Annotated in this window: 118 protein-coding genes and 5 tRNA genes (2 of these 123 running past the window's edge); 56 read left to right on the forward strand and 67 right to left on the reverse strand. The window is 67.2% G+C overall.

The window, feature by feature from the left end; all coding sequences use genetic code 11:
* The 3 genes in view from W7S_RS02805 to W7S_RS02815 are tightly spaced (each overlapping or abutting the next) and all read left to right on the forward strand, a layout consistent with a single transcriptional unit that may run on beyond the window.
* A protein-coding gene (locus tag W7S_RS02805) for a virulence factor Mce family protein (protein WP_014710878.1) crosses the window boundary here: on the forward strand, positions 1–333 show its 3' portion. The gene continues 1389 nt to the left of window position 1, outside the view; only the last 333 of its 1722 coding nucleotides appear in the window; its start codon lies off the left edge, out of view; it ends in the stop codon at positions 331–333.
* The gene (locus W7S_RS02810) at positions 333–1040 is read left to right on the forward strand and encodes a hypothetical protein (RefSeq protein WP_014710879.1); all 708 of its coding nucleotides are present in this window, start codon (positions 333–335) and stop codon (positions 1038–1040) included. Before W7S_RS02805 ends, W7S_RS02810 begins: the two co-directional genes overlap by 1 nt.
* Complete coding sequence (locus tag W7S_RS02815; protein ID WP_014710880.1) at positions 1040–1531, forward strand: mammalian cell entry protein; 492 nt, start codon at positions 1040–1042, stop codon at positions 1529–1531. The genes W7S_RS02810 and W7S_RS02815 overlap by 1 nt, the downstream gene beginning before the upstream one ends.
* A 1-nt stretch (position 1532) precedes the next feature.
* Here the strand turns inward: W7S_RS02815 and W7S_RS02820 are convergent, their stop codons facing one another.
* The 3 genes from W7S_RS02820 to W7S_RS26655 all read right to left on the reverse strand — a co-directional run bounded on the left by W7S_RS02820 (position 1533) and on the right by W7S_RS26655 (position 3844).
* Complete coding sequence (locus W7S_RS02820) at positions 1533–2111, reverse strand: hypothetical protein (RefSeq protein WP_008263759.1); 579 nt, start codon at positions 2109–2111, stop codon at positions 1533–1535.
* Between the two features lie 86 nt (positions 2112–2197).
* Positions 2198–3679, reverse strand: coding sequence for a trehalose-6-phosphate synthase (locus W7S_RS02825; protein ID WP_008263761.1), 1482 nt, complete (start codon positions 3677–3679; stop codon positions 2198–2200).
* The gene (locus W7S_RS26655) at positions 3680–3844 is read right to left on the reverse strand and encodes a hypothetical protein (protein ID WP_008263763.1); all 165 of its coding nucleotides are present in this window, start codon (positions 3842–3844) and stop codon (positions 3680–3682) included.
* A gap of 233 nt (positions 3845–4077) precedes the next feature.
* Between W7S_RS26655 and W7S_RS02830 the strand changes: the two genes are divergently transcribed.
* The 3 genes from W7S_RS02830 to W7S_RS02840 all read left to right on the forward strand — a co-directional run bounded on the left by W7S_RS02830 (position 4078) and on the right by W7S_RS02840 (position 6779).
* Entirely contained in the window at positions 4078–5013 is a 936-nt protein-coding gene (locus tag W7S_RS02830) for an enoyl-CoA hydratase (RefSeq protein WP_008263765.1), read from the forward strand.
* Between the two features lie 102 nt (positions 5014–5115).
* The gene (locus W7S_RS02835) at positions 5116–5955 is read left to right on the forward strand and encodes an SDR family oxidoreductase (protein ID WP_008263766.1); all 840 of its coding nucleotides are present in this window, start codon (positions 5116–5118) and stop codon (positions 5953–5955) included.
* Positions 5956–5987: 32 nt separating this feature from the next.
* Positions 5988–6779, forward strand: a complete 792-nt coding sequence (locus W7S_RS02840; RefSeq protein ID WP_014710881.1) for an SDR family NAD(P)-dependent oxidoreductase — start codon at positions 5988–5990, stop codon at positions 6777–6779.
* A 4-nt stretch (positions 6780–6783) separates the two neighbouring features.
* On the opposite strand, the gene W7S_RS02845 is transcribed toward W7S_RS02840, so the two are convergent.
* From W7S_RS02845 to W7S_RS02855, 3 genes are all read right to left on the reverse strand, one after another.
* The gene (locus tag W7S_RS02845) at positions 6784–8343 is read right to left on the reverse strand and encodes an LCP family protein (RefSeq protein WP_014710882.1); all 1560 of its coding nucleotides are present in this window, start codon (positions 8341–8343) and stop codon (positions 6784–6786) included.
* Between the two features lie 340 nt (positions 8344–8683).
* Entirely contained in the window at positions 8684–9064 is a 381-nt protein-coding gene (locus W7S_RS02850) for a hypothetical protein (protein WP_014383781.1), read from the reverse strand.
* 17 nt (positions 9065–9081) lie between these two features.
* The gene (locus W7S_RS02855; protein WP_009955870.1) at positions 9082–9324 is read right to left on the reverse strand and encodes a hypothetical protein; all 243 of its coding nucleotides are present in this window, start codon (positions 9322–9324) and stop codon (positions 9082–9084) included.
* A 377-nt stretch (positions 9325–9701) separates the two neighbouring features.
* On the opposite strand from W7S_RS02855, the gene W7S_RS02860 reads away from it, so the two are divergent.
* Positions 9702–9899: a hypothetical protein gene (locus tag W7S_RS02860; protein ID WP_008263776.1), complete on the forward strand. Its 198-nt coding sequence runs from the start codon at positions 9702–9704 to the stop codon at positions 9897–9899.
* On the opposite strand, the gene W7S_RS02865 is transcribed toward W7S_RS02860, so the two are convergent.
* Positions 9896–11386, reverse strand: coding sequence for an amidase (locus W7S_RS02865; protein WP_014383782.1), 1491 nt, complete (start codon positions 11384–11386; stop codon positions 9896–9898). The genes W7S_RS02860 and W7S_RS02865 overlap by 4 nt on opposite strands.
* Positions 11387–11506: 120 nt before the next feature.
* Between W7S_RS02865 and W7S_RS02870 the strand changes: the two genes are divergently transcribed.
* The 4 genes from W7S_RS02870 (at position 11507) to W7S_RS02885 (ending at position 14751) form a co-directional block, all read left to right on the forward strand.
* Positions 11507–12382: an alpha/beta fold hydrolase gene (locus W7S_RS02870; protein WP_029385077.1), complete on the forward strand. Its 876-nt coding sequence runs from the start codon at positions 11507–11509 to the stop codon at positions 12380–12382.
* Positions 12383–12470: 88 nt separating this feature from the next.
* The gene (locus W7S_RS02875; protein WP_014710883.1) at positions 12471–13139 is read left to right on the forward strand and encodes a S1 family peptidase; all 669 of its coding nucleotides are present in this window, start codon (positions 12471–12473) and stop codon (positions 13137–13139) included.
* Positions 13140–13224: 85 nt separating this feature from the next.
* Positions 13225–13695 carry a lipoprotein LpqH gene (locus tag W7S_RS02880; protein WP_014379063.1) on the forward strand — a complete coding sequence of 157 codons (471 nt, stop codon included), beginning with the start codon at positions 13225–13227 and terminating at the stop codon, positions 13693–13695.
* Positions 13696–13734: 39 nt separating this feature from the next.
* On the forward strand, positions 13735–14751 hold the full coding sequence (locus W7S_RS02885) for an MAP_0585 family protein (protein WP_014383784.1): 1017 nt from the start codon (positions 13735–13737) through the stop codon (positions 14749–14751).
* Positions 14752–14758: 7 nt separating this feature from the next.
* Here the strand turns inward: W7S_RS02885 and W7S_RS02890 are convergent, their stop codons facing one another.
* Positions 14759–15652, reverse strand: coding sequence for a transglycosylase SLT domain-containing protein (locus W7S_RS02890; RefSeq protein ID WP_179300169.1), 894 nt, complete (start codon positions 15650–15652; stop codon positions 14759–14761).
* A gap of 163 nt (positions 15653–15815) precedes the next feature.
* Here W7S_RS02890 and W7S_RS02895 point away from each other — a divergent pair, with 163 nt between their 5' ends.
* The 3 genes from W7S_RS02895 (at position 15816) to W7S_RS02905 (ending at position 17157) form a co-directional block, all read left to right on the forward strand.
* On the forward strand, positions 15816–16598 hold the full coding sequence (locus W7S_RS02895) for a DUF732 domain-containing protein (protein WP_014710885.1): 783 nt from the start codon (positions 15816–15818) through the stop codon (positions 16596–16598).
* A gap of 85 nt (positions 16599–16683) precedes the next feature.
* Entirely contained in the window at positions 16684–16932 is a 249-nt protein-coding gene (locus W7S_RS02900; protein WP_014710886.1) for a hypothetical protein, read from the forward strand.
* A 149-nt stretch (positions 16933–17081) separates the two neighbouring features.
* Positions 17082–17157 (forward strand) — tRNA-Thr (locus W7S_RS02905).
* A 151-nt stretch (positions 17158–17308) separates the two neighbouring features.
* Here the strand turns inward: W7S_RS02905 and W7S_RS02910 are convergent.
* Positions 17309–18025, reverse strand: coding sequence for a hypothetical protein (locus tag W7S_RS02910; protein WP_008263798.1), 717 nt, complete (start codon positions 18023–18025; stop codon positions 17309–17311).
* Between the two features lie 157 nt (positions 18026–18182).
* Between W7S_RS02910 and phoP the strand changes: the two genes are divergently transcribed.
* Both phoP and W7S_RS02920 read left to right on the forward strand, forming a co-directional pair.
* Positions 18183–18902 carry a two-component system response regulator PhoP gene (gene phoP, locus W7S_RS02915; RefSeq protein ID WP_008263800.1) on the forward strand — a complete coding sequence of 240 codons (720 nt, stop codon included), beginning with the start codon at positions 18183–18185 and terminating at the stop codon, positions 18900–18902.
* 40 nt (positions 18903–18942) lie between these two features.
* Positions 18943–20385, forward strand: a complete 1443-nt coding sequence (locus tag W7S_RS02920; protein WP_014710887.1) for a cell wall metabolism sensor histidine kinase WalK — start codon at positions 18943–18945, stop codon at positions 20383–20385.
* Here W7S_RS02920 and W7S_RS26660 read toward each other — a convergent pair.
* The 9 genes from W7S_RS26660 to W7S_RS02965 all read right to left on the reverse strand — a co-directional run bounded on the left by W7S_RS26660 (position 20373) and on the right by W7S_RS02965 (position 27549).
* Positions 20373–20777: an HIT family protein gene (locus W7S_RS26660; protein WP_008263807.1), complete on the reverse strand. Its 405-nt coding sequence runs from the start codon at positions 20775–20777 to the stop codon at positions 20373–20375. The two genes, W7S_RS02920 and W7S_RS26660, sit on opposite strands and share 13 nt — an antisense overlap.
* A gap of 6 nt (positions 20778–20783) precedes the next feature.
* Positions 20784–21221 carry a ketosteroid isomerase family protein gene (locus W7S_RS26665; protein ID WP_009951973.1) on the reverse strand — a complete coding sequence of 146 codons (438 nt, stop codon included), beginning with the start codon at positions 21219–21221 and terminating at the stop codon, positions 20784–20786.
* Positions 21222–21408: 187 nt separating this feature from the next.
* On the reverse strand, positions 21409–22536 hold the full coding sequence (locus W7S_RS02935) for an NDMA-dependent alcohol dehydrogenase (protein ID WP_008263811.1): 1128 nt from the start codon (positions 22534–22536) through the stop codon (positions 21409–21411).
* Between the two features lie 199 nt (positions 22537–22735).
* A complete protein-coding gene (locus W7S_RS02940; protein WP_014710888.1) occupies positions 22736–23275 on the reverse strand; it encodes a hypothetical protein in 540 nt (179 codons plus the stop codon).
* Between the two features lie 2 nt (positions 23276–23277).
* Entirely contained in the window at positions 23278–23487 is a 210-nt protein-coding gene (locus W7S_RS02945; protein WP_008263814.1) for a ferredoxin, read from the reverse strand.
* Positions 23488–23499: 12 nt separating this feature from the next.
* Positions 23500–24855, reverse strand: a complete 1356-nt coding sequence (locus tag W7S_RS02950) for a cytochrome P450 (RefSeq protein WP_014710889.1) — start codon at positions 24853–24855, stop codon at positions 23500–23502.
* Positions 24852–25679 carry an SDR family oxidoreductase gene (locus W7S_RS02955; protein WP_008263818.1) on the reverse strand — a complete coding sequence of 276 codons (828 nt, stop codon included), beginning with the start codon at positions 25677–25679 and terminating at the stop codon, positions 24852–24854. Before W7S_RS02955 ends, W7S_RS02950 begins: the two co-directional genes overlap by 4 nt.
* Positions 25680–26906 (reverse strand): cytochrome P450, encoded by a 1227-nt coding sequence (locus W7S_RS02960; RefSeq protein ID WP_014710890.1) that lies wholly within the window; start codon positions 26904–26906, stop codon positions 25680–25682. It lies immediately after the preceding gene.
* A 16-nt stretch (positions 26907–26922) separates the two neighbouring features.
* On the reverse strand, positions 26923–27549 hold the full coding sequence (locus W7S_RS02965; protein WP_008263821.1) for a TetR/AcrR family transcriptional regulator: 627 nt from the start codon (positions 27547–27549) through the stop codon (positions 26923–26925).
* A gap of 210 nt (positions 27550–27759) precedes the next feature.
* Here W7S_RS02965 and W7S_RS02970 point away from each other — a divergent pair, with 210 nt between their 5' ends.
* The 6 genes from W7S_RS02970 to purD all read left to right on the forward strand — a co-directional run bounded on the left by W7S_RS02970 (position 27760) and on the right by purD (position 33446).
* Positions 27760–29229: an aldehyde dehydrogenase gene (locus tag W7S_RS02970; protein ID WP_014710891.1), complete on the forward strand. Its 1470-nt coding sequence runs from the start codon at positions 27760–27762 to the stop codon at positions 29227–29229.
* A 14-nt stretch (positions 29230–29243) separates the two neighbouring features.
* The gene (locus tag W7S_RS02975; RefSeq protein WP_008263823.1) at positions 29244–29993 is read left to right on the forward strand and encodes an SDR family oxidoreductase; all 750 of its coding nucleotides are present in this window, start codon (positions 29244–29246) and stop codon (positions 29991–29993) included.
* Between the two features lie 96 nt (positions 29994–30089).
* On the forward strand, positions 30090–30947 hold the full coding sequence (locus tag W7S_RS02980) for an NAD(P)-dependent oxidoreductase (RefSeq protein WP_014710892.1): 858 nt from the start codon (positions 30090–30092) through the stop codon (positions 30945–30947).
* Positions 30947–31381 (forward strand): carboxymuconolactone decarboxylase family protein, encoded by a 435-nt coding sequence (locus tag W7S_RS02985; protein ID WP_014710893.1) that lies wholly within the window; start codon positions 30947–30949, stop codon positions 31379–31381. Before W7S_RS02980 ends, W7S_RS02985 begins: the two co-directional genes overlap by 1 nt.
* A 161-nt stretch (positions 31382–31542) precedes the next feature.
* A complete protein-coding gene (locus W7S_RS02990; RefSeq protein ID WP_232525815.1) occupies positions 31543–32121 on the forward strand; it encodes an XRE family transcriptional regulator in 579 nt (192 codons plus the stop codon).
* A 56-nt stretch (positions 32122–32177) separates the two neighbouring features.
* On the forward strand, positions 32178–33446 hold the full coding sequence (gene purD, locus W7S_RS02995; protein ID WP_014710895.1) for a phosphoribosylamine--glycine ligase: 1269 nt from the start codon (positions 32178–32180) through the stop codon (positions 33444–33446).
* 6 nt (positions 33447–33452) lie between these two features.
* Here the strand turns inward: purD and W7S_RS03000 are convergent, their stop codons facing one another.
* The gene (locus W7S_RS03000) at positions 33453–35036 is read right to left on the reverse strand and encodes a gamma-glutamyltransferase family protein (RefSeq protein WP_014710896.1); all 1584 of its coding nucleotides are present in this window, start codon (positions 35034–35036) and stop codon (positions 33453–33455) included.
* Between the two features lie 81 nt (positions 35037–35117).
* Positions 35118–36029, reverse strand: a complete 912-nt coding sequence (locus tag W7S_RS03005) for an alpha/beta hydrolase-fold protein (protein ID WP_014383791.1) — start codon at positions 36027–36029, stop codon at positions 35118–35120.
* A gap of 73 nt (positions 36030–36102) precedes the next feature.
* Between W7S_RS03005 and W7S_RS03010 the strand changes: the two genes are divergently transcribed.
* Positions 36103–36720 (forward strand): TetR/AcrR family transcriptional regulator, encoded by a 618-nt coding sequence (locus W7S_RS03010; protein ID WP_008263833.1) that lies wholly within the window; start codon positions 36103–36105, stop codon positions 36718–36720.
* Here W7S_RS03010 and W7S_RS03015 read toward each other — a convergent pair.
* Positions 36699–37448, reverse strand: a complete 750-nt coding sequence (locus tag W7S_RS03015) for a DUF429 domain-containing protein (protein WP_014710897.1) — start codon at positions 37446–37448, stop codon at positions 36699–36701. The genes W7S_RS03010 and W7S_RS03015 overlap by 22 nt on opposite strands.
* 153 nt (positions 37449–37601) lie before the next feature.
* On the opposite strand from W7S_RS03015, the gene purB reads away from it, so the two are divergent.
* The 3 genes from purB to W7S_RS03030 are packed head-to-tail and all read left to right on the forward strand — an operon-like array spanning position 37602 to position 41283.
* Positions 37602–39020 carry an adenylosuccinate lyase gene (gene purB, locus W7S_RS03020; protein WP_014710898.1) on the forward strand — a complete coding sequence of 473 codons (1419 nt, stop codon included), beginning with the start codon at positions 37602–37604 and terminating at the stop codon, positions 39018–39020.
* A complete protein-coding gene (locus W7S_RS03025; RefSeq protein ID WP_014710899.1) occupies positions 39017–40264 on the forward strand; it encodes a cytochrome P450 in 1248 nt (415 codons plus the stop codon). The genes purB and W7S_RS03025 overlap by 4 nt, the downstream gene beginning before the upstream one ends.
* A complete protein-coding gene (locus W7S_RS03030; protein ID WP_008263842.1) occupies positions 40261–41283 on the forward strand; it encodes a tellurite resistance/C4-dicarboxylate transporter family protein in 1023 nt (340 codons plus the stop codon). The genes W7S_RS03025 and W7S_RS03030 overlap by 4 nt, the downstream gene beginning before the upstream one ends.
* On the opposite strand, the gene W7S_RS03035 is transcribed toward W7S_RS03030, so the two are convergent.
* Complete coding sequence (locus W7S_RS03035) at positions 41248–41868, reverse strand: hypothetical protein (RefSeq protein ID WP_014710900.1); 621 nt, start codon at positions 41866–41868, stop codon at positions 41248–41250. The two genes, W7S_RS03030 and W7S_RS03035, sit on opposite strands and share 36 nt — an antisense overlap.
* Before the next feature lie 51 nt (positions 41869–41919).
* Between W7S_RS03035 and W7S_RS03040 the strand changes: the two genes are divergently transcribed.
* Together W7S_RS03040 and W7S_RS03045 are read left to right on the forward strand one after the other, a co-directional pair.
* Positions 41920–42810: a phosphoribosylaminoimidazolesuccinocarboxamide synthase gene (locus W7S_RS03040; RefSeq protein WP_014710901.1), complete on the forward strand. Its 891-nt coding sequence runs from the start codon at positions 41920–41922 to the stop codon at positions 42808–42810.
* Positions 42807–44945, forward strand: coding sequence for a S9 family peptidase (locus W7S_RS03045; protein ID WP_009951944.1), 2139 nt, complete (start codon positions 42807–42809; stop codon positions 44943–44945). The genes W7S_RS03040 and W7S_RS03045 overlap by 4 nt, the downstream gene beginning before the upstream one ends.
* A 24-nt stretch (positions 44946–44969) precedes the next feature.
* Here the strand turns inward: W7S_RS03045 and W7S_RS03050 are convergent, their stop codons facing one another.
* A complete protein-coding gene (locus tag W7S_RS03050) occupies positions 44970–46580 on the reverse strand; it encodes a DHA2 family efflux MFS transporter permease subunit (protein ID WP_009951943.1) in 1611 nt (536 codons plus the stop codon).
* Between the two features lie 126 nt (positions 46581–46706).
* Entirely contained in the window at positions 46707–48344 is a 1638-nt protein-coding gene (locus W7S_RS03055; RefSeq protein ID WP_225330805.1) for a DHA2 family efflux MFS transporter permease subunit, read from the reverse strand.
* A 159-nt stretch (positions 48345–48503) separates the two neighbouring features.
* Between W7S_RS03055 and W7S_RS03060 the strand changes: the two genes are divergently transcribed.
* Both W7S_RS03060 and W7S_RS03065 read left to right on the forward strand, forming a co-directional pair.
* Positions 48504–49208, forward strand: a complete 705-nt coding sequence (locus W7S_RS03060) for a DUF2334 domain-containing protein (RefSeq protein WP_008263856.1) — start codon at positions 48504–48506, stop codon at positions 49206–49208.
* Positions 49209–49255: 47 nt separating this feature from the next.
* Complete coding sequence (locus tag W7S_RS03065; protein ID WP_009951940.1) at positions 49256–50923, forward strand: FAD-binding dehydrogenase; 1668 nt, start codon at positions 49256–49258, stop codon at positions 50921–50923.
* Positions 50924–50932: 9 nt separating this feature from the next.
* Here the strand turns inward: W7S_RS03065 and W7S_RS03070 are convergent, their stop codons facing one another.
* Positions 50933–51571 (reverse strand): MBL fold metallo-hydrolase, encoded by a 639-nt coding sequence (locus W7S_RS03070; protein WP_014710903.1) that lies wholly within the window; start codon positions 51569–51571, stop codon positions 50933–50935.
* Between W7S_RS03070 and W7S_RS03075 the strand changes: the two genes are divergently transcribed.
* From W7S_RS03075 to purQ, 3 genes are all read left to right on the forward strand, one after another.
* The gene (locus W7S_RS03075) at positions 51548–52282 is read left to right on the forward strand and encodes a hypothetical protein (protein ID WP_014710904.1); all 735 of its coding nucleotides are present in this window, start codon (positions 51548–51550) and stop codon (positions 52280–52282) included. The genes W7S_RS03070 and W7S_RS03075 overlap by 24 nt on opposite strands.
* Positions 52283–52343: 61 nt before the next feature.
* Positions 52344–52583 (forward strand): phosphoribosylformylglycinamidine synthase subunit PurS, encoded by a 240-nt coding sequence (purS, locus tag W7S_RS03080; RefSeq protein ID WP_008263864.1) that lies wholly within the window; start codon positions 52344–52346, stop codon positions 52581–52583.
* On the forward strand, positions 52580–53254 hold the full coding sequence (gene purQ / locus W7S_RS03085) for a phosphoribosylformylglycinamidine synthase subunit PurQ (RefSeq protein WP_008263873.1): 675 nt from the start codon (positions 52580–52582) through the stop codon (positions 53252–53254). Before purS ends, purQ begins: the two co-directional genes overlap by 4 nt.
* On the opposite strand, the gene W7S_RS03090 is transcribed toward purQ, so the two are convergent.
* Both W7S_RS03090 and W7S_RS03095 read right to left on the reverse strand, forming a co-directional pair.
* A complete protein-coding gene (locus W7S_RS03090) occupies positions 53221–54636 on the reverse strand; it encodes a wax ester/triacylglycerol synthase family O-acyltransferase (protein ID WP_193375014.1) in 1416 nt (471 codons plus the stop codon). The two genes, purQ and W7S_RS03090, sit on opposite strands and share 34 nt — an antisense overlap.
* A gap of 81 nt (positions 54637–54717) precedes the next feature.
* Complete coding sequence (locus tag W7S_RS03095; protein WP_014710906.1) at positions 54718–55533, reverse strand: lysophospholipid acyltransferase family protein; 816 nt, start codon at positions 55531–55533, stop codon at positions 54718–54720.
* A 148-nt stretch (positions 55534–55681) separates the two neighbouring features.
* Between W7S_RS03095 and W7S_RS03100 the strand changes: the two genes are divergently transcribed.
* Positions 55682–56764, forward strand: a complete 1083-nt coding sequence (locus W7S_RS03100) for an NAD(P)-dependent oxidoreductase (RefSeq protein ID WP_014710907.1) — start codon at positions 55682–55684, stop codon at positions 56762–56764.
* A 12-nt stretch (positions 56765–56776) separates the two neighbouring features.
* Here the strand turns inward: W7S_RS03100 and W7S_RS03105 are convergent, their stop codons facing one another.
* From W7S_RS03105 to W7S_RS03150, 10 genes are all read right to left on the reverse strand, one after another.
* The gene (locus tag W7S_RS03105) at positions 56777–57244 is read right to left on the reverse strand and encodes a YbjN domain-containing protein (protein ID WP_009951933.1); all 468 of its coding nucleotides are present in this window, start codon (positions 57242–57244) and stop codon (positions 56777–56779) included.
* Between the two features lie 98 nt (positions 57245–57342).
* Entirely contained in the window at positions 57343–57810 is a 468-nt protein-coding gene (locus tag W7S_RS03110) for a cupin domain-containing protein (protein WP_009951932.1), read from the reverse strand.
* Positions 57811–57813: 3 nt separating this feature from the next.
* Positions 57814–59268, reverse strand: a complete 1455-nt coding sequence (locus W7S_RS03115; protein ID WP_014381777.1) for an NAD(P)/FAD-dependent oxidoreductase — start codon at positions 59266–59268, stop codon at positions 57814–57816.
* Positions 59255–59962: a haloacid dehalogenase type II gene (locus W7S_RS03120; RefSeq protein WP_009951930.1), complete on the reverse strand. Its 708-nt coding sequence runs from the start codon at positions 59960–59962 to the stop codon at positions 59255–59257. The genes W7S_RS03115 and W7S_RS03120 overlap by 14 nt, the downstream gene beginning before the upstream one ends.
* A 1-nt stretch (position 59963) precedes the next feature.
* Positions 59964–60527, reverse strand: coding sequence for a TMEM175 family protein (locus tag W7S_RS03125; RefSeq protein ID WP_014710908.1), 564 nt, complete (start codon positions 60525–60527; stop codon positions 59964–59966).
* 39 nt (positions 60528–60566) lie between these two features.
* Positions 60567–60992 carry a VOC family protein gene (locus W7S_RS03130; RefSeq protein WP_009951927.1) on the reverse strand — a complete coding sequence of 142 codons (426 nt, stop codon included), beginning with the start codon at positions 60990–60992 and terminating at the stop codon, positions 60567–60569.
* A gap of 2 nt (positions 60993–60994) precedes the next feature.
* Positions 60995–61876 carry a DUF427 domain-containing protein gene (locus tag W7S_RS03135; RefSeq protein ID WP_014379093.1) on the reverse strand — a complete coding sequence of 294 codons (882 nt, stop codon included), beginning with the start codon at positions 61874–61876 and terminating at the stop codon, positions 60995–60997.
* Positions 61877–61930: 54 nt separating this feature from the next.
* Positions 61931–62977, reverse strand: coding sequence for a zinc-binding dehydrogenase (locus W7S_RS03140; protein WP_009951925.1), 1047 nt, complete (start codon positions 62975–62977; stop codon positions 61931–61933).
* 115 nt (positions 62978–63092) lie between these two features.
* On the reverse strand, positions 63093–64478 hold the full coding sequence (locus W7S_RS03145; RefSeq protein WP_014383800.1) for a TetR/AcrR family transcriptional regulator: 1386 nt from the start codon (positions 64476–64478) through the stop codon (positions 63093–63095).
* Between the two features lie 98 nt (positions 64479–64576).
* The gene (locus tag W7S_RS03150; protein ID WP_009951924.1) at positions 64577–65446 is read right to left on the reverse strand and encodes an alpha/beta fold hydrolase; all 870 of its coding nucleotides are present in this window, start codon (positions 65444–65446) and stop codon (positions 64577–64579) included.
* A gap of 235 nt (positions 65447–65681) precedes the next feature.
* Here W7S_RS03150 and W7S_RS03155 point away from each other — a divergent pair, with 235 nt between their 5' ends.
* Entirely contained in the window at positions 65682–67388 is a 1707-nt protein-coding gene (locus tag W7S_RS03155; RefSeq protein WP_009951923.1) for an MOSC and FAD-binding oxidoreductase domain-containing protein, read from the forward strand.
* Between the two features lie 22 nt (positions 67389–67410).
* Here the strand turns inward: W7S_RS03155 and W7S_RS03160 are convergent, their stop codons facing one another.
* Together W7S_RS03160 and W7S_RS03165 are read right to left on the reverse strand one after the other, a co-directional pair.
* Complete coding sequence (locus W7S_RS03160; protein ID WP_009951922.1) at positions 67411–68208, reverse strand: family 1 encapsulin nanocompartment shell protein; 798 nt, start codon at positions 68206–68208, stop codon at positions 67411–67413.
* Positions 68205–69218, reverse strand: coding sequence for a Dyp-type peroxidase (locus tag W7S_RS03165; RefSeq protein WP_014710909.1), 1014 nt, complete (start codon positions 69216–69218; stop codon positions 68205–68207). The genes W7S_RS03160 and W7S_RS03165 overlap by 4 nt, the downstream gene beginning before the upstream one ends.
* Positions 69219–69441: 223 nt before the next feature.
* Here W7S_RS03165 and W7S_RS03170 point away from each other — a divergent pair, with 223 nt between their 5' ends.
* Positions 69442–70752 (forward strand): M18 family aminopeptidase, encoded by a 1311-nt coding sequence (locus W7S_RS03170; protein ID WP_104150639.1) that lies wholly within the window; start codon positions 69442–69444, stop codon positions 70750–70752.
* A 4-nt stretch (positions 70753–70756) separates the two neighbouring features.
* Here W7S_RS03170 and W7S_RS03175 read toward each other — a convergent pair whose 3' ends face one another.
* The gene (locus W7S_RS03175) at positions 70757–71371 is read right to left on the reverse strand and encodes a TetR/AcrR family transcriptional regulator (RefSeq protein WP_014710911.1); all 615 of its coding nucleotides are present in this window, start codon (positions 71369–71371) and stop codon (positions 70757–70759) included.
* A 151-nt stretch (positions 71372–71522) separates the two neighbouring features.
* Here W7S_RS03175 and W7S_RS03180 point away from each other — a divergent pair, with 151 nt between their 5' ends.
* Complete coding sequence (locus W7S_RS03180; protein ID WP_014710912.1) at positions 71523–72596, forward strand: phosphotransferase; 1074 nt, start codon at positions 71523–71525, stop codon at positions 72594–72596.
* Here W7S_RS03180 and W7S_RS03185 read toward each other — a convergent pair.
* A complete protein-coding gene (locus tag W7S_RS03185; protein ID WP_008263898.1) occupies positions 72593–72814 on the reverse strand; it encodes a hypothetical protein in 222 nt (73 codons plus the stop codon). The genes W7S_RS03180 and W7S_RS03185 overlap by 4 nt on opposite strands.
* Before the next feature lie 102 nt (positions 72815–72916).
* Here W7S_RS03185 and purL point away from each other — a divergent pair, with 102 nt between their 5' ends.
* Positions 72917–75250 carry a phosphoribosylformylglycinamidine synthase subunit PurL gene (gene purL / locus W7S_RS03190; RefSeq protein ID WP_085976424.1) on the forward strand — a complete coding sequence of 778 codons (2334 nt, stop codon included), beginning with the start codon at positions 72917–72919 and terminating at the stop codon, positions 75248–75250.
* A 19-nt stretch (positions 75251–75269) separates the two neighbouring features.
* Positions 75270–75908 carry a CPBP family intramembrane glutamic endopeptidase gene (locus W7S_RS03195; RefSeq protein WP_179945063.1) on the forward strand — a complete coding sequence of 213 codons (639 nt, stop codon included), beginning with the start codon at positions 75270–75272 and terminating at the stop codon, positions 75906–75908.
* On the opposite strand, the gene W7S_RS03200 is transcribed toward W7S_RS03195, so the two are convergent.
* Positions 75898–77112, reverse strand: coding sequence for an MCE family protein (locus tag W7S_RS03200; protein ID WP_036454602.1), 1215 nt, complete (start codon positions 77110–77112; stop codon positions 75898–75900). The genes W7S_RS03195 and W7S_RS03200 overlap by 11 nt on opposite strands.
* A gap of 19 nt (positions 77113–77131) precedes the next feature.
* Here W7S_RS03200 and W7S_RS03205 point away from each other — a divergent pair, with 19 nt between their 5' ends.
* The 3 genes from W7S_RS03205 to purM all read left to right on the forward strand — a co-directional run bounded on the left by W7S_RS03205 (position 77132) and on the right by purM (position 80346).
* Positions 77132–77521, forward strand: coding sequence for a sterol carrier family protein (locus W7S_RS03205; protein ID WP_014710916.1), 390 nt, complete (start codon positions 77132–77134; stop codon positions 77519–77521).
* A gap of 137 nt (positions 77522–77658) precedes the next feature.
* Positions 77659–79185, forward strand: coding sequence for an amidophosphoribosyltransferase (gene purF / locus W7S_RS03210; RefSeq protein WP_008263903.1), 1527 nt, complete (start codon positions 77659–77661; stop codon positions 79183–79185).
* A 66-nt stretch (positions 79186–79251) separates the two neighbouring features.
* Positions 79252–80346, forward strand: coding sequence for a phosphoribosylformylglycinamidine cyclo-ligase (gene purM / locus W7S_RS03215; protein ID WP_008263904.1), 1095 nt, complete (start codon positions 79252–79254; stop codon positions 80344–80346).
* A 67-nt stretch (positions 80347–80413) separates the two neighbouring features.
* Here the strand turns inward: purM and W7S_RS03220 are convergent, their stop codons facing one another.
* Positions 80414–80599 carry a DUF3073 domain-containing protein gene (locus tag W7S_RS03220; RefSeq protein WP_008263905.1) on the reverse strand — a complete coding sequence of 62 codons (186 nt, stop codon included), beginning with the start codon at positions 80597–80599 and terminating at the stop codon, positions 80414–80416.
* A gap of 146 nt (positions 80600–80745) precedes the next feature.
* Complete coding sequence (locus W7S_RS03225; protein ID WP_014710917.1) at positions 80746–81840, reverse strand: folate-binding protein YgfZ; 1095 nt, start codon at positions 81838–81840, stop codon at positions 80746–80748.
* Positions 81841–81982: 142 nt separating this feature from the next.
* Between W7S_RS03225 and W7S_RS03230 the strand changes: the two genes are divergently transcribed.
* Positions 81983–82852 (forward strand): aminodeoxychorismate lyase, encoded by an 870-nt coding sequence (locus W7S_RS03230; RefSeq protein ID WP_014710918.1) that lies wholly within the window; start codon positions 81983–81985, stop codon positions 82850–82852.
* Between the two features lie 255 nt (positions 82853–83107).
* Here the strand turns inward: W7S_RS03230 and W7S_RS03235 are convergent, their stop codons facing one another.
* The 6 genes from W7S_RS03235 to lmeA all read right to left on the reverse strand — a co-directional run bounded on the left by W7S_RS03235 (position 83108) and on the right by lmeA (position 87107).
* The gene (locus W7S_RS03235; RefSeq protein WP_014710919.1) at positions 83108–83794 is read right to left on the reverse strand and encodes an FABP family protein; all 687 of its coding nucleotides are present in this window, start codon (positions 83792–83794) and stop codon (positions 83108–83110) included.
* A 146-nt stretch (positions 83795–83940) separates the two neighbouring features.
* Positions 83941–84243 carry a DUF1416 domain-containing protein gene (locus W7S_RS03245; RefSeq protein WP_008263909.1) on the reverse strand — a complete coding sequence of 101 codons (303 nt, stop codon included), beginning with the start codon at positions 84241–84243 and terminating at the stop codon, positions 83941–83943.
* A gap of 1 nt (position 84244) precedes the next feature.
* Positions 84245–85078 (reverse strand): sulfurtransferase, encoded by an 834-nt coding sequence (locus W7S_RS03250; protein WP_014710920.1) that lies wholly within the window; start codon positions 85076–85078, stop codon positions 84245–84247.
* A gap of 37 nt (positions 85079–85115) precedes the next feature.
* Positions 85116–85586 (reverse strand): DUF4395 domain-containing protein, encoded by a 471-nt coding sequence (locus W7S_RS03255; RefSeq protein WP_014710921.1) that lies wholly within the window; start codon positions 85584–85586, stop codon positions 85116–85118.
* 224 nt (positions 85587–85810) lie between these two features.
* A complete protein-coding gene (locus tag W7S_RS03260; protein WP_014710922.1) occupies positions 85811–86245 on the reverse strand; it encodes a thioredoxin family protein in 435 nt (144 codons plus the stop codon).
* Between the two features lie 49 nt (positions 86246–86294).
* Entirely contained in the window at positions 86295–87107 is an 813-nt protein-coding gene (gene lmeA, locus W7S_RS03265) for a mannan chain length control protein LmeA (RefSeq protein WP_014710923.1), read from the reverse strand.
* Between the two features lie 169 nt (positions 87108–87276).
* On the opposite strand from lmeA, the gene W7S_RS03270 reads away from it, so the two are divergent.
* The 6 genes from W7S_RS03270 (at position 87277) to pstB (ending at position 93039) form a co-directional block, all read left to right on the forward strand.
* Entirely contained in the window at positions 87277–88065 is a 789-nt protein-coding gene (locus W7S_RS03270) for a response regulator transcription factor (RefSeq protein WP_014710924.1), read from the forward strand.
* Complete coding sequence (gene mshD / locus W7S_RS03275) at positions 88062–88991, forward strand: mycothiol synthase (RefSeq protein WP_014710925.1); 930 nt, start codon at positions 88062–88064, stop codon at positions 88989–88991. The genes W7S_RS03270 and mshD overlap by 4 nt, the downstream gene beginning before the upstream one ends.
* Positions 88992–89155: 164 nt before the next feature.
* Positions 89156–90280, forward strand: coding sequence for a phosphate ABC transporter substrate-binding protein PstS (gene pstS / locus W7S_RS03280; protein ID WP_014710926.1), 1125 nt, complete (start codon positions 89156–89158; stop codon positions 90278–90280).
* 15 nt (positions 90281–90295) lie between these two features.
* The gene (pstC, locus tag W7S_RS03285) at positions 90296–91339 is read left to right on the forward strand and encodes a phosphate ABC transporter permease subunit PstC (protein WP_036454606.1); all 1044 of its coding nucleotides are present in this window, start codon (positions 90296–90298) and stop codon (positions 91337–91339) included.
* Entirely contained in the window at positions 91336–92250 is a 915-nt protein-coding gene (gene pstA / locus W7S_RS03290) for a phosphate ABC transporter permease PstA (RefSeq protein ID WP_014710928.1), read from the forward strand. The genes pstC and pstA overlap by 4 nt, the downstream gene beginning before the upstream one ends.
* Positions 92251–92262: 12 nt before the next feature.
* Positions 92263–93039 (forward strand): phosphate ABC transporter ATP-binding protein PstB, encoded by a 777-nt coding sequence (gene pstB, locus W7S_RS03295; protein WP_008263919.1) that lies wholly within the window; start codon positions 92263–92265, stop codon positions 93037–93039.
* Here the strand turns inward: pstB and phoU are convergent.
* The 5 genes from phoU to W7S_RS03320 all read right to left on the reverse strand — a co-directional run bounded on the left by phoU (position 93036) and on the right by W7S_RS03320 (position 99004).
* Positions 93036–93704 (reverse strand): phosphate signaling complex protein PhoU, encoded by a 669-nt coding sequence (phoU, locus tag W7S_RS03300; RefSeq protein ID WP_008263921.1) that lies wholly within the window; start codon positions 93702–93704, stop codon positions 93036–93038. The two genes, pstB and phoU, sit on opposite strands and share 4 nt — an antisense overlap.
* Positions 93705–93762: 58 nt before the next feature.
* Positions 93763–95868 carry an LCP family protein gene (locus tag W7S_RS03305; protein ID WP_014710929.1) on the reverse strand — a complete coding sequence of 702 codons (2106 nt, stop codon included), beginning with the start codon at positions 95866–95868 and terminating at the stop codon, positions 93763–93765.
* Between the two features lie 203 nt (positions 95869–96071).
* Positions 96072–97205 carry a tRNA dihydrouridine synthase DusB gene (gene dusB / locus W7S_RS03310; protein ID WP_014710930.1) on the reverse strand — a complete coding sequence of 378 codons (1134 nt, stop codon included), beginning with the start codon at positions 97203–97205 and terminating at the stop codon, positions 96072–96074.
* A 7-nt stretch (positions 97206–97212) separates the two neighbouring features.
* A complete protein-coding gene (locus W7S_RS03315) occupies positions 97213–98235 on the reverse strand; it encodes an acyl-ACP desaturase (RefSeq protein ID WP_014710931.1) in 1023 nt (340 codons plus the stop codon).
* Between the two features lie 154 nt (positions 98236–98389).
* Positions 98390–99004 (reverse strand): TetR/AcrR family transcriptional regulator, encoded by a 615-nt coding sequence (locus W7S_RS03320; RefSeq protein WP_014710932.1) that lies wholly within the window; start codon positions 99002–99004, stop codon positions 98390–98392.
* A 66-nt stretch (positions 99005–99070) separates the two neighbouring features.
* Between W7S_RS03320 and W7S_RS03325 the strand changes: the two genes are divergently transcribed.
* The gene (locus W7S_RS03325) at positions 99071–100123 is read left to right on the forward strand and encodes an oxygenase MpaB family protein (RefSeq protein WP_014710933.1); all 1053 of its coding nucleotides are present in this window, start codon (positions 99071–99073) and stop codon (positions 100121–100123) included.
* Between the two features lie 138 nt (positions 100124–100261).
* Here W7S_RS03325 and W7S_RS25830 read toward each other — a convergent pair whose 3' ends face one another.
* From W7S_RS25830 to W7S_RS03340, 3 genes are read right to left on the reverse strand one after another with little or no spacing between them, the layout of a single operon-like run.
* On the reverse strand, positions 100262–100465 hold the full coding sequence (locus W7S_RS25830; RefSeq protein ID WP_014710934.1) for a hypothetical protein: 204 nt from the start codon (positions 100463–100465) through the stop codon (positions 100262–100264).
* A gap of 44 nt (positions 100466–100509) precedes the next feature.
* Positions 100510–100908 (reverse strand): metalloregulator ArsR/SmtB family transcription factor, encoded by a 399-nt coding sequence (locus W7S_RS03335; protein ID WP_020188695.1) that lies wholly within the window; start codon positions 100906–100908, stop codon positions 100510–100512.
* Positions 100909–100952: 44 nt separating this feature from the next.
* Positions 100953–101453: a nucleoside deaminase gene (locus W7S_RS03340; RefSeq protein WP_014710935.1), complete on the reverse strand. Its 501-nt coding sequence runs from the start codon at positions 101451–101453 to the stop codon at positions 100953–100955.
* Positions 101454–101567: 114 nt separating this feature from the next.
* Between W7S_RS03340 and W7S_RS03345 the strand changes: the two genes are divergently transcribed.
* Positions 101568–102467 (forward strand): class I SAM-dependent methyltransferase, encoded by a 900-nt coding sequence (locus W7S_RS03345; protein WP_014710936.1) that lies wholly within the window; start codon positions 101568–101570, stop codon positions 102465–102467.
* Positions 102468–102506: 39 nt separating this feature from the next.
* Here the strand turns inward: W7S_RS03345 and W7S_RS03350 are convergent.
* Positions 102507–102582 (reverse strand) — tRNA-Lys (locus tag W7S_RS03350).
* 124 nt (positions 102583–102706) lie between these two features.
* Between W7S_RS03350 and W7S_RS03355 the strand changes: the two genes are divergently transcribed.
* The 3 genes from W7S_RS03355 to W7S_RS03365 all read left to right on the forward strand — a co-directional run bounded on the left by W7S_RS03355 (position 102707) and on the right by W7S_RS03365 (position 102989).
* Positions 102707–102779, forward strand: a tRNA-Glu gene (locus W7S_RS03355).
* A 29-nt stretch (positions 102780–102808) separates the two neighbouring features.
* Positions 102809–102885: transfer RNA gene (locus W7S_RS03360), tRNA-Asp, on the forward strand.
* A 27-nt stretch (positions 102886–102912) separates the two neighbouring features.
* Positions 102913–102989: transfer RNA gene (locus W7S_RS03365), tRNA-Phe, on the forward strand.
* A 32-nt stretch (positions 102990–103021) separates the two neighbouring features.
* Here W7S_RS03365 and W7S_RS03370 read toward each other — a convergent pair.
* The 5 genes from W7S_RS03370 to W7S_RS03390 form a co-directional block, all read right to left on the reverse strand.
* Complete coding sequence (locus W7S_RS03370; protein WP_008263933.1) at positions 103022–104179, reverse strand: site-specific integrase; 1158 nt, start codon at positions 104177–104179, stop codon at positions 103022–103024.
* On the reverse strand, positions 104180–104413 hold the full coding sequence (locus W7S_RS27385; RefSeq protein WP_008263943.1) for an AlpA family transcriptional regulator: 234 nt from the start codon (positions 104411–104413) through the stop codon (positions 104180–104182).
* Positions 104414–104423: 10 nt separating this feature from the next.
* Positions 104424–105770, reverse strand: a complete 1347-nt coding sequence (locus W7S_RS03380) for a hypothetical protein (RefSeq protein ID WP_020821580.1) — start codon at positions 105768–105770, stop codon at positions 104424–104426.
* Positions 105767–106189: a hypothetical protein gene (locus W7S_RS03385; RefSeq protein WP_008263947.1), complete on the reverse strand. Its 423-nt coding sequence runs from the start codon at positions 106187–106189 to the stop codon at positions 105767–105769. Before W7S_RS03385 ends, W7S_RS03380 begins: the two co-directional genes overlap by 4 nt.
* 99 nt (positions 106190–106288) lie before the next feature.
* A complete protein-coding gene (locus tag W7S_RS03390) occupies positions 106289–107083 on the reverse strand; it encodes a GntR family transcriptional regulator (protein WP_020821582.1) in 795 nt (264 codons plus the stop codon).
* 79 nt (positions 107084–107162) lie between these two features.
* Between W7S_RS03390 and W7S_RS03395 the strand changes: the two genes are divergently transcribed.
* Entirely contained in the window at positions 107163–107594 is a 432-nt protein-coding gene (locus tag W7S_RS03395) for an NUDIX hydrolase (RefSeq protein ID WP_008263949.1), read from the forward strand.
* 7 nt (positions 107595–107601) lie between these two features.
* Here W7S_RS03395 and W7S_RS03400 read toward each other — a convergent pair whose 3' ends face one another.
* A complete protein-coding gene (locus W7S_RS03400) occupies positions 107602–109170 on the reverse strand; it encodes a hypothetical protein (protein WP_224097130.1) in 1569 nt (522 codons plus the stop codon).
* Between the two features lie 264 nt (positions 109171–109434).
* On the opposite strand from W7S_RS03400, the gene W7S_RS03405 reads away from it, so the two are divergent.
* Positions 109435–109881 carry a DUF6188 family protein gene (locus W7S_RS03405; protein WP_014710938.1) on the forward strand — a complete coding sequence of 149 codons (447 nt, stop codon included), beginning with the start codon at positions 109435–109437 and terminating at the stop codon, positions 109879–109881.
* 28 nt (positions 109882–109909) lie between these two features.
* On the opposite strand, the gene W7S_RS03410 is transcribed toward W7S_RS03405, so the two are convergent.
* On the reverse strand, positions 109910–110806 hold the full coding sequence (locus tag W7S_RS03410) for an alpha/beta fold hydrolase (RefSeq protein WP_014710939.1): 897 nt from the start codon (positions 110804–110806) through the stop codon (positions 109910–109912).
* Positions 110803–111275 carry the final stretch of an RND family transporter gene (locus W7S_RS03415; RefSeq protein ID WP_024636820.1) on the reverse strand. The gene runs 2614 nt beyond the window's last position, so the window shows 473 of its 3087 coding nt (coding positions 2615–3087); the start codon falls outside the window, past its right edge — the gene reads right to left on this strand; the stop codon is at positions 110803–110805. Before W7S_RS03415 ends, W7S_RS03410 begins: the two co-directional genes overlap by 4 nt.

A 111275-nucleotide genomic window follows, 5' to 3' on the forward strand; every position in this document is an offset into this window, starting at 1 on the left:
AACGACAACGGGCCGCCCCCGCCGTTCACGTCGTGGCAGCCGCCGGGGGTGCCGCCGGTACCGCCGCAGCTTCCGTATCCGAAGTGGCTGCCTCCGCCGGCGCCGCCGCTAGGGATCAACCCGCCGCCGCCGGGCCCCGGCCCGGAGAAGCCGTGGGGCCCGCCGCCCGGCGGGCAGCCGCAGGCCAGCGGGCCGGCGTATGCCACCTATGACGAGAAGACCGGCGCGTTTGTCGATCCGGCGGGAGGCACTGGTATCTTCGCCGCCGGCGCCACCGGAACCTCCGGCGCCGAGAATTGGGTGGACCTCATGCTTGATCCAAGGCCTCTGTGATGGACGCTGCCATGGCAGACGAACAGACAACCAAGCCGCGCGCTCGTCGTAAAGCCTCGCGCGCGGCGGGTCCTGCCAAGAGCGAGTCGACACACGACGTCACGGTCCAGACGGAGGTGCCGGCCGCGCCGAAGCCGCCGGCGAAACCCGTCAAGACCCTCACGTCGATCAAGCCGCCACCGCGACGCCAGCCGCACCGCGCCCTGGTGGCGTGGATCTCCTTCGCGGCGGCACTGGTGGCGGTGGGGGTGTTGGCCGGGTGCGTGGCCCTCCTGGCCGTCCAGCACCGCCACGCCACCGCGGCGCAGGCGCGCGACCAACGGTTCGTCGACACCGCGACGCAGACGGTGGTCAACATGTTCAGCTACAAGCAGGACAACATCGACGAGAGCGTCAACCGGTTCGTCAACGGGACCAGCGGTCCGCTGCGCGGGATGCTCAGCGCCAACAACAATGTCGAGAATCTCAAGGGCCTGTTCCGCTCCACCAACGCGACATCGGAAGCCGTCGTCAACGGCGCCGCGCTGGAAGGCATTGACGCCGTTACCGATAACGCGTCCGTGTTGGTGTCGGTGCGCGTCACGGTCGCCGACATCGACGGCGTCAACAAGCCGTCCATGCCCTACCGGTTGCGCGTCATCGTGCACGAAGACGACTCCGGACGCATGAGCGGCTACGACCTGAAGTATCCAGACGGGGGTAATTGATGCGATGGCGGCGTTGGCTGCTCATCGTCGCGGGTTACCTTCTGGCCGTGGCGTTCGTCGGGTTGTCCGCGGCGGCCGGCTGGATGTATTGGGATCGGGTCGAGGTTCGCGGTGAGCAGGCGGCGCGTGCCGTGTTGCCCGGTTTGGCGGCCAAGGAAATCCCCGAGGTCTTCGCCTACGACTACCAAACGGTCGAACGCAGCCTGTCGGCGGCGTACCCGCTACTGACCCCCGACTATCGCGCGGAGTTCCAGAAGAGCGCCAACACCCAGATCATCCCCGAAGCCAAGAAGCGCGAAGTGGTGGTGCAGGCCAACGTCGTGGGCGTGGGAGTCATGTCCGCCCAACGGAATTCGGCGTCGGTGATGGTCTACATGAACCGGACGGTCACCGACAAGTCACGGCAGCCGCTGTATGACGGCAGCCGATTGCGGGTCGACTTCAAAAAGGTCGGCAAGCAGTGGCTGATCGCCTACATCACTCCGATCTAGCTCAGTAGCACATCGCAATGCCGTTGCAGTACAACGGGTAACGCTCGATCGGGCTGGGCGGCGGCCCGGTCATCGCCAGCGAAAAGGGCTGCTTCTTCATCTCCGGCTGCAGCCCGCATACCGGCCCGTGCAGCGTGGTGTGGGTGCCGCTCATCGTTTCGTCGCTGAACGCGAAGGTTTCGGTGGACGGCGCGGTGCCCCCGCCCGGGCAGGCCACGCCGTTGTCCTTTTGCACCTTGAACGTCCACAGCATGCTGGACATGCGAGCCCGGCCGCTGAAGTTCTGCAGCTTGTCGGCGGCGCTGATCTGCTCGTTCGTAGAGCTCACGATGTTCAGCGCGCAGTTCATCGCGAAGACGATCGGGTCGGAATAGTCGTTCATGTTCCGGGTCCCGGACGGCTGGTCACACAGTGCGGAGATGGTCCAGGTAACCCCGGAGACGCCCGCCTCGTTGTAGGCGTAGGTGCCGTCCGCCGGCGGCCCAAGCGCCTTGGCCGGTTCGCCGGATTGCAGCGCGATTCCCGTTGCGACAGCCGTGAAGACGGCGGCACCCGCGGCCAGTCCGTGACGGAGCTTCATGTGACTCTTTCTCCTTCGCGTGCGACGCTGCACCCGAGTATCACAGCGTTGGCGCGCCAACACCATGGGTTCCCGGGGCATCCGCGCTAATCGGCGTCATGGGGCCGCGCCTCGGCGAGCGCATCGAGGAATGACCGCGCCCAGCGATCGACGTCGTGGGCGAGCACCTGGCGGCGCAGCGACCGCATGCGCCGCCGTCCTTCCTCGACGGGCTGGTTGAGGGCGGCCTCGATGGCGTCCTTGACCCCCTCGAGGTCGTGCGGGTTGACCAGGTACGCCTGGCGCAGTTCGGCGGCGGCGCCGGTGAATTCGGACAGCACGAGCGCGCCGCCGAGATCGCTGCGGCAGGCGACGTACTCCTTGGCGACCAGGTTCATCCCGTCGCGCAGCGGGGTGACCAGCATGACGTCGGCGGCCACGAAGAACGCGATGAGTTCGTCGCGGGGGACCGGCCGATGCAGGTAGTGCACCATCGGATGCCCGACTTCGCCGTATTCGCCGTTGATGTGGCCGACCTGGCGTTCGATGTCGTTGCGCAGCTGCTGGTAACTGTCCACCCGCTCGCGGCTGGGCGTCGCCAGCTGGATCAGCACCGTGTCGTCGCGTTTGGCGCGGCCCTCGGCGAGCAGCTCCGAAAAGGCTTTCAGCCGAACGTCGATGCCCTTGGTGTAGTCGAGCCGGTCGACGCCGAGCAGCACTTTGCGGGGGTTGCCGAGCTCGGCCCGAATCTCCTTGGCGCGGCGCCTGATATCGCGGTGCCGGGCCGTTTGGTCGAGGGCACTGGAATCGATGGAGATGGGGAAGGCGCCGACCCGGACGACGCGGGATTCCAGCTCCACCTCGCCGTACCGCGACCGCACCCCGACCGCCCCGCGCGTGGTGTTGGCTCCGATCAGCCGCCGGGAAAGGAACAGGAAATTCTGCGCGCCGCCGGGCAGGTGGAATCCGACGAGGTCGGCGCCCAGCAGGCCCTCGACGATCTCGGTCCGCCACGGCATCTGCATGAACAGCTCCACCGGCGGGAAGGGGATGTGCAGGAAGAAGCCGATGGTCAGGTCGGGCCGCATCTCGCGCAGCATCGCCGGGACCAGTTGCAGCTGATAGTCCTGCACCCATACGGTCGCGCCCCGCGCGGCGGCACGTGAGGTGGCTTCGGCGAAGCGGCGGTTGACGACGACGTAGCGGTCCCACCATTCGCGGTGGTACAGCGGCTTGACGATCACGTCGTGATACAGCGGCCACAGCGTGGCGTTCGAGAAGCCCTCGTAGTACTCGGCGACGTCGTCCGCGCTCAGCTTGACCGGCCGCAGTTCCAGGTCCTCCTGGACGATCGGCTCGTCTTCGTGGTCGACGTCCTCGTCGACCACACCGGGCCAGCCGACCCACGCGCCGCGCCGACGGCGCAGTAGCGGCTCCAGGGCGGTGACCAGTCCCCCGGGGCTGCGCTTCCAGGCCGTGCTGCCGTCGGGAAGCAGCTCCCGATCTACCGGCAACCGGTTGGCGACGACGACGAAGTCGGAATCCCCGAATTTGGCCGCCTTGGAGCCTCGCCCTCCCCCGGGAGCCATTTACGCGTCGAGTTTCGCCGGCCCAATACCCAGCATGGACAGGAAGACCCGGCATTCGTCGGCGTCGTTGGCGTACGCCGCGACGACCCGCCTGGCCTGGCTCGCAGTGCTGTCCGCCACCGGCTCGACGTCGCCGATTTCGCCAGGATCAGATTTCGTAGGCATGACTTAACTGTAGGCGACGCGCGTGATCGGCCGCAGCCCGTCTCACCAGCTAACGGGCGTCGGGCGCGTTTATGGCTGGTTTGCAGGGACTCGTCGCGCCGCTCGCGAAGACACGACCGGCCGGGACGTGCCGCCGATCAAGGGCTCGCGGCGCGTCCCCCCGACGCGGCCCGGTTACACACTGGCCGTAATCTGTAAACAAGGCCAAATCAACGACGAACGAGGTGGGCGGAATGACAGTCTCCGAGCAAGCCGACACCGGGGCGGCCAACGCCAACACCCCGGAGCTCGTGGCCTACGAAACCCTCGACGAGGGCCGGATCGCGCGGATCTGGCTCAACCGGCCCGAGGCCCACAATGCGCAAAGCCGCGGCCTGCTGGTCCAGCTCGACGAGGCCTTCGGCCGCGCCGAGGCCGACGACACCGTTCGCGTGGTAATCCTGGCGGCGCGCGGCAGGAACTTTTCCGCCGGCCACGACCTGGGTTCCGAGCAGGCACTGGCCGAGCGCGCACCGGGGCCCGGGCAGCATCCGAGCTTCCGCTCGCGCGGGGCCACGCTCGAGCCGATCATGGAGAAGCTGTACCACCAGGAATGGCACTACTTTTTCGAAAACACCTGCCGCTGGCGCGATTTGCGCAAGATCACGATCGCCCAGGTGCAGGGCAACGCGATCTCGGCCGGGCTGATGTTGATCTGGGCCTGCGACCTGATCGTCGCCGCCGACAACGCGAAGTTCAGCGACGTCGTCGCGGTCCGGTTGGGCATGCCGGGTGTCGAATATTACGCTCACCCTTGGGAATTCGGTCCGCGTAAGGCCAAAGAACTGCTACTGACCGGTGATTCGATCGACGCGGACGAGGCGCACCGGCTGGGCATGGTGTCCAAGGTTTTCGCTGTCGACGAATTAGAGGAAAAGACACTCGAATTCGCGCGACGCATCGCCGAGCGGCCCACGATGGCGTCGCTGCTCATCAAGGATTCGGTCAACGCCGCCTCCGACGCGATGGGTTACACCGAGGCGCTGCGGCACGCCTTCCACGTGCACCTGCTGGGGCATGCGCATTGGGCGGCGTTCAACGAGAACCGGTGGCCGGTCGGCCAGCCTCCGCACGTCGAGGATTGGCGGGACGCGAAGCCGACGAAGGTGGCGCGCCGCGATACGCCGTAGCGCCGCGCAGCCGAGGACCTAACGAGACCGGGGGTAGCGATATTCCCCCCGAGGGCACATGCTTCTATAGCTAGAACCTGTTCCAGTTTGAAAGGGCCTCGCGTGCAGCTTTCTTTCCAAGACCGGACATACCTGATCACCGGCGGGGGTAGCGGGATCGGCAAAGGCGTGGCCGCCGGGCTGGTCGCGGCCGGCGCCTCGGTCATGATCGTCGGCCGCAACGCCGATCGACTCGCCGGGGCCGTCAAGGAGATCGAAGCCCTGCCCGGCGAGGGCTCGATTCGTTATGAGCCCGCCGACGTAACCAACGAGGACGAGGTGGCCCGCGCGGTCGACGCCGCGACGGCCTGGCACGGCCGGTTGCACGGCGCGGTGCATTGCGCGGGTGGCTCGTTGACCGTGGGGCCGATCACCCACACCGACTCGGAGGCGTGGCGAAACACCGTCGACCTCAACGTCAACGGCACCATGTACGTGCTCAAGCATGTGGGGCGCGAGCTTGTGCGGGGCGGGGGCGGCTCGTTCATCGGGATCTCGTCGATCGCGGCCAGCAACACCCACCGGTGGTTCGGGCCGTACGGGGTCACCAAGTCGGCGATCGACCACATGATGATGCTGGCCGCCGACGAACTCGGCCCGTCCTGGGTGCGGGTCAACAGCATCCGGCCGGGCCTGATCCGCACCGATCTGGTCGACGCGAGCGTGATCCAGTCACCCGAGATCAGCGGCGACTACGCGCTGTGCACTCCGCTGCCGCGGGTCGGTGAGGTCGAGGACGTGGCCAACCTGGCCATGTTCCTGCTCAGCGACGCGGCGGCCTGGATCACCGGCCAGTGCATCAACGTCGACGGGGGACACATTCTGCGCCGCGGCCCGGATTACTCCTCGATGATGGTGCAGATGTACGGCGAGGACGCGCTGCGCGGGGTCGTGGCACCCTGACCCGTCGCCGCGCCTAGTGAACGGGAGAAGCGATGAAGCGTCTCGAGGGCAAGCGGATCCTGGTGACCGGCGCCGCGTCGGGGATCGGGCAGGCGACCGCGCTGCGCCTGCTCGACGAGGGCGCCGCCGTCGCGGCCTCCGACGTCGCGGCTGAGGGCCTGGACACCACGCGTGCGCGGGCACAAGAGGCCGGCATCGCCGACCGGCTGAGCATCGTGCCGATGGATGTCGGCAGCGAGGATTCGGTGGTCGACGGGGTGCGCCTGGCCGTCGAGCGGCTGGGTGGGCTTGACTCGCTGGTCAACGCGGCGGGCATCCTGCGGGCCGCGCACACCCACGACACCACCCTCGAACTCTGGAACCGAATCGTCGGCGTCAACCTGACCGGAACGTTTCTGGTGGTGCGCGAGGCGCTACCGGCCTTGTTGGCGAACCCGCGCAGCGCGATCGTGAACTTCAGCTCCACGTCGGCCTCGTTCGCCCATCCCTACATGGCCGCCTATGCCGCGAGCAAGGGCGGCATCCAGGCCTTCACCCACTCGCTGGCGCTGGAATACGCCAAGAAGGGCCTGCGCGCGGCGTGCGTCGCGCCGGGCAGCATCAAGTCCGGGATCACCGATGCCACCGGCGGATACATCCCGCAGGACGCCGACTGGGCGCTGTTCTCGCGGCTCATGCCGGTCCTGCCGACCACGACGGAGTCCAGCGGCACGGGAATGGCCGGACCCGAAGCGGTCGCCGGGGTGGTCGCCATGCTGGTATCCGACGACGGCGCCTGGATCACGGGCACCGAGATCCGCATGGACGGCGGCACGCACAGCTGATGGCCTAGTTGACGCAGGGCACGCCGCCGCCGTCGATCGGCTTCCCCTGATCGGGCGTCGGGTACGTCGTGGTGGTGCCGTTGTAGTAGTAGGTCTTGGCCTTGGTCGACGTGGTGGTGCTGGTGCTCGTGACGTCGTCCATCTGGGTCTCGTCCGGTGTGGGAATCGAGAAGTTGGTGTCCACCGTCACCCGGATGTGGCCGGGCTGGACGCCGGGGCTGGGCTGGCTGGGAGCGTCGAGGCCCAGCATGGTGGCCAGGTTGCGCGCATCGCTCTGCGCGCCGGCGCCGTAAGCGATCGAGCTGGTGGTCGGCTCGCCGGACTCGCGGTCGCGGACCTGGCCCGGGGTGTAGCCCTTCTTCTTCAGCGCGCGTGATACCTCGGTGGCAAGCCCGCTCATGCTGCCCGAGTTGACCACGTCGACGACGGTGGACGGATCGGGCTTGACGGCCGTGGTGGTGGGCGCGGTGGTCGGTGCGTCGGTGCCGATCGCCGCCGCCACCTCGGCCTTGATCGCGGCCGGGTCGACGATGTTGACGTCCTGGCCATCGATGTTGTCGTAGCGCACCACCGGTAGCGTCCGGAATTCCAGGTTGCCCCCGGCGAGCCCGCCGAGCCGCTGGATCATGTTGTCATTCCAGCCGGAGGAGAGCACCACGTCCTTGCGCGCCACCGCCATCAGGTTCTTGAGCTTGTCGATGTTGGTGAAGGTGCCCGCGGCCTGCAGCTCCTGCATGACCGACGAGATGAACGCCTGCTGCCGATGGGTGCGGTCCAGGTCGCCGTTCTCCAGGCCGTGCCGCTGCCGGACGAACGACAGCGCCTCGGACGCGTCCAGTCGCTGGCGCCCGGCCGGGAAGTCGGCGCCGGAATACGAGTCGTAGACGGCGTGGTTCAGGCACACCTCGACGCCACCCAGCGTCTGCGCCAGATCGTAGAAACCGGCCAGGTTGACCTCGGCGAAATAGTCGATCGGCACCCCGGTCAGGCTGCGCACCGCGCGCAGGGTCGCCGCCCGCCCGGCCTCGCGGCCCTTGGTCTCGAGCTCCTTCTGACTACTCGTCCCCTGGTTGGCCAGCTTTTGCGCGACGTACTGCTTGGTCAGCCCGTAGGCCTCTTTGATCTTGATGTGGTTGTATCCCGGGACCCCGGTGAACGGCACCCAGTCGTCGCGCGGGATCGAGAACGCGACCACTTTGTTGTCGGCGCTGACGTGCACGAGGATCAGCGTGTTGGTGTTGTAGCCGCCGTCGTCGGAATCACCCGCGTGCAGGTGCTTGAGGATCGAATACGGCAGGTCGTTGCCGTCCTGATCTTTGCGCGAGTCCAGGCCGATCAGCAGGATGTTCATGTTGTCGCCGCTGGACCGCGGATCGTCGGGCTGCAGGGCGTTGGAAACGGTGATGCCGCCCAGCGCGCCGTGCGCCACGTAGTACCCGGCGCCGGTCAGCCCGACGGCCGCCACGGAAACCAGCGCGCCGAGGGTGCGCGTCAGCCCTTTGCGGAATCGAGAGGGCTGACGGACGGCTCGATGACGGCGATGGGCGCCGCCCGAGCGGGCCATCACAAACCTCTGCCCACACCCAGCGCATCACCGGGCCCCGCAACGGCGGTTAGCGGCGATGTCGCTTCGAGCATGGTGACAAGTATGCGTTAGCCGGCTGTGAAGGCCCCAATCGAGAGCGCCCGCCGGCGGCCGCCGTCACCGGAATCAGCGGGCCCGCTCGGCGCGATTCGCGCCCGCGATCGCCGATCTACCTGCCTGTTTTGGTCGGGCGGTGCCGGTGTGCGCCCCGGATGACCCCCGCCCGGTCTCGAGCGCGAGACGGATCGAGCCGAACTTGTTACCGCACGGATATCGGGCACCGCATCGACCGCCCGGGACCGGCAGCAAACCGTCGCCGTCAGCAGTACAGGTACTCGATGCGCCATCGACCGTCGACGTAGTCGGCGCGGTATTGGCCGCCCAGCGCCGGGTTGGCATCGCGGATGAGGCCAGATCCGCCGACCCCCGGCGTGAAGCCCGGCGGATCCCACGCGATGGACACCGGGTGGGGCGGCATGGTCGGCGTGCATCCGACCTGCTTCTTGACGTAGCCGTCGATGATCGCACGCTCGGCGGCGGCCTGGTCACCGCCGTCGGCCGCGGGGGCGTTGGCGCACAACGCATTTGCGCGACAGGGGCGTTGGCCCACGGCGGCGAGTGCCGGCGCGTTCGGGTGCAGCACGGCCGCCGCGAGCACCCCGACGGCCGCCGTGGTCCGGGCAGTTGCGCCGATGCGCATGTCGTCTCCCTGCAGTGCTATCGGGCTTTGACCAGGTCCTCGCCCGCGGAGTAAAAGAGCGTGATGTTGGTGCCCGTGACGATTTCAGCGAGGTAGACGCCCGCCGGTTCGACCTCGTAGTAGTAGTGGGTGTTGCCCTCGTTGTCCAGCGTCGACGCGCACGGGTAGCCCGGCGCCCCGCACCGTTGCTTGATCGGTATCGCGAAGACGGCGAGCAACACGACGACGGCGATTCCGATGCCGAGCGGGACTTTCTTCACTGCCGACCTCGTTTGCGCCAGACCTACCACGGTTGGAGTGTAAGCGGCCGGGCCGCCCCCGGCACCCGGTGCGACGCGGGCGTTTTTCCAGCCCGGCAGCGTTTGGAGGCCCGGGTGCGGCGGGTACGCGAGTTTGAGCCGATCGAAGGACTGAGCATGGGCGATACGGACCTCAGGCCGCCTTCGGCGAAGCGGCCAGGCGATTCAGAGCCACCCGAGCCGGGGACACCGGGCGAGACGCCGGAGCGGCTCACGCCCACCGAACCGCCCGAACGGCTCACGCCAACCGAACCGCCGGACTGCTTGACGCCATCGGAACCGCCCGAGCGTCAAACTCCGGAATGACAAACGCGACCGAGCAGGATCGGAGGACAGACATGCGCGCCGAGGAAGGCGACGAATCGGTCAAGGACTACGCGAAGGAAGGCCGGGAAACCTTGGGCCGCATCAAAGCCTCCCAACATGCGGGGGGCCGGCTGGGTGACATCGCCCGTCGGTTTGCCGGGTTGTGGCGGGGTCAGCGCGGCCAGCAGGGCACCGAGCCGCCAGCTGAAACCTCTGACGGCGGCGGCTAATTCGTGCCCGGGGCCGGGTATCGGTGAGCCCACGGGTTCGCCTCTTCGAGTTGGGCGGCCAACTGGAGGAGCTCGCCGTCGGCGCCCAGCTTCCCCACGAACTGAACACCGAGCGGAAGGCCGTTCTGCGTCCAATGCAGTGGGACGCTGATCGCCGGGCGCCCGGTGAGGTTGGCCAGCTGCGTGTAGGGCACCCAGCCCAGGCTCTCCTGGATGAGGTCGTCGAGAATTCCGCTGAGCCCCATGAGTTTTCCCGCGCGTAGCCTGCTGATCACTCGGGCCGCGCGCTGCAACACCGCCGACGTCGCGGTGGCACCCACCTCCAGGGGCGGGGTCGCCAGAGTGGGGGTCAGGAAGTAGTCGTAGGCGCCGTGAAACTCGGCCAGGGACTGGATGTAGTTGTTCCTGTTTTCCAGCGCGGACATGACCGCCAGGACACCACCGGATCGGCCGAGTTCGCTGACGGCCAACGTGTCGGCCTCAAAGTCGCTGTCGCGGGCGCCGGTTCGCCGCTTGATGTCGGCGACCTGGTGGTGAAGCTGTGCGAACCAGATGGTCAGGAAGTCACGGCCCAGTGCGGCGTCATCGTACGGCGGCGCGACCTCGTCGACCTGATGGCCCAATTCGCCCAGGAGCACCGCCGTCTTCTCGACCGCGGCGACTGCCTCGGCGCTGGGCCGCGGGTTGATCGCCGAGCGCGCCGAGTACCCGATTTTCAACCGCTCCGGACGACGCTTCACGAGCTCGCTGAATGGCTTGTCGGGCAACGCAACTCGGTAAGCGGAACCCGGATGGTGCCCGACGATCGCGTCGTAGAGCGCGGCACTGTCGCGCACGGTGCGCGACACCACCCCCTGGGTCGCCATCCCCAACAGCATCTCGCCGGTCTGCGGGCCGTAGGGAGCCAAGCCCCGGCTGGGCTTGAGGCCGACGAGTCCGCTGCAGGCGGCGGGGATTCGGATCGACCCGCCACCGTCGTTGGCTCCGGCGGCCGGAACGATGCCGGCGGCCACCGCCGCACCGGATCCGCCCGACGAGCCGCCTGGCGTGTGCCGGATGTTCCACGGGTTGCGGGCCGGGCCCCAATAGTCGGGTTCCGTGACACCCTTGGCGCCGAATTCGGGCGTATTGGTCATCCCGAAAATCACCAGGCCCGCGTCCAAAAACCGCTGCGTGATCAGCGCGTGCCGGTCGGACACCTCATTGGCCAGCGAGCGCGATCCGCACGACGTGGGAAAGCCGCAGTACTCCTGGCCCAGGTCTTTGAGCAGGAAGGGAACGCCGGCGAACGGGCCCTTCAGGCTCGGATCGGCGGCCCGGGCGTCGGCGACAGTGTCGAGGCGACGGACGATGGCGTTCAAGTGCGGGTTCACCGCGTCCGCTCGTTGCCGCGCCAACGTGAGCAGTTCGGCCGGGGTGACCTGCTTGCGCTCGACCAGCTCGGCCAAGGAGGTCGCATCCAGCGACATGTACTCGTCGAGATGCATGCCCTCTCCTTCGCTTCGGTCCGTCGCTGCGGCGCCGCCCGCCCTCTAAATTGACGCCGCTGCACACCAGTGGCGTCAAGCGAGCGCGGGCGCCGGTTGCGGGCGCCTTAGTATCACCTGGTGCCCACGGCAGCTGAACCGTTTACGATCCGGGGTCCCGGTGGGGTCCAGATCGTCGCCGACCGACTCGGGGATCCTCATGCGCGCGCGGTGGTGTTCCTGCATGGCGGCGGTCAGACGCGCCGTTCGTGGGGCAAGGCCGCTGCCGCGGTCGCCGCGCGGGGGTGGCAGGCCGTCACCGTCGACCTGCGCGGCCACGGCGAATCGGACTGGTCGGACGACGGCGACTATCGCGTCGTCAGTTTCGCCGGCGACGTCCAAGAGGTGCTGCGCACGCTGCCTCCGCGACCGGTGCTGGTCGGTGCCTCGCTGGGCGGGTTCACATCGATGCTGCTCGCCGGGGAGCTGTCCCCGGGCATCGCGAGCGCGGTCGTGTTGGTCGACATTGTCCCGAACATGGACCAGTCCGGGGCGAACCGGATCCATGCCTTCATGGCCGAGCGGGTGGAATCGGGGTTCGGCTCACTGGACGAAGTCGCCGACGCGATCGCCGAGTACAACCCGCATCGGCCGCGACCGACCGATCTGGACGGCCTGACCACCAACCTGCGTCGCCGCGGCGACCGCTGGTATTGGCACTGGGATCCGCAATTCATCAGCGGCACAGCGGCATTCCCGCCGTTCGAGGTCACCGACCCCGATCGGATGCACGCGGCCGTGGAGGCGATCCTGCGCGGCGGGGTGCCGATGCTCCTGGTGCGCGGGCAGATGAGCGACCTCGTCAGTCAGGAGCGCGCCGACGAATTCCTGGCGCGTTTTCCCCAAGTCGAATTCACCGATGTCCGCGGCGCGGGACACATGGTCGCCGGTGATCGCAACGACATCTTCGCTGGCGCCGTGCTGGACTTCCTTGCCCGGCACGTCGACGCCGGATGAACCGGCCGCGCGGAACCGGCTGGCCGCCAGCGCATTCGAGGCGAGTGGCGCTGTTACTATCTGCCCGGCACAAACGGAGGGGGACGGCGTGAACATGCCGTGGTTGCGGGGGCTGGGACTCGTTGGGGCCGTGCTGGTGGCCGCGACGACGCTGGCGAAAACCGCTGCGGCGGCGCCGCCGCCGGCCCTGCCGTCGCCGCCCCCGGCACCGGGCATGGGAGTCGATCATGAATCCGGCAGGTGCACAGCGGGTTTCGCGGCACAGGGCGCCGACGGCAGCTACTACCTGATGACCAGCGGGCACTGCGACTCGCACGATGGCGCGGAGTGGACGTACGGCAACGATGCTCCGCTCGGCAAGATCTCGGCCAGCGAGCATGAAGGGGTCAAGCGGGACGCCGCGATCATCCGCCTCGAGCCGAGCATCGGCATGCCGGTGGGCGACATAGCCGGCAGGTATCAGGTTCGGGATGTGTTGAGCCACGCGCAGATTCAACCCGGTATGCCGTTCTGCAAGATCGGTGCGGTGACGGGTGAGACGTGCGGCGCCATCAAAGGCATCGACGGTGACGTGGTCGAAGCAAGCGTCTTCAGCCTGGACGGCGACAGCGGCAGTCCCGGCTTCGTGATGAACCCCGACGGCACCGTGAGCGCCGTCGGTCTGTTGATGTCCTCGCCCGACGGTGACGACTACACGACCTATTTCATGCTGATCAATCCGCTGCTGGACAGGTGGGGCCTGCGCGTTCTCCCGTGAGTGTCGTAGCGTTTGCAATTCTGACGTACCGGGTACCGACGCCATGGTGAAGCAGCGGAACCGGCGACACGAAGGGGAAGCAGTAGTGAAGCGTGGGATCGTAGCCGGCGTTGCCGGTGTGGCCCTGGTGATCGCGGCCGGCGCGGGGTGTTCGAGCAACAAGTCCGGTACGTCGCCGTCCGGCTCGTCTTCGCCGGCGGGTGCGGCGGGTCCGCTGGTGATCGTCGACGGCCAGAACCAGAACGTCAGCGGGCAGGTCACCTGCACCGCCGCGGGGGACAACACCAACATCGGCATCGGCGACCCCACCGCCGGGCTCGGCGCCGTGGTCAGCAATGGCAATCCGCCCCTGGTCCATTCGGTCGGGCTGGGCACCGTCAACGGGGTCGCGCTCGGTTTCTCCGACGCCGCGCCCAACCAGGGCGGCAGTGCCGGGGCCGCGGTCAACGGCAAGACGTGGGCGATCAAGGGCACCGCTACGGGTGTCGACATGAGCAACCCGCAGCAACCGCAGCAGGTAACCAAGTCATTCGAGTTGGACGTCACCTGCCCGTAGCGCAGGCCATCGACACCCGAGGGGAACGCAGCTATGTCTATGAAACGTGTCGTCGGCGCTGCCGCGGTGGCCGCCGGCCTGAGCATCTCCATGGCCACCCTGAACGCCGGGACGGCCTACTCCGCGCCACTTGACCCGCCTCCGCCCTGCCCGGGCTGCCACGGCGGTGGCGGTGGTGGCGGCGGCGGGGGCGGCAACCCCGGCGGCCCGGGCGGCGCGCCGGGCGGCCCGGGTGGACAGCCCGGCGGCCACGGCGGTCAGCAGGGCGGGGGGAACACCCCGCCGCAGGGTGGCCAGAACGGTCCGCCGGCGCAAGGTGGGCAGAATGGTCCGCCGGCGCAGGGTGGGCAGAATGGTCCGCCTGCGCAGGGTGGCCAGAATGGTCCGCCGGCGCAGGGTGGCCAGAACGGTCCGCCGGCGCAGGGTGGCCAGAACGGTCCGCCGGCGCAGGGCGGCCAGAACGGCCCGCCGCAGGGCGGGCAGAACGGCCCGCAGCCGAATGAGCGCGGTCAATACCCGCCGCAGCCGGGGCAGAACACCCCGCCGAATGAGCCCGGTCAGAACCCGCCGCAGGGCGGGCAGACCAACGCCCCGGCGAACACGCAGAATCCGCCGGGGAACGAGCGGCAGCGGTACGCCTCGCTCAACCCCCCGAGCACGCAGCCGCCGCACCCGCCGTACATTCCGCCGCGCGGGGTGTATGCCAGCGGCAACGCCGAGATCGGCGGGCCGGTGGGTCTCGACACCGGCTTCAGCGTCGTGGGCCACGGGGCACCCCCGCCGCCGCGCCCGCACAACTACGGCTGGAACGACGGCCCGGCGCCGGGCCACCCGCCGCCGCACTGGGTGGGCCCGCCGCCCCCGGGGGGCTGGAACGGTCCGCCGCCTCCGGGTGGGTGGAACCGGCCGTGGGCCGGACCGCCGCGTGACGTGCTGGTGGCCCGGGCGGACTTCGGACCGTTCAACTACAACACCTTTACCGTCGTCCCGGTCTTCAACTGGCAGTACGGCGGTTGGGGTTACTGGTTCTTCGGTGTCTGGGTGCCCCTGTACTGAGCGCGTATTACTGCGGGTGGGCCGCCACGTAGTCCGCGGCCGGGATCGGTGACGACGCGTCGTAGCCGATGGGCAGCACGACGTCGCCCGCGGTGGTGCGGCAATAGACGTCCCACCGGTAGTACGCGGTGAACGTGGCCGGATCGGCCGCGATCAGCGCCGCGTATTGGTCGACCGCGCGCACGTATTCGCCGGCGTGGTTGTAGCCGTAGATGGCGCGATCCCGATCGTTGGCAAAGCCGTTGGCGGCCAGGTAGCGGCCCGCCGCCAGGATGCTGTCGCGCGGGGAGTGGATATCGCCGCCCTGTCCGTAACCGGCGAACGTCGACGGCAAGAACTGCATCGGGCCCTGCGCCCCGGCGGTGCTCGCGCCCACGATGCTGCCGAAACGGGTCTCGATGAAGTTGATTGCGGCCAGGTAGTTCCAGCCGACGCCGGATTCGGACTCCGCCTGGTGGTAGTCGCTGAGCAGCTCGTCGGCCGGGGCCGGCGGCTCGATGCGCCACGCCGGCAGGGTGTCTCGCACCGGGGTCAGCGCGATGAGTTGCCGACGGGCGTCGACGTTGCGGTCGTAGACCTCGGCCAACTCCGCCGGGATGCGCGGGCGCGTCGTCGCATCCCATTCGGGATGGCGTGCGATGGCCCGGTAGGCCGCCTGCTCGCGGTGTGCCGCCGCCGTCAGCGCCGGCTCCGCGGTCCCCGGGTCGCGCAGGGCGCGCTCGTCGGCGACGAGGTCGTCGGCCAGCTGCGCGGGATCCGCCGCCAGCGGCGGCTGCGCGCCGCCGGGCGTCCCCGAATCCACGGGCACCACCCGGGTCGGCGCCGCGGTGGCGGACGTCGTCGTGGCAGCCGGGGAGGCATTTTTGGGATGCGACGCCGAACAACCGGCGAGCGCGACCATGATCGCGGCGAGGACGAGCGGCGCGACGCGTCGGTTACGGCCCACAGTGATCACATCCGTCCATCGCCTCGATCCCCCACGGCTCCGGCTGGTTCGCCTCACAGCGAGTCTGTCGCATCCGAGCGCGTGACATCAATGCCGATGAAGGCTCAAACTGGTTGATATGCGCGACCGCGAGACGATCGACTCAGAACTGCGGCGCATCGCCCTTGGGCGACGATCGATCCGCGAGCAGGGTGGCCAGCCGTCGACCCAAGAGGTCGACGAACTACTCGACGAACTCCTGGCCCACAGCAACGGGGCGACGCTCGTGAACGCGCCCAGCGCCCCCGAAACCCCGACCGTCGCCGCCGCCCGGCCCCGGCACGACACGGTCACGCTCCCGCGGCCTGGCGCGGTGCTGCGCCGCCTGGGCCTGGTGGCGGCGTTGCCGCTGTCACTGGTGGCGATCGCCGCCGCCGCGATCGCCATATTCGCCGTCCGCCACCAGGATTCATCGGCGCAGCCGACGGAAGCCCCGCCGCCGGCCGCGTCGTCACCCAGTCGACCGGTCGCGTCGCCACCCGCTCGCATGGCTCCCCCCGCACCCGCCCCGCGGATCGGCGTAGCCGACACGGCGTTCATCGCCGCGTTGAAGCACGAAGGCGTGCCGATTCCCAGCCAGGATTACGTGACGGTCCAGGGGCACGCCGTCTGCGACTTCCTGGCGCACCAACACAACTTTTCCGACGCGGTCGGATTCGTGCAGCGATCGTCGATCTGGGACGCCGATCAAAGCACTCATGTCACCGCGGGCGCCATCGTCGCGTACTGCCCCCAGTCCCTACCCTCTGCCTCAAACGAGATGCAGCCGTCCTATCAGGATGCCCTCTCCGATTTGCAGGCCATCGAAGGAAAACTGCGGGACATCCAGGGAGATCTGGACAACCTTCCGGGCCACCCGTGAGCCGGATCGGACGCCATCCCGCCTCGGGTCGAAACCGGTTGCCCTACAGGGTGTTACCTCAACGCGGCGTGGAGCGCATGCAACCGTGACCCTGCTATTTCTGGTTCTGAAAGTCGCCCTGATCGCCTTCGTCGTCGGAGGCACCGTCGCTGTGATCACCCGCGGGGTCAGACGTTCACGCGCGAACAGACTGGATCCGCGGTGGAAGGGACCCGGTGGTCAACCCGGGTACGAGGCTTCCGCTTTGGGCGCCATGCCCACCACGCCGCTTCCCGAATGGGCCTACTGGGGCGACGAGGAGGACGACGACCACAGCGATGGCAGGGCGTGTTGAGCGCGCCAACGCAGGATTGAGCGCTTACCAAAGCGCTCCGTTTCGCGGGCTCCCGCCCTACACCCGCACCTCCGCCGGCTCGAGTCGACGCGTAGCTCGGACGGCATCACCCCTGCCGTAGAATCGTCGTGGCTTGTCGAGCCACCCAGGCCGCGTTAGCTCAGTTGGTAGAGCGTCGCTCTTGTAAAGCGGATGTCGAGAGTTCGAGTCTCTCACGCGGCTCCATTCCTGTCGGTACTCACCGATAGCGTCGCCTTATGTCCACGGTTTGTCGCAGGTGCGGAGTCGATTTCGACGGCCGTCGGCGAAAGGTGTTCTGCACCAACGCATGCCAACAATCACACCGCCGACACTTACGGCGTAAAGGCCTAACCGGTCACTGGTCGGTGTCGATCACGCGCGCCGAGCGCACCGCCCGTGACGAGGGCCGCCGGCGCCCCGGCAGCGGGATCCGATCCGCGATGTTGCTCAGCGGGTTGACCACCATGGTGAGCGCGATGACGGCGTCTTGCAGGGTGGCGATGGCGGGCTCGAGCGCCTCCATCCCCGGGGTGAGCCGCGCCAGGGTGTCGGCGACGTCGGCGAGCTGGTCCAGCGGCCCGTGTTTGGCGGTCAGCTTGTCGACCAGGCCGCCTTCGCTGAGCAGGCGGTCGGCCAGCCCGTCCTCGGCCAGCAGGCGTTCGATCAATCCGTCCTCGGCGACCAGCTGATCGGCAAGCCCGCCCGGCTGCAGCGTGCGCTGCAAGGCGCCGCCCTCGGCGGTCAGCCGGTCGAGCAGGCCGCCCTCCGAGGTCAGCATGTCGACGACCCCACCCGGGCGGAGCAACCGATCGAGCGGCCCGTCCGGGGCCACCGCCCGACCCAGCGGGGCGTCGTCGTCGAGCAGCCTGGCCAGCCGGTTGGCGCGCACGAGCGCGTCGTCGAGACCCAGCATCGACGTCATCGGGTTGGTGCCGGCGGACCCGTTCTCGCCCAAAGCCCGCTTCGCCACGCCAACGGCCGCGCTTGCCACGCCCAGACCCGCATCCGCCGCGGCCAGACCGACCCGCGCGGGAGCGGTCGCCGCCGACACGATGCTTTTGGCGAGGTTCATTCTTCGAGTCTATGCACGGCGCGGCCTGCGAAAGGCCGATCCGTCTTAAGGCAACGCGCCGATGCCTGGCAGACTACTAACAGACGGTTGACACTGAGCTTTCAGGAATCACACAATTTTTCCATAGGTAACTTCAAGTAAGGGACAGCAGCACCTGATGACATCGCCAACTCCCAGCGACACCAAACCGGAGGCCCGCGTCCTCGTGGTCGACGACGAGGCCAACATCGTCGAACTGCTCTCGGTCAGCTTGAAGTTCCAGGGCTTCGAGGTCTACACGGCAACCAATGGCGCCCAGGCGTTGGACCGGGCGCGCGAAGCCCGTCCCGATGCCGTCATCCTCGACGTGATGATGCCCGGCATGGACGGGTTCGGGGTGTTGCGACGGTTGCGGGCCGACGGCATCGACGCCCCCGCGCTGTTTTTGACGGCGCGGGATTCCTTGCAGGACAAGATCGCCGGCCTGACGCTGGGGGGCGACGACTATGTGACGAAGCCGTTCAGCCTCGAAGAGGTCGTCGCGCGGTTGCGGGTCATCCTGCGGCGCGCCGGCAAGGGCGGCGCCGAACCACGCAGCGCCCGACTGACTTTCGCCGATATCGAACTCGACGAAGAAACGCACGAGGTGTGGAAGGCCGGTCAGCCCGTGTCGCTGTCGCCGACCGAATTCACGCTGCTGCGTTACTTTGTGATCAACGCGGGCACGGTGTTGAGCAAACCGAAGATCCTCGACCACGTATGGCGCTACGACTTCGGGGGCGACGTGAACGTCGTCGAGTCCTACGTGTCGTACCTGCGGCGCAAGATCGACACCGGCGAGAAGCGGCTGCTGCACACGCTGCGCGGCGTGGGTTATGTGTTGCGGGAACCGCGCTGAGCGCGTGCGAGGTCGTCAACGGTAGCGAAGAATTGGGTAGATGGTCACTCAGCCTCGACGCGGATTGCCGCTCCGAATAGGGCTCGTCGCCGCCACCCTGTTGTTGGTCGCCTGCGGCCTGGCCGTTTCCGGTGTCGCGGTGACGTCGATCCTCCGGCACAGTCAGATCAGCCGCATCGACCAGACGCTGCTCGACGCATCCCACAGCTGGGCCCTGGCCCCGCGTCGTCAGTCCCCGCCGCCGTACGAGGGCCCCGACCCGGGCCGGCCACCGTCGAAGTTCTACGTGCGCGGCGTCGGCACGGACGGCGTGCCCTTCACCGCCATCAACGACCGCAACGCCGAACCGGCGCTCCCGGCCAACAACGACGTGGGTCCCAACCCGACGACGCTGCCCTCGGTGAATGGCTCGAACATCCATTGGCGGGCCGTATCGGTGCGCGGGCCACAGGGTTTGACGACGGTCGCGATCGACCTGTCCGATCTCCAGCACACTCTCCGCTCACTGGTCTGGCTGCAGATCGCCATCGGGGTGGGGGTGCTGGTCCTGGTCGGGATCGCCAGCTTCGCCGTGGTCCAGCGCAGCCTGCGGCCGTTGGCCGAAGTCGAACGAACGGCCGCGGCCATCGCGTCCGGCCAGTTGGATCGCCGTGTCCCAGAACGGGATCCGCGCACCGAGGTGGGCCGGCTCTCGCTCGCCCTCAACGGAATGCTGGCGCAGATTCAGCAAGCGCTGGCGTCCTCGGAGTCCTCGGCCGAGAAGGCTCGCGGCTCCGAGGACCGGATGCGCCGCTTCATCACCGACGCCAGCCACGAGCTGCGCACCCCGCTGACCACCATCCGCGGTTTCGCCGAACTGTATCGCCAAGGCGCCGCCCGCGACGTCGCCATGTTGTTGTCGCGGATCGAGAGCGAGGCCTCCCGGATGGGTATGCTGGTGGACGACCTGCTGCTGCTGGCCCGCCTCGACGTGCAACGACCGCTCGAGCACAACCGGGTGGACCTGCTGGCGCTGGCCAGCGACGCCGTGCACGACGCGCAGGCGATCGATCCGGGGCGAACCATCACCATGAAGGTCCTCGACGGGCCCGGCACGCCGGAGGTGCTCGGCGACGAAGCGCGCATCCGGCAGGTGCTGAGCAATCTGATCGCCAACGCCTTGCAGCACACCCCGGAAAGCGCCGACGTGACGGTGCGGGTCGGCACCGACGGCGACGACGCGGTCCTCGAGGTGGCGGACAAGGGCCCCGGCATGAGCGAGCAGGACGCGTCGCGGGTGTTCGAGCGCTTCTATCGCACCGACTCGTCGCGGGCGCGCGCGAGCGGCGGGACCGGCCTGGGCCTATCCATCGTGGAGTCGCTGGTGCGGGCGCACGGCGGTGTCGTCAGCGTGACCACCGCGCCGGGCGAGGGCTGCTGCTTCCGGGTGACGTTGCCGCGCATCAGTGACGTCCACGCGCAGCACGCGGTTCACGCCAACTGAGCCAGGGCCGCCTTGATCTTGGCCTGGGCTTCGTCCAGCGATTCCGGTGAGGGGTTGCGGTCCACGTTGGCGAAGCCGAAGTCGCTGAGGCTGCGGGTCGGGAAGACGTGCACATGCAGATGCGGCACCTCCAGTCCGGCGATGATCAGGCCGGACCGTTCGGTCCTGAAGGCCTTGCAGACGGCCTTGCCGATCAACTGGCTCACGGTCATCACCCGGGCGAAGGCCGCGCCGTCGACGTCCTGCCAATTGTCGATCTCTTCGCGCGGCACGACGAGGGTGTGTCCCTGGGTCATCGGCTCGATCGTCAGGAACGCCACGACGTCGTCGTCCTCATAGACAAAGCGGCCGGGCAGTTCGCGGTTGATGATCTTGGTGAAGATCGACGCCATGGGCACTCACTCCTCCTTGCCGAACTGCATCATCTCCAGGTTCCAGTAGCCACGCATGTTGGTGATCAACCCGGCGTCGTTGACCTTGTAGGTGAACACCCCACGCACCGAGCTGGTCAGGCCGCCCTCGAACTTGCTGTTGAGCACCAAGATGTGGGCGATCTCGTCGGGGGAGCTCGACGGGAAGGTCTCCTCGCAGGTGATGGAGAGCTGATTGGCCGCGATGTTGGTGTCGAAGAACGCTCCGACGGCCTCCTTGCCACGGACACCGGTGCCGTCGGGGTTGGTGACGGACTTGCCGATCGGGTCCTCGATGACGACGTCATCGGACATCAGCGCCAACCAGCCCGCCCGGTCGTGCGCCTGCACGCACCGCCACGAGGACTGCGACGCGGCCAGGGCCGGGGATGCCTGGGATTCTTGCGCGGCTGCGGCTTCGGTCATTTATTCTCCTGTCACTAGTTTGCGCACCCGGTGCCTCGGAACGAGTCAACCCGATGGGCGTCCGTGAGCCGATTACGTTGTGGCACAAGGAGGGAGCTCGACAGCACACCGCCATGGCGCCGGTTCGCCCCGGCGCCATGAGGTGGCACAAAGCCGGTCACAGCAGACGCGGCTGATGACGGGTCGTTTACCGGTCGGCGTCGGTGTAGCGGATGACTCCGCGAATGTTCTTGCCGTCCAGCATGTCCTGATAGCCGTCGTTGATCTGCTCGAGCCGGTATTGGCGGGTGATCATGTCGTCCAGGTTCAGCTTGCCGGCCTTGTACATCGACAGCAGCTGCGGGATGTCGTACTGCGGGTTGCCGCCACCGAAGATGGTGCCCTGCAGGTTCTTCTGCATCAGGGTCAGCATCGCCAGGTTGAGGTTGACGTTGGTGTCCAGCAGGCTGCCGATGGCGGTCAGCACGCAGGTCCCGCCCTTTTGGGTGATGTTGAGGTAGTTGTCGACGTCGGCGCCCTGCAGCTCGCCCACGGTGACGACGACCTTGTGGGCCATCAGGCCGTAGGTGACCTCGGCCATGCCGGCCATCGCGGCCATGATGTCGGGGTAGACGTGGGTGGCACCGAACTTCAGCGCCTGGTCGCGCTTCCACTCCACCGGGTCGATCGCGAAGATGTAGCGCGCGCCCGCGTTGACCGCGCCCTGCAGCGCGGCCATGCCGACCCCGCCGACGCCGACGATGGCGACGTCTTGGCCCGGCCGGATGTCAGCGGTGCGGACCGACGACCCGTAGCCGGTGGTGACACCGCAGCCGACCAGCGCGGCGACCTCGAACGGGACCGACGGGTCGATCTTCACCACCGAGCTGCGGTGCACGACCATGTAGGGGGAGAACGTACCCAGCAGCGTCATGGGGAAGACGTTCTGGCCGCGGGCCTGGATGCGGAACGTCCCGTCGGACACCGCGGCGCCGCCCAGCAGGCCGGCTCCCAGGTCGCAGAGGTTGCGCATGCCGGCCTGACAGGTCGGACACTGCCCGCAGGACGGGATGAACGACAGCACCACGTGGTCACCCGGCGCGATGTCTTCCACGCCCGGCCCGACCTCGGTGACGATGCCGGCGCCCTCGTGACCGCCCAGCACCGGGAAACCGGCCATCGGGATACCCCCGGTGACCAGGTGATGGTCGGAGTGGCACATGCCCGCCGCTTCCATCTGGATCTTGACCTCATGCGCTTGCGGGTCGCCGATCTCGATTTCCTCGATGGACCAGGGCTGGTTGAACTCCCAGATCAGTGCGCCTTTTGTCTTCACGATGGTCCTGACCCCATTTCGCCTTTGGAATTGATCAGCGCTGACCGGCCCTTCATGCCGGCCAGCTAGGTGACGGATGCCACAGGCACCCTCGTCGCGTCAGCATAGCGCGTGCAACAAATCAAATGCTTGGTTGGCTCCCGCGGCGATCGCAAGCGCGGCGTAGCCGGGGCGCAGCGGGTCGCCGCCATTGCTTCGGTCACCAGATGGGGACCGGTGCTTCGCCGAGCGGGTAGTAGCCGGGCAGCTTCTCGCCGGCGATGCTGCGTTCGATGCGCCGCTGCATGCCCTCGCTCAGGTCGCCGGACTCGATGAGCTTGCCGTACATGTACGCGACGTGTCCGAAGTCGAAGAAGTCGCGCTGCCACTCGATCAACAGGTCGTCGTTGAGCCGGAACCAGCTGCCGCCGATGCCGTAGATCTCGCCCTGGGTGCCGTCGGCCTTGTTGACGATCTGCTTCCAAAAGCCGACGATCTCGCTCTGCTTCTCGTCGATGAGCACCTTCTGGTACTCATACACCCAGTTCTCCAGGCCTTCCATCTCCAAACCCAAAGCGATGTCGCGGATCTCGTCGACGCCGACGCACATCACGTCTTCTTTGGGGCCGATGTTCCACCCGTAGGTCGCGTCTTTGGTGTAGAAGTCCGCCAATGGGCGCCAGTCACCGGCCTTTTCGCAGTCCTTGTTGGCCTGCAGCCAGCGGTCGACCCATGCCTCGAGCTCTTCGCGTGACGCCACTGTCAATCTTCTTTCTCTTTGATGAGTAGTGCTTGTGTTGGGCACATCTCGACCGCGCGTTCGACTTCGTCGCGGGCGTCTTCGGGGGGCTCGGGGTCGAGGATCTCGACCTTGCCCCGCTTGGGCACCTGGAAGTAGTCGGGCGCCTCCAGTTCGCACATGGCGTGGCCCTGACACAAATCCAGATCGGCTTCGATTCGGAATCCGCCCATCGGACTTACTCCTTACGCGTTGCGCTTGCGGTAGCGGACCTTGGCCGGCCGGGCGAGCTGCACGACCATCTTCGAGTGATCGTTGTGATAGCTGTCCGCCGGTTGCGCCATCTCGAAGTCGTACTCGCGCAACAGCACCGAGAAGATCGCCTTGATCTGCATCTGGGCGAACGCTGCGCCGACGCAGCGGTGCCGGCCCGCACCGAACGGGATCCAGGTCCACCGGTTGACGATGTCGGCCTGCTCGGGCTTGTTGTAGCGGTCCGGTTTGAACGCATCCGGGTCGGGAAAGTCCTCGGGAATCCGGTTGGAGATCGCCGGAGAAGCCGCGACGTAGTCGCCGTTGTGAATCGGGAAGCCCTCGACCTCGAACTCGCCCTGGGCCACCCGCATCAGAATGATGAGCGGTGGGTGCAGCCGCAGCGTCTCCTTGACCACGTTGTCCAGCTTCGGAATCGACCGCAGCGCATGGAAACTCACCTCCTGGCCGTCGGCGTAGAGCTCCTCGAGCTCGGCCAGCACCTCGGCGTACACCTCGGGATGGCGGATCAACTCGATCAGGGTCCACGCCGAGGTCCCCGAACTGGTGTGGTGCCCGGCGAACATGAGCGAGATGAACATCCCGGTGACCTCGTCGGCGGAGAACCGCGGATTGCCATCCTCGTCGTTGATCGACACGAGCACGTCGAGCATGTCGCGGTCGCTCTTGTCCTTCGGCGGGTTGGCCAGCCGCTCGTTCATGATCTCCTGCACCAGCGCAACGAGTTTGACGCGGGCCTCGTCGCGACGCCGGAAACTGTCGATCGGCAGGTACGGATCGACGTAGCACAACGGGTCGGTGCCGCGTTCCAGCTCGTGGTAGTACTCCGCGAACCGGTGGTCGAGCTGGTTACGGAATTTCACGCCGATCAGGCAGGCCGTCGAGGTGTAGATCGTCAGCTCGGAGAAAAAGTCGAGCAGCTCGATCTCGCCCTCGTCGCCCCAGTCGGCGATCATCCCCTTCACTTGAGCCTCGATGGTGGCGGCGTGGCCCTTCATCTGCTCCCCGCGCAGCGCCGAGTTGTGCAGCATTTCCTTGCGCCGCTCCGGGCTGGCGTCGAACACCACGCCCTTGCCGAAGATCGGCGCCATGAACGGGTACGCCGCGGCCTGGTCGAGGTCCTCGTCGGCGGACCGGAAGAAGAACTCGTTGGCACCCGCGCCGGAGAGCAGGATGACGTGCTTGTCCACCAGCTGGAACCACCCGACGTCGCCGCACTCGTCGCGGACCCGCTTCATCAAACCGATTGGGTCGGTACGGAATTCCTCGAGGTGGCCGTGCTCTTCTTCGCCACCGGAAACCCGGGGCACGATAGCTGTGCTGGTCATTGTCCTGGCATCCCCTCTTCGCCGAGTGCGAGCTTCTGGCGATCTTTGTTATTGGCCAGCGGGGCTTCGGGCTGAAGCTCCATGTTGGCAACGAAGCCGCCGCGCGGCGTCTCGGCGACGAACGTGATGGCGCGTGCCAAATCCGCTGCGCGCAAGAAGTAGTCGTGACGGGCCTGGCCCCACTTGGCCCAGTCTTCCAGTGCGGGACCGATCTTTTCGGCGGGAAGGCTCCACCCCATCGACGTCTTCGTCGGGCCCGGATGCACGATCGAGGCCCGCACGCCCGTGCCCTCGAGCTCCATCTGAAAGTTGGTGACCATCGCGACCAGGGCGGCCTTGGCGGCGCCGTAGGCGCCCATGTGCGGTCGCTGGCGCAGGGCGACGTCGGAGCCGACGAAGATCAAGTCACCCCGCTGCCGCTCCAGCATGCCGGGCAGCACCGCGGCGGCCAGCCGGTTGGCGCCGACGAGATGGATCTGCAGCTGGGACTCGAATTCGTCGGTGGTGATCTCGGCGAGCTTGCCGAAGTAGGTGTCGCCCGCGCCGGCGACCAGTACCTCGATGTCGCCGAGCGCGTCGACCGACTGGGCCACAAAGGATTTCACCGAATTCGGGTCGGTGACGTCCAGGTGGAACCCGACCGCTTCGCCGCCCTCGGCGTTGATCTTGCCGACGATGTCGTCGAGCTTCTCGACCCGGCGTGCGCCCAGGGCGACCGGGAAGCCGTGCGCCGCGAGTTCGATGGCGGTGGCCTCCCCGATGCCGGAGGACGCGCCGGCCACGATGGCGGGCCGGCGTTCGGGCAGGGGCTCAAAGCGGGGCATTCAGCGGACCTCCACGCTCATTGGTAGGTGGGCGAATCCGCGGACATTGCTGGAGTGGACGCGGACGGCGTTGGCCTCGTCCACTTCGTAGCCGCGGATTCGCTTGAACAACTCGGTGAGCGCCACCCGGGCTTCCATCCGCGCCAAATGCGCGCCCAGGCAGAAGTGTGCGCCGCTACCGAAACTCAATAGCTTGGGCCCGATTTCGCGCCCGATCACATAATCGTCAGGGTTGTCGAACACCCGCTCGTCACGATGGCCCGAGCCGGGCAACAGCAGCAGGACGTCGCCGTCGGGAATGGTGGTGTCATAAAGGGTGAGCTCACCGGACACGGTGCGGGCCAGGATCTGGCTGGAGGTGTCGTAGCGCAGGGTCTCCTCGACCCACAGCGGCACCCGGGACAGATCGTCGTAGACCGGGGTCAGCTGATCGGGGTTCTTATGACCCCAAAAGGCGGCGTTGGCAAGCAGTTTGGTGGTGGTCTCGTTTCCCGCGATCACCATGAGGAACATGAAGCCGAGCACCTCGTCATCGGTCAGCCGGTCGCCGTCGATCTCGGCTTCCAGCAGCGCGGACGTCAGATCGTCCGTCAATTGCTCGCGTCGCTCGGCCACCATCTGTTGGTAGTAGACGATGAGGTTGAGGGAGGCCTCGACGGCCTCGGGCGGCACGTCGGTGACGCCCTCCTCGCGGTGCATCACCCCGTCGGCCCAGGCGCGGACCTGGTCTCGGTCCGGCTCGGGCACACCCATCAACTCGGAGATGACGTCCATGGGCAGCTTGCCGGCGAACTCGTCGACATAGTCGACGGTGCCGTTCGCTGAAGACTTAGCCTTGGCCAGCATCGTGTCGAGGTGCTGCGTGGCGATCTCGGTGACCCGGGGTTCGAGTTCGCGAATCCGGCGCGGCGTGAAGCCTTTTGAGACCAGCGTGCGCAGCCGCAGGTGGGCCGGATCGTCCATCGCGAGAAAGCTCATCGTCTTACTTGCGTGCGGGCCGCGCGACGCCGGATCCAGCGAGACGCCGTACTTGTTGGACAGCGTGGTGCTGTTGCGGAAACCCTGCAGCACGTCCTGGTGCCGGGACAGCGCCCAGAACTTCAGTTCGTCATTGCGATACAGCGGGGCGTCGTCGCGGAGACGCTTGTAGTACGGGTACGGATCCTCGTGGAAGTCGTAATCGTAGGGATCGAGGACCAGCTCGTGGTCGCCAACGTGGACGGTCATCGCTTAGGTTCCTGCCTTACGTCTCGGGGCTTGTGTCTTTGGCGCCGGTCAGGATCAGCCGCACCACGTAGGCCAGCCGGTCGGCGATCTCGCGGTAGCTGAATTCGCCACTGCCGCCCTGGACCAGCGCGCCGAAAAAGGACATCTCCAGTGCGGACACGGTCGTGGGATCGGCGTTGGGGCCCATCGCGGATGTGATCCTGCGGTGGATCTCCACGCCGATGCGGTCGCGGGCGGCGCGCACCGCGGGGTCCGCCCCGCCGCTGAGCAAGGCCGTCGTGCAGGCGGCGCTGACTTCGGGCTCGTCGGCGACCACCAGGGCCAGATGGCGCAGCACCTGTTCCACCCTGCTGGGCATCGGGTCGTTGACGTCGGTGAAGTAGGGGACCTGCCGCACCAGGTCCAGGTAGACCTCGGCGATCAGGTGATTCTTCGACGAAAAGTAGGTGTAGGCGGTGGCGGGCGCCACCTTGGCGCGGGCCGCCACCGCGCGCACGGTCAGGTCGGCGTAGGACTTTTCGCGCAACGTTTCGATGCCGGCGGCCAACACCTTGCGGAAGGTCTCCTCTTGACGCCGATTGCGCGGCGTCTGACCGGTCTGACGGTCGGCGTCGGAGGTGATCGCCAGTGCATCGCTGGACACATGTCCAAGCTAATCGATGTTGTCGGCGCGAAGCAAGTCCGTCCCGGAAACATTGTGGTTAATCTGCGGTTTTGGGGCGAGTATTCGAGTCGAACGGGATCCGCCCTTGCACCGCCGCTGGCCAGGAGACTATGGTTCGATCGGACGATATCGGACAACTGTCCACTAGATTGGCGTGCCGGGTTGACCGCGCACAGACAGGAGCGGGACATGGCCTTGCTGGCCGACGGCGTGAGCGAACTCTTCATCGACGGCAAGATGTCGGCCGGCAGCGCCGGCACCTTTCCCACGGTCAATCCGGCGACCGAGGAAGTGCTGGGCGTCGCCGCCAACGCCGACGCTGCCGACATGGACCGCGCGATCGATGCCGCGCGGCGCGCCTTCGATGAGACGGACTGGTCGCGCAACACCGAATTGCGGGTGCGCTGCGTCCGGCAACTGCGCGAGGCGATGCAGCAGCACCTCGAAGAGCTGCGCGACCTGACCATCGCCGAAGTCGGGGCGCCGCGAATGCTCACCAGCATCGCCCAGCTCGAAGTCCCGGTCAACGACCTGGCGTTCGCCGCGGACACCGCCGAATCCTACGAGTACAACCAGGATCTCGGCGAGGCGTCGCCGATGGGCATCCCCACCAGGCGCACCATCGCGCGTGAGGCCGTCGGCGTCGTCGGCGCCATCACCCCGTGGAACTTTCCGCACCAGATCAACCTCGCCAAGATCGGGCCCGCCCTGGCCGCCGGAAACAGCGTCGTCCTCAAGCCGGCACCCGACACCCCCTGGTGCGCCGCCGTGCTGGGGGAACTCATCGCCGAGCACACCGACTTTCCGCCCGGCGTCATCAACATCGTCACCTCGGACGACCACGGTGTCGGGGCGCTGCTGTCGAAAGACCCACGGGTGGACATGATTTCGTTCACCGGGTCGACGGCGACCGGGCGCAGCGTGATGGCCGACGGCGCGGCGACCATCAAGAAGGTCTTCCTCGAGCTGGGCGGCAAGTCGGCGTTCATCGTCCTCGACGATGCCGACCTCGGCGGCGCGGTGGGCGTGGCCGCGTTCTCGGTGTGCATGCACGCGGGGCAAGGCTGCGCGATCACCACCCGGCTGGTGGTGCCGCGGGCGAAGTACGACGAGGCCGTCTCCGTCGCGGCCGCGACGATGGGCGGCATCAAGGCCGGCGACCCCACCGACCCCGGAACCATCTGCGGGCCAGTGATTTCGGCGCGCCAGCGTGACCGGATACAGGGCTACCTCGACTCGGCGATCGCCGAGGGCGGGACGTTCGCCTGCGGAGGCGGCCGTCCGGCCGACCGCGAAGTCGGCTTCTTCATCGAGCCCACGGTCATCGCGGGACTGGGCAACGACGCGCGCTGCGCGCGCGAGGAGATCTTCGGCCCGGTCCTGACGGTGATCCCGCACGACGGCGACGACGACGCCGTCCGCATCGCCAACGACTCGCCATACGGCCTGTCGGGCACCGTGTTCGGCGCTGACCCCGACCGGGCGGCCCGGGTCGCCGCGCGCGTCCGCGCGGGCACGATCAATGTCAACGGCGGCGTGTGGTACTCGGCCGACGCGCCCTTCGGCGGTTACAAGCAGTCCGGAAACGGACGCGAGATGGGCCTGGCCGGTTTCGAGGAGTACCTGGAAACCAAAACCATTGCGACAGCAGTTAATTAGAGGAGCTTGCGAACATGCGATTCGAGAACAAAGTCGGCATCGTCACCGGTTCCGGGGGCGGGATCGGGCAGGCCTATGCCGAGGCGCTGGCCCGCGAGGGGGCCGCGGTGGTGGTCGCCGACATCAACGCCGAGGCGGCCGAGGCGGTCGCCAAGCAGATCGTGGCTGACGGTGGAACCGCGATCAGTATTCCGGTCGACGTGTCCGACCCGGCGTCGGCCAAGGCGATGGCCGACCGCACGCTGGCCGAATTCGGCGGCATCGACTACCTGGTCAACAACGCCGCGATCTTCGGGGGCATGAAGTTGGACTTCTTGCTCACCATCGACCCGGAGTACTACAAGAAGTTCATGAGCGTGAACCTCGACGGGGCGTTGTGGTGCACGCGCGCGGTCTACAAGAAGATGGCCAAGCGCGGTGGCGGGGCGATCGTCAACCAGTCCTCCACCGCGGCATGGCTTTACTCGAACTTCTACGGGTTGGCCAAGGTTGGGATCAACGGACTCACCCAGCAGCTGGCCACCGAACTCGGGGGTCAGAACATCCGGATCAACGCGATCGCGCCGGGCCCCATCGACACCGAGGCCAACCGGACCACCACCCCTCAAGAGATCGTCGCCGACATCGTCAAGGGCCTGCCGCTGTCGCGAATGGGCACGCCGGCGGACCTGGTCGGCATGTGCCTGTTCCTGCTGTCCGACGAGGCGTCGTGGATCACCGGCCAGATCTTCAACGTCGACGGCGGACAGATTTTCCGGTCATAGCCGCCGGCGACGATGCAGAGCGAAGCGATGAGGAGGAGCGGCGCAGATGACACCGCCGGCGACGATGCAGAGCGAAGCGATGAGGAGGAGTGGCGCATGACTGAAGCGCTCAAGCTGGGCTATATCGGGCTGGGCAATATGGGCGCTCCGATGGCCACGAAGATGACCGAATGGCCGGGCGGGGTAACGGTTTTCGACATTCGGACCGATGCGATGACCCCACTGGCCGAAAAGGGCGCCCGCCTGGCCGACAGCGTCGCCGACGTCGCGGCCGCCGACATCATCCACATTACCGTGCTCAACGACGCCCAGGTCCGTGAGGTGGTCGGCGAGCTGGCGGCGCACGCCAAGCCCGGGACGGTCATCGCCATCCACTCGACCATCAGCGACACCACGGCCGCCGAACTGGCCCGCGAGCTCAAAGACCGGGGCATCCACATCGTCGACGCCCCGGTCAGCGGCGGCGCCGCTGCCGCCGCGAAGGGCGAGCTGGCCACCATGGTGGGCGCCGACCGCGAGGTGTACGAGCGAATCAAGCCGGCGTTCAAACACTGGGCAGCGGTGGTCATCCACGCCGGTGAGCCGGGTGCGGGCACCCGAATGAAGTTGGCCCGCAACATGTTGACGTTCACCTCGTATGCCGCCGCGTGCGAGGCCATGAAACTCGCCGAGGCGGCCGGGCTGGATCTGCAGGCGCTCGGACGGGTGGTGCGTCATACCGACGCTCTCACCGGTGGCCCGGGGGCGATCATGGTGCGTGAGGACATGAAAGACCTCGAGCCGGACAACTTCCTGTACCAGCCGTTCCTGCACACCCGGGGGCTGGGGGAGAAGGATCTGAGCCTGGCATTGGCTCTCGGCGAGTCGGTGTCGGTCGATCTACCGCTCGCGCAGTTGGCCTACGAGCGATTGGCCGCCGGCCTCGGGGTGCCGCACACGAAGAAAGAGGCGTAATGGACGAGCTGCGCAGCAAGGGTCTCGCGAAGATGAACGAGGTCTACGGCTGGGAGATGCCCAACGTTGAAGGCGACGCGTACTTCGACCTGACCGTCGATCACCTGTTCGGCAGCATCTGGACGCGGCCGGGATTGTCGATGCGCGACAAGCGCATCATGACGCTGACGGCCGTGACCGCGATCGGGAACCGCGACCTGGCCGAGATCCAGATCAACGCCGCGCTCCTCAACGGCGAACTCTCCGAGACCGAACTGAAGGAGATGGCCGTCTTCCTCACCCACTATCTCGGCTTCCCGCTGGGTTCGGCGCTCAACGGCGCGGTCGACGCCGTGGTGGCCAAGCGCAAGAAGGCCGCGGCAAAGGGGGCCGGCGAGGACAAGAAGGGCAACGTCGACGCCGCGCTCAAGATGCACTCGGGCGAAAAGTCGTGACCGCCGGCTGACGCACGTTCGTGCTCCCTGCGCCGGATAGCTGTTCCGGCGCGGGTTTTCGTGAACCCCCCCGAACTCATGGGTGTACAGGGACGGCAACGCAGAATATCCTCGATCGCGGTGTTTGGCGCGTCACCGCTGATTCCCGGTGCGTGGCGCCCATGAGCGGGGCCGGTCTGCAGAAGGACCAAAGGGAGCTGAGGAGCAGGATGGCAAAGGAAAACCCGGACGAAGGTGAAGCGCCGATCATCGTCGGCATGGCGGAGGCGGCGATGCACATGTACGTCACCGCCATCACCGCGTTGCCCGATGCTGGCGATGACGAATTTCGGCCCCGGGTCGAGGTAATTCTCGCTGGCTTGCGCAAGCTCCGAAAATCGCTGACCGACGGCGCGGCCCGCAGCAGGCTGACTCCCGGCGTGATCGTTGCGCTCAGCGAAGCTCGTCGGTGTTACGACGACCTGATGGAACGCGCCGCGGCCGCACCCGCGGCCACGCTGGGCCAGCAACTGTACGTGGCCCGGTTGCGCGCCAAACTCTCGGCGAAAGAGGCAGCGAACGGGGTCGGACTGCGCGCGGAGCTGCTGGACCAACTGGAAGCCGGTGAAATGCCAACCGAGGATGAGGCGATCAAAGTCAAAGCGCTGATCGAGGCCCTCGGCCGCGGGGTGCCGGCGACGAACAGCAACGGCGAGCACGGACGATTGCCCATCGAGTCGCTCGACGAATCAGTGGCGTGAAATTTGGTCGGCCGCGGTTCGTGCATTGGCGCGCTCCCCGGCTAGTCTGACGTGTCGTGCGCGTCCTGGTGATCGGTTCCGGTGCCCGTGAGCATGCGCTGCTCCTGGCGCTCCGCAAAGACCCGCAAGTGACGGGACTGGCCATCGCCCCGGGCAACGCCGGCACGGCCCGGCTGGCCGAGCAGCACGACGTCGATGTCACCTCGACGGAAGATGTCGTCGCCATGGCCCGAGCGGTCCGCGCCGACCTGGTGGTCATCGGTCCCGAGGTGCCGCTGGTCCTCGGGGTGGCCGACGCGCTGCGGTCCGCGGGCATCGTCTGCTTCGGCCCCGGCAAGGACGCCGCCCGCATCGAAGGCTCCAAGGCGTTCGCCAAAGAGGTCATGGCCGCGGCCGGCGTGCGCACCGCGACCACCGAAATCGTCGACAGCCCCGCACTTTTGGACGCCGCCCTGGACCGCTTCGGTCCGCCGGCCGGGGATGCGGCCTGGGTGGTGAAGGACGACCGCCTCGCCGCCGGCAAGGGCGTCGTGGTGACCGCGGATCGCGGTGCGGCGCGAGCGCACGCCGCCGGGCTGCTCGAAGCCGGCCACCCGGTGCTGCTGGAGTCGTATCTGGACGGTCCCGAGGTGTCGCTGTTCTGCGTCGTCGACGGCGCGACCGTGGTGCCGCTGCTGCCGGCGCAGGACTTCAAGCGCGTCGGCGACGGCGACAACGGACCCAACACCGGCGGCATGGGCGCCTACGCGCCGGTCCCGTGGCTTCCCGACGAGGTCTATCGCGACATCGTCGGCAACATCGTCGAACCCGTTGCGGCCGAGATGGTCGCGCGTGGCTGCCCGTTCAGCGGATTGCTGTATGCCGGGCTCGCGATCACCGCAAACGGGCCCGCGGTGGTCGAATTCAACTGTCGCTTCGGCGATCCCGAGACCCAAGCGGTGCTGGCCCTGCTGGAATCACCACTCGGCCAGCTCCTGTACGCGGCGGGCAGCGGCACGTTGGCGGAGTTCGGCGAGCTGCGCTGGCACGACGGTGCCGCGGTGACGGTGGTGCTGGCGGCGGAGAACTATCCCGGGCGTCCTCGGGTGGGCGACGTCATCGTCGGCTCCGAGGCCGACGGGGTGCTGCACGCCGGAACGGCGCGACGCGAGGACGGCGAAATCGTCTCCTCGGGTGGCCGCGTGCTGTCGGTGGTGGGAACCGGCGCCGACCTCGCGGCCGCGCGAAGTCACGCGTATGACGTCATGCGTTCGATTCGACTGCCCGGCAGTCATTTCCGCAACGACATCGCCCAGCTGGCGGCCGAAGGCCAGATCCGCGTCTAAAAGGCGTTAGAAGGCGGCCACCTGTCCGTCGCGGCGCGGATCGCTGGCCGCGAAATAGCCGCCGTGGAGTCGCCAGATCGCCTGGCAGCTGCCGAATTGGTTGTAGTCGTCGACGGCGACCAGGTCGTGCCCGCGCCGGCGTAATTCGTCGAGTGTCGCAGCCGGGAAACCCTTTTCGCAGCTGACCTGCGTCCCCTCCACCCACCGGAACCGCGGGCCGTCACACGCCGCCTGCGGGTTCTGCCCGTGGTCGGCGATGCGCACCATCACCTGCACATGTCCCTGCGGCTGCATCATTCCGCCCATCACCCCGAAGCTCATCACCGGTTCCCCATCCTTGGTCACGAAGGCCGGAATGATGGTGTGGAAGGGGCGCTTGTTCGGGCCCACGACGTTCGGGTGGCCTTTCTTCGCAAGGAAATTCGCGCCGCGGTTTTGCAGCGAGATGCCGGTGCCGGGCACCACCACGCCGGAACCGAATCCCATGTAGTTCGACTGGATCATCGACACCATCATCCCCGCGGCGTCGGCCGCGGTCAGGTAGACGGTTCCGCCCGTCGGGGCGCCCGCGGAGGCCGGCTTCGCCCTCGCGCGGTCGATCAGCGCGGCGCGCTGAGCCAGGTAGTCCGTGTCCAACAGGTGTTCGGGCCGCAGCGGCATGTGCTCGATGTCGGCGACATACGCCTGGGCGTCGGCGAACGCGAGCTTCACCGCTTCGATCTGCAGGTGCACGCTGTCGGCGGAATCCGGTGGCAGCGACGCCATGTCGAAGCGCTCCAGGATGCCCAGGGCGATCAGCGCGACGATCCCCTGCCCGTTGGGCGGAATCTCGTGCACGGTGTATCCGCGGTAGCCGCCGTCGACCGTGCCCACCCAGTCGGCGCGGTGAGCCGCGAGGTCGCTGCCCCGCATGACACCGCCGTGGGCCGACGCGTGCGCCTCGAGTTTGGCGGCCAGTGCCCCGCGGTAGAACGCCTCGCCGCGGGTGGTGGCGATCGCCTCGAGTGTGGCCGCGTGATCGGGCAGGCTGAATCGCTCGCCGGGTTTCGGCGCCCGCCCGCCCGGCAGAAACGCCTCGGCGAAACCCGGCTGCCTCTCGAAGAGCGGCACCTGGGCCGCCCACTGCTCGGCCACCGTCGGCGAAACCAGAAAGCCGTTGCGGCCGTAGGAGATCGCGGGCTCGAAGAGCCGCTCGAACGGCAGCTTGCCGAACTTGGAGTGCAGTTCGGTCCACGCCGACACCGCGCCCGGCACGGTCACCGAATTCCACCCGAAGAGGGGAACGGATTGCCCGCCAAAGTATTCCGGAGTCCAGCCCGCCGGGGAGCGGCCCGATGCGTTCAGCCCGTGCAATTGCTTGCCATCCCACACGATGGCAAAGGCGTCCGAGCCGATGCTGTTGGAAACCGGCTCCACGATCGTCAGCGTGATGGCGGTGGCGATGGCCGCGTCGACCGCGCTGCCGCCCTCGGCGAGCATCCGCAGGCCCGCCTGGGCGGCGAGCGGTTGCGATGTGCACACAACGTTTTCCGCCACGACGGGCTTGCGGGGCCAGGCGTAGGGGAGGTTCCAGTCGAACGGTGCGCTCATCTCCGCGAGCGTAACGCCATGGCGATTTCGGACGCGATGCTTCGCCGTGGCATTATGCCCGCGGGGCGGCGGCGCAGACCCTCACGCCGTCAGCAGCGGTGCCATCCAGGTCAGCTCGGCGGGCAACTGCGAGCTCCAGAATCCCCCGTCGTGCCCACCGGGCGAGAAGCCGCCGGCCGGCGGATTGGGCAGTTGCGCGATGAACTGCTTTGTCGCGCTGTAAAACGGATCGCTGTCGCCGCAATCGATCCGAATGGGGATCGAGGCCAGGGCGGGCATGCCGAACACCGAGTTCGCCGCGAAGTCGTCGGGGCCGTCGAACGCGCCGGGTGCGGCCGCGCCCGACGACATCCACAGTGCGGGGCTCACCGCGCAGATCGCCGCGGTGCGGCCCGGTCCCAACCGACCGCCCAGCAGCAATGCGCCGTAGCCGCCCATCGACCAGCCCAGGAACGCCACCCGTGAGGTGTCCAGATTCTGGTTGCCCAGCATCGGGATCAGCTCGTCGAGCACCATGGCGCCGCTGTCCTCGCCGGAAGACCGTTTGTGCCAATAGCTGCCGCCGCCGTCGACGGCGACCACCGCGAACGGCGGTAGTCCGGCGTCGACGGCCTGCGCCAGACCGTGTTCGACGCCGCCCGCCATCACGGTGGACGCGTCACTGCCCTTGCCGTGCAGCGCGATCACGGGTCGCAGCGGCTTCGTCTGGCCCGGCGGACGCGCGATGGCCCAATTCGTGTTCACGCCGCCACGCGCGGCGGAGACGAAGGAACCGGTCACCATGGTGGGCGCGGCCGCCGCCGGGGGAGCCGGATCGCGAGGCGGGCTCGGCGCCAAAGGCACCTGGGTGCCGGCCGTCGACACCGGCGTGGCATGAGATGTGCGTGGCTGTAACAGGATGTCGAGTCCGTACGCGCCGACTGCGCCGAGGGCCGCGCCGGCGCCGAGGCCGAGCACGGCGCGGCGGCTCAAGTCGGGCATGCGGGCCATCATGCCATGTTCGTTCGGCGGGCCGTTTGGCCGAAATGGCAATGCAGTACCACTTTGGCTGGCACGATGGCTACTCGTGACTGCAGCGGTTACTCCGAAAGGAGAACGTCGACGGTACGCGCTCATCAGCGCCGCCGCCGAGCTGCTCGCCGAGGGCGGGTTCGAAGCGGTGCGCCACCGGGCGGTCGCCGGGCGGGCCGGATTGCCGTTGGCGTCGACCACCTATTACTTCTCCTCCCTCGACGATCTGATCGCACGCGCGGTCGAGCACATCGCGATGATCGAGGTGGCGCAGCTTCGGTCGCGGGTCACCGCGTTGTCCCGGCGGCGCCGCGGGCCGGAGACCATCGCCGAGGTGCTGGCGGACCTGCTCGTCGGGGACGTGTCGGGCCCGGGACTCACCGAGCAGCTGATCTCGCGCTATGAGCGACACATCGCGTGCACCCGCCTGCCCGCGTTGCAGGAAACCATGCGACGCAGCCTGCGGCAGCGCGCCGAGGCCGTCGCGGAGGCCATCGAGCGCTCGGGCCGCTCCGTGCACATCGAATTGGTGTGCACGCTGATCTGCGCGGTCGACGGGTGTGTGGTGTCGGCCCTGGTCGAGGGCCGGGATCCGCGCGCGGCGGCGCAGGGCGCGGTGGTCGATCTCATCGAGGTGCTCGCCCCCATCGATCAGCGCCCCGTGCAGATCTGACCCGGCAGCGACGGCGTCACGATGCACCCGCTGCCAACGTCGCCGTAGATCGTCATCCCGGCCGGGCGGCGGTGCGCGTACAACGCCACGTAGGCACAGACGACCGCGTCGACCGGATCCTCGGCGCGGCGCAGCTCGCATTTGCGGTGCGCGGCGGCCACGGCCGTCCGCAACGCGACCCAGCCCTCGTGCGCGGCGACGCGCAGCGGGATCGGGGCCTGCGCGAGCCGTTCGAGCCCGTCCATCAGTAACAGCAGCTCGGACTTGAGCCGGTCGACGCTACGGCCCGGCTTGGCCTTGTACTTCAGGGTGCGCTCCAACCCGAACAGCGCGACTGTCGCCGCATGCGGGTAGACCTCGAGGGCGCGACGGCCGACCGGTGCCCGAGGATCCAGGTCGAGGCCGAGCGCCGCGGCCAGGCGTCCGCCGCGGGGGCCGTTGGCGAATTCGGGCTTTCCGGTGTTGCAGGGGTGGGCGCCGGCCTCGAACCGGCGGAAGTCGCAGTTGAGCGCGGTCTCGGCCGGGCGCTGGCCGGTCGGGTTGTTCACCACCAGAGGCGCGTCGAAGGCGACGACGCAATCGCCCCGCACGTAGGGCCGCAACGCGGCCAGGATCTCGTCGTCGTCGCGGGCCGCGCCCACGCTCACCAACTCGCCGTCGGAGTCGACGACGGCGACGCCGGTCGGGTTGCGACCCGCCCAGGCGAGGTCGACACCGGCGAAGTACATCCGCACAGGGTATGACCGCGACGCAACGAGGGTATGGCGGCATCGAATGTAACGCCACGGTGATTTTCGGCACGATTTTTCGCCGCCACGTTACGCCCGGTGATGAGAAGACCCGGGCGCGACGACCGTAAGCTGTGTGTTCGTGAGGACCAAGTGAGCATTCCGAATGTGCTGGCCACCCGGTACGCCAGCGCCGAGATGGTCGCGATCTGGTCGCCGGAGGCCAAGATCGTCGCGGAGCGTCGGCTGTGGCTCGCGGTGCTGCGCGCGCAGGCGGAGCTGGGCGTCGCCGTGCCCCCACAGGCGATCGCCGACTACGAGCGGGTGCTCGAGGACGTCGACCTGTCGTCGATCGCGGACCGTGAACGGGTCCTGCGCCACGACGTCAAGGCCCGCATCGAGGAATTCAACGCGCTGGCCGGTCACGAGCATGTGCACAAAGGCATGACCAGCCGCGACCTGACCGAGAACGTGGAGCAGCTGCAGATCCGGCGGTCGCTGGAGCTCGTCTTCGCGCACGGGGTTGCGGTCGCGGCGCGGCTCGCCGAGCGGGCCGTCGCCTATCGCGACCTGGTGATGGCCGGGCGCAGCCACAATGTCGCCGCCCAGGCCACGACGCTCGGCAAGCGATTCGCGTCGGCGGCCCAGGAGACGCTGATCGCGTTGACCAGGCTGCGCGAGTTGATCGACCGTTATCCGCTGCGTGGCATCAAGGGACCGATGGGCACGTCGCAGGACATGCTCGACCTGCTGGACGGCGACGCGGCCAAGCTCGCCGAACTCGAGCGGCGCATCGCCCAATTCTTGGGTTTCGCAACGGTTTTGACCAGCGTCGGGCAGGTGTATCCGAGGTCGCTGGACCATGACGTGATTTCGGCGCTGGTGCAGCTGGGCGCGGGAGCGTCGTCGATGGCGCACACCATTCGGCTGATGGCCGGCCACGAGCTGGTCACCGAGGGGTTCGCGCCGGGCCAGGTCGGCTCGTCGGCGATGCCGCACAAGATGAACACCCGCAGCTGCGAACGGGTCAACGGCCTGCAGGTGGTGTTGCGCGGGTACGCGTCGATGGCCGCCGAGCTAGCGGGTGCGCAGTGGAACGAGGGCGACGTCTTCTGCTCCGTGGTGCGCCGAGTGGCATTGCCGGACAGCTTTTTTGCCATCGACGGGCAGATCGAGACCTTCCTGACGGTGCTCGACGAGTTCGGCGCCTATCCGGCGGTGATCGCTCGCGAGCTGGACCGCTACCTGCCCTTCCTGGCCACCACCAAGGTGTTGATCGCCGCGGTGCGTGCCGGCATGGGCCGCGAGGCCGCGCATCACGTGATCCGCGAACACGCGGTCGCGACGGCGCTGGCCATGCGGGAACGCGGGGCCGAGCCCGATCTGCTGGATCGGCTGGCCGCCGACGACCGGCTGCCGTTGGACCGGGCGGCCCTGGACGCCGCGCTGGCGGACAAGAAGGCCTTCACGGGCGCGGCCGGTGACCAGGTGGACGAGGTGGCGGCACTGGTGGACGCGCTGGTGAGCCGCTACCCGGACGCCGCCAAGTACGCCCCGGGTGCGATCCTGTGACCCTGGCCGGCGCACTCGCGGAGATCGATTTCACCGATCTCGACAACTTCGCCAACGGATTTCCGCACGACCTGTTCGCCATCCATCGCCGCGAGGCGCCGGTGTACTGGCACCCACCGACCGACAACACCCCGGACAACGAGGGCTTCTGGTCGGTCGCCACCTACGCGGAAACGCTTGAGGTTCTCAAGGATCCGGTGACGTACTCGTCGGTCACCGGGGGCGAACGGCCCTACGGCGGCACGCTGTTACAGGACCTGGCGATCGCCGGGCAGGTGCTCAACATGATGGACGACCCGCGGCATTCGCAAATCCGGCGACTGGTCAGCTCCGGGCTGACGCCGCGCATGATCCGTTTGGTGGAAGACGATCTGCGGACCAGGGCGCGCCGGCTGCTCGACGCCGTGGTGCCGGGCGAGCCGTTCGACTTCCTGGTCGACATCGCCGCCGAGCTACCGATGCAGATGATCTGCATCCTGCTGGGAGTCCCCGAATCCGAACGGCATTGGCTGTTCGAGGCGATCGAGCCGCAGTTCGATTTCGGGGGTTCGCGCAAAGCGTCGCTCTCGCAGCTGTCGGTGGAAGAGGCCGGGTCGCGGATGTATGACTACGGCCGGCAACTGATCGCGTCCAAGCGTGAGAACCCGACCGATGACATGTTGTCGGTCGTGGCGAACGCGATACTCGACGATTCGGAGTCGTCGGCCCTTTCCGACCTCGAGCTGTACCTGTTCTTCAGCCTGCTGTTCAGCGCCGGCGCGGAGACCACCCGCAACGCGGTCGCGGGCGGGCTGCTGGCGCTGGCCAACCATCCGTCGCAATTACGTTCCCTGCGTGAGGATCTCAGTGCACTGCCCACCGCCGTGGAGGAGATGGTGCGGTGGACTTCACCCTCGCCGTCGAAGCGGCGCACCGCCACCCGCGACGCCACGCTGGGCGGCCGGCCGATCGAGGCCGGACAGAAAATACAGATCTGGGAGGGTTCGGCGAATCGCGACGCCAGCGTGTTCGACCACGCCGACACATTCGATATCGCCCGGAAACCCAACCCGCACCTGGGATTCGGTCAGGGTGTGCACTACTGCCTGGGCGCCAACCTGGCCCGGCTGGAACTGCGGGTGCTGTTCGAGGAGTTGCTCTCCAGGTTCGGTGCCGTGCAGGTGGTCCGGCCGGTCGAATGGGCCCGCAGCAACCGGCATACCGGCATCCGGCACCTCGTCGTGGAGCTACGCGAAGACCAGTGACGATCCGGTTCGCCGATATCGAGCCCTCACCCGATGTGTTCGCTGCGGTGATGGCAACCGGCATCTTGTCGATCGGTGCGAAAAATCACGGGTACCGGTTGATCAGCGACACGATGGGTGTCATCGCCACCCTGGGTCTGGTCCTCCTGGTTGCCCTCGTTGTCGCGAAGGGTTGCGCCACCGGACACAAGCTGCGCTGGGATCTGACCGATCCCGACGTCACGCTGCGGATGATCACCTTCGTCGCCGCCTGCGCGGTGATCGACACGCGCCTGTCGTCGAATGTGTGGGTGGCGCGCGTGCTCGGTGCCGTCGGGCTGGCGTCGTGGCTGGTGCTGATCCTGCTCAGCGCGCGAAACATGTTGGCGCACCGCTGGTCCGCGCTGCGCGACCGCGCCCACGGCGCCTGGCAGCTGGGCAGCGTCGGAACATCGGGTTTGGCGATCGTGATCGCCCGGGCGGCCCGTCACACCGGTCATCACTGGTGGCTCGCGGTGGCGGTGGCCGCGTGGGTGGCGGCGCTGTGCATCTACGGCCTGATGACCTGGCTGACCCTGTGGCGCGTGGTCAATGAACGACAGGACCGCGACGGCTTCGAACCGGATACCTGGATCCTGATGGGCGGCATGGCGATTGCGACGCTGGCCGGCGACAACATCCACGCCGTGGCCCCCGCCTGGCTGGCCGGCCCGGTGCGCGTAGTCACCATCGTGACCTGGGTGACGGCCACCCTGTGGATACCGCCGCTCATCTACTTCGCGCTGCACCGCATCCGGCGGTATCCGAACATGCTGCGGTTTGCCGGCGTGTGGTGGGCGTTCGTGTTCCCACTGGGCATGTATTCGGCGGCCAGCTTCGCCATGGCCATCGAGATCGGTCAGCGATCGCTGCTCACCGTCTCGCTGGTGTTCTTCTGGGACGCGTTGGCGGCCTGGCTGATTGTGGTCGCCGCGGGGCTGCTCCTGTTGTCGCGGGCGCTGCTGCTAAGCCCCGCGGATCGCGATACCCGCCGAGCGTAATTCAAGCGCGGCCAGGGCCCCGATGGTGACCGGGTCCTCACGGCGCCACCCGCCGACCGGGTCCGCGCTGACGGCCATCAACTTGCGTGGTGGGCGGTTGGTCAACGCACGCAGCGCGAGCAACTGCGCACCGGCCGGGGTTGCGGCCAACGCGGTCACCGTCAGCTTGCGCCGAAAGAAGCGAACCCGCAGAAACAACCAAGGGATCACCGCGACGAGGATCGGGAGCGCGACGACCGCCATCGCCAGCAGCACCGCGAGCCAGCTCGCCGCGGTGTCCAGGTCGTGGCCCGCACCCGCGATGTCCAGCGCGGCCTGGCTGGCGGAGTTGAGCGGCTTGCTGACCGTGTCGCCCACCACCGGGATGTGCTGGGCGCCGTGGCCGGCGGACGCGAGGTTGCCGGCGATGCCGTCCGCGCCGCTCTCGACCTGGCGGCCCGCGTCGGCGATGGTCGCGATGGCGTCGTAAACCGCCAGGGCGACGAGGAGCCACAGCGCCGTCCACACGACGACGGCGAAGTCGCTGAACAGCTGGGCGGCCAGCCGGCCGGGCCTGGTGGAGTAGGGCAGAAACCGCGGTGTCATAGCCCGATCCCAGCACAAGCCGCGTCGTCAGGTGCCCGATAGGCTGACCGGATGCCCGCACTGTCCGACTACCAGCATCTGGCCAGCGGCAAGGTCCGTGAGCTGTATCGCGTCGACGACGAACACCTCCTATTGGTCGCCACCGACCGCATCTCGGCGTACGACTTCGTCCTGGACAGCACTATCCCGGACAAGGGCCGCATCCTGACGGCGATGAGCGTCTTCTTCTTCGGTCTCGTGGACGCCCCCAATCATTTGGCCGGGCCGCCGGATGACCCGCGCATCCCCGACGAGGTGCTGGGCCGGGCCCTGGTGGTGCGGTGGCTGGACATGCTTCCGGTCGAATGCGTGGCACGCGGTTACCTGACCGGCTCGGGGCTCCTGGACTACCAGGCGACCGGCAAGGTCTGCGGCATCACCTTGCCCCCGGGACTGGTCGAAGCCAGCCGGTTCGCCGAACCGCTGTTCACCCCGGCGACCAAGGCCGCGTTGGGGGACCACGACGAGAACGTCTCGTTCGCCCGCGTGATCGAGATGGTGGGCGGGGTGCGCGCCAACCAACTGCGCGACCGCACGTTGCAGATCTACGTTCAGGCCGCCGACCATGCGCTGAGGAAAGGAATCATCATCGCGGACACCAAGTTCGAGTTCGGCACCGACCGCGACGGCAACCTGCTACTGGCCGACGAGATCTTCACCCCGGATTCGTCACGGTACTGGCCGGCCGACGAGTACCAGGTCGGCGTGGTCCAGAACAGTTTCGACAAACAGTTCGTCCGCAACTGGCTCACCAGCCCCGACTCCGGGTGGGACCGCCACGGCACGCTACCCCCGCCGCCGCTCCCGGACGACATCATCGAGGCGACCCGTGGCCGCTATATCGAGGCCTACGAACGCATTTCCGGCCTGAGCTTCGGCGACTGGATCGGCCCCGCCGCATGAGCGAGTCGCACCTTGCCGGTCCCGTGCCACCCGTCGCCAAGCGGGTGGACAGCCGGCGCGAGCACCACGGTGACGTCTTCATCGACCCCTATGAGTGGCTGCGCGAGAAGACGAACCCCGACGTGATCGCCTACCTCGAGGCGGAAAACAGCTACGTCGACCAGATGACCGCCCACCTCGAACCGTTGCGGCAACAGATCTTCGACGAGATCAAGGCGCGTACCAAGGAAACCGACCTGTCGGTACCGACGCGGCAGGGCCAGTGGTGGTACTACGCCCGCACGTTCGAAGGCAAGCAGTATCGCGTCCAGTGCCGTTGCCCGGTAAGTGATCCCGACGACTGGAACCCGCCGACCCTGGACGAGAACACCGACATTCCCGGCGAACAAATCTTGCTCGATTCGAACGTCGAAGCCGAGGGTCACGAATTTTTCTCCCTGGGCGCCGCAACCGTCAGCCTCGACGGAAACCTGCTGGCGTACTCCGTCGACACCCTCGGCGATGAACGCTATACGTTGCGGTTCAAGGATTTACGCACCGGCGAGCTGTATCCGGACGAGATCGCCGACATCGGCGCGGGTGCGACCTGGGCCGCGGACAACCGCACCGTGTACTACCTCACCCTGGACGCGGCCCATCGCCCCGACAAGGTGTGGCGGTATCGGGTGGGCTCCGGTGCGGAATCGGAGCTGGTGTACCACGAAGCCGACGAGAAGTTTTGGCTCGGCGTGGGACTCACCAGAAGTGAGGCCTACGTCTTCATCGCCTCCGGTTCCTCGATCACCTCCGAATTCCGCTACGCCGACGCCACCGATCCGCAGGCGCAGTTCACCGTCGTGCTGCCGCGCCGCGAAGGCGTCGAGTATTCGGTCGAACATGCGGTGGTGGGCGGGCAGGACCGGTTCTTGATCCTGCATAACGACGACGCGGTCAACTTCACGCTGACCGAGGCGCCGGTCAGCGATCCCACCCAGCAGCGCACGCTGATCCCGCACCGCGACGATGTCCGACTCGACGGGGTGGACGCCTTCGCCGGCCATCTCGTGGTCAGCTACCGGCGTGAGGCGCTGCCGCGGCTCGCGCTGTGGCGCGTCAACTCCGACGGCACATACGCGGAGCCCGAAGAGGTTTCGTTCGATTCCGAACTGATGTCGGCCGGCCTGGCCGGCAACCCGAATTGGGGCGCGCCCAAGCTGCGGATCCGGGCGGGGTCTCTGGTCATTCCGGCACGGGTCTACGACATCGACTTCGTCACCGGCGAACGCACCCTGCTGCGCGAGCAACCCGTACTCGGCGATTATCGCCCGGACGATTACGTCGAACGGCGCGACTGGGCGGTCGCCGAGGACGGCGCCCGGATCCCGGTCTCGGTCGTGCACCGCTCAGGAATCGAATTCCCAGCGCCCGCGCTGGTTTACGGCTACGGAGCCTACGAGATCTGCACCGATCCGAGTTTCTCCATCGCCCGGTTGTCGCTGTTGGATCGGGGAATGGTGTTCGCGATCGCCCACGTCCGCGGCGGCGGCGAGATGGGCCGGCTGTGGTATGAGCACGGCAAGCTCTTGGAGAAGAAGAACACCTTCACCGACTTCGTCGCGGTGGCAAGGCATTTGGTGGATTCCGGAGTAACCCGCCCGCGCCGGCTGGTGGCGTTGGGGGGCAGTGCCGGCGGACTGTTGATGGGGGCGGTGGCCAACCTGGCGCCGGAACTCTTTGCCGGAATCCTCGCGCAGGTACCGTTCGTCGACCCGCTGACCACCATTTTGGATCCCTCCTTGCCGCTGACCGTCACCGAGTGGGACGAATGGGGAAACCCGTTGGCGGACAAGGACGTCTACTCCTACATGAAGTCCTATTCCCCGTATGAGAACGTCGAGGCAAAGCCGTATCCGGCGATCCTGGCGATGACCTCGCTCAACGACACGCGGGTCTACTACGTGGAACCCGCAAAATGGGTCGCGGCCCTGCGACACCTCAACGCGAACGGCAGCCCGGTCCTGCTGAAGACCCAGATGAATGCCGGGCATGGCGGCGTCAGCGGTCGCTACAAGGGTTGGGAGGAAACCGCGTTCCAGTATGCGTGGCTGCTGGCCACCGCCGACGGCGACCGTTATGGCGGCGGCCGGGACGGCTAGCTCGAGGATCAGCCGAGCCGGGCGCTAGTCGTCGCCGACGGGCGGGGTCGCCAGCCTCCTGGGCAGGAAGGATGCCGGGACGACGGTGAACGCCACCAGCACGACCGCCAGCACGAACACCGTCGTATAGGCGTGCGCCAGGTGGTGCGACACGTGGCTGGCCAGATCGGGCGTCATCGTCTGCCCGGGAAGGGCCGACGGGTCAATGCTTCGCTTGCCGGCGGGCGGGCGCACCCCGGCCATCTCGTTCGCCGCCATCAGGGCTTCGTTGCGATTGAACTGATTGGTCAGGATCACCGCCATGAGCGCGGCCCCGATCGACCCGCCCACTTGCTGATTCACGCTGATCAACGTCGTCCCGCGGGCCACCTGACGCGGGGTAAGCGCCTGCATGAGCGCCGCGGAAAGCGGCGTGGTGGTCAAGCCGGCACCCAGGCCCATGATCGCGAGCCCGGACACCAAGACCGGCGAGTATTCGGCCTGCGTGGCGACGCCGTAGGTGAACACGCCCAGACCCGCTGCCATCAGGGGCAGGCCGATCAGCACGATGTTGCCGGGACCGTGCTTGTCCATGAAGGCCCCGCCGATCGGCATCGTCAATACGGCCCCGATTCCGATCGGCAGCATGTGCAGCCCGGACTGCATCGGCGTCTCGTGGCTGACGATCTGGAAGTAGCTCGGGATCAGCAGCCCTACGCCGACTGAGGCGGCCCCGAACACCAGCATCGTCACGTTGACCTCCGTGACCACGGGGTTGCGGAACAGCCGCAGGTCGATCAGGGGGTGATCGGTGCGATGCCACGCATGCACGATGAACGCGCCGATCAATGCCAGGCCGAGCAGCGCCGGCCCCAGCACGTAAGGGTCGGTGATCGTGTGCCGACCCGGAATGGAGCACACCCCGCACAGGAAGATCGCCACCCCGGGGGAGAGCAACAGCGCACCGGTGATGTCGAGGGCCTCCGAGGGGGCCGAGCGATCCTTCGCGAACATGATCGCGGCCAGCGCGAACGCGGTCAGCCCGATCGGCAGGTTGATCAGGAAGATCCACTTCCAGCCATACGCACCGATCAGCCAACCCCCCAGGATGGGCCCCCCGATGGGGCCGAGGAGGATCGGGATTCCCCCCACCGCCATGAGGCGGCCGACCCGTTTGGGCCCGGCCTCACGCGTCAAGATGACGAAGCTGAGCGGCAGCAGCATGCCGCCGCCCACCCCTTGCACCACCCGGAACAAAATCAGCAGCAAGATGTTCGGTGCCACCGCGCACAGCAGCGACCCCAGCGTGAAGATCAGGACCGAACCCATGAAAAGTCGCTTGGTGCCGAACCGATCCGCCGCCCATCCGGTGATCGGGATCACGGTCGCAAACGCGAGCATGTAGCCGGCGATGGTCCACGAGACGACCGCCTGAGTGGACCCGAACTGATCGATGAAGGTGCGTTGCGCGACGGCGACGACGGTGCTGTCCAGGACGGCCATGATGCAGGCCAGGCCACAGACTCCGGCGATCCGGAACAGCGCTGCGTCGAGCTTGTCCGGGTACTCGTCTGGGTGCCGCGACGGACCCGGCTCGATGGGCAACGGAACGGTGAAAGATGCGGAACGGGTGTTCTCCATGGCGCCGCTGAGCATATCCACCCGGCTAGCCGTGCTGAGGCGTTTTTACTCGTATTCGCCGCTATTACCACGCGTGTAATTCCTGCCGCGCAGAGGCGGCGCGGACGGCAGTTTAAAGCGAAAAAATCGGCTTTTCGCGGGCTACAGGACGCGAATGCGTTGTTCGCCGGCAGTTTCGCTTGCCGGCTTTTTCGGCAAAAAGGACGCCGGAATGATCGTGCAAACCACCAGCACGACGGCAATCACGAATACCGCGGTATACGCGTGGGAAAGATCATGCACCACATTCCCCCAAAAGCCCGGGACAAGGGCCTGCCGGGGGATTGCGGATTGGTCCACCGGCACCCCGTCGACGGTCGCACGCTGATGCAGGGCAGCAACCTTGTTTGCCGCGACGATATTTTGGCTCCGATTGAACTGATTGGTCAGGATCATCGACATCAGCGCGGTCCCCATCGAGCCGCCCACCTGGTGGTTGACGCTCATCAAGGTGGTTCCCCGGGCGATTTGATGCGGTGCCAGCGCCTGCACGGCCGCGACCGACAACGGCATCATCGTGCAGCCCATGCCCAGGCCCGTGACCGCCAGCGCCACCAGCAGCACAGGTAGATAGTGCGCCTGCTTGGCCACCCCGAACGCGAAGGCCCCCAGCCCGGCCGTGATCAGCACAATCCCGACCAGCACGATTTTGCCCGGCCCTTGCCTGTCCACCAGCGGCCCGGTCAGCCGCATGGTCAGCATGGCGCCGAGCCCCTGCGGGATCAGGTGCACGCCCGCCTGCATCGGCGTTTGGTGCAGCACCTGCTGGAAGTAGCTCGGAAGCAGCAGGCCGGCGCCGAAAAAGGCGGTCGCGAACACCAGCATCGTCACATTGGCGTGGGTCAGCACCGGATTGCGGAAGAGCCGCAGATCGATCAACGGATGATCCGCCCGGTGCCAGGCGTGCGCGACGAACCCCGCGATCAATGCCAGTCCGATCGTCGCCGGGATCACCACATGGCGGTCGGCCACGGTGCCGCGGCCCGGGACGGACGACACCGCGAACAGGAACATGGCCAGGCCGGGGGAGAGCAGCAGCACGCCGACGGCGTCGAACGTTTCCGACCGGACCGGATGGTCGCGGGGGAACACGATCGCCGCGAGAACAATGGTGAGCAGTCCGATCGGCACGTTGATCAGGAAGATCCATCGCCAGCTCGAGGTGTCGATCAGCCAGCCGCCCAGGATCGGGCCGCCGATCGGGGCGAGCAGCATCGGGATGCTCAGGATCGACATCAGGCGCCCGAGCCGGGCGGGGCCGGCCTCACGGGTCAAGATCATGAACCCCAACGGCAGCAGCATGCCGCCGCCGACACCCTGAACCACCCGAAAGATGATGAGCTGCAAGATGTTTGCGGCAATCGCGCACAGCAGTGATCCGAGCATGAATGCCAGCACGGAGCCTATGAACAGCCGCTTGGTGCCGAACCGGTCGGCGGCCCACCCGGTTATCGGGATCACTGTCGCCAGGGCGAGCGTGTAGCCCGTCATCGTCCAGGCCACGACCGCCTGCGAGGACGCGAACTGGTCGATGAAGGTGCGTTGCGCGACGCTGACCACCGTGACATCCAGGATCGCCATGACCGTGGCCAAGATGCACACGCCGGAGATCCGCAACAGCTCGGCGTCCAACTTGTCGGGATACTCCCGTGTGTCGGCGCCCGGCTGCCCCGCGGGGGCATGGGGCAGCGGCGCTCCGGCCGCTGCGTAGGAGGCCTCGTCCATGGCGTTGCTTAGCATATCGAACAGATCGTGTCCGCCGGCGCCGGTGGCCGTTTGCTGGACCGCCCCTGAAATTCCGGTCGCCGAACCCAGTTATCGCTTTTGGGTGAGCGCATATACGCCTGCTGTCTGCGTGTCCTTCACCGTTCCGACACTTGCGGTCGGCAAACTGCTGGTGTGTCTGGAAAATTGATCGTTTCGGTCTCGGGGATCGGGGAACGCACCCTGCCCGACGTCGAGGCGTTCTGCGCGCAAATGGATGCCCGTGAGGTACCGGTTTCGCTGCTGGTGGCTCCCCGCCTGTCCGGCGGCTACCGACTCGACAGCGACCCGAAAACCGTTGACTGGCTGACCGCCCGCCGCGCCGGTGGCGACGCGATCGTGTTGCACGGCTACGACGATGCCCTCACCAGGAAGCGCCGCGGTGAGTTCGCGATTTTGCGGGCGCATGAGGCCAATCTGCGCTTGATGGCCGCCGACCGGGTCCTCGAGCACCTCGGTTTACGCACGCGGCTGTTCGCGGCTCCCGGCTGCGTGGTTTCGCCCGGTGTCGTCAAAGCATTGCCGGGCAACGGTTTTCGGATGCTGGCCGATTTGCATGGGATCACCGACCTGGTGCGGCACACCACCGTGCGGGCGCGGGTTCTCGGCATCGGCGAGGGTGTTCTCGCCGAGCCGTGGTGGTGTCGCACGGTCGTGCTGTCCGCCGAGCGGATCGCCCGGCGCGGCGGCATCGTGCGGGTGGCGGTCGCCGCGCGGCATCTCCGCAAACCCGGACCGCTGCAGGCGATGCTGGACGCGGTCGACCTGGCGTTGATGCACGACTGCACACCGACGGTGTATCGCTGGCGTCGTGACAAGGCCTTGCTCGACGCCGCCTGACGAATCGACTGCCTGACCTGCTGTCCGGGGCACTACCCTGGACCGACATGAGCGTTTCTTCGGTTGCCGGGTTCGGCGCTGATGCCATCGTCGTCGGGGCGGGGCTGTCCGGCCTGGTCGCCGCCTGCGAACTGGTGGATCGCGGCCTGCGGGTGCTGATCCTCGACCAGGAGAACAGCGCCAACCTGGGCGGGCAGGCGTTCTGGTCCTTCGGCGGTCTGTTCTTCGTCGACAGCCCCGAGCAGCGCCGGTTGGGCATCCGCGACAGCCACGAGCTCGCGCTGCAGGACTGGCTGGGTACGGCGGCGTTCGACCGGCCCGAGGACTACTGGCCGCGCCAATGGGCCCATGCCTACGTCGATTTCGCCGCGGGGGAGAAGCGCAGCTGGCTGCGCGCCCGCGGGCTCAAGCTTTTCCCTTTGGTGGGGTGGGCCGAGCGCGGCGGGTATGACGCACAGGGGCACGGCAATTCGGTTCCGCGCTTCCACATCACCTGGGGCACCGGGCCCGCGCTGGTCGAGATCTTCGCCCGTCAACTGCGCGACCGCTCCACGGTGCGCTTCGCGCACCGCCATCAGGTCGACGAGTTGATCGTCGAGAATGACGCGGTGACGGGCGTCCGGGGGACGGTGCTGGAGTCCTCAACCGCGCCGCGCGGCGTCGCCTCGTCACGAAAGGCTGTCGGGGAGTTCGAGTTCCGAGCCGCTGCGGTGATCGTGACGAGTGGTGGCATCGGGGGGAACCACGAGCTGGTGCGCAAGAATTGGCCGAAGCGGATGGGCCGCGTGCCCGAGCAATTGCTCAGCGGCGTGCCGGCACACGTCGACGGCCGGATGATCGGCATCACGCAGAAGGCCGGCGCGCGGGTGATCAACCCGGACCGGATGTGGCACTACACCGAGGGCATCACCAACTACGACCCGATCTGGCCGCTGCACGGAATTCGCATCATCCCGGGCCCGTCGTCGCTGTGGCTGGATGCGAACGGCAAGCGGTTGCCGGTTCCCCTGTATCCCGGTTTCGACACACTTGGCACGCTCGAGTACATCACCCGATCCGGGTTCGACTACACGTGGTTTGTGTTGAACGCCAAGATCATTGAGAAGGAATTCGCGCTTTCCGGGCAGGAACAGAATCCCGATCTGACCGGGCAGAGCGTGCGCGAGCTGCTGCGGAACCGGGCACGCTCCGGACCGCCGGGGCCCGTGCAGGCGTTCGTCGATCGGGGCGTGGACTTCGTCAGTGCGGATTCGTTGCGCGACCTGGTGTCCGCGATGAACAAGCTGCCCGACGTGCAACCGCTGGACTACGCCACGGTGGAGGCCGAGGTCACCGCGCGGGACCGGGAGGTCGCCAACAGGTTCAGCAAGGACGGCCAGATCACCGCGATCCGTGCGGCCCGCGGCTATCTGGGCGACCGGCTGGGCCGGGTCGTGGCGCCGCACCGGTTGACCGATCCGAAGGCCGGGCCGATGATCGCGGTCAAGCTGCACATCTTGACGCGAAAGACGCTGGGCGGCATCGAAACCGATCTTGCCGCACGGGTGTTGACCTCCGACGGCACTCCGCTGAGCGGGCTGTACGCCGCCGGCGAGGCGGCCGGCTTCGGCGGCGGGGGCGTGCACGGCTACCGCGCGCTGGAGGGCACATTCCTGGGTGGATGCATCTTCTCGGGCCGCGCCGCCGGCCGCGGCGCCGCCGACGACATCACCTAGCTGCTCGCGCTAGAAGGTGACGGCGTCCTCTTCGGGCAGCACCTGGAAGTCGGTGCTGGTCATCTCGGTGAGCCGGCCGTAGTAGATGCCACGCGCATCGGGGGCGATGATCCCCTGGTGGATGGGGACGGCGCGCGCTGGTGCCACCGCGCGAAGGTAATCGACCGCTTCCGAAACCTTCATCCACGGGGCCGCCGCCGGGGTGGCCAAAACGTCCACCGGCTCGTCGGGCACGAACAGCGCGTCGCCGGGATGCATCAACCGGGCGGGATGCTCGCCGTCGCCGATGAGAAACGAAATGTTCTCGATCACAGGGATTTCCGGGTGGATGACGGCGTGCTTGCCCCCCAAGGCCCGCACGGTCAGCTCACCGATCTGCAGCTCGTCGCCGACGTGTACCTCGCGGCAGGGCGCGCCGAGTTGCGCGGTGGTCTGTGGGTCGGCATACAACGCGACATCCGGGTTACCCTCGAGCAGTGCCGGCAACCGTTTCCCGTCGACGTGGTCGGGGTGCTGATGAGTGATCAAGATGGCGGTTAAGCCGGTGATTCCCTCGAAACCGTGGGCGAAGGTACCGGGATCAAACAGCACGCGTGTCTGGTCGAACTCGGCGAGTAGGCACGAATGACCGAAATGCGTCAGTTGCATATCTACGATTGTGCCTTGATGGACAAGCTGCCGCTGCGCGTGATCCTGGCCACGATGCTGGTCGCCGGCGGCCTCGCGGTCGCGCTGGTCGTCGTCATCCCTGCGCACGGCGAGCCCGAGACCTGCCCCGCCATGTGCGACCGGATCCCCAACACCGCGTGGATCGATCAGCGTGCCGTGCCGCTGGACGCGGTGTACCACTGGCCCGCGCTCGCCGGTCAGGCGGTCCAGACGACGGGCTCGGCGCCCGGCCCCCGGTTTCGGTTCGAGGAGCTGTGCGCCACGCCGGCCACCGCTCGGGACCCCCGCGACTCGGCGGTCTCCGCCCGCTCGACGGTGCAGCATCCGGACGGTCAGTGGCAGTTGCAGGCCCAGATCCTGCATTGGCGCGGTGATACGGCCCGCGGTGGTGAGATCGCGGCCGAGGCGTTCCGTAGCGCCGTCGCCGCGTTGCGGAGTTGCCAGCAGCGTGCGCCGCAGCAATCGCCGTCGTTGACCAGCGACGACACCAACCGCATGGCCGCCGTGATCAGCGGGCCGGTGGTGATGCACACCTACCTTTTCGCCCACCCGGCCAGCAGCACGGTCAGCGAGGTCACGCTCTGGTCGACGTCCCCGCCGCAGACGCCCTGGCCGGCGATGGCCGACGACCCGGTGCTGGGCGCCATGGGCGCGCCGCTGTGCGAGGCCTACATTGCCTCGTGCCCGTGAGGGCGAGCTGCGGTTTCGCCGGTAGAGTTGGCGGCGAAACGCCAACTGAGGAGGAGCGCCGGTGGCCCGGGTGATCGTGAGCGTGATGCCCAAAGCGGAGATCCTGGACCCGCAGGGTCAGGCGATCGTCGGCGCGCTGGGCCGCCTCGGTCACCCGGGGATATCAGATGTCCGGCAGGGCAAGAGGTTTGAGCTCGAAGTGGACGACAGCGTGGACGACTCGGCGCTGGCCGAGATCGCCGAATCGCTGTTGGCGAACACCGTGATCGAGGACTGGACGATCAGCCGGGAGACGACATGACCGCACGCATCGGGATCATCACGTTTCCCGGCACGCTCGACGACGTGGACGCCGCCCGGGCGGCCCGCCGCGTCGGCGCGGAGCCGGTCAACCTGTGGCACGCCGACGCCGATTTGAAAAGCGTCGATGCCGTGGTGGTTCCGGGCGGCTTCTCCTACGGTGACTACCTGCGGGCGGGGGCGATCGCCAGGTTCGCCCCGGTGATGACCGAAGTGGTGGACGCCGCGCGGCGCGGGATGCCGGTCTTGGGTATCTGCAACGGTTTTCAAGTGCTCTGCGAGGCCGGCCTGCTGCCCGGTGCCCTGACCCGCAACGTGGGTTTGCATTTCATCTGCCGCGACGTGTGGCTGCGGGTGGCGTCGACGTCGACGGCGTGGACGTCGCGTTTCGAACCGGACGCCGATCTGCTGGTGCCGCTGAAGTCCGGCGAGGGCCGCTACGTGGCGCCCGCCGAGGTGCTCGAGGAGCTCGAGGGCGAGGGGCGGGTGGTGTTCCGGTACCACGAGAACGCCAACGGTTCGCAACATGACATCGCCGGCGTCAGCTCCGCCGACGGCCGCGTGGTGGGCCTGATGCCGCATCCCGAACACGCCATCGAGGCGCTGACCGGGCCCTCCGACGACGGCTTGGGCCTGTTCTACTCGGTGCTGGACGGGGTCCTCGCCGGCTGACCGGAAATGCCTGCGGCACAGCATAATTCGTCGAAGGCCGCGCTGATGGCGTCCGTCGCCTCATGCGGGTCGTCGAACGTCTGATCGTCGGTGAGCACGGCGACGCCGAGCCGGTCGACGTAGCTCCACACGGTGATGTTGACCGGGGCGCCGGGCGAGAGCACACCCGTGGAATAGATCTCGCTGACGGCCGCGCCGCCGAAGTGGCCGCGTTCGCGCGGTCCGACCACGCTGGATACGGCGACGTTCATCAGCTTGTTGGGCACCTCGCGCAGACCCAGCCAGCGAAATGCCGCCGGGGCGAAGGCGGTCGGCAGGTAGGCCATCATCTTCCCGTACAGCTGCGGGCCGAGGATCTCGTGGTCTTCCTTGGCGATCCGGGTGGCCACCGAGATCAGCCGGGCCCGTTCGATCGGGTCGTCGACATGCACCGGCAGCGAAATCATCAGCCCGCTGATCTCGTTGCCGGTGATCCGGTCCGACTTGTCGGTGGCGGTCGGCACCGACGCGATGATCGGGCGGTCGGCCGCGCCGTCGTAGGCCAGCAAGAGCGTTCGCAGCCCGCCGGCCGCCGTCGCCAGCACCAGATCGGTCATGGTGATGCCCAACGCTTTTGCCGTCGCCTTGGCCTGCGGCAGCGGTAACGACGTGCTGGCGAACCAGCGCCGGGGTGAGACCACATGGTTGAGGAACGTCGGGGGCGCGTCAAAAGCATCGGCGAGGTCGGGGTGGTCGCCGCGCTCGCGGGAGCGACGCCGCACCCGCATCATCCCCACGGCCGCGTCTTTGAGCAGCCGTGGCAGTTGCGCGAGTTGCCGGACGTGGTCGCGCGCGGCGGCGCGCAGCAGGTCGGCATCGGAAACCGTGACACCGGCTTCGTCGTTGTCGCGCTCGTCGGTGAGCCCGTCCCGCAGATCCATCGCGCGCGCCAGGAGGTTGACCGACGCGACACCGTCGGCCAACGCGTGGTGCACCTTGCCGATCAAGGCGAACCGGCCGTCGGCCAGTCCCTCGGCGAAGTGAAACTCCCACAGGGGCCGGGTGCGGTCCAGGGGGGTGGACGCCACCTCGCCGATGACCCGATCGAGCTCTCGCCGCCCGCCCGGCGCGGGCACCCGGACGCGACGGAGGTGATAGTCCAGGTCGACCTCACAGTTTTCCTGCCACATCGGGTGATGCAGGTGCCACGGGATGTCAACGAGCTTGTAGCGCAACGGTTCCAGCAGGTGAAGCCGCCGGCGCACGTGGCGGCGGAACGCGTCGAACCCGAACTCGCCGTCGCAGTCGGCCGGGTCGATGATCGCCACCTTCAGCGTGTGCGTGTGCAGGTTGGGCGTCTCGCTGTAGAGCAGCATGGCGTCCATGCCGTTGAGTCTTTTCACACGTCACCTCGCCCTGCCGACGCGACCAGGCCAACAACTATGCCGTAGGGCGCCGGCCGGCGGCGCGGATTGGCGGCATCCTCAGCCGAGGATCGGAAACCGGCGCTGTTCGGCCAACCGCTTCAGCGCGTCCTCCATGACGGCGCGGACATGGGCGTCGACCTCGTCGACGTCGGGGTCCTCACCGAAGCGCGCGATGACGTCGATCGGCTCGAGCACCTCGGTGACGACCTTTGCCGGCAGCGGCAGGTTGGGCGGGAAGATCACGCTGAGCCCGAACGGGAACCCGACGCTGACCGGCAGGATGTCCATGCGGGCCTTCGTTAGCCCCAGCTTGCGGGCCAGCCAGTTGCCCCGGGTCAAAAACAGCTGGGTCTCCTGGGCGCCGATCGACACGGTCGGCACGATCGGCACGCCGGCTTCGATCGCCGTTCGCACGTAGCCGGTGCGCCCGTTGAAGTCGATGGTGTTGGCGCTGAACGTCGGGCGGTACGAGTCGTAGTCGCCGCCGGGAAACACCAGCACCACCGCGCCCGAATGCAGGGCGGCGGCGGCGTTTTCGCGGCTGGCCTCGATCACCCCGAGGCGGCGCAGCCAGCCGTCCAAGGGCCCCATGAAGATCCCGTAATGGCCGAGCGTGTAGACCGGGCGGTCGTAGCCGAACCTTTCGTAGAAGGCCGGGGAAAAGATCAACACGTCCGGTGTCAGCATGCCGCCGGAGTGGTTGGAGACCACCAGCGCCCCACCGGACGACGGGACGTTGTCGATGTTTCGCACCTCGGCCCGGTAATACCGTTTGATGGCCGGCCCGAGCGCGTTGGCGACCCGTTCGGTGAAGGCCGGATCCCATTTGGCGGTCTCGTGATTGTCCGCCGCGCCCGCACCGCTGCCCTTCATGGCTCCCTGCTGTCGTGATCGTGCCATTTGCTATTGGTTGCCGGTGTGACGCCGGTCTCAAACCTCAGGCCATGGATGACATATGATACTTTCGAATTTGGAGAATGTCATATTCGTTTGCTGGGGGCAAACCCGGCGCTGGGGGATCATGTCCGAGAAGGTTCTTGTCACCGGGGGTTTCGGGCTCGTCGGCTCACAAACGGTGCGCCGGCTGGTCGCCGACGGCCACCGCGTGGTCGCGACGGATCTGGGCACCCCCACCCAGCGCAAGGCGGCGAGGACGCTGCCCGACGGTGTCGAGGCGCACTGGGCCGATCTGACCGACCCGGGCCATGTCGACCGCCTGCTCGCCGCGACCTCACCCACCGCCATCGTCCACCTGGCCGCGGTGATCCCGCCGGCGATCTATCGCAGCCCCGCCCTCGGGCGCCGCGTCAACGTCGACGCGACCCTCACGCTGCTGCGCGCCGCGCAGGCCCGGCCGCACCCGGTGCGGTTCATCCAGGCGTCGAGCAACGCCGTGTACGGGGCGCGTAACCCGCACCGCAGCGCCGAGCTGTTGCGCGCCGATTCCCCGATGAACCCGGCTGATCTCTACGGCGCGCACAAAGCCGAAGCGGAACAGCACATCCGGTCCTCGAACCTCGAATGGGTGATCTTGCGCCTGGGCGGGGTGATAAGCGTCGACCCGGAGGCCATGCCATTCAGCGTTGACGCACTGTTCTTCGAAAGCGCCCTGCCGACGGACGGGCGCATCCACACCGTCGATGTGCGCGACGTCGCCCGTGCGTTCGCCGCGGCGACCACGGCCGACGTCGTCGGTGAGACCCTGCTGATCGCCGGCGACGAGTCGCACCGGATTCGGCAGGGCGAGGTCGGCAAGGCGCTGGCCGCCGCCCGGGGTCTCGTCGACGTCCTGCCCGGGGGACGTCCGGGTGATCCCGACAGCGACGACGACTGGTTCGTCACCGACTGGATGGATACCGCTCGCTCCCAACAAGTCCTGCGATTCCAGCACCACTCGTGGCCGGACATGCTCGACGAGATGCGCGCGACGGCGGGGTGGCGGCGCTACCCGATGCGGTTGATCTCGCCGCTGGCGCGGCGGTTTCTCAAAAGCCGTGCGGCCTACCGGGATACGCCCGGGCGCTACGCCGATCCGTGGGGCGCCATCCGGGCGAAGCTGGGTGAGCCGCGCCCCGATGCCCCGGGTGCCGCGAGCGGCGCCTAGACCGGGCGGGCGTCAGCCGGCGTGACGCAGCAAGGACCGCTCGGCGGGCGGCAGGCCGGCGGCGGGGTCCAGCTCCTCGAAGAGCTCGGTGGCGTCCGCGATCGTCAGGTCGACGAGGGACGCGAATTCGGCGAAGGAGACTTTGCTTCGGATCCATTGCGACTTGCGGGCCACCACGCCGATGCGCTGCGGATCGCACGAGCCGTGCACGATCGCGGTGACGTGGCGGTCCTGGCGGTTCCACGTGTCGGCGAAGTGCGTCAGCCAGGGGCGGTCGGCGGCCGGAAAGTAGCACCCCGGAGTGACCCGGATGATCAACACGTCGTCGTGCGCGGGCGAGATCTCGAAATGAACGTGCAGCCGTCGCGGAGCGCCGGTGACGAAGAAGTGTTCGCCGTCGCGGTGCCCGCGAAAGTATTGCCGTCCGCGGGTGCGCAAATAGCGTTCGACAAGGTTCGCGCACATCTGCTCGTTCGTCATAGACGTATGGTGTCGCCGGCGACTTTGCGGACGCTGGGAGCCAAGCGATGTGGCGCCGAAGAATCTGTTGAGAATTCGCTGAGTGGCCCGCTGCCCGTTTATCGAGGCCCGTCGAGCGGATACAGGGCGGGAAGGTTGATCACGATCGCTTCCTGGGTGCTGCGGGCGATCACGACCTCGGCCGCGGTGTCGGGATCGGGGTTTTCTTCCCGGTGCGGAAGATACGGCGGAATGAAGACGTAGTCACCGGGTTCGGTGGCAATACGTACCTCTTGGGTGCCGTCGTGAAACACGAACTCCGGGTGGCCGCTTCGCACATAGATCGCGGTCTCCGAGTCACCGTGGTGATGGTTGTCCGAGGCGGATTTCGGCGACGCGTGCGTCTCACCCATCCAGAGCTTTTCCGCTCCGACCGACGCGCCCGATAGGGCGGCGAAGCGCCGCAGCCCCTCCGACTGTGCCGTGTCCGAGCTGATCTCGGACGCCTTGATGTGGCGCACTCGGTTGCGGGCGACCGGTGCGGCCGTGTCGTCGAAGTCGGGATGGAATCCGTCGGAGGTGGCCATGGGTCAATTATCGTCCCGGCCATCCCGATACGCTTCGAGCAATCTCAGCCACAGCTCGCTGATCGTCGGGAAGCACGGCACGGCGTGCCACAAGCGGTCGACGGTCACGTGGCCGGCGACGGCGATGGTCGCCGAGTGCAACAGCTCGGTCACGCCGGGGCCGACCATGGTGACGCCCAGCAGCCGCCCGCTCTCCTGGTCGACCACCATTCGTGCGCGGCCGGTATAACCGTCGGCGTAGAGTTTCGCCCCCATCACCACGTCCCCGATCTCGATATCGACGGCTCGGACCCGGTAGCCGGCGTCCCGGGCTTGTTGGCTTGTCAGTCCGACCGCGGCCGATTCGGGATCGGTGAAGAAGGCTTGTGGCACCGCGTAGTGGTCGGCGGTGGTCGCGTGTGCACCCCACGGGCTGGTGTCCAACGGTCTTCCGGTTGCGCGTGCTCCGATGGCCGCGCCGGCGATGCGGCCCTGATACTTGCCTTGATGCGTGAGCAGGGCGCGGTGGTTGACGTCGCCGGCGGCGTAGAGCCAGCCGTCCTCGACCGCGCCGCGCACGAGGCAGGTGTCGTCCACCTCGAGCCAGCTGCCCGGCTCCAATCCCACTGTCTCCAAGCCGATATCGTCGGTCAGCGGTGCCCGACCGGTGGCGAACAGCACCTCAGTCACGGTCAGCTCGCTGCCATCGTCCAATTCGAGGACAACGCTCGTGTCGTCCTGGCGCCGCAGCGCGCGCACCGTGACACCTACCCGCACATCGACGCCGGCGTCGCTGAGCCCGCGGGCGATCAGCTCGCCCACGAACGGTTCCATGCGGGGTAACAACCTCGACCCCCGCGACAGGAGCGTCACTTGGGAGCCCAATCCCTGCCAGGCCGTAGCCATTTCGACACCCACGCCGCCGGCGCCCACGACGGCCAGCCGCTCCGGGACCGCGCTGCTGTCGGTGGCGCGCCGGTTGGTCCACGGCTTGGCCTCTGCCATTCCGGGCAAATCGGGCAGGGCGGGACGGCTTCCGGTGCACACGACCACCGCATGCCGCGCGGTGAGCCCGACACGCTCGTCGCCGGTGGTGACGACGACTCGCCGGGGGCCGTCCAACCTTCCATGACCGCGTACCAACGTCGCGCCGATTCCGCTCACCCAATCGGCCTGGCCGCTGTCATCCCAGTCGGTCACATACCGGTTGCGGCGGCCGAAGACACCGTCGGCGCTGATGGATCCGGTGATCGCTTCCCGAGCACCGTCGACGCGTCGCGCGTCGGCGAGGGCAATGACGGGACGCAGCAACGCTTTACTGGGCACGCACGCCCAGTAGGAGCACTCGCCCCCGACGAGTTCGCGTTCGATAATGGCGACGCGCAGGCCCGCGGCGCGGGCGCGTTCGGCGGCGTTCTGCCCGATCGGTCCGGCGCCGAGCACGATGACGTCGAAGTCTCGTTCGCTAGCTATTGCCACTCTTGGCGATCCCTTCGGTTTGGGTTAGGCGCTCGGCCAGCTCGCGAAGGTTGCCGGCGACGATGTTCGGCTGCGGCAGGCTGCGGACCGGTAACGGCGCGTTGCCGCGCCGGGTGATCAGAGCCCCACTGAACCCGACGCTCTGCGCGCCGAGGGTGTCCCACACGTGTGCGGCAACCATCATGCAATCACCGGGTGTCACACGGAGCTCGTCGCACACGTACCGATAGACGGCGGGCGACGGTTTGAAGGCGCGGCGGGCATCGACGCTCAGTTGGCGCTCGAAAAAGCCGGCCAGCCCCGAATTCTGTAGCGCCGTCGGGCCGTCCGGGTTGGGTGGGGAGTTCGTCAGGGTTACCAACCGAAAACCGTTGTCGCGCAATGTGGCGAGGCCCTCGGCGGCATCGGGGTGTGCCGGCATGGTGAGCAACCCGGTCGTCAGGCGATCGAGGTGGTCATCGGTGACGTCCACCCGGTGGACGTCACCCAGCATGCGCAGCACCGCCTGAGCGAGAACGGGGAACGGCACGTACTTGCCGGCCAGTGTGATGGTCATCGAGTACTGAATGAGCTGACCGAACCACTCGCGCAGCACGCGTTCGTCGCCGAACAAGTCCGCGAAAAGCGGTGCGAGGGACTCGATGTCGATCAGCGTCTCGTTGACATCGAAAACGAGGACGGAGGGTGTCGTCATGCTAGGGCTCGACCTTTTTAACGTGGGGCACATCCGGCCGCAGATACCCCGCCAGACACATGCAAATCAATACCATTCCGACGGCCGGCCACCACAATGCGACGACTGCCGCCGCCGCGAAGACGCCGATCGTGATGAACGACCGCATGCGTAGCAGTCGGCGCACTCGCTGGGTGAGGTCCTCGTGGGCGGGCCGATCGACCACTTCCTGGCACAGCGCCAAGTAGGTGATGTTGACGAGCACGAACACCGAGGCATACAGAACCACCGGTGCGGCGGCCAGCCTGCTGTCGGCGATCCACTCGGTGGTGATCGGAATCAGCGACACCGAGAACAAGTGCGCAAAGTTCGACCACACCAATCGTGGCGTCGCCACTTGCGCGTAGCCGAACAGGTGGTGGTGATTCACCCAGACGATGGCGATGAACACGTAGCTGACCACATAGCTCAGTCCGGTGGGCCATTCCGGTAATAACGCGTTGAAGGTGTAGGACTTCGGCGGCTTGAGCTCGAGGACGAGGATCGTGATGAGGACCGCAAACACTCCGTCTGAGAATGCGCCCACCCGGTCTGGACTCGTTTTCCGCGCGGCCACGACGCCTCCTCAACCCCGCTGGTGGTTTCGTTCCTGCAAGACCCAGGCGTTCCCGTCGGGATCGCGAAAGTCGGCGAAGCTCGCGTAGTCACCGCGATCGGGGTCGGTACCCGGGAGGAACCCGCCTCTCCAGCCGCCGTCGGTGTCCTTGTGGCGGATCTCGCCGACGGTTACGCCGCGACCGATCAACTCGGCGCGGCAGGCTTCGATGTCCGGGACCACGAGGTATAGGCCCCGCACCGAGCCGGCCGGCGCGTCGGTCAATCCCACGCCGAATTGGATTGAGGCGTGCGATCCCTCGGGCGTCAATTGGATGACCCGGAACCCGGGCGCGGGCGCGTAATCGACATCGAGGGCGAAGCCGACCTGGTCGCGGTAAAACCGTAGTGACCGGTCGGGATCGGCGACGGGCAGGATGACGACTTCGATGGACATCCTCATGACGTGCCCCTTACCGGATTCCTTCCTAAGACCTCGTCGGTGTCCAACCCGCGGTCGACACCGTGCGGGATGACGGTTTGGCCTGGTTCCAGCCGAAGTTGCTTGCCGTCGAGGTACACATTGATTTTGTCCGGTTCGAAGGACACCAGGTTGCGGACGCGCGACACTTCGGTCCACGCATCGACGTAAGACCACGCTGCGTGCTGGTGGCCGCCGATGTCATAGTACGAGCAGATTCCTTTGTATGGGCAAAAGGTCTGGATAGCAACGGGTTTGAGGGCGGACTCGTCGATATCGTCGCGCTCGACGTACCATCTGGGCGCGAAGCCGGATTCATACAGGGCCACGGGTCGGTGAGTCTCGGCGATCACGCGCTCTCCATCGCGGACGACGAGATGCCGTGCCGTGGAACGGATGTCGATGCGGTGGTAAGCGTCCGCGGCGTGCCCGACGATCCGTTCCTCTTCTTCATAGAAGGCATCCATGGCGCGCCAGGCAAAAGCCACCCGGCCCTGCAGGACCGTCGCATGCGCGGGCAGACCGGTATGTTCCCAGGCGCTGTGGGCGGCCTCCCGCCCCGGTGCCTTGACGGTGAACCACTGCGTGTCGCCGAGGTCGCGGTGCTGCGTCACCCGATCCTCGGCGGTCAACGTCCCCACTTCGATATCCCCTGACGGAAAGTAGGCCACCGGGTAACGGCCGGGCTCGTGTAACAGGAGCACGTCCTCGCTGTCGGCGATCCACCGTTCCGCGAAGCGCACCCGCATCCGACGACGCAACGGCTCGGCAAAGAGCAGCCGCGACGGCATCGGCTGCTCGGTGAGGAAGTGCCCGATCGACCCGGTTGCCAGCGGGCCCTGCTGCCATGCCAGTCCCATGTGGACACCTACCTTTCCTGAATCCCCCGCGTGCCACGGTGTTTCGACAACACGTCACTCCAGCACGACGACCATCTTGCCGCCGGCCTCTCCGGCCTCCATCAGCCGGTGCGCCTCATGAATCTGGTCGAAGGAGAAGACCCGAGACGGTTTCGCCTCCAGCGTGCCGTCGGCGACCTGTCCGGCGATGTCCCCCAGCGGGACGTCGGACAGCGGGAAGCCAGGCGTGCCAAAGACGAAGCTGCCGAAGAAGTTCCAGTTCACACCGGATGCCATGCGCAACAGCGGGTTGAAATCCCCGATGGGCTCCAGCCCGCCCAGCCAACCGGCCAGGCAGGCCGTGCCGCCGCGGCGCAGCATGTCCAGGGAGTCGAGGATGGTGCTGTTGCCGACGAGATCGAGGACGGCGTCGATCCGGCCGCTCTCGGGAAGGTGGCCTGCCAGGTCGCGCCGCTCCAGCTCGATTCGCGACGCGCCCAATTGCTCGAGCATCGCGAAGCGTCCCCTGCTGCGCGCGGTCGCGATGACTCGTGCGCCGGCGGCCACCGCCATCTTGAGTGCGGCCTGCCCCAGGGACGACGTGGCCCCGCGTAATACCAGTGTCTGCCCGGCCTTCAGATCCAGATTGCGGAAGAGGCATGTCCAGGCCACCGCGAACGTTTCGGGCAATGCCGCCAACGCCGCCCACGACAGCTCGGAGTCGATGAGGGCGACGTTGGCCGCGCGCACGCGCGTGTATTGCGCATAGCTGCCGTTGATGGTTCGGCCGAGGCCACCCATCAGCGCGGCCACCTTGGCGCCGACCGGGAACTCACCGCCCGGGCACGAGTCCACGATGCCGACGCATTCGATGCCGCTCACCTCCGCGGCCTCGGCCCACTCGCCCCGACGCATGTGCATCTCGGCGTGGTTGATCCCGAAGCCCTTCACCGCGATGACGACTTCGCCGTCTTTCGGCAGCGGCTTGGGGAGGTCGTCGTAAACCAGGTTGTCCAGCCCGCCGAATCCCTTCAGGATGATCGCCCGCATGGTTTCCCCGCCGGGGCGCTCGCGCACGACGGCCGGTGCGGTGGGCAGCTCTGGTGAATCCGTGACGGACATGGACTGCCTCTTTCGACATCGTTGGCAGCGCGATACGCCGGTGCCTGCCGCACAATAATGGGCCAACTGACCCAGTATTATGTTCGAACGTTTCCGCCATGTCCAGGGCGGGCGGTCAGGAGTTGCGCTGACCGCGAGGCGCGCGGGGTCCGCCCTTGCGCGGCGAAACCGCGAACGAACGCACATAGTCGACGGCGGCGGTGACGGCGGCCCGCAGCGGCTGCGGATCGCCGGTGGCGTGCGTGAGCAGTGCGCCACCCTGGTGCGCGGCAACCAGTGGCACCGCCAGGTGGCGCGGATCGGCGTCGGGGCGCAGGTCGCCACGGTCACACATCGCCTGCAGGCCCGTGCGGAACAGTTCGATCCATTGGTCGTATCCGGCGGCCAGGTCGTCGTGGATTTCGTCGTCGGCCTCGATCAGCTCGCCCGCCAAGGACCCATATACGCAGCCTCCGACCCGGTACACCGGATCGATGTCGGAGACGCAGGCATCGGCCCACGCCTGCAGCGCATCGAGGCTGTCGAGCGCGGCGAACTTCGCTTGAGTGTGGAAGTCCCGCACATTGTTTCGGCGTACGTCGACGACGTGCCGGGTCAGGTCGCGCTTGTCGTGGAAGTAGTGGGAGATCTGGGATCCGCCGACTTCGGCGGCGCGCCGCACCTGGTCGATGCTGGTGTTGGCGACGCCGCGCTCGAACATCAGCCGGGCCGCGGCCTCGATGATGCGCGCACGGGTCGCCAGACCCTTGTGGGTGTACCGCGGCGAGGGATGTTCAGTCACCTGGTGGCCTTGGGCGCGCACGGATCCGCCGGCTTTGCGCGGGCGGCGGCTCCGCGCCCGGCGCGGGGGCCGCCGCGGAATCCGTTCGGCACTGTCGGTGGCGAACATCCGCAAGTAGTTCACCGCGAAACGAATCGCATCGGCGTGCGGCCATTCCTCTTGGTAGGTGAAGGCCAAGATTCCGCCTCCTTGATGCGCGGTGATGATCACCAACGCCAGCTGCCGCGGGTCGGCATCCGCAACCAGCAGCCCGTCGTCTTTCATCCGCTGGATTGCCTTCTCCACCAAATCGATCCACCGGCTGTAGCCGGCCGCCAACGCGTCGCGCGTGGCATCGTCCGACTTGGCGAGCTGGCCGGCCAGCGCGTGATAGGTGGGGGTGCCGACGTATCCGATGCGCCGCAGGTAGCGCATGTTCATCTCGATCCATTTTTCGAAGTCGTCGAACGTACTCAGGCCTCGAAGCGTGGGTTGGCGGTGAAAGTCCAAGACGACGCCGATTTGGCGTCGGATCACCGCGCGAATCAGCGCGCCCTTGTCGGCGAAGTAGTGGGCGAGCTGCGAGCCGCTGACCGAGGCGGCGCGCCGCACGTTCTCCATGTTGGCCGCGGACAGGCCGTCGGTGACGATCAACTGCGCCGCCGCTTGCACGATTCGGTCGCGGGTGGCACGCCCCTTGGCGGTCAACCGTTGTTCGTCACGAACGTCGGGATGGGCCATCGCGTCAGGCTAACCCGTGGGTGCCCCCGTTTATGGGATCTCCAACCCAGACGGCCGGATCGTCACGGGTCGGTTGCGGCGCGCCCGGCGGCCGGGCATCACGCCCCGAGCTGCTTGGCGAGGAAGTTCCGGATCAGGGGAATGACGTCATCGAGCGCGGACTCCAACAGAAAATGCCCGCCGTCGAGCAGGTGGATCTCGGCGTCGGGCAGGTCGTCGGCGAAGGCCTCGGCCCCGGCCGGTCCGAAAATTTCGTCGCCGCGACCCCAGACCGCCAGCAACGGCACCCCGCTGGCCCGGAAGTACTCGTGTAAGCGCGGATACAGGGGCGCGTTGGTGGCATAGTCGCGAAACAGCTTGAGCTGCATCAAGTCATTGCCGGGCCGGGAGAGCAGCGCGTAGTCGTGATGCCACGACTCGGGATCGACCAGGGTCTCGTCGGCCACGCCGGTCACGTACTGCCACCGGGTGGCGTCCAGCGTGAGGAACTGGCGCACCGCGGCCTCGGTGTCCGCGGTGGGCTCACGCTGGTAGGCGTGTACGACCTTCCAGAAGCTCTCGACGAATCCCGCGTCATACCCGTTGCCGTTCTGGGTGATGATCGCGGTGATCGCCGACGGGTCGCGCAGCGCCAGCCGCCAGCCGATCGGCGCGCCGTAGTCCTGGACGTACATGGCGTACCTGTCGACGCCGAGGGTTCGCAACAGGCCCGCCGTGAGGTCGGTCAGCGCGTCGAAGGTGTAATCGAACTCCTCGACGGGCGGCGCGTCGGACAGCCCGAATCCGAGATGGTCCGGCGCGATGACGTGGTAGCGGTCCGCCAGGGCCGGTATCAGACCGCGAAACATGTAGGAGCTGGTGGGAAACCCGTGCAGCAACAGCGCCGCGGGAGCCCTCGGGTCGCCGGCTTCCCGGTAGAAGAGTCGGTGGCCGTCGACCGTGGCGTATCGATGATGAACAGCCGGCATGACATTCCTCCTCAGCCAACGCTTTTCGCACGCGAGCGCCGCGACCGCGTTCGGTAGACATCGACAGACCAGCTCGTCGCATTTTTGGGTTGTATGACCCAGTATGCACCAAACCGGACCCGGGCAACAGCCCCGTGCGGCCGAAGTGTTGCCGTGCGGATCGCGCTGCCATATTCTGGGCCAACCATCCCAGTTGGGTGACTGGTGCCATGGCGAGCTGGTTCGAGGTGACACGGTGGGCAAGCTTGTTTCGGTGAACGTGGGTATGCCCAAGAACGTCCGATGGCGAGACAAAACGGTCTACACCGGCATCTGGAAGACCCCGGTGCACGGGCCGGTCATGGTGCGTCGACTCAACGTCGACGGCGACGGGCAGGGTGACCTCGCCGGCCATGGCGGGGAACAACGGGCCGTGATGGTGTACCAGAGCGAGTCCTACGACTTCTGGAAGACGTACCTGGGCCGCACCGACCTGCGGCCCGGGCATTTCGGCGAAAACTTCACCGTCACCGGGCTCGCCGACAACGAGGTGTGCATCGGTGACCGTTATCGCATCGGCGACGCCGAATTCGAGGTCACTCAACCGCGAGTCACGTGCTTTCGGGTCGGTCTTCGCCTCGACGAGCCCGACATGCCCAATCTACTTGTCTCCCAGCACCGTCCGGGCTTCTACTTCCGGGTCATCACCGAAGGCCGGGTGCGGGCCGGGGACGACATCGTGCGGACCCGCCGCGGCCGCCACCGGCTCAGCGTTGCCGAGGTCGACGCGTTGCTCTACCTGCCGGACCGCAACGTCGAGCGGCTGCGCGAGGCCGTCGATGTTCCGGGGCTGAGCCCGGGATGGCAGCAGTCTTTTCGCGACATGCTGGCCGCACCCGATGGTGCGGCCGCGGCCTCGCCCATCCCGGTCGAACCCGGATGGAAGGGATTCCGTAACCTACGGGTTGTCGAGACGCGTCGGGAGAGCCCGCAAGTGCTCTCGATTCGGCTGCAGGCCGACGACTCCGACCCGCTGCCGCCCGCGCTACCGGGTCAGTACCTCACGGTGAAGATTCCCGGGGCCGGTGAGCCGGCGCCGTTGCGCAGCTATTCCCTGTCGGGCGATCCGTCGGCCGGGTACTACCGCATCAGCGTCAAGCGGGAAGATCACGGATTGGTCAGCGGCTGGCTGCACACCCACATCCGGCCGGGGATGGTGATAACGGCGGCCGCCCCGCGCGGCGACTTCTGCCTCACCGAGGACCGGCGCCCCGTCGTGCTCTTTTCCGCCGGAATCGGGGCGACGCCGGTGCTGGCGATGTTGCATGCACTCGCGGGGGCGGGCAGCGAGCGAGACATCTGGTGGGTGCACGCCGCTCGCAATCGCCAAACCCAGCCCTTTGCCGCGGAAGTCGCAACGCTGATCGAGTCGTTGCCCCACGCCCGTCAGCATGTTTTTTACTCCGAAACGCAGGGACGGCTGAACCGTGATGCCATCGAGGGATTGGGATTGCCGACCGATGGCGTCGTTTACCTCTGCGGGCCAACGCAATTCATGGCGGACATCCGCGAATACCTGGTCGGCATCGGATTCGACCCCGCGTTGATCCACAGCGAACTATTTGGTGCGCTGCCCGCGATCAACCCCGGCGTCGTCGAAACGGGACCGCACAGGCCGCCCCATCAGCCCGCCGGGCCGCCGGGCACGGGGCCGTCGATCACGTTCGCGCGCAGCGGGTTGACGGCCCACTGGTCGCCGGACTACCGCAGCATCCTCGGGCTCGCCGAAGCCTGCGATGTGCCCACCCGCTTCTCCTGTCGGAGCGGCGTCTGTCATGTGTGCGTCACCGGGGTCGTCGCCGGGACGACCACCTACGTCCAGCGGCCGCTGGAGCCACCGGCCGACGGGTCGGTGTTGATCTGCTCGGCGGCTCCCGAAACCGATGTGGTGCTGGACCTTTAGCGACAGAGCGAGGGGTGTGTTGCTATGCGGTCAGCGGGACGGATGCCTCCGCCGTGTAGCACAGGAAGGTGAGCGTCTCCTGCAGATACAGCTGCACGGTGTCCGCGTCGTGGCTGGTGTAGCCGATCGTGACGTCGGTCCCGAGCTGCAGGTCGAAATCGCCGCCGCGGGTGGTCAGCACGAAGGCGCCGTCGATGGCCGGGGCCCAGATGATGTCTCCGGGAACCAGCCGGTCGATGTGTTCGAGGATCGGATATCCATGTTGGGTCGTCTCGCTGACCTTCGTGTAGACGTCGGCGGACAGCAGCACCGAGTACGGGCCGTCGACGCCGGCCAGGCGGAGCTCGGAAATCGCCTGGGTGATGACGTCGGGAATCTCGCTGGGGTCCGCCGGCAGCGTCAGCGTCTTGTTGGAGCTGGCGGAACGGATGCCTTCGATCGACGCCGCGGCGTAGCCCTCGAAGATCGCCCGGTCTTCCACGAACGCGAGCTTCTTCGCCGCCGCCTTGACCGGGTCCCAGTCGGAGTCGTTGGCGCCGCGCTCGACGTTGTCGATCTCGTAGCGCGACAGGGTGAACGGAACGCGAAGCCGCACAAGCGGTTTGCTCTCACGCAGGTGCGCCTCCACGCCCTCGGTGGGTGACGCCACGTTGGCCAGCCGTCCGGTGCTGACGGCGGCGGCGACGGGACCGCCGGGCTCGCTGACGTCGACGACCCGGCGCCCGGCGATGTGGCGCTTGAATGTCCGGGTCGCCTCCAATTCGATTTCTTTCCAGGCGGCTTCGGTGACCGGTGCCAGGTCGCGGTAGAGGTTGTTCATGAAGTGGTTCCTTTCAGGCTTCCGATCGAAAGTGAGCCGTCCTGTGCAACAGACGTTTCCGCCGCCGCCGGCGTTGCGGGCAGGGGCGGGGGATCATCGAGAAAGTCGACGGTGGGGGAGAAGAACAACCCGCCGGTGATGGCGGTGGAGAAGTCGAGGATGCGGTCGGTGTTGCCGGGCGGGTCGCCGAGGAACATGTTGCGCAGCATCTGTTCGGTGACTCGCGGTGTGCGCGAATAGCCGATGAAGTACGTGCCGTACTCGCCCTTGCCGAGCTCGCCGAATGGCATGTTGTGCCGGACGATTTTCAGTTCGGTGCCGTCGTCGTCGGTGATGACGTTGAGGGCGATGTGGGAGTCATCCGGCTTGACGTCGTCGTCGAGTTCGATGTCCTCGAGCTTGGTGCGGCCGATCACTCGCTCCTGCTCGGTGACCGAGATCGCGTTCCACGCGGACATGTCGTGCACGTATTTCTGGACGTGCACGTAGCAGGAGCCGGCGAAGTCGGGGTCCTCGTCGCCGATCGCGGTGGCGCTGACGGCAAGTGGGCCGTCCGGGTTCTCGGTGCCGTCGACGAACCCGAGCAGGTCGCGGTTGTCGAAATACCGGAAGCCGTGCACCTCGTCGACGACGCTGACCGCGCCGGCCATCGATTTCAAGATCCGGTCGGCCAGTTCGAAACAGACGTCCAGACTCTCGGCCCGGATGTGGAACAACAGGTCCCCGGGCGTGGCGGGAGCGTTGTGACGCGGGCCGTTCAGTTCGATGAACCGATGCAGTTCGGCGGGACGCGGCCCGGAAAACAAGCGGTCCCAGGCGTCCGAGCCGATCGAGGCGATCGCCGACAACCGCTTCTGCGGCTCGCGGAAACCGATCGCGCGCACCAGTCCGGATACGTCCTGCAGCGCGTCGTGGACGGTTGCCTCTCCACCGTCGTCGATGGTCACCACGAGGAAGATCGCCGCGGGCGTCAGCGGCGCGAGGATGGGTTGCGGCTGGACGGGGGGCACTCTGGTGACCCTAGCGTGGCGACGGTGAGCGCCGGAAGCGGCGCGAGCAAGGAGCGCGCAATGGACCCCCCGCGTGGCGACGGTGAGCGCCGGAAGCGGCGCGAGCAAGGAGCGCGCAATGGACCCCCGCGTGGCGACGGTGAGCGCCGGAAGCGGCGCGAGCAAGGAGCGCGCAATCGACCCTAGCGGGAACGCCGCGGGCTCGGACAGCCATGATGTCAACATGTCCGGCGGGCCTCGAAACCAGACGAAGTCCTCGGCGAGCGCACAAGGACTCTGCGAGTTCATCGACGCGTCGCCGTCGCCGTTTCACGTCTGCGCCACGGTGGCCGCCCGGCTGATCGCCGCCGGGTACACCGAACTGAGCGAGGCCGAACGCTGGCCGTCGGTGCCCGGGCGCTACTTCACGGTGCGGGCGGGCTCGCTGGTCGCCTGGAATTCGGCGGGAGCCGATGGGCCGTTCCGGGTCGTCGCAGCGCACACCGACAGCCCCAACCTCAGGGTCAAGCAGCATCCCGATCGGGTGGTCGCCGGCTGGCGGGTGGTGGCGCTCGAGCCGTACGGGGGCGCGTGGCTCAACTCCTGGCTGGACCGCGATCTGGGAATCAGCGGGCGCCTGTCGGTGCGGGCGAAGGGTCAAAGCACCGGGATCGCGCACCGCCTGATCCGGATCGACGAGCCGATCCTTCGCGTGCCGCAGCTGGCCATCCACCTGGCCGAGGATCGCAAGTCGCTGACGCTGGACCCGCAGCGACACCTCAACGCGGTGTGGGGCGTCGGCGAGACGGCGCGGTCCTTCGTCGATTACGTCGCCGAGCGCGCCGAACTGGCGCCCACCGACGTGCTGGCCGCCGACCTGATGACGCACGACCTGACTCCCTCGACGGTGATCGGTGCCTCGGACGACGGAACCGCGGACCTGCTGAGCGCGCCCCGGCTGGACAACCAGGCCAGCTGCTACGCGGGACTGGAAGCGCTGCTGGCATGGGAGCAGGGCGCGGGCTACCTGCCGGTGTTGGTGCTCTTCGATCACGAGGAGGTCGGCTCGTCCTCGGACCACGGCGCGCAATCGGACTTGTTGGGCACCGTCCTGGAACGAATTGTGCTGGCGGCGGGCGGCACCCGGGAGGACTACCTGCGCCGGCTGCCCGCGTCGCTGCTGGCCTCCGCGGACATGGCGCATGCCACCCACCCCAATTACCCGGAGCGGCACGAGCCCGGCCACCCGATCGCGGTCAACGCGGGGCCGGTGCTCAAGGTGCACCCGAACCTGCGCTACGCCACCGACGGCCGCACCGCCGCGGCCTTCGCGCTGGCCTGTCAGCAGGCCGGGGTGCCGTTGCAGCGCTACGAGCACCGGGCCGACCTGCCGTGCGGATCGACGATCGGGCCGTTGACCTCCGCGCGCACCGGCATCCCCACCGTCGACGTCGGCGCCGCGCAGTTGGCGATGCACTCCGCGCGCGAGCTGATGGGCGCGCACGACGTGGCCGCCTACTCGGCGGCGATGCACGCGTTCTTGTCGCCGGCCTGACGGCCTACTCGGGCTTGGTCGCGGCCGCGCCGTGCAGGACCGCGTCGAGCAGCCCATCGAAAGTTCGCGGTCCCTCCGCGGCGAAATCGGTTGCGCCCCCGTGGGTTAACGCGCGAAACAGCATGGTGCCGATCAGCGCCTCGGCGATCGCGTCGAGGTCGGCGGCGGCGCTCAGTTCCTCGTCCCGGACGGCCCGGCGCAGTCGCGTCGTCAACCCGTCCAGCTGGGGCGCGCTGAGCTGCTGGTAGAGATCGTCGCCGTCGGCCGGGCGGGCGGCCGCCGCGGCGATGAGCGCCCGCACCAAGGCGGCGTTCGCCGGCTGCGCCAGGAAGTCGGCGTGCTCGCGCAGCCACGCCTGTAGGTCGGCGCGCAGGTCCCCGGTCTCGGCGACGGGAAATGACCCGGTTCCGCCGTACGCCTCCAGGACGGCCTCGGCGACGAGCGGGGCTTTCGATGGCCAGCGCCGGTAGAGGGTCTTCTTCCCCACGCCGGCGCGCGCCGCGACGCTTTCCATCGACAACTCGGCGTAGCCGCCGGTGGTCAGGAGTTCGCGGGTGGCATCGAGGATCGCGTGATGCAGCCGGGTGTCACGGGGCCGGCCGGCCCGCTCGTCTGACATGTGGGCCGAGCCTAAGTGCGCCCGGTTGCGGCGGCGAACCGATTCGGGACTGGCGGGCGGGCGTGCGCTCGGGTTACCTTCACCGGGACAAGTGTAGGAAACGATACGTGTCGTTTCTATGCTCGGCGGTCCGTGACGAAGGAGTCCACCCATGAATGCCCCCGCGTTGTCGGTGCCCACGACCTGGGATGACATCTCGCCGCAGTGGATGTCTGCGGCGCTGGCCGCCGCGCATCCCGGCGTCGAGGTGGACACCGTCACCGTGGAGGTTCGCGACGACGGCACCAACCGGCGCGCCCGCCTCGGGGTGACCTACCGCAACGGCAGCGGACCGGCGTCGGTGTTCGTCAAGGCCGCCGACCCCGACCACAAGGAACTGATCCGCATGACCAGCGGCATGTTTCACGAGCCGCGGCTGTTCACCTGCGGGGTCGACCTGCCCCTCGAGCACCCGCGCGTCTACACCGCGTTGATCGACGAGGCCGCCTACGACTTCGTGATGGTCATGGAAGACCTCACCGCGCGGGGCGCCGATCCCCGCGACGCCACCAGGCCGATGACCGTTGAGCAGGTCGCCACCGGCGTGCGCGGCCTGGCCCGCATGCACGGACGGTACTGGGGCCAACGGGTTCTGACCGAGCCGGCGCTGGAGTGGCTCGAGCCGTTCCTGCCCTGGGACGGCATGGAAATGGCGCCGTTGCCGGCCGCGCTGGAGCGCCTCGGCCCGGACGCCCCCGAGCAGGTGACCTCGCTGACCATCGACGCGCTGATCGAATCGATCTGGAAGCCCTACATCAGAACGCTGACCGCGTCGCCGCAGACCCTGCTGCACGGCGATCCGCACATCGGCAACACCTACCTGCTGCCCAGCGATGAGGTGGGGTTCCTCGACTGGCAGGTGGCCCGGCGCGGCAACTGGTCACTCGACCTGGGCTACTTCCTGCAGGGCGCCCTGACCGTCGAGGATCGCCGCCGCAGCGAGCGCGATCTCCTCGAGGAGTACCGCGGCGCGCTCGGCCTGCCGAAAGCGGAGATGCCGAGCCCCGACGAGGTCTGGTTGCGGTACCGGGCCTCGGTGGCGCACGGGCTGACCCTCTGGTTGTGCACCGCCAGCGCCGGGGAGCTCTGGCAGCGCCCCGACATCGCGCTCGCGCTGGCCCAACGGTATTCGTTCGCCTACGCCGACCTGGATACGGCCGCGGCGCTGGCAGAGATCGCCGGCTAGAGGCGCTTGGCCAGCAGCTGTTCCGCCATCTCGGCGCCCTTGCGGCTGTCTGATTGCGCCTTGCGGAACAACTCGGCCACGTCCTTGTCCCCGGCGCGCTCGGCGTCCTGGATGTAGGTCTCTAACCGCAACGCGTTGTCGAGGCACTTCTCGGTGTACCAAATCAGGTTGTAGTTCTTGTCTTTGGTGCCGGTGATGTGTCCGGTTTCGACTGTCATTTCGTACTCCGGTTGATTGCTCTTCGGACACTGTGCGGCTACCCGCCGACTACAGGTGCAAACGTTCGTCGCGCCCGGTAGGGCGGCGAGAGCGCCTTGCCGATGTCCAGCCCTAGACTGTGTCCCGTGACTGTCTCCGGGACGAGTGCGCGCACCCACGCGATCGACACCGTCGAGCACGCCGCCTCCACCCCCGACGAGCCGCAGCCGTTCGGCGAGCTGGGCCTCAAAGACGACGAATACCAGCGCATTCGCGAGATCCTGGGGCGTCGCCCCACCGAAACCGAACTGGCGATGTACTCGGTGATGTGGAGCGAGCACTGCTCGTACAAGTCGTCCAAGGTGCACCTGCGCTACTTCGGCGAGACCACCACCGACGAGATGCGCGCCGGCATGCTGGCCGGGATCGGCGAGAACGCGGGCGTCGTCGACATCGGCGACGGCTGGGCGGTCACCTTCAAGGTGGAATCGCACAACCATCCCTCCTACGTCGAGCCGTACCAGGGCGCGGCCACCGGTGTCGGCGGCATCGTCCGCGACATCATGGCGATGGGCGCGCGGCCCGTCGCGGTGATGGACCAGCTTCGGTTCGGCGCGGCCGACGCGCCGGACACCCGCCGCGTGGTCGACGGCGTGGTCCGCGGCATCGGGGGCTACGGCAACTCGTTGGGTCTGCCCAACATCGGCGGTGAGACCGTCTTCGACGCGTGCTACGCCGGCAACCCGTTGGTGAACGCCATGTGCGTCGGTGTGTTGCGGCAGGAGGACCTGCATCTGGCGTTCGCCTCGGGCGCCGGCAACAAGATCATCCTGTTTGGCGCGCGCACCGGGCTGGACGGCATCGGCGGGGTATCGGTGCTGGCGTCGGACACCTTCAGCGCTGATGGGGGGGCCGAGAACTCGCGCAAGAAACTGCCGTCGGTCCAGGTGGGCGACCCGTTCATGGAGAAGGTGCTCATCGAGTGCTGTCTCGAGCTGTACGCCGGGCAACTGGTGGTCGGCATACAGGACTTGGGTGGTGCCGGATTATCCTGTGCCACTTCGGAATTAGCGTCGGCTGGCGACGGTGGCATGGCGATCCAGCTCGAGAACGTGCCGCTGCGCACCACCGGCATGACGCCCGCGGAGATCCTGTGCAGCGAGTCCCAGGAGCGGATGTGTGCGGTGGTCACCCCGGAGAACGTCGACGCCTTCCTGGCGGTATGCCGCAAGTGGGACGTGCTGGCCACCGTGATCGGCGAGGTGACCGACGGCGACCGGCTGCGGATCACCTGGCACGGTCGGACCGTCGTCGACGTGCCGCCGCGCACGGTCGCCCACGAGGGCCCCGTCTACCAGCGTCCGGTCGCTCGCCCCGACACCCAGGACGCCCTGAACGCCGACGCCTCGACGCGGCTGCCGCGGCCCGCCACCGGCGACGAGCTGCGCGCGACTTTGCTTGCCCTGCTGGGCAGTCCGCATCTGTGCAGCCGCGCGTTCATCACCGAGCAGTACGACCGGTACGTGCGGGGCAACACCGTGCTGGCCGAGCGCGCCGATGGTGGCATGCTCCGCGTCGACGAGGTCACCGGCCGCGGTATCGCGCTGTCGACCGACGCGTCCGGCCGCTACACCAAGCTGGATCCCTACGCCGGCGCCCAACTCGCCCTGGCCGAGGCCTACCGCAACGTCTCCGTCACCGGCGCCACCCCGGTCGCGGTGACCAACTGCCTCAACTTCGGGTCGCCCGAAGACCCCGGCGTGATGTGGCAGTTCTCCCAGGCGGTGCGGGGCCTGGCCGAAGGCTGTGCGGCCCTGGGGATTCCGGTCACCGGTGGCAACGTCAGCTTCTACAACCAGACCGGGTCGACGGCGATCCTGCCCACCCCGGTGGTCGGGGTCCTCGGCGTCATCGACGACGTCGGTCGCCGCATCCCCACCGGCTTGGGCACCGAGCCGGGCGAAACGCTGATGCTGCTGGGCGATACGCGCGACGAGTTCGACGGATCGGTGTGGGCGCAGGTGACCGCCGATCACCTGGGTGGGTTACCGCCCAAGGTCGACCTGGACCGCGAAAGGCTGCTGGCCGAGGTGTTGCGCTCGGCGTCGCGCGACGGCCTGGTGTCCGCGGCGCACGACCTGTCCGAAGGCGGCCTCGCCCAAGCCGTCGTCGAGGCCGCCCTGGCCGGTGAAACCGGTTGTCGCATCGTGCTTCCCGAGGGTGCCGATCCGTTCGTGCAGTTGTTCTCCGAGTCGGCGGGCCGCGTGCTGGTGGCGGTGCCGCGCACCGAGGAGAGCCGGTTCCGTTCGATGTGCGAGGCGCGTGGCCTGCCGGCGGTGCGCATCGGCGTCGTCGACCAGGCCTCCGACGAGGTGGAGGTCCAGGGACTGTTCACGGTTTCCCTCGCCGAACTGCGCGAGACCTCCGAGTCGGTGCTGCCGCGCCTCTTCGGATGAGCGCCGGCATCGAATCCTGATGCCTGCCAGGCGTTCTCGTCAAGCCTACGCCCTGTCTTTGGCCGCCGCCCTGGTCGGTTGGAGCTTCGCCGGCCCGCGGCTGCCGGCCCGGTGGCGGATGGCGTTGCAGGCCGGCCTGGGCGGCGCGCTGGTGCTGGTGACGCGGGCCCCGCTGGGCCTGGGGCCGCCACGGTTGTGGGCCGGCCTGCGGCTGGGGTCGGCGGTCGCCTTCTCGGCGGCGAGCACGGTGGCCGCGACCACCCGCCTGCCACCGGTGCGCCAATCGATGGCCGTCCGGGAACCGCCCGCCTCCGCGCCGGACTGGCTGCTGGTGCGGATACCCGTGGGCACGGTCTGGTCCGAGGAATCCGCCTTCCGCGGGGCGCTGGCCACCGCCGGCTCCGCGGCGTTCGGCAGACGCGGCGGAAGGGTGCTGCAAGCCATCGCTTTCGGCCTCTCGCACATCCCCGATGCCCGCGCGACCGGTGAACCCGTGGCGGCCACCGTGCTGGTCACCGGCCTCGGCGGCTGGCTGTTCGGTTGGCTGGCCGATCGCACCGGCAGCCTCGCCGCACCGATGCTGGCCCACCTTGCCATCAACGAGGCCGGCGCCATCGCGGTGTTGGCCGCGAGGTCTCGGGGCGCCGTCAGGGGTTGATGGTGTAGTCACCCAGTTGGCGGCCCCACACGAAGTCGACCGCGAGGGGTGAACCGACCTCGAAGTGGTTGTAGGGAGCCATGCTCGCGCCGGTGTCCATGACCAGGAACGGGGCGGGCCACAGTTCTCGCGTGATCTTCTGCCAGCACCCCGGTCGCCCGCCCGGTCCGCCCCGGGCGTTGGTCCGGGGCAGGTTCTCCGGCCAGATGTACGGATTGGGTGCACCGGCGATAGCGCCCGAGGCGTGGGCGCCCAGCGAGTACCCGTTGTCGCCCAGCGCGTTGTGGACCCGGGGCGCGACCTCGTCGAAATTGCGGATGGTGCAATAGATTTCGGGGCTGTACTCGTCGAGCAGCTGGCTGCTTCCCACCAAATCCGCGGCACCGCGCGCGAAGTACGGCCCCGCGCGACCGAGAACATCCGCGCCGGCGTTGCCCAATCCCGCGGCCGCCAGCAGCGCCTGATCCAGATCGCGTTGCTGGCGATTGAGCGTGCGCGCGGCGGTCACCGCGTGGTCCAGCGCGTCCCATAGGTCGGGGGAGGCGTGCGCATAAGTGTCGCCGAGGGCCGCCAGCTGCGCTATGTCGGTGCGCAGCGCCGGCATCCGGGGGTTCACGTCGTCGAGGATGGCGTTGCCGTCGATCAGCGACCGGCCGAGGTTCTCACCCAACCCGGTCAACGCCTGCGCGGCCGCGCTGAGCGTCAGGTTCACTTTAACCGGATCGACCTTCTCGGCGATCGAGGTGACCGTTTCGAACAGGGTGTTGAACTCGGTTGTCACCGAAGTCGCGTCGATCACGATGGATGGCGTGATCGAATGCGCCGCAGGGTGATTCGGCGCGCTGAGCGCAACGTACTTGTTGCCGAACACCGTGGTCGCTTTGATGTCGGCGGCGACATTGGCCGGAATCCGCTTGACGTACTTCGGGGTGATGTCCAGCACCACTTTCGCGGCCGGCTTGCCGCGATGGGTGACCTCCGAAAGGCTCGACACGCGGCCGATCTGGACCCCGTTGTAGGTGACCTTGGACCCGGGGTCCATCACCAGCCCCGCCCGCGGGGCCACCATCGTCAATTGCGTATTGGGCGTGAGGTCGCCCCGGAACTGCCCATACAGCAGCAACACGATCAGCGCCATGACCACGATCGTCACCAGGCCGACGGTCTTGTACGGTGGCCGCGCCCGCAAGCGACGGGGCTCCATGATTTTGAGACCCTAGGGTATGGCGCCGCGCGACAAGGCCGATCCGGCCAAGACCCGGCAGGCCGTGTTGGCCGTGGCGCAATGGTTGGCTGACGAAACCACCCCGGCACCGAGCCGTGACGAATTGGCGGCGGCCGTGCGGCTCACCGCCCGCACCCTGGCCGCGGAGGCGCCGGGACGAAGCGTGGAGCTGCGGATCCCGCCGTTCGCGGCGGTGCAATGCGTCGCCGGACCCACGCACACCCGCGGCACCCCGCCGAACGTGGTGGAGACCGATCCGCGGACCTGGCTGCTCCTAGTCACCGGCAAGTTGTCGTTCGCCGAGGCGAAGGGCGCCGGTACGCTGCGACTTTCCGGCTCCCGTGCCGGTGAGATTGACCACTGCCTGCCGTTGTTCGATGTGGGCTGAATGCAACCCTGAACTGCACCTTTAGGGTCCGGTGCGGGTATTTCGTCGCTCAACACGCCTGGTGGATTCGGCGGCTCGGCGCCGGTGCCCGTAGACTCCCTAGCGTCACCAACCGTTCCCCGGGGAGCCGCCCAATCGTGACCGCCCAAGAGCCCGACGAGGACTTCAACGCACCCCGTGAGGAATGCGGCGTATTCGGGGTCTGGGCCCCGGGCGAGGACGTCGCCAAACTCACCTATTACGGCTTGTACGCGCTGCAGCATCGCGGGCAGGAAGCCGCCGGTATCGCCGTCGCCGACGGATCGCAGGTGCTGGTCTTCAAGGACTTGGGTTTGGTCAGCCAGGTGTTCGACGAGCAGACGCTGGGCGCCATGCCGGGCCACGTCGCCATCGGGCACTGCCGGTACTCCACCACCGGCGACACCACCTGGGAAAACGCCCAGCCGGTGTTCCGCAACACCGCGGCCGGCACCGGGGTTGCGTTGGGGCACAACGGGAACCTGGTCAACACCGCCGAGCTCGCCGCCCGCGCCCGCGACGAGGGCCTGATCGCCAAACGCGCCCCGGCCCCGGCGACGACGGACTCCGACATCCTGGGCGCGCTGCTGGCCCACGGCGCCGCCGACTCCACGTTGGAACAGGCCGCGCTGGATCTGCTGCCGACCGTGCGCGGCGCGTTCTGTTTGACCTTCATGGACGAGAACACCCTGTACGCGTGCCGCGATCCGCATGGGGTGCGGCCCCTTTCGCTCGGACGGCTGGACCGCGGCTGGGTGGTGGCCTCCGAAACGGCCGCGCTCGACATCGTCGGCGCCTCGTTCGTCCGCGACATCGAGCCGGGTGAATTGCTGGCGATCGACGCCGACGGCGTCCGCTCCACACGTTTCGCCAACCCCACCCCCAAGGGCTGCGTCTTCGAGTACGTCTACCTGGCGCGACCCGACAGCACGATCGCCGGCCGGTCCGTGCACGCGACCCGGGTGGAGATCGGCCGCCGGCTGGCCCGTGAACGCCCCGTGGAGGCCGACCTGGTGATCGGCGTGCCCGAGTCGGGCACCCCCGCCGCGGTCGGCTACGCGCAGGAGTCGGGCATCCCCTACGGCCAGGGGCTGATGAAGAACGCCTACGTCGGGCGCACCTTCATCCAGCCGTCCCAGACCATCCGCCAGCTCGGCATCCGGCTGAAGCTCAACCCGCTTCGCGAGGTGATCCGCGGCAAGCGGCTCATCGTCGTCGACGACTCCATCGTGCGCGGCAACACCCAGCGCGCCCTGTTGCGGATGCTGCGCGAGGCCGGTGCCGTCGAGGTGCACGTGCGCATCGCGTCGCCCCCGGTCAAGTGGCCCTGCTTCTACGGCATCGACTTCCCGTCGCCGGCCGAATTGATCGCCAACGCGGTCGAAGACAAAAAGGAGATGCTCGAGGCGGTGCGACACGCCATCGGTGCCGACTCGTTGGGCTATATCTCGCTGCGCGGCCTGGTCGCGGCCTCCGAACAGCCGGCCTCGCGGTTGTGCACCGCCTGCTTCGACGGCCAATATCCGATCGAGCTGCCCGAGGAGACCGCGCTGGGCAAGAACGTCATCGAGCACATGCTCGCCAACGCCGCGCGCGGTGCCGGGCTCGACGATCTCGCGGCCGGCGAAGTGCCGGTGGTGCACTGACTCGGTTGCGCTCCTTCGCCGACGTTTGATACCGGCGGTCAGCGCCGCCCGGTAGCCTTTATCGCGATGACGGATCCCGGAAAGAGCCCCGCGCGCCACTCAGGCAGTCAGGGCATCACCTACGCGTCGGCCGGGGTGGATATTGAAGCCGGCGATCGCGCCGTCGAACTATTCAAGCCGCTGGCGACGAAGGCCACGCGACCCGAGGTGCGGGGCGGCTTGGGCGGATTCGCCGGCTTGTTCGCGTTACGCGGCGACTACCGCGAGCCGTTGCTCGCGGCCTCCACCGATGGCGTCGGAACCAAGCTGGCGGTCGCCCAGGCGATGGACAAGCACGACACCGTCGGGCTGGACCTGGTGGCGATGGTGGTCGACGACCTCGTGGTGTGCGGCGCGGAGCCGCTGTTCCTGCAGGACTACATCGCCGTCGGCCGCACGGTGCCGGAACGGTTGAGCGCCATCGTCAGTGGCATCGCCGAAGGGTGCGTGCGGGCAGGCTGCGCCTTGCTCGGTGGCGAGACGGCCGAACACCCCGGCCTGATGGAACCGGACCACTACGACATCTCGGCCACTGGCATCGGTGTCGTCGAGGCCGACGACGTGCTGGGGCCCGATCGGGTCAAACCCGGCGACGTCATCATCGCGATGGGATCGTCGGGCCTGCACTCCAACGGGTATTCGCTGGCCCGCACGGTCCTCCTCGAGATCGACCGGATGAACCTGGAAGGCTACGTCGAGGAGTTCGGCCGCACCCTGGGCGAAGAGCTGCTGGAGCCCACGCGCATCTACGCCAAGGACTGTCTCGCGCTGTGCGCCGAAACCCACGTCCGCACCTTCTGCCACGTCACCGGCGGTGGACTCGCCGGAAACCTGGCGCGCGTCATCCCACACGGGCTGGTCGCCGAAATGGACCGCGGCACCTGGACGCCCGCGCCGGTGTTCGCCATGATCGCCCAGCGCGGCCGGGTGACACGCGAAGAGATGGAGAAGACGTTCAACATGGGCGTCGGCATGATCGCCGTCGTGGCTCCGGAAGACACCGACCGCGCGTTGGCCATCCTGACCGCCCGGCACCTGGATTGCTGGGTGTTGGGCACGGTCGGCAAAGGTGGAAAGGCGGGCCCGCGGGCCAAGCTCGTCGGTCAGCACCCGAGATTCTGAGGGCCCCGGACCTCAGCTGAACTGATGCGGCGCCGGTGCTCGAGGCATCGGCGCCGAGGCGTTGGTTCTAGCGCCGCCAGCTGTCCTGGTCGTCCCAGGATCCGTCGGCGCCGTCGGTGTCCAGTTCGGTGGGCTCGTCGGAGCCAGTCCCGGACAGCTCTTGCTGAAGCCGCTGGAAGTCGGTCTGCGGAGAACTGTATTTGAGTTCTCGAGCAACCTTGGTCTGCTTTGCCTTAGCCCGGCCGCGGCCCATGGGGGAACCCCCTCGCGCAATAACGGAGCGGCCTAACGAGTAGGCGGCTCCGATCTCCTGGTGTCGTATTGTCCTGCCAACAGTTTACCGTGCCCCGCCAGTGGGCGTCGGTGCCCCCTGCTCGCTGTGGCGGACGTTACCGTTCATTATCCCGCACCGCCCCGCAACCGTTCAACGGCCAGTCGCCCGGCGCCGATGTGTTCGGTGGGAGGCAGGGAATCGACGTCGATCACGGCGGCGACCGCGGCCTCCGGACCGGTCGCCAATTCCGTCTCGGCGGGCAGCCCGCGCTTGAGCAGCGCCAGCGCGATCGGTCCGAGGTCGACGTGATCGACCACGGTGCCGAGGCGGCCGACGGTACGTCCGCCGGCCAGCACCGGCTCGCCCGTCGACGGCCGTTCCACCGAGCCGTCCAGGTGCAGCAACACCAGCATCCGGGGTGGCCTGCCCAGGTTGTGCACCCGCGCGACGGTCTCTTGCCCGCGGTAACAGCCTTTGTCCAGATGGACGGCGCCCTCGCGGGGGCCGCCGATCCAACCCACCTCGTGAGGAATCGTGCGTTCATCGGTGTCGACGCCGAGCCGTGGCCGCACTGCCGCGACCCGGTGGGCTTCGTAGGCCCACACGCCGCCGGGCCGCACTCCGGCCTGCGACAACCGGTTTCGCCAGTCACCGGCGTCGGCGCGCGGAACCACCAGGTCCAGTTCGACCGGGCCGGCAGGCGTGCCGGGCATCCGTCGCACGAACCCGCCGTCGAGGGGAACCGCGGACAGCTCGGCGGGCAGCGCGTCCACTCCGAGCGCGTCGAGGATCGTTTGGTCGGCCAACCGCGGGCCCAGCAACGAGAGCACGGCCAGATTGGCGTCGGTCGGGGTGACCTCGGACCAGAACACCATCTTGCGCAGGTATTCCAGCAGCGGCTCGGCGCGCCACGGTTCGGTGTCGAGGTAGGTGGTGCCCCCGAGCTCGGTCTGGATCCAGTGGTCCTCGACGCGGCCCTGACCGTCCAGGCTCAGATTCTGCGTGCTGCCGCCCTCGGGCAGGTTGCTGACGTGCTGCGTCGAAATGCTGTGCAACCACGTCTGGCGGTCGTTGCCGGTTAAGGTGAGCACACCGCGGTGGGAGCGGTCGATCACGATCGCGTCGGTTTCGGCCGCGCGTTGCTCGCCCAGCGGGTCACCGTAATGCCAGACGGCGCCGGCGTCGGGTCCGGAATCGGGTGCGGGGACGGGGTGGCTCACACGTCAACTCTACGGCCGTCGAGTGCGCGCCCAACGAGTGTGCAGCTCGCCGCACGTTCGTCGACGACTGTGCGGCCGGCTTCACATTCGGCCCGGGAGCGGTGAGCCGATAGGCTTCTCCACCATGGCTGGCCCGAACGGTGTGATCGTCACGCTGGACGGCGAAGTCCATTCGCCGGACGCGCCGCTGTTGCACGCCGACGACCTGGCGGCGGTGCGCGGCGACGGCGTCTTCGAGACGCTGTTGGTGCGCGACGGCCGGGCCTGTCTGATCGAATCGCATCTGCAGCGGCTGACCCAGTCGGCCGTGCTGACCGATCTGCCCGCCCCGGATCTGCCGCGCTGGCGTAGTGCGATCGAGGCGGCCACCCGGCAGTGGTGCGCGGGCACCGCGGACGAAGGCGCGATGCGGCTGATCTACAGCCGTGGCCGGGAGGACGGTTCGACGCCGACGGCCTACGTCATGGTCAACGGCGTTCCCGAACGCGTCACGGCGGTCCGACGCGACGGACTGGCGGCCATCACTCTCGATCGCGGCCTGCCCGCATCGGGCGTCGACGCGATGCCGTGGCTGCTGGCCGGCGCCAAGACGCTGTCCTACGCGGTGAACATGGCCGCCCTGCGTCACGCAGCCCGCCAGGATGCCGGTGACGTCATCTTCGTCAGCACGGACGGCTACATCCTGGAGGGCCCACGCTCGACCGTGGTGATCGCCACCGACTCCGATGCACCCGAGGGCATGCCGTGCCTGCTGACGCCCCCGCCGTGGTATCCGATTTTGCGCGGCACCACCCAGCAGGCCCTGTTTGAGGTCGCCCGGGCCAAGGGGTACGACTGCGATTACCGGGCGCTGCGTGTCGCGGATCTGGTTGCTGCGCAAGGTGTTTGGCTGATCTCGAGCATGACGTTGGCCGCCCGGGTGCATACCCTCAACGGATTGCCGCTGCCGCGGTCGCCGATGGCGGCGGACTTCGCCGAGTTGGTCGACGCCGCCATCGTCAGCGATCGCTGAGCGCTGAATCCTGTTGTCGCCTCTGGGATTCGCGGGTACGGTCGGCCGTACACAAGGAAGGAGGTGGTCCGAGAAATTGATAGCTTCATGGACATGTGAGGTGGCTGCGCGCTAGCTGCATCGGCTCTCGGAAGAGCCGGCGATACAGATGCGCTGGCGAATTCCCCGCAGTCACCCGGCCCCCGAGCTTCCGGTTTTGTCCGACCTGGAATACGGCTCGGGGGCCGCTCCATGCCGGCGGCCGCTACCGAGCTGCTAGCCGGCGAACCGGGACAACCGCGCCGAAAGATGCGGCACCAGGCCGCCGTCGGCGTCGACCCGCTCCTCGACATAGGCCAGATCGCCGCCCTCGACGATGCCGTAGAGCCGCTTGGCGCCGCCGACCAGCACGCCGGACCTGCTGCGGGCCAGCGCATCGGTCACCAGCTCCCACGACGACTGGGTGCGCGGGCGCCCGTAGAACAATTCGACATAGCCCGCCGAATGGGCCAACAGCAGCTCGATCGCCTGCGATTCGCTGGGGTCGTCGGGATCGTTGACGAAGCGCCAGAAACCGGTCTCACGCAGGTCGCGCTCCTGGTAATCGCCCGTCGCGCTCAGCCGCCAGGAGCGGGATTCCCAGTTGAGATAGTCGCCGCCGTCGTGCGAGACCACGATCTGCTGGCCGAACCGGTAGTCGCCGTCGTGGCCGCGGCCCTCGCCTTCGCCGCGCCACACGCCGACCAGCGGCAGCAACGCCAGCAGCGCGTCATTGAGATTCGCGCCCTCGCGCAGGTTGGCGGTGTCGGCGGGAAGGGGCAGGTCATCGAAGGACGGGATGTTGCGGCCGGCGGTCACCTTGGCGCGCTCAGCGGCGGCGGCCACCGCCCGGTCGCCGGAACTAGCCGCACTCAACGGTTCCTCCCCATCGCTGCGCTCTGGATCGTCGCCGGCGCGCGTCACGACTCGTCAGTGATGAGCCGATAGAGGGTGTAGAGGGCGAACCATGAAATCACCACGACCGCCACAACCAGCATGATCTCGAAGAACAGCACCACGGGGACAAGTCTATTCGCCCCGTCGCGGCACAGTCGCGGGCAGCTGGCCGATCAGGCGATCTTGACGTCGACCTCGTGGATGCCGGCGCCCGACGGCGTCACGACGGCGTTCCCGTTGCCGGCCGCCGACAGCGCGCGCAGCGTCCAGGATCCGGGAGCGGCGAAGAACCGGAAGTCACCGGTGGCCGAGGCCACCACCTCGGCGGTGAACTCGTCCGACGAGTCCAGCAAGCGGACGAACGCGCCACCCACTGCCTGGCCATCGCCGTCCACGACGCGGCCGGTGATCACCGTTTCCTTTTCCAGGTCGACGCTGGCGGGCAACGTCAGTCCTTGCTTCGGTGCAGAGCACATATCAGCTTCCCAACTCGATCGGGGCTCCCACCAGGGAGCCGTATTCCGTCCAACTGCCGTCGTAGTTCTTGACATTCCTGTGCCCGAGCAATTCGTAGAGAACGAACCAGGTGTGCGACGACCGCTCGCCGATGCGGCAGTAGGCGATCGTTTCTTTGTCGCCGTCCAGGCCGGCCGCGGCGTACAGCTCGGCCAGCTCCTCGTCGGACTTGAAGGTGCCGTCCTCGTTGGCGGCCTTGCTCCAGGGCACGTTGATGGCGCCCGGGATGTGGCCGGGCCGCTGGCTTTGCTCCTGCGGCAGATGCGCGGGCGCGAGGATCTTGCCGGAAAACTCGTCGGGGGAGCGCACGTCGACCAGGTTCTTGACGTTGATGGCCGCGATGACGTCGTCGCGGAACGCCCGGATGCTGTTGTCCGGTGCGGCCGCCGTGTACGACGTCGCGGGCCTGCTGACGGCATCGCTGGACAGTGCGCGGCCGTCGAGCTCCCACTTCTTGCGGCCGCCGTCGAGCAGCTTGACCGTCTCGTGGCCGTACAGCTTGAAGTACCAGTACGCGTACGCGGCGAACCAGTTGTTGTTGCCGCCGTAGAGGATCACGGTGTCGTCATTGGAGATGCCCCGCTCGCTGAGCAGTTTCGAGAACTGCTGGGCGTCGACGAAGTCGCGCTTGACCGGGTCCTGCAAATCGGAGCGCCAGTCCAGCTTGATCGCGCCGGGGATGTGACCGGCGTCGTAAGCGCTGGTGTCCTCGTCGACTTCGACAAAGACGACGCCGGAGGCGTCGAGATTGCTCTCAGCCCAGTCGGTCGAGACCAGGACGTCGGAGCGTGCCATGGAGTGGGTCCTTTCGATCACTTTTGGTTACAGCAGGTCAGGTGGGGCGCGCGCCGCCTCGCAAGCGGGCCACCAGTGGGTAGAGCTGGCAGCCCAGGCAGATTCCGAAGGCCGCGTTGAGGGACGCGGCCGCCAGGGCGGCCGCGGTGGCGATGACGCCGACCAGGACGGCACCGGCGGCGAAACCGGCCGTACCCAGCACGGCGAAGATCAGGCCGACGAGTTGGGCGAACTTCAGCGGCGCGGCGGGTTCGCGGTCCTGCACCGGGTCCAGCCGGGGCGCGACGACGGCGGCGAATATCCGGCCGTAGGGGTGCTGGCGGGGCCCGGCGACGGCGCCGATGGCGAAGATGACGGCCTGGATGGCAAGGATCGCCGCCGCGGCGGCTGGGCTGACCGCCGACACGACCAGCGTCAGGATCAAGACCCCGGTGGTCACCCACGCGGCAAATCGTGGTCCACGCACGTCGACGAGGTCGGGCTGCGTGGCGGTGTTGCTGCTCGGCAAGGTGTTACTCCTCGAATACCCCTGTTGCTGACGGAAACGACGATGGGAGAGGTGCCACGGTCGGGATCCGGGCCCGCTCCGAGTGCTACGCGAAGGCGCGGCTACTCAGCAGCAACAGCAACAACAACAGCCCGCGGTGCGGCACAGCGCAACTGCGCGGCGCTTGGTGAGCATGGGCTCGAGGCGGGCTAACACGTCGGTCAGCTTACCCAATGACACCGTGGTCAAGCCAACAGCGGTTTCAGGGCGGACCGCAGGTCGGCGGCGCTGGGCACTCCCGAGGTCCGGTAGCGCTGCCGCCCGTCGATGTCGAAGATCAACGTGGTGGGCAGGGACAGCACCGAATAACGGCGTGCGGTCTCGGGATTGGCGTCCAGGTCGACCTCGACGTGGGCTATCGGAGATCCCGGGTCGCCCAGGTCGTCGCAGACCTGGGTGACGACCCGGCGCACCCGGTCGCACGGCCCGCACCACGGGGCGCTGAAATGCACGACGGTCGGGCCGCCGCGGGAAAGTCCCAGGGCTGCGACGTCGGCGGCGGGGTCGCGATCCGGCCCGGGATCGATTGCCCGGATGCTGCCGGAGCGGCGTGTCAACAGCCAGCCGAGCAGCGTCGCGACGGCGAGCGCGGCGACGGTCACCACGATCACCGTCATCATGCGCGCCACCCCTGGCCATCGCCGCGTTCGGCGGCATCGTCAGCGTGCGTCATGACCGTTTAAACCCATCGAGGGACACCGTTACTCCATAGGTGATGCCCTCGATGATGACGTCGGAGCCGCGCGCGCCCTCGGTGGTGGGCGCGACGCCGAAGGGAAGCCGCTGATCGGGAAGCCTGCCCGCAAAGGCGTGCAGCACCGCGTCGTGCTTGTCGGCGGGGACGATCTGGTCGGCGGTGTCCGGCCCGGTCAGCACTCCGGTGGGGGTGAAGACCAACGTCGCCGGGTCATCGGGGGCAATGGACAGGTCGACCGAGACGCTGACGCGGTGATCGAAGCCGGAGGATTTGGGCGTGCCGGTGAACACCAGCCCATGGCTGTCGGAGATGCCCGACGCGGTGACGCCGCCGGTCGAGGTGTTGGTTTCCTTGGGCGGGGCCTCGACCATCAGGTCGCTGATGCCCAGGTAGCGGCCCAGGTGGGTCGAGTCGATGATGATGCGGCTTTCCAGCTTGTGCACGGCGAGCTTCGCGTCGGGCGTGATCAGCCACGCCGCATGCGCGAGATCCACCGAGTACATCGTGGCCTCGAGGGTGGCTTTGCCGGTCATTGCGTGTTCGACGGCGTTGGCCTTGATCTCCACCTGGTCGTAGTTGCCGCGCATGGCCTGCGGAATGAAGGGAAACGCCACGATGGCCACGAACGGGTCGCTGCCCAGGTTGGCCGCCTTGCGCACGCTGGCCGACAGCCGGTATTCGGCATAGATGCTGGTGCCGTAGTCGACTCCGATCGCGCCGAGGGCGACCACGGCCAGCAGGATCGCGGTCGCGGTCACGGCAATCAGCACCTTGCGCACCCGCATATTGTGGCGTAACCCCCGGCGGGGCCGGATCGCCCGTGGCGGGGCTCACAGTGGCTCGTCCGCCACGCGAAAAAACCAGGTAACACGTTATCGTTAGATGACCTGGTAACTAACGCGTGATGGCGTTGTGAATTTGGGAGATGCCGTTCCCCCGAGCTGGAGGGACTAGTTGGAGCTTTTACTGCTGACCTCGGAGCTGCATCCCGATCCGGTCCTGCCCTCGTTGTCGCTGCTTCCGCATCCCGTGCGGACGGCGCCGCCGGAACCAGCTTCGCTGCTCGAGGCCGGGACGGCGGACGCCGTGATTGTGGATGCGCGCACCGATTTGTCGTCCGCGCGTGGGCTGTGCCGCCTGCTGAGCACCGCCGGCCGGTCGGTTCCCGTGTTGGCGGTGGTGAGCGAAGGCGGGCTGGTGGCCATCAGCGCGGACTGGGGTCTGGACGAGATCTTGCTGCCCACCACCGGACCGGCCGAGATCGACGCGAGGCTGCGGCTGGTGGTCGGCCGCCGCGGCGGGCTCGCGGACCAGGAAAGCGCCGGCAAGGTGAGCCTGGGCGAGTTGGTGATCGACGAAGGCACCTACACCGCCCGGCTGCGTGGCCGCCCCCTCGATCTCACCTACAAGGAATTCGAGTTGCTCAAGTACCTGGCTCAGCACGCCGGGCGGGTATTCACGCGGGCGCAGTTGCTGCATGAGGTGTGGGGGTACGACTTCTTCGGCGGCACCCGCACCGTCGATGTGCACGTGCGTCGGCTGCGGGCCAAACTCGGTTCCGAGCACGAGGCGTTGATCGGCACGGTCCGCAACGTGGGTTACAAGGCGGTCCGCCCGGCCCGCGGCCGCACTCCGGCGGCCGACTCGTCCGACCCCGACGGCACGGATGGCGGCGAATCCAATGCGGAATCCGACTCCGAGGATGTCAAAGATCCGTTGGTCGATCCCTTGCACACTCAGTGATCCCGCCCGACTGGCGCCGGACGCTGACCGACGACGAACAGCGGGGCGTGCGCGAACTTGTCGGTGCTGCAACGGAATTCGATGGGGTGGCGCCCGTCGGCGAGCAGGTACTGCGCGAACTCGGACACGACCGCACCGAGCACCTGCGGATCACCTCGGACGACGCCGGCGCAATCGTCGGTTATCTCAATCTCAGCCCGGCCCGCGAGGGCGAGACGGCCATGGCCGAACTCGTCGTGCACCCACGGGCGCGTCGGCGCGGGATCGGGGCCGCGCTGATTCGCGCGGCGTTGTCCAAAACGGGTGCGAGCAACCGGTTTTGGGCGCACGGCACGCTCGAGCCCGCCCGCGCGACCGCGTCCGCGCTGCGCCTGGCGCCCGTGCGGGAACTGATGCAGATGCGACGCTCGCTGCGCGATCTCCCCGACACCGCGCCGTCGGTGCCCGGGGTGCAGATCCGCACCTATGCGGGCACGGCCGACGACGCCGAGCTGCTGCGCGTCAACAACGCCGCGTTTGCCTACCACCCCGAGCAGGGCGGCTGGACCGACGTCGAACTGGCGGAGCGGCGCGACGAACCGTGGTTCGACCCGGCCGGCTTATTTCTGGCGTTCGATGACTCCGCCGGCGATCAGGGCGGCAGGCTGCTGGGTTTTCACTGGACGAAGGTGCACCTCGATCGGCCCGGTTTGGGGGAGGTGTACGTCGTGGGCGTCGATCCGTCGGCCCAGGGCCGCGGACTGGGCCAGGCGTTGACCGCCGTCGGCATCGAATGGTTGGCCCGCCGCCTGGCCGACGCCGCCGATCCCACCGTCATGCTCTACGTCGAGTCGGACAACGTCGCCGCCGTGCGCACCTACCAGCGCTTGGGGTTCACCACCTACAGCGTCGACACCGCATACGCGGTCACACCCGCGGCCAACTGACCGCGGGTACGCGGGGCATCGAGCCGGATCGTTAACCTGGTCCTTGCTACCGAGGCGTTGCTGCGCGCCGGGGCGGCACATACTTTCGCCGCGACGGGCAACCTGGCAGGGGATGACCAGCGGCGCCCACATGCGTCTTGAACGGTGTCATGAAAGCGAGATCGGTGAAGCTCGACAGGCAGGGCAGGGCGGCGGCCGCGGTAGTGCTGGCGACGGCACTCGGCGTCGCGGCGCTGACCGCCTGCGGCAGCGACGAGAACCGTCCCGGAGCCGCGGCGCCCAGCGTCACCGCCCCCGCGGGCACCGCGGGGTGTGGCGGCAAGAACAACCTGACGGCGGAAGGCTCGACCGCGCAAGCGAACGCCATCACCGTCTTCAACCAGGTGTGGGGCCAGTACTGCCCGGGCAAGGGTCTGGCCTACAACCCGACCGGGTCGGGCGCCGGTCGCGAGCAGTTCATCGCCGGGCACGTGGACTTCGCGGGGGCCGACTCTCCGTTGGTCGCCGAACAGATCGGACCGGCCGCCAGCCGGTGCGGCGGGAACCCGGCGTGGGACCTGCCCCTGGTGTTCGGCCCGATCGCGCTCGCCTACAACCTGCCGGGGAATCCGGCCCTGGTGGTCAGCAGTGACGCGGTGGCCAAAATTTTCACCGGCAAGATCACCACGTGGAACGACCCCATCCTGGTCGGGCTCAACCCGGGTGTGGCCCTGCCCGACACCAGGATCACGCCGATCTACCGGTCCGACTCGTCGGGAACCACCGACAACGTACAGAAGTATCTGACCGCCGCCGCCCCGCAGAGCTGGGCCAAAGGGGTCGGTACGGAATTCCAGGGCGGCGTCGGCGAGGGCGCGGCGAAGTCGTCCGGGGTCATCCAGGCCGTCCAGACCATTCCGGGCGCCATCGGATACGTCCAGAAGGGCTTCGCCGACCAGGCGCGCATGTCCTACGCCAAAATCGCCACCCGCGGCGGGGTGGTCCCGCTCACCAACGACACGGCCGGAAACGCCATCAAGGCGGCCAAATTCCTCGGCGAGGGAAACGACCTGTTGCTCGACCTCAACGCCATGTACGGCTCGCAGGAGCCGGGCGTCTATCCGCTGGTGCTCGTCACCTACGAGATCGTCTGCTCCAAGGGCTACGACGCCGAGACCGCCGGGGCAATCAAATCGTTCCTCTCCATCGCCGCCACCAGCGGGCAGGCCGAACTTTCCTCGGCCGGTTACATTCCGCTGCCCGATAAGGTCAAGGAACGACTGGTCGCCGCGATCGATGCGCTGCAGTGACCAGGTGAGATCGCAGTGACGGAGTTTTCGGGGCCAAACCCAATAGACTCAGGCGCGGGCGCGGTCCTCGCCACGTCGATTCCCGAGTCGCCGACGACACCCACCAGCCCGTGGGGCGAGGCCAGACCGCATGTGGGAGACCGGATATTCCGGCGGCTCGCGCAGACCTCGGGCGTGCTGATCATCGTCGTGATCGCCGCGATCGCCGTCTTCCTGCTCGGGCGCGCGGCACCGGCGTTGCAGCGCAACCGCGAGAACTTCTTCAGCTACGGCGGTAACTGGGTCACCACCGACCCATCGGCGATGCACTTCGGGATCGCCAGCCTGCTGCCGGTGACCGTGTTCGTGTCGCTGTTCGCGTTGACCTTGGCCATGCCCGTCGCGCTGGGCGTCGCCCTCTTCATCACCCAGTACGCGCCACGGCGGGTGGCGACGCCGCTGGCCTACGCGGTCGATCTGCTGGCCGCGGTTCCCTCGATCATCTACGGCGCCTGGGGTCTATACGTGTTGGCGCCACAACTGCGGCCCATCGCCACCTGGCTCAACCGCTCCATGGGCTGGTGCTTTCTGTTCGCCGACGGCAACGCGTCGGCCGCCGGCGGCGGCACCATCTTCACCGGCGGCATCGTCTTGGCGGTGATGATCCTGCCCATCGTCACCGCCGTCACCCGCGAGGTCTTCGTCCAGACACCGCAGGACCAGATCGAAGCCGCGCTGGCGCTGGGCGCCACCCGATGGGAAGTGGTCAAGACCGTCACGCTGCCGTTCGGGCGGTCCGGCTACATCAGCGGCGGGATGCTGGGGCTGGGGCGCGCGCTGGGCGAAACGGTCGCGCTGCTGATCATCTTGCGGGGCACCCAGTCGGCGTTCGGCTGGTCGCTGTTCGACGGCGGCTCCACCTTCGCCACCAAGATCGCGGGCGCCGCGGCCGAGTTCGACGACCGGTTCAAGTCGGGCGCCTACATCGCCGCGGGCCTCACACTCTTCGCGCTCACCTTCCTCGTCGACGCCCTGGCCCGGGGCGCCGTCGCCGGGGCGGGCCGAAAGGGCGCGCGATGACGTCGATGCTGGACCGCCCGCTCAAGTCGCGGACGTTCTCACCGCTGTCCCGGCGTCGCCGTACCGCGAATCGTGTTGCGACCGTACTGGTTTCACTGGCATTGCTGGTGGCCGTGGCGCCGCTGGTGATGGTGCTGTGGTCGGTGACCGCCAAAGGAGTCAGGGCGATCACGTCGACCGTTTGGTGGTCGCACTCGCAAGCCGGGATGACGGCCTTCGTGACCGGCGGCGGCGCCTACCACGCGCTGGTCGGCACCGTGCTGCAGGGATTGGTGTGCGCCGGCATCTCCATTCCGATCGGTCTGATGGTCGCGATCTATCTGGTCGAATACGGCGGCGGCACCGCGCTGGGCCGGTTGGCCTCGTTCATGGTGGACATCCTGAGCGGGGTGCCCTCGATCGTGGCGGCGTTGTTCGTCTACGCGTTGTGTGTGGCCACGCTGGGCCTGCCCCGCTCGGAGTTCGCGGTATCGCTGGCGCTGGTGTTGCTGATGCTGCCGGTGATCGTGCGGGCGACCGAGGAAATGCTGCGGGTGGTTCCGGTGGATCTGCGCGAGGCCAGCTACGCCCTGGGCATCACCAAGTGGAAGACCATCGTCCGGGTGGTCATTCCCACCGGGCTTTCCGGCATCGTCACCGGGATCTTGCTGGCGATGGCACGGGTGATGGGGGAGACGGCGCCGCTGTTGATCCTCGTCGGCTATGCGCAATCGATGAACTTCAACATCTTCAGCGACTTCATGGGGACGCTGCCAGGCATGATGTACAACCAGACGTCGGTCGGCGCGGGCCTCAACCCCATCCCCACGGATCGGTTGTGGGGTGCCGCGTTAACCCTCATCCTGGTGATCGCCGCGATCAATATCGTGGCTCGAGTGATAGCGAAATTCCTTGGCGCCAGAAAGTCATAGGCAGGAGCAGTAGTGGCCAAACGGTTGGACCTCAAGGGCGTCAACATCTACTACGGGTCGTTTCACGCCGTCGCGGAGGTGACGCTGACGGTGTTGCCGCGCAGCGTCACCGCGTTCATCGGCCCGTCGGGGTGCGGCAAGACGACGGTCCTGCGCACCCTCAACCGCATGCATGAGGTGGTGCCCGGCGGGCGCGTCGAGGGCAGCGTGCTGCTCGACGACGAGGACATCTACGGCGCCGGTGTCGACCCGGTCGGTGTGCGCCGGGCCATCGGGATGGTGTTCCAGCGTCCGAACCCGTTCCCCGCCATGTCAATTCGCGACAACGTGGTGGCCGGCCTCAAGCTGCAAGGGGTGCGCAATCGCAAGGTGCTCGATGAGACGGCCGAATACTCGCTGCGCGGCGCGAACCTGTGGGACGAGGTCAAGGATCGGTTGGACCGGCCCGGTGGCGGTCTGTCCGGCGGGCAGCAGCAGCGGCTGTGCATCGCCAGGGCCATCGCCGTGCAGCCCGACGTGCTGCTCATGGACGAGCCGTGCTCGGCGCTGGACCCGATCTCGACGATGGCCATCGAGGAGCTGATCAGCGAACTGAAGCAGGACTACACGATCGTCATCGTCACCCACAACATGCAGCAGGCGGCCCGGGTCAGCGACTACACCGCGTTTTTCAACCTGGAAGCCGTCGGGAAACCGGGGCGGCTGATCGAGGTCGACGACACCGAGAAGATCTTTTCCAACCCGAATCAAAAGGCGACCGAGGACTACATCTCGGGCCGTTTCGGCTAGCTGGACGGCGGTTTCGCCTCTTCCTCGGGCAGTCTGCCGGTCGCCTGGAAAATGACGCGCCTGGCCACCTCGACGGCGTGGTCGGCGAAACGCTCGTAGAAGCGGCCCAGCAACGTCACGTCGACGGCCGCCGCCACGCCGTGCTTCCATTCCCGGTCCATCAGCACCGAGAACAGGTGCCGGTGCAGATCGTCCATCGCGTCGTCTTCTTCACGGATCCGGGCCGCCTTCTCCGGGTCGCGCGACAACACCACCTCTTGGGCGCTGTTTCCCAATTCGACTGCGATGCTGCCCATTTCGGCGAAGTAGCCGTTGACCTCTTCGGGCAGGGCGTGCTGGGGATGCCGCCGTCGGGCGATCTTGGCGACGTGCAACGCCAGCGCACCCATGCGGTCGATGTCCGCCACCATCTGAATGGCGCTCACGATCGAGCGCAGATCACCGGCCACCGGCGCCTGCAATGCCAGCAGCACAAAGGCGCTTTCCTCGGCGCGTGCGCTCATCGCGGCGATCGCTTCGTGGTCGGAGATCACTTGTTCGGCCAGCACCAAGTCGGCCTGCAGCAGGGCTTGGGTGGCCCGCTCCATGGCGATTCCTGCCAAGCCGCACATCTCGCCGAGCCGCTCGGATAACTCCGAGAGTTGCTCGTGGTAGGCGGTTCGCATGTCGTCAAGGATACGTTCCCCGCGTCCCAGACAGGCCGCGGAGCGCCGTCAAAACGGCTTATTCGCAGGTGGTGTCGGCCGCGTTGGTGACGGTCAGGTCCTCGGGGAGCTTGGCCGGCGCGTTGCTCGAGCCGCGTTCGATCTGCAAACTCATCGGCGAGCCGCTCGGCGAGGGGGCGGTGACCGACTTGAAGTCCGGGCCCAGAACCACCTGCACGACCTGCCCGTAGCCGGAGACCCGCTGGACCTTGGCGTTGGCGAACGAGGACGCCACGGTGGCCGCGGCCTCTTCGTTGCCGGGCGAGAACAGCACCGTCGTCGCGGTCACCGAACTCGGATAGTCGTCGGGGGCCATCACGTTGAAGCCGTCCCGCTTGAGCTGGGTGGTCGCGGTCGCCGCCAGCCCGGTCTGCGTGGTGGCGTTGGAAACCCGCACGGTCACACCGCTCGGCGAGGTCGTGGTGACCTGTTCGTGTTGGGCCTCCGGCGTCGGGGACGGTTTCCTGGTGGTCGGGGCCTTCGACGCGCCCGTCGTGCCCGAGCCGGACGATGCGCTCAAATTCTTTGCGTTCTGGTCGTTTTCCTCCGGCAGCGGATCGTCGTTGATGATGGCGTCGAACAGCGCCCGCATGTCGGACATGCGCGGCGGCTCGTCGCCGTTCTGGTCGGTGACGCCGGTGGGCACCGTCACGAACGTGACGTGGCCGGCCGCCATCCCCTGCAACGACTGACCGAGCTGCACCAGGTCCTTGGACTTCACGTTGTCGACGACGGTGTCGCTGATGAACATGTTGACGACGTTGTTGAGCTTGTTGAGGTCAAGCAGCGTGTCCGCCGAGATCAACGATCTCAGCAGCGACGACAAGAACAGCTGCTGGCGCTTGATGCGGCCGTAGTCCCCGTTGATCTCCGTGGTGACCTGGCGGGCCCGCACGTAATTCAGCGCGGTGGAACCGTCGAGAACCTGGCGCCCGCCGTGTTCGAGCACGGTGCCCAGCTCGTAGTCGTGCAGCGGGGTGCTCGAGCACACCTCGACTCCGCCGAGGGCATCCACCATTTTCGCGAAGCCGGAGAAGTCGACGGCGATGAAGCGGTTGATGCTCAATCCGGACAGCTTCTGGATTTCCTTCACCAGACACTTCGGGCCGCCGAAGGCGAACGCGGAGTTCAGTTTGGTCTCGGTGTAGACCATCTTCGGTCCCCACGTCTGCGTCTTCGCGTCGTAGAGCGGGCCGTACTTGCCGGTGGTGGGGTCCCAGGCCTCGCACTGCATCGGGGTGATCGCCAGGTCGCGCGGGAACGACACCGCCACCACGCGTTTGCGATTGGCCGGGATGTTCACCAGCATGACGGTGTCCGAGCGGGCGCCGTCGGCGTCGTCGGTGTCGCCGGCGCCCATGTTGGCGTTGTCGCCGGCGCGCGAGTCGAGGCCGACGATCAAGAAGTCTTCGTCGCCGTATTGCCCGTTCGCGTCGCGGATGTCGTCCGAGTGCGGGTCGAGCGCGTTGATCGTGTTGAGCCGGGCGTTCTTCGACGTGCTCCACTGCCAGGCCCCGCCGGTCATCACCAGCGCCAGCACGGCGGCCAGCGCCGCCACCGAGCGGCCGGCCAGCAGCATCGGGCGGCGGCGTTTGGGCTCGTCGGCGGTGGTGTCGACGGCGCCGGATGGCGGCTCGTCGGGCTCGTCCTCGTTCGGGTAGTCGGCGTCCATGAGCTCGCGAAGCTCGGAGACCGCGTCGAACGAGTAGGCGAAGTCGTCGATGACCTGTGTTTTCTGTAGCTCGAGCGGTGGTTCGGGCTCGGGCCGGAAGGCTTGGGGGCGGGGCTCGAAGAATTCGGGCTCGGGAGGCTCGACCTCCGGGGCGGCGCGTCGGTGGATGGGCCGGTCGGGGGCGCCGATCTTGGCGATCAGATCGGCGACGCTGACTCCGCCCCCGGCGTGGCTTCCGGTGTGCTCGGTGTCGTCGATGTCCTGCGGCGCGGCGGGCTCGACGGCCGTTTCGGGTTGCCAGCGATGGATGCTGTCGTCGGGCGGCGGTTCGAAGAATCGCTCCCAGGGAGCGGCGCCCAGGCTGGGCGACGGGCCCGTCGGGATCGGTTGGGCGTGAACCTCGCCCGGTGCGTGCCGACCGTTACGAGTGGCGTCGCGCTCGCCGTCACTCATGTCCTACCGGCCTCCGAAGCTCTGATGCAGACGTCAGCGTGTCCGTGCGTGGTGGCAGCGCGGCGCCGCTCGTGTGACGGCTCGTGCCATCCGTTTTCGTCGCGCCCGTGCGGCGGCACAAAATCATCCGCCGTCCAAGCGCATGCAACAAAGCCCACATCGTACTGAGTTATCGGTCCGGAAGCGATTTCGAGCCGGTGGACTCAGCCGCCGGAGTGCATGACGTCGGCGCCGGCCGGCACCGTGCAGTCGTCGGGGTCGTCCAGCCAGCCTTCCGGGAGCACGACCCGGGCGGGTGAACCCTGCCGGCCCCGGGGCCCGCTCGCCTCGTCCGGGAAGGGCACGTCGGCGTCCAACCGGTCGAGAAGGCGGTCCAGCTCGTCGAGCGTCTTGACCATTGCCAGCGCTCGGCGCAGCTCGGAGCCGGCGGGAAAGCCGTGCAGGTACCACGCGATGTGCTTGCGGATGTCGCGCATGCCCTTGTCCTCGCCGAAGTGCGCGGCCAGCAGCTGGCCGTGCCGGCGGACGATGTCGGCGACCTCGCCCAGCGTCGGTGGTGTGGGCGGAGGGCTGCCGGTGAAAGCCGCCGACAGCTCGGCGAAAAGCCACGGGCGGCCCAGGCAGCCGCGGCCGATGACCACGCCGTCGCATCCGGTGGCGGCCATCATCGTCAGGGCGTCGCTGGCGTCGTAGATGTCGCCGTTGCCGAGCACCGGGATCGTGCGCACATGCTGCTTGAGGCGGGCGATCTCGTCCCAATCGGCGGTGCCGGAATAGCGCTGCGCCGCGGTGCGGGCGTGCAGCGCGACCGCGGCGGCGCCCTCGGCTTCGGCGATGCGGCCGGCGTCGATGTGCGTGTGGTGCTCGTCGTCGATGCCGATGCGGAACTTGACGGTCACCGGTATCTGGGTGCCCTCGGTGGCGCGCACGGCGGCGGCGACGATCTGGCCGAACAGCCGCCGCTTGTAGGGCAGCGCCGACCCGCCGCCGCGCTTGGTCACCTTGGGCACCGGGCAGCCGAAATTCATGTCGATGTGATCGGCCAGGCCTTCGTCGGCGATCATCTTGGCGGCCGCGTAGGTGGTCGCGGGGTCGACGGTGTAGAGCTGCAGCGACCGGGGCGACTCGTCGGGGGCGAACGTGGTCATGTGCATGGTGACCGGGTGACGCTCGACGAGCGCGCGGGCCGTCACCATCTCGCAGACGTAGAGGCCGCTGACGGTGCCGACCTTGGATTGCTCCAGCTCACGGCACAGCGTCCGGAAGGCGACGTTGGTGACGCCAGCCATCGGTGCCAGAACCACCGGGCTCGCGAGCGCGATGGAACCGATGCGCACCGCTTGGTTACCGCCGGCTCATGGTCAGCGTGCCCGCCGTCTGATGCAGCTCGACGGCTGTGGTCCTCTTGCCGGTGCGGGCTTCCCGGTCGAGCTGGCGCTGCTTGGAGACCTCGAACTTGTCGCAGGTCTGCTCCAGCTCCTTGATCAGCACCCCGAGGTCGTCGCGCAAGGCGGCGGCCTCACCCGAGAAGTCCTCACGCTCGAAGATGCGCCATTTCCTCAACACCGGCATGACGACCTCGTCGAGGTGGATGCGCGGGGCGTACACGCCGCCCACGGCGATCATCACGGCCTTGCGCCGGAACTCGGGCACCTGGTAGCCGGGCATCTGGAAGTTGCGCAACACCTTGTGCAGCGACTTCATCGCCTGATTGGGCGCGATCTCGAACCCGGCCTCGGTGACGTCGCGGTAGAAGATCATGTGCAGGTTCTCGTCGGCCGAGATCTTGGCCAGCAACTGGTCGGCGATCGTGTCGTTGCACGCCTTACCGGTGTTGCGGTGCGAGATCCGCGTCGCCAACTCCTGGAAGGTCACGTAGGTGACCGAATCGAACAGGCTCTCGGCGAACAGGTCTTCGCGAACCTGGTGGTTCTGGCCGGGGCTGAAGCCGCGGTTGACCACCTCGATGCGCAGCTTTTCCAATTCGTACGGGTCGACCGCGCGCGTGACCACCAAGTAGTCGCGCAGCGCGATCCCGTGCCGGTTCTCCTCCGCGGTCCACCGGTTGACCCATTGGCCCCAGGGGCCGTCCATGCTGAAGTTCATCGCGATCTCGCGGTGATAGGACGGCAGGTTGTCCTCGGTCATCAGGTTCTGCACCATCGCCACCTGGGCGACGTCCGAGAGCTTGGATTGTCCCGGCTCCCAGTCCTGCCCACCGAGCGCATAGAAGTTCTTTCCGTCCGACCACGGGATGTAGTCGTGCGGGTTCCAGTTCTTGTGCATGCTCTCGTGCCGGTTCAGGTACTTCTCGACGACCGGCTGGAGTTCGTGCAGCAGCTGTAGGTTTGTCAGCTCGGCTGACATAGTGCCTCCAGTTATCTGTGTCGATGGGTAGCAGTCAATATATCTGTGTACTTCGGTAGCAGCAAGTTCCTCGCCAGGCGTGGTCGATAACGGTTTGACATCGCGATCAACCACCAGTTTTACGGCTTGCCGATCCGGCCCGAATGAAAACCCGCTACTGCGACTTGCCGAGCTCTCCGGCGGGGACGTACGGCGCCGCGGTGATGTAGAGCATGTTGATGCAGTAGTCGATGAACTGTTTGCGCGTCGCCCCGAGTTGCCCGTGCAGGTAGGCGGTGAACAGGCTCGACAGGCCACCGACCAGGCTGGTGGCGATCATTTTCTGCAGCACGGCATCGCCGATCCGGGACAGCTTGCGCTGCAGCAGGTCGATGAAATTGGGCATCCACTCCGCGCCCGACCGCACCAGCACCGGCTCCACCGCCGGCGCCAGCAACAGCACCCGCCCCCGGACCGGGTCGTCCACCATCAGCTCGACGAAGCGTTCGACGGCCTCTCGCGGGGTCGTCGCCGACGTCAGGGTGTTCATTGCCCGCGTGCAGACGTCGTCATAGACCGCGCGCACGAATTCGTCACGGTCGGCGAAGCTTTCGTAGAAGTAGCGTTCGGTCAGCGCGGCCTTGCGGCACACCGCGCGAACGGTCAGCGCCGGCCCCCCGGAACCGCCGAGCAGCTGCACGCCGGCGCTGATCAGGTTGTCACGGCGAAGCGCGAGGCGACTCTCCAAGGGGACGCCGGTCCAGCGGCCCCGTCGTTGACCCGTCTGCACATCGCTCCTAAGCTGAAAATGACAACGGCTGTAGTCAAAAATTCAGATACCTACAGGAATCCAATAGTGACTCAAGATACGTCCGCATCGCGCCCCCTGACCAGCGACGCGACCGGCGCCCCTGAGCAGTCTGGCGGGCCGGCCGACGGCTCCAACGGTGTCGCGGGCGGCTGCCCCGTATCGCCACTGGGCTACGACGCGCCGCCAACACCGCTGGGACCCGATTCCCTGACCTGGCGTTATTTCGGGGACTGGCGGGGCATGCTGCAGGGCCCATGGGCCGGATCGATGCAGAACATGCACCCCCAACTCGGCGCGGCGGTGCTCGACCACTCCACCTTCTTCCGCGAGCGGTGGCCGCGTCTGCTGCGTTCGCTGTATCCCATCGGCGGGGTCGTCTTCGACGGTGAGCGCGCCCCCATGACCGGCGCCGAAGTCCGCGACTACCACACCGACATCAAGGGCGTCGATGACCAGGGCCGCCGCTACCACGCCCTGAACCCCGACGTCTTCTACTGGGCGCATTCCACCTTCTTTATGGGCACCATTCACGTGGCCGAACGGTTTTGCGGTGGGATCACCGAGGCGCAAAAGCGTCAGCTGTTCGACGAACATGTCGAGTGGTACCGCATGTACGGCATGAGCATGCGGCCCGTGCCGAAGTCGTGGGAGGAGTTCCAGGCCTACTGGGACCACATGTGCCGCAACGTGCTGGAAAGCAACGAGGCGGCACGGGCCGTGCTCGACCTCAGCGAGTTGCCCAAACCGCCTTTCGCGCAATGGATTCCGGAACCCTTGTGGGCCTTGCAGCGCAAACTGATGGCCCCGTTCTTCGTCTGGCTGACCGTCGGCCTCTACGACCCCCCGGTGCGGGAGCTGATGGGCTACCGGTGGTCGCGCCGCGACGAGTGGTTGCACCGGCGTTTTGGCGACCTGGTTCGTTTCGTATTCGCCCTGGTGCCAAGCAGATTCCGCAAGCACCCGCGGGCGCGTGCCGGGTTGGACCGCGCCAGCGGGCGAATCCCGCTCGATACCCCGCTGGTGCAAACGCCCGCGCGCAATCTGCCGCCGATCGACGAGCGCGGGGACCCCAAGCACTACTGCCCGATGGTGTCTTGAGCCGTACGACGATGCAGCCCGCGAAGCGGGGTGAGGAGGAGTGCGGCAATTCGGTCTAGCCGTACGACGATGCAGCCCGCGAAGCGGGGTGAGGAGGAGTGCGGCAATTCGGTCTAGCGCGTACGGTCGTCGTCCGCGCTAGGCGTGGGCGTGGCCGTGAACGTCCTCCAGCCCGGCCTGGTGCACGTGCCGATGGGTGTGTTCGGTCCCGTCGGCGTGCGCGTGGGAGTGTTCGTGCTCCACGTGGTCGTGCTCGTGGGACGTGTGTGCGTGGGCGTGCGTCACGTCGCCGTGCCGATGCTCGTGCGCGTGGGGCGCGTCGTGGGTGTGCTCTTCGCTCATCGGTGATGCCTCCTTGCGTGAAATGCCTTGTGCCTCCGGCCGACTCAGCGGCCGCTGCTGCGGTGTCGGTTCGACGATTCGGCTACCGCCTTTAGCCCGTCGTCGCCGCGGTGATGGCCGGGGACCCCGGGTCCGGCGTGCTCGGCGTTGAAAACGGCGTCGATGACGAGCTGGCGCACGTGGTCGTTCTCCAGGCTGTAGAAGATCGTCGTGCCCTCCCGGCGGGTGCGGACCAGACGTGCCATCCGCAACTTCGCGAGGTGCTGGGAAACCGACGGCGCCGGCTTGCCCACGTGCTCGGCGAGTTCGTTGACCGACATCTCGTGGTCGGTCAACGACCAGAGCACCTGCACGCGGGTGGCATCGGCCAGCATCCGGAAGACCTCGACCACCAGGCCGGCCTGGTCGTCGGGAAGACGCCCTTTGCTATTACCTGCATGCATACGCAAATACTAGCGAAGGCTAGCGGGGCTGCCAAGGGGGCGGCTCAGGCCGGCGGGACAACCGTCGTCTGGCGCCGGCCGCCATTGCGCTCGTTCCACAGCCGGTAGACCTCTATCGCCCCCTCGTGCGGGTCGTAGCGCATCGGCAGGCGCCGATCCTCCCAGTCCTTGGAGAATTCGTCATAGAAGGTGGACAACTCGAAGTACTTGCGGTCATCGGCGTAGTACTGCTCGTAGCTTTCGCGCGTGGTCAGGAACACGACCTCCCGGGGCGAGCAGTAATACAGCGAGCCCAGGCACATCGGGCACGGGTGGGCGAGCACGTAGATCGTGGCGTCGACGAGGTGCTCGGTGCCCAGCTTCATGCAGGCCTCGCGGATGGCGAGGATCTCGGCGTGGGCGGTGGGGTCGCTCGTCTGGGCCACTCGGTTGGCGCTCTCGGCGAGCACCTCGCCGCCCCGCACGATCACCGTGGCGAACGGCCGGCCGCCTTCGGCCACGTTGCGACGAGCCAGTTCGATCGTTCGTTGAGCGAAGTCGGTCACGGGTCCTCCGGAGTGCAGCAGATAAGTCGGAGGGTAGCCCCGTCGGCCGCCACACCGAGCCTGTGATGTTAACTAGATTGTCTATCTTTTTTCGGACCCGACTGAAGGGGCATCATGGCGCGCACCGATCGTGATCGTTGGGACCTGGCGACAAGCGTCGGGGCGACGGCGACCATGGTGGCCGCCCAGCGGGCGCTGTCCTCCGAGGCGAAGTTGATCGACGACCCCTATGCCGCGCCGCTGGTGCGGGCGGTCGGCATCGACGTCTACGTCCGCCTGGTGAACGGCGAAATCGAGGCCAGCGGGAACACGGAGTTCGATCCCCGGCGAATGGCGCAGGGAATGGCCTGCCGAACCCGGTTCTATGACCAATTCTTTCTGGATGCCACCCGCAGCGGCATCGGCCAGGTGGTGATCCTCGCGTCGGGCCTGGATTCCCGCGCCTACCGGCTGCCCTGGCCGGCCGGCACCGTCGTCTACGAGGTCGACATGCCAGAGGTCATCGAGTTCAAGACCCTGACCCTGGGCGATCTGGGCGCCAAGCCGACCGCGCAGCGGTGCACCGTCGCGATCGATCTGCGCGACGACTGGGCCTCGGCCCTGCGGGCCGCGGGATTCGATCCCCAGGCCCCCTCCGCGTGGAGCGCCGAAGGCCTGGTGGTCTATCTGCCGGACGACGCTCAGGATGCGCTGTTCGACAACGTCACCTCGCTGAGCGCCCCCGGCAGTCGTCTCGCTTTCGAATTCGTGCCCGACACCGCGGTTTTCGCCGACCCGCGGTGGCGTGCTCACCACGACCGGATGAGCGAACTCGGCTTCGAGATCGACTTCAACGACCTCGTGTATCACGGCCAGCGCAGCCACATCGTCGACCACCTGAACCAGCGCGGCTGGCAGACGTCGTCGACGACGGTCGCGGATCTGCACGCGGCGAACGGTTTCGTCTACGCCGACGACGACGTCGCCGCGGCCTTCGCCGACGTCACGTACTGCAGCGCTGTGCTCGGGCGATGAGCGGTCATCGGTCGCGCACGGCCCACGCGATGCGCGATGTGGTGCCCCCACTAGGACTCGAACCTAGGACCTGCGGATTAAAAGTCCGTAGCTCTACCAACTGAGCTATAGGGGCCGCGAAGATTCAGGATACTTGGACCGAAAACCCGGCTCGTTTGAGGATTGGGCACACCGTGACCTAAGCTGACGTGGCTCCCAACGAAACCACGTTGCGAGTACCCCGGAGTGATTCGGTTCTGGCCCCCATCGTCTAGTGGCCTAGGACGCCGCCCTTTCACGGCGGTAGCACGGGTTCGAATCCCGTTGGGGGTACGCGACGCGGTGACGCGGAGCAGCAGCAAGGCCCTGTGGCGCAGTTGGTTAGCGCGCCGCCCTGTCACGGCGGAGGTCGCGGGTTCGAGTCCCGTCAGGGTCGCCAAGCGCGGCGAGGCACTCGCTGCCTTCCGGCCAGGTAGCTCAGTCGGTACGAGCGTCCGCCTGAAAAGCGGAAGGTCGGCGGTTCGATCCCGCCCCTGGCCACCAGTCTTGAGCTGCACGGACGCGGTGATGGCACTCTATGGATGGTTCGGTGTGTCCGGTTCCTGTCCGTTCGCCCGGTTTTTGGCGACGTCCTGAAGCCGGTCGAGATTCGTGGCTACGTGGTCGAGTTCGTCTGAATAGAGGTCGCTGTAGATGTTCGCGGTGACGGTCGGCGTCGAGTGCCCCATCGTCTTCTGGACGTAGCGGAGGTCGGCGCCGGAGGCCCGGGCCAGGCTGGCGTAGGTGTGGCGCAGGTCGTGAATCGTCAGCGGCACCAGTCCGGTTTTCTTTAGGGCTTCGTTCCAGTCGGTATGCCGGCGCCAGTTGTTTGATCTGAGGAACCCGCCATTTGGCGAGGTGATTGCATGTTCTGTGGGCGCGCGATTATCGATCCTTGGTTTGAGCGCGTCGATGACGATTTGGGGGAGTGGGACGGTTCGGGCGGCGGCGCGAGTTTTTGGCGGCCCGACGATGATCCGGCCTTCCACTTCTGGCGCGGCCTGGCGGACATAGAGCCGACGCGCAGTTAGGTCGATGTCGCCGACCCGCAGGCCGACGAGTTCGGACCAGCGCAGGCCGGTGAAGGCGAGGATGATCACCACGTCGCCGTGGTCGCCGCATGCGGCTGCCAGGGCGGCGACTTCGGTGGCGGTCAGATAGCGGTGGCGTTCTCGGGTGGGTATCCGCCCGGATGACACCCCGTCAGCCGGGTTGCTGTGGATTCGACCGTCCTCGCGCGCCATGTCGAGAATCGACCGCAGCAGCCGCAGCGTGGCGAGTTTGGCCCAGGGACCGACGGTCATGGAATCGATGAATTGCTGTATATCCTTTCGGCTGATTTCATCAACCGGGACGTGGCCGAAACGCGGACTGATGCGTAGTTCCCAATGCTGGGTGTAGCCGCTCCAGGTCTTGGGCGACACTGCGGGGCGTTTCAACGCGCTGTATTGCGTCCAGACAGCGGCGAGTTTGGCCCGGCCAAGTCGGGGGTCGAAGCGTCTGGCGCCGATCGCCGCTTCGCCATCCCGGTCGGCCTTGAATGCCCGCGCTTCTCGCAAGGTGGCGAACGTCGACGACGTCTCAGCCCATCCCGACGGGGAGTCTGAATCACGCACCAGGTAGCGCACTTGATAGCGCGGCAGACCGGCCGAATTGATCCGCTTTCGGATACCGCGCGGGACCGATCCGGCCACTTAGCGACGCACCTTACGAAGCCATGCGCGGACTTCAGCTGCGTCCCAACGTCTTACGCGATCAGATAGCGTGTAGCAGGGCGGTCCCACGTCTGCGCCGTGTTCGCGCAATGCGCCCCATCGACTCACCGTCGCAGCGGACACGCCAAGCAGCTCGGCCACCTGCTCCGCTGTTAGAAGCTCTGGAAAGGTCGCTGTCGCGGTGGCGCTGGTTTTGATGCCGAGGGTTGTCATGCCGATGTCCTCAGTTCTCTGCTGAACCAGCGCGACTTGAGCTTGTAGGCCCGTATTCTTGTGCGACAGAACGGATTAGCGAATCGGGCCAGAAGTCGGCGCGTACTCGCATCGTTGACCCGTCTTCGGCGATGACGTATCCGGTACCAGGCTCATTTGGGTTGATCCGATGCGCGGGGGCGGCGTCGGCGAGGCCGTCACCCAAGACCATGGCGACTTCGTCGCGTGAGCGCAGCCGCAGTGCGACGGTTTGGGTGAACAACCCGCGCATGGGCAGAATCTCCTTGCGAGGGTCCTGCATGAATGCGGCGACCACGATGCCTACAGCCCTACCCTTTGTCAGGATGCGTGAGAGTGAGCCCGCAACTTGCTTCCTCAGTGCCGCGTCCGTCATGTATGCGGTCAAGCCCGCGAATTCATCGATGAGCAGCACGACGAGCGGTTCGGCGGTGCTCGGTGTGTGCGAACGCGCTCGGCCGGCCATCCTGCGACCGCGGCTGTCTAGTAGCTCCTCCAAGTTGGTCAGCAGTCTCGCGGCGTTGGCCTCGGTCGTCGCAATGCCGCTGAATAGTGCAGACCCGACTGACACTTCGATCCCGTACTTGAGATCCACGGCGAACAGCCGCACGGTTCCCGCCTTGATGGCTGGGCCTAATCCGCCTGCAATGCCCCAAAAAACGGAGCCCTTGCCCGCACCCGAGCACCCAACAGTGAGGGTGTGCAGGCCGGCGACGCGCAGAGTCCATGCCGACCCATTCTCACGCCGGCCGACCTCGACGCCCGTCGGCTCGACGCTGGTTGGGAATGCAGCGGTCTCTGCCTCTGAAAGGCATTGTTTCATAACGAATTCCACGCGAACCGTGCCGGGGCCGATCAGTGTCGAGCGGGCGGAATGCGCCCCGACAGCGTCACGAATTGCGGGGACCGCGTTTTCGAGGTCGTCCACCGTCTGGCCGGTCCGTGTTCGGACTGTCATCCGTAGGCAGTCGCCGAACATGCTCACCCCGAGAAGGCGAGGATGAGTCCAAACTGTCCTCGTCCTGCTCTTGCCCTGTGCGTCCGTGCGTGTGACGTGCTCGGGAGTCGACAACCCGCAGGCCTTGGCAACCCGTGGCCAGGAGATCGATGCCCAGATCAGCCATCGGGCCCGACATGCTGGTGTTGCAACATAACGCCCAAATGTGGCGGGGGAACGCACTCTCCAAACGACGAGCGAAACGGCGACCACGCCGATCACCGCAATGAGCCACATGGCGCCGACCGCCAGCAGGTGCGTGAGGTCAAAGAAGTCGATGCCGGCGTCGGGATCTGGAATCGAATACGGATCGCTAGGTACTACGGGGTCGTACGGACTCATGCTGACACCCGGTCTCCCGCTGAGGACCCCGCCTTGCCGGTGTCCGCAGTCATACCCGAGGCCCGAAACGACCACGCGATGCGGCCGGATTCGCTCGAACGGTCTACGTACGGCAATATGTATAGTTCCTCGAAAATCACTGGTGTGAAGGGCATTCCGGCAGTGTTCGGTGGGCACACAGGCTGCTTGGGCGTTGCGAACTTGACGGTGAGAGTGCGCGCTCGCTTACTAGCTGTCGGGTCGCCGTCGAGGACTTCGACCTGCCACAACGGAGCGCCTGATTCTCGATCAGTCGCCTGGACCTTGTTGTCCTTCGTCGACCGCTCGTAATCGATCACCGCCGTCACGTCGGACACCACAAACGCTTTGCGTGGGAAAACCTGCTGGTGTGACACCTTGAGCCATTTCGGCACAGACATTTGTCGACCTTTCATGAGAACTGCTCTAGACAAGTTGAGGTTACATAGTCGTCTAGAGGAGTGCAACGGTCGACGCCCAGTTGATCGAAGACTTTGGGCTCAGCGGGCCGGGAACTCGTATTCGAGCAGGTAGGCGGAAGCAACTTTCACCGTGTCGCAGACCTCAACCGCCACGTCATTCGCGTCATATGCGGTTCGCAGCACTGTCAATACGGGAACGCCTGGTTCGAGTTCCAGTTGCCGCCGTTCTTCGGGAGTGGGCATTCGGGCTGCGACCTCCTCGGTGAAGTGACCGAGTACGTGGCCATTCTCTTCCAGTCGGGCGTAGATGCCCCCGGGCCCAGTGTCCACCTGCTCGATCCTCGTGCCTTCGGCGAAAGCAGCCGGGATGAAGGAGACCGCCGTTTCAACCGGTCGGCCATTCGCCAGGTAGCGGCGCGATCGCACGACGATGTCATCGTCCGGTGATAATCGAAGTCGTTCCGCTACAAACGAATTCGGCTTCTCGCGGCTCACCGCAATATTGTCGACTTGCGGCGAGTAACCCGATTTCTCGGCCTCGACGGTAAACGCCGCCTTGCCTGCCGCGCGATGCTGTCGCGCGAATCGATCCGACGCGAGCCGGCGGATGGGGGGCGTCGGGCGAATAAACACCCCGCGGCCATGCTGCGAGACGACCAGTCCCTCGGAACGAAGCTCCTGCACAGCTTGTCTTACCGTCATGCGTGCCACACCGAAATGCTCGATAAGTTCCGTCTCAGACGGCAGTCGTTCCCCGGGAGCTAGCCGGTTGGAACGGATCGCTTCTCGCAACATGCCCGCGATCTGCCGATATGGCGGCTTGTCATCGGCTCTGTCGATTTGTCCAAGTTGCAGCACCCGCTGGCCTTCCATCACATGTCTAGACGACTAGTCTAGGAAGCCAGTCAACCCGTGTCTCTTCTGCCGGCATCGAACAAGGAGGACCCCAGAAATGGCAACCTCGCCTAAGCACTCGGTCAGTGTCGCCGGCATCGTAGTGCGTGACGATGATCGCGTTCTCGTGATCAGGCGGGACGACAACGGCCACTGGGAAGCCCCTGGTGGTGTACTCGAACTAGGCGAATCTTTTGAGGACGGTGTTCGGCGCGAAGTCCTTGAGGAAACCGGATTGACGGTGAAGGTAGAACGTCTCACCGGCGTTTACAAGAACCTGACCCATGGGATTGTCGCTCTGGTCTACCGCTGCCATCCGGCCGATGGGGACACTCACCCCACTGCGGAAGCCCGCGAGGTTCGTTGGATGACAAGGGAGGAAGTTCAGTCAGCGATGAATCCTGCATTCGCGGTGCGTGTACTGGACGCGTTCGACGAAGAAACTCATTCGCGGGTCCATGACGGCGTCAACCTCGTGTCGGGCTGCTAGGGGTCCACTACACGCTGTCCGGATGTAATCCGAACAGTGCTTGATAGAACACTGCTCGCTTTGGGGGCGCTGGCTCGACCTCGCCCGGACGAGCCTGCACGCATCCCAGGAACGCACTAGACGACGGCGCATTCGCCGGTTTGTTCCGGACGATAAGTTTCGTGAACGCTTCGATGTACTCGAGCGCCGCTCGGATGAGGGTGAAACCGGTTGTCGCAAGGTCGGCCACCATTGACGAACCGGTAAAGGGCGAAACAGGTTCGGTCTGCCACACTCCCAGCGCGTCGTAGTGGTGCTGAGTCATCTCATTGTCGGCACCGAGGGCTAACTCGGGAATCACACTGAGATTCAGCGCCACGTTCATCGTGTTGCCGTAGCTGCGGCCAGGGTGGGTGTCGACGGCAAGAACGCCATCGTGGATGTGATTCCTCAACTGCTTGCAGAGCCACGCATACACCCGCAGGCGCGTCACGTCACCCAAAAGTGACTGGTCGTACTGCGTTCGCACTTCCTTGTCGATGAAGGTCCGCGAGTCGAGTGATCCCCGAGCCTTTTTCCGATCAACTGACGGGTCGACCATCGCTTGGTAAGCACGCCCGAAAATATCGAAAACTGCTGCAAGATAGAGTAATTCACGGTCAAAAGCTTCAGCGGTAGCCTCGGCAACATCTTCGTTCCGCTTCCCGTCCAGCGGGTTCGACAGCGCGGCCAGCAGATCGTCGAACGCGCGCGCTGCACGTCTCAGGCGGATGCGAACCGACGTGAATGCCTCTGCGGCCTCAGGTCCACCTTTAGCGGCAGCCGCAAACATTGAAGCGGCATCGAAGTATGGCAATCCGCTGACCGTGCCCCAGTCGTAAAGATTGACGATGGTCGCAGTCGACTCCGTCGTCTCCCAGCTTCCGCCACCCACCAACATGCCGCGCTCGACCGTCACAACCGGATTGCTAGTCACCCGCAAGTAGTGACCGATGAGTGGTACAGCCGCGTCGGGTGTCACGCTGACGACCACATCGTTGTCGGCGACATCTGTTCGTCCCGCAGTGGGGGCGGTGGTGACGATGGCATCGATGCCAACAGCCCCGGCGGCGGCAGCATAGGCAGCTGCACGATGTCGCTGATCGAGCGTCAACGGGGGGAGGCCGTCCGGCGCATCGTGCTCATCGAGCTGCTGGTACGCGGCGAAGAACCGAGCCTTGGACCAGGCACGGTAGCTCTCGCCACGAGCGGTGCTGACGGAGAACTCGGCCGCGTCGCAGAACTTGCCTGCGTCAGCTACGTTCGTGAAATTGACGGTGTGGCAAGGCGGTTCATCGAGCAACTCGGTCCACCCGCTCGGAGCTTCCGTTGCCGCCGGGATCAATAGGTGCACCTCGATCTCGTCGCGCGTCAGGAACCCGGTGATGTAGCCCTCCTCCGGCGGCTCCGCGATGGTCCCGACATCAATGCCCAGCCGCACCGGGCGCGTTGCCGGCCTCAATGGGTACAGAGGCTCCAACTTCGAGTCTCTCGTCGGCGGCCGAACGTAGCGCATGAAGCGCCAGTTGGGCCGGCCGGATGGGATGGTGATCGCCATATTGGGATGGTCGCACTTGGGGATGACAACTCAGATCGGTCCGTAGTGTTCGCATTCCGACGACTGCATGCATACGGCAGGTCAACCGACCGCAGCCACACCAGAGCCGCACGGCAGGGGAGGCGCGCGAGCGCATTGATCGAGGTTTGCAGCGCATTCTTGATGCATGGAACGCCCGCGATAGCGCATAGGAATACTAATAGTATCGTTGCGCTACTATCGGTAGCATAGATGGGACTCACCGACGCGTCGAAGGGGGCGGTTATGCACACGCAATGGATTGAGCAATGCACCGTTCAGCGAGTCTCGCTGCACGAAGGGCTCATACTCGACCTCGACGGTTACAACGAATTGGTGATTTCCCGACCGCTGCGACTGACCCTCCCGCCGGCAGGAGCCTGGCCGTCGGATGAAGTGTTGATCGACCCCATCAACCTTTCGCCCGAGGAGCGGCCACTGTTGGACCTTGCCGGAGCGATCTGCACGCGCGCCTGGTGCGACGACGACGGGGCCTTACATCTCTGTTTCTCCCCCGGCCACCGCATCGACGTCGACCCGGATGTAGCGGCGACCTCGTGGGAACTCTATGGCAAGTGTCACGGATACGTGGCGTGTCTGCCGCGAGGTCGCGTCCGAGCGATTCGGCACGACCTTCCTGTCGACGAGAATGACTCAGACGCAACACAACCCAAAGCCATGGCACATCAGTAGCCCGGGTGGCTGAAGACTCGCTGGATGCTTATGTCAGGGTCCTCATGGCGCGGTCGAGGAAGTCGGTAACCGCGGCGGTGAACGCGTCGTTGTTGTCGCCGGCAACCATGTGACCGGTGCCGGTGACGTCCGTCGTTTCGGCGTGCCTGACGAGCTGGCGGAATTCGCTGACGGTTTCCTGGGAGACTACGTCTGAAAGTGCCCCGCGTACCAACAGCGTTGGGGCCGTGATTCGACGTGCTCCTTCGGCGAGGAATCCGCTGATGGCGTCGAACTCCTCGCTGCCCGTCATGAGATTGCCTTGGAGGACATCGAAGTTGGAGCTGATGAAGGCCGGGTCCCAGCGCCAGATCCATCGGCCATCGCTACGTTGGCGCAGAACCTTGTGCAGGCCGTCGAGATTTTCGGGTCGCGCGCGGCGTGGGTTGTATTCGGCGATGACATCGGCGGCATCATTGAGCGTGCCGAATCCGTCGGGGTGTCCGGCCATGAATGACAGGATGCGACGGGCCCCATGAAATTCCATTCGCGGGGTGATGTCGACCAGGACAACGGCTGCCCAGAGGTCGGGTGGGGCCAGCAGATGGGTAGCGAGGATGATCAGCCCACCCAGCGACGCGCCGACGACGGCGGGGGGACTGTCGGCGCTGACGTGTCCTCGTACCGAGATCAGATCGGACACAAACCGTTCGATGTCATATTGTCCGCTCGGGTCCCAGTCGCTGTCGCCGTGACCTCGTGTGTCGTAGGCGACGACGGTGTAGCCGTGGGAATAGAGTCGACGGGCGGTGGTGGCCCACGCGTGACGGTTCTGGCCGCCGCCATGGAGCAGCAACACGACGGGGTGAGTCGCGGCGTGCCGGTAGCAATCGGCCACGAGAGTGATCCCGTCGCTGGTGCGGATGCGCTCTCGGCCAATTGTCATGTGGTCCGGTGTGGTCGGCCGTTGTGAGTCGAGGATTTCCGTTGCGGCCACCAGCTGGCCTCGCGCAGGAGCGTAGCGATCGCGGGCACCGTGAGGGTGCGAACGACGAAGGTGTCGAGTAGTAGGCCGCAGCCGACGATGAATCCGACTTGGATCATGATTCCGACAGAGCCGACCATCAGGCCGAACATACTCGCGGCGAAGATGAGCCCGGCTGAGGTGATGACTGAACCGGTGTTTGCGACCGTGCGTAGCACGCCGACGCGAATGTTGTGAGCGGATTCTTCGCGTAACCGCGAGATCAGCAGCATGTTGTAGTCGGCGCCGACGGCGACCAGGATGATGAACGCCACAAGCGGTACGGGCCAGGCGATTTCCTTACCCAGGCCGTATTGGAAGACGAGCGTCCCAATGCCCAGTGCCGCGCCATAGTTGAGTACGACCGTACCGAGGAGGTAGAGCGGGGCCA

This window comes from Mycobacterium sp. MOTT36Y (genome assembly GCF_000262165.1).
In the GTDB taxonomy this organism is placed as follows: Bacteria; Actinomycetota; Actinomycetes; order Mycobacteriales; family Mycobacteriaceae; genus Mycobacterium; species Mycobacterium intracellulare.

What these genes read in the sequence shown, in the direction of transcription:
- W7S_RS03150 (WP_009951924.1), bottom strand. Translation starts at nt 65,446, where the DNA reads ATGCCGGCTGTTCATCATCGATACGCCACGGTCGACGGCCACCGACTC.
- W7S_RS02860 (WP_008263776.1), top strand. Translation starts at nt 9,702, where the DNA reads ATGCGCGCCGAGGAAGGCGACGAATCGGTCAAGGACTACGCGAAGGAA.
- W7S_RS03395 (WP_008263949.1), top strand. Translation starts at nt 107,163, where the DNA reads ATGGCAACCTCGCCTAAGCACTCGGTCAGTGTCGCCGGCATCGTAGTG.
- W7S_RS03400 (WP_224097130.1), bottom strand. Translation starts at nt 109,170, where the DNA reads ATGGCGATCACCATCCCATCCGGCCGGCCCAACTGGCGCTTCATGCGC.
- W7S_RS02920 (WP_014710887.1), top strand. Translation starts at nt 18,943, where the DNA reads ATGGTCACTCAGCCTCGACGCGGATTGCCGCTCCGAATAGGGCTCGTC.
- W7S_RS02850 (WP_014383781.1), bottom strand. Translation starts at nt 9,064, where the DNA reads ATGCGCATCGGCGCAACTGCCCGGACCACGGCGGCCGTCGGGGTGCTC.
- W7S_RS03220 (WP_008263905.1), bottom strand. Translation starts at nt 80,599, where the DNA reads ATGGGCCGCGGCCGGGCTAAGGCAAAGCAGACCAAGGTTGCTCGAGAA.
- phoP (WP_008263800.1), top strand. Translation starts at nt 18,183, where the DNA reads ATGACATCGCCAACTCCCAGCGACACCAAACCGGAGGCCCGCGTCCTC.
- purQ (WP_008263873.1), top strand. Translation starts at nt 52,580, where the DNA reads ATGACCGCACGCATCGGGATCATCACGTTTCCCGGCACGCTCGACGAC.
- W7S_RS03315 (WP_014710931.1), bottom strand. Translation starts at nt 98,235, where the DNA reads ATGTCAGCCGAGCTGACAAACCTACAGCTGCTGCACGAACTCCAGCCG.
- W7S_RS03000 (WP_014710896.1), bottom strand. Translation starts at nt 35,036, where the DNA reads ATGAGCGCACCGTTCGACTGGAACCTCCCCTACGCCTGGCCCCGCAAG.
- W7S_RS03160 (WP_009951922.1), bottom strand. Translation starts at nt 68,208, where the DNA reads ATGAACAACCTCTACCGCGACCTGGCACCGGTCACCGAAGCCGCCTGG.
- W7S_RS02865 (WP_014383782.1), bottom strand. Translation starts at nt 11,386, where the DNA reads ATGCATCTCGACGAGTACATGTCGCTGGATGCGACCTCCTTGGCCGAG.
- W7S_RS02945 (WP_008263814.1), bottom strand. Translation starts at nt 23,487, where the DNA reads ATGGGCGGATTCCGAATCGAAGCCGATCTGGATTTGTGTCAGGGCCAC.
- W7S_RS03345 (WP_014710936.1), top strand. Translation starts at nt 101,568, where the DNA reads ATGGCGCGCACCGATCGTGATCGTTGGGACCTGGCGACAAGCGTCGGG.
- W7S_RS03050 (WP_009951943.1), bottom strand. Translation starts at nt 46,580, where the DNA reads ATGCTCAGCGGCGCCATGGAGAACACCCGTTCCGCATCTTTCACCGTT.
- W7S_RS03130 (WP_009951927.1), bottom strand. Translation starts at nt 60,992, where the DNA reads ATGTCCATCGAAGTCGTCATCCTGCCCGTCGCCGATCCCGACCGGTCA.
- W7S_RS03140 (WP_009951925.1), bottom strand. Translation starts at nt 62,977, where the DNA reads ATGTCCGTCACGGATTCACCAGAGCTGCCCACCGCACCGGCCGTCGTG.
- W7S_RS02830 (WP_008263765.1), top strand. Translation starts at nt 4,078, where the DNA reads ATGACAGTCTCCGAGCAAGCCGACACCGGGGCGGCCAACGCCAACACC.
- W7S_RS02825 (WP_008263761.1), bottom strand. Translation starts at nt 3,679, where the DNA reads ATGGCTCCCGGGGGAGGGCGAGGCTCCAAGGCGGCCAAATTCGGGGAT.
- W7S_RS03015 (WP_014710897.1), bottom strand. Translation starts at nt 37,448, where the DNA reads ATGTACTTCGCCGGTGTCGACCTCGCCTGGGCGGGTCGCAACCCGACC.
- W7S_RS26655 (WP_008263763.1), bottom strand. Translation starts at nt 3,844, where the DNA reads ATGCCTACGAAATCTGATCCTGGCGAAATCGGCGACGTCGAGCCGGTG.
- W7S_RS03195 (WP_179945063.1), top strand. Translation starts at nt 75,270, where the DNA reads ATGCCTGCCAGGCGTTCTCGTCAAGCCTACGCCCTGTCTTTGGCCGCC.
- W7S_RS02990 (WP_232525815.1), top strand. Translation starts at nt 31,543, where the DNA reads ATGAGCGGGGCCGGTCTGCAGAAGGACCAAAGGGAGCTGAGGAGCAGG.
- W7S_RS03035 (WP_014710900.1), bottom strand. Translation starts at nt 41,868, where the DNA reads ATGACACCGCGGTTTCTGCCCTACTCCACCAGGCCCGGCCGGCTGGCC.
- W7S_RS03245 (WP_008263909.1), bottom strand. Translation starts at nt 84,243, where the DNA reads ATGTGCTCTGCACCGAAGCAAGGACTGACGTTGCCCGCCAGCGTCGAC.
- W7S_RS02975 (WP_008263823.1), top strand. Translation starts at nt 29,244, where the DNA reads ATGCGATTCGAGAACAAAGTCGGCATCGTCACCGGTTCCGGGGGCGGG.
- W7S_RS03005 (WP_014383791.1), bottom strand. Translation starts at nt 36,029, where the DNA reads ATGATGGCCCGCATGCCCGACTTGAGCCGCCGCGCCGTGCTCGGCCTC.
- phoU (WP_008263921.1), bottom strand. Translation starts at nt 93,704, where the DNA reads ATGCGAACCGCCTACCACGAGCAACTCTCGGAGTTATCCGAGCGGCTC.
- W7S_RS02890 (WP_179300169.1), bottom strand. Translation starts at nt 15,652, where the DNA reads ATGGTCGCGCTCGCCGGTTGTTCGGCGTCGCATCCCAAAAATGCCTCC.
- W7S_RS02895 (WP_014710885.1), top strand. Translation starts at nt 15,816, where the DNA reads ATGCGCGACCGCGAGACGATCGACTCAGAACTGCGGCGCATCGCCCTT.
- lmeA (WP_014710923.1), bottom strand. Translation starts at nt 87,107, where the DNA reads ATGCGGGTGCGCAAGGTGCTGATTGCCGTGACCGCGACCGCGATCCTG.
- W7S_RS26665 (WP_009951973.1), bottom strand. Translation starts at nt 21,221, where the DNA reads ATGACCGAAGCCGCAGCCGCGCAAGAATCCCAGGCATCCCCGGCCCTG.
- W7S_RS02985 (WP_014710893.1), top strand. Translation starts at nt 30,947, where the DNA reads ATGGACGAGCTGCGCAGCAAGGGTCTCGCGAAGATGAACGAGGTCTAC.
- W7S_RS03105 (WP_009951933.1), bottom strand. Translation starts at nt 57,244, where the DNA reads ATGACGAACGAGCAGATGTGCGCGAACCTTGTCGAACGCTATTTGCGC.
- W7S_RS02885 (WP_014383784.1), top strand. Translation starts at nt 13,735, where the DNA reads ATGAAACGTGTCGTCGGCGCTGCCGCGGTGGCCGCCGGCCTGAGCATC.
- W7S_RS03185 (WP_008263898.1), bottom strand. Translation starts at nt 72,814, where the DNA reads ATGACAGTCGAAACCGGACACATCACCGGCACCAAAGACAAGAACTAC.
- W7S_RS03175 (WP_014710911.1), bottom strand. Translation starts at nt 71,371, where the DNA reads ATGTCAGACGAGCGGGCCGGCCGGCCCCGTGACACCCGGCTGCATCAC.
- purM (WP_008263904.1), top strand. Translation starts at nt 79,252, where the DNA reads ATGACGGATCCCGGAAAGAGCCCCGCGCGCCACTCAGGCAGTCAGGGC.
- W7S_RS02960 (WP_014710890.1), bottom strand. Translation starts at nt 26,906, where the DNA reads ATGACCGTCCACGTTGGCGACCACGAGCTGGTCCTCGATCCCTACGAT.
- W7S_RS02970 (WP_014710891.1), top strand. Translation starts at nt 27,760, where the DNA reads ATGGCCTTGCTGGCCGACGGCGTGAGCGAACTCTTCATCGACGGCAAG.
- W7S_RS02810 (WP_014710879.1), top strand. Translation starts at nt 333, where the DNA reads ATGGACGCTGCCATGGCAGACGAACAGACAACCAAGCCGCGCGCTCGT.
- W7S_RS03335 (WP_020188695.1), bottom strand. Translation starts at nt 100,908, where the DNA reads ATGCATGCAGGTAATAGCAAAGGGCGTCTTCCCGACGACCAGGCCGGC.
- W7S_RS03180 (WP_014710912.1), top strand. Translation starts at nt 71,523, where the DNA reads ATGAATGCCCCCGCGTTGTCGGTGCCCACGACCTGGGATGACATCTCG.
- W7S_RS03070 (WP_014710903.1), bottom strand. Translation starts at nt 51,571, where the DNA reads ATGCAACTGACGCATTTCGGTCATTCGTGCCTACTCGCCGAGTTCGAC.
- W7S_RS02950 (WP_014710889.1), bottom strand. Translation starts at nt 24,855, where the DNA reads ATGACCAGCACAGCTATCGTGCCCCGGGTTTCCGGTGGCGAAGAAGAG.
- W7S_RS02980 (WP_014710892.1), top strand. Translation starts at nt 30,090, where the DNA reads ATGACTGAAGCGCTCAAGCTGGGCTATATCGGGCTGGGCAATATGGGC.
- W7S_RS03120 (WP_009951930.1), bottom strand. Translation starts at nt 59,962, where the DNA reads ATGACGACACCCTCCGTCCTCGTTTTCGATGTCAACGAGACGCTGATC.
- W7S_RS03385 (WP_008263947.1), bottom strand. Translation starts at nt 106,189, where the DNA reads ATGTCTGTGCCGAAATGGCTCAAGGTGTCACACCAGCAGGTTTTCCCA.
- W7S_RS02840 (WP_014710881.1), top strand. Translation starts at nt 5,988, where the DNA reads ATGAAGCGTCTCGAGGGCAAGCGGATCCTGGTGACCGGCGCCGCGTCG.
- W7S_RS03170 (WP_104150639.1), top strand. Translation starts at nt 69,442, where the DNA reads ATGTCCGGCGGGCCTCGAAACCAGACGAAGTCCTCGGCGAGCGCACAA.
- W7S_RS27385 (WP_008263943.1), bottom strand. Translation starts at nt 104,413, where the DNA reads ATGACAACCCTCGGCATCAAAACCAGCGCCACCGCGACAGCGACCTTT.
- W7S_RS03110 (WP_009951932.1), bottom strand. Translation starts at nt 57,810, where the DNA reads ATGGCCACCTCCGACGGATTCCATCCCGACTTCGACGACACGGCCGCA.
- W7S_RS25830 (WP_014710934.1), bottom strand. Translation starts at nt 100,465, where the DNA reads ATGAGCGAAGAGCACACCCACGACGCGCCCCACGCGCACGAGCATCGG.
- W7S_RS03135 (WP_014379093.1), bottom strand. Translation starts at nt 61,876, where the DNA reads ATGGGACTGGCATGGCAGCAGGGCCCGCTGGCAACCGGGTCGATCGGG.
- W7S_RS26660 (WP_008263807.1), bottom strand. Translation starts at nt 20,777, where the DNA reads ATGGCGTCGATCTTCACCAAGATCATCAACCGCGAACTGCCCGGCCGC.
- W7S_RS03065 (WP_009951940.1), top strand. Translation starts at nt 49,256, where the DNA reads ATGAGCGTTTCTTCGGTTGCCGGGTTCGGCGCTGATGCCATCGTCGTC.
- W7S_RS03200 (WP_036454602.1), bottom strand. Translation starts at nt 77,112, where the DNA reads ATGGAGCCCCGTCGCTTGCGGGCGCGGCCACCGTACAAGACCGTCGGC.
- W7S_RS03205 (WP_014710916.1), top strand. Translation starts at nt 77,132, where the DNA reads ATGGCGCCGCGCGACAAGGCCGATCCGGCCAAGACCCGGCAGGCCGTG.
- W7S_RS03075 (WP_014710904.1), top strand. Translation starts at nt 51,548, where the DNA reads ATGACCGAAATGCGTCAGTTGCATATCTACGATTGTGCCTTGATGGAC.
- W7S_RS02820 (WP_008263759.1), bottom strand. Translation starts at nt 2,111, where the DNA reads ATGAAGCTCCGTCACGGACTGGCCGCGGGTGCCGCCGTCTTCACGGCT.
- W7S_RS03410 (WP_014710939.1), bottom strand. Translation starts at nt 110,806, where the DNA reads ATGACAATTGGCCGAGAGCGCATCCGCACCAGCGACGGGATCACTCTC.
- W7S_RS03250 (WP_014710920.1), bottom strand. Translation starts at nt 85,078, where the DNA reads ATGGCACGCTCCGACGTCCTGGTCTCGACCGACTGGGCTGAGAGCAAT.
- W7S_RS03405 (WP_014710938.1), top strand. Translation starts at nt 109,435, where the DNA reads ATGCACACGCAATGGATTGAGCAATGCACCGTTCAGCGAGTCTCGCTG.
- W7S_RS03390 (WP_020821582.1), bottom strand. Translation starts at nt 107,083, where the DNA reads ATGGAAGGCCAGCGGGTGCTGCAACTTGGACAAATCGACAGAGCCGAT.
- W7S_RS03045 (WP_009951944.1), top strand. Translation starts at nt 42,807, where the DNA reads ATGAGCGAGTCGCACCTTGCCGGTCCCGTGCCACCCGTCGCCAAGCGG.
- W7S_RS02845 (WP_014710882.1), bottom strand. Translation starts at nt 8,343, where the DNA reads ATGGCCCGCTCGGGCGGCGCCCATCGCCGTCATCGAGCCGTCCGTCAG.
- W7S_RS03260 (WP_014710922.1), bottom strand. Translation starts at nt 86,245, where the DNA reads ATGATGACGGTGATCGTGGTGACCGTCGCCGCGCTCGCCGTCGCGACG.
- W7S_RS03305 (WP_014710929.1), bottom strand. Translation starts at nt 95,868, where the DNA reads ATGAGTGACGGCGAGCGCGACGCCACTCGTAACGGTCGGCACGCACCG.
- W7S_RS03380 (WP_020821580.1), bottom strand. Translation starts at nt 105,770, where the DNA reads ATGAGTCCGTACGACCCCGTAGTACCTAGCGATCCGTATTCGATTCCA.
- W7S_RS02815 (WP_014710880.1), top strand. Translation starts at nt 1,040, where the DNA reads ATGCGATGGCGGCGTTGGCTGCTCATCGTCGCGGGTTACCTTCTGGCC.
- purL (WP_085976424.1), top strand. Translation starts at nt 72,917, where the DNA reads ATGTCCAGCCCTAGACTGTGTCCCGTGACTGTCTCCGGGACGAGTGCG.
- W7S_RS03055 (WP_225330805.1), bottom strand. Translation starts at nt 48,344, where the DNA reads ATGCTAAGCAACGCCATGGACGAGGCCTCCTACGCAGCGGCCGGAGCG.
- W7S_RS02910 (WP_008263798.1), bottom strand. Translation starts at nt 18,025, where the DNA reads ATGAACCTCGCCAAAAGCATCGTGTCGGCGGCGACCGCTCCCGCGCGG.
- W7S_RS02955 (WP_008263818.1), bottom strand. Translation starts at nt 25,679, where the DNA reads ATGCCCCGCTTTGAGCCCCTGCCCGAACGCCGGCCCGCCATCGTGGCC.
- pstA (WP_014710928.1), top strand. Translation starts at nt 91,336, where the DNA reads ATGACGTCGATGCTGGACCGCCCGCTCAAGTCGCGGACGTTCTCACCG.
- W7S_RS03040 (WP_014710901.1), top strand. Translation starts at nt 41,920, where the DNA reads ATGCCCGCACTGTCCGACTACCAGCATCTGGCCAGCGGCAAGGTCCGT.
- W7S_RS03100 (WP_014710907.1), top strand. Translation starts at nt 55,682, where the DNA reads ATGTCCGAGAAGGTTCTTGTCACCGGGGGTTTCGGGCTCGTCGGCTCA.
- W7S_RS03095 (WP_014710906.1), bottom strand. Translation starts at nt 55,533, where the DNA reads ATGAAGGGCAGCGGTGCGGGCGCGGCGGACAATCACGAGACCGCCAAA.
- W7S_RS03145 (WP_014383800.1), bottom strand. Translation starts at nt 64,478, where the DNA reads ATGGCCCATCCCGACGTTCGTGACGAACAACGGTTGACCGCCAAGGGG.